This window comes from Enterococcus haemoperoxidus ATCC BAA-382 (genome assembly GCF_000407165.1).
Classification (GTDB): domain Bacteria; phylum Bacillota; class Bacilli; order Lactobacillales; family Enterococcaceae; genus Enterococcus_L; species Enterococcus_L haemoperoxidus.
The window spans coordinates 1,153,428-1,236,618 of record NZ_KE136480.1 but is presented as its reverse complement, the minus strand read 5'-3'; the positions used below and the strand labels follow the sequence as shown (position 1 = coordinate 1,236,618).

Below are 83,191 nucleotides of genomic sequence, written 5' to 3'. Positions count from 1 at the left end.
ACGGCTCCGGCTCTTCACCTTAACCTCGCATGCAATCGTAACTCGCCGGTTCATTCTACAAAAGGCACGCCATTACCCATTAACGGGCTTTGACTTGTTGTAGGCACACGGTTTCAGGATCTATTTCACTCCCCTTCCGGGGTGCTTTTCACCTTTCCCTCACGGTACTGGTTCACTATCGGTCATTAGGGAGTATTTAGCCTTGCGGGATGGTCCCCGCGGATTCCGACGGAATTTCTCGTGTTCCGCCGTACTCAGGATCCTCCTAGGTGTTGCCAACATTTCGTCTACGGGGCTATTACCCACTTTGGCGAACCTTTCCAGGTTCTTCGACTATCTTGACAGACTACCACAACGGAGTCCTACAACCCCAACAAGCAAGCTTGTTGGTTTGGGCTCTTCCCGTTTCGCTCGCCGCTACTCAGGGAATCGAATTTTCTTTCTCTTCCTGCAGGTACTTAGATGTTTCAGTTCTCTGCGTCTACCTCTAACCAGCTATGTATTCACTGGAAAGTAACATCCTATAAAAGATGCTGGGTTTCCCCATTCGGAAATCTCTGGATCATAGCTCACTTACAGCTCCCCAAAGCATATCGGTGTTAGTCCCGTCCTTCATCGGCTCCTAATGCCAAGGCATCCACCGTGCGCCCTTATTCACTTAACCTTACGATCTTACGATCGGTTTTGTTTGGTTCGTTTCTCTAGCGATAGAGGCGTGACCAATAAAATAAGCTTCGAACTATTTTAATTAAAAAACTCATTCAACGCGGTGTTCTCGGTTTGTTTTGATTACTTTTTTACTTCAATATCCAGTTTTCAATGAACAATTCGTTTGAGAGAATCATATAAATAAGAAAGAAAATCAGATGATTACCTTTCACTTATAAGAGTAAACCTCTCAAAACTGAACAAAGTGTCGACGAATGTGTAAGTTTCCGTAATATTCCTTAGAAAGGAGGTGATCCAGCCGCACCTTCCGATACGGCTACCTTGTTACGACTTCACCCCAATCATCTATCCCACCTTAGGCGGCTGGCTCCACAAGGGTTACCTCACCGACTTCGGGTGTTACAAACTTTCGTGGTGTGACGGGCGGTGTGTACAAGGCCCGGGAACGTATTCACCGCGGCGTGCTGATCCGCGATTACTAGCGATTCCGGCTTCATGTAGGCGAGTTGCAGCCTACAATCCGAACTGAGAGAAGCTTTAAGAGATTTGCATGACCTCGCGGCCTAGCGACTCGTTGTACTTCCCATTGTAGCACGTGTGTAGCCCAGGTCATAAGGGGCATGATGATTTGACGTCATCCCCACCTTCCTCCGGTTTGTCACCGGCAGTCTCGCTAGAGTGCCCAACTGAATGATGGCAACTAACAATAAGGGTTGCGCTCGTTGCGGGACTTAACCCAACATCTCACGACACGAGCTGACGACAACCATGCACCACCTGTCACTTTGTCCCCGAAGGGAAAGCTCTATCTCTAGAGTGGTCAAAGGATGTCAAGACCTGGTAAGGTTCTTCGCGTTGCTTCGAATTAAACCACATGCTCCACCGCTTGTGCGGGCCCCCGTCAATTCCTTTGAGTTTCAACCTTGCGGTCGTACTCCCCAGGCGGAGTGCTTAATGCGTTAGCTGCAGCACTGAAGGGCGGAAACCCTCCAACACTTAGCACTCATCGTTTACGGCGTGGACTACCAGGGTATCTAATCCTGTTTGCTCCCCACGCTTTCGAGCCTCAGCGTCAGTTGCAGACCAGAGAGTCGCCTTCGCCACTGGTGTTCCTCCATATATCTACGCATTTCACCGCTACACATGGAATTCCACTCTCCTCTTCTGCACTCAAGTCTCCCAGTTTCCAATGACCCTCCCCGGTTGAGCCGGGGGCTTTCACATCAGACTTAAGAAACCGCCTGCGCTCGCTTTACGCCCAATAAATCCGGACAACGCTTGCCACCTACGTATTACCGCGGCTGCTGGCACGTAGTTAGCCGTGGCTTTCTGGTTAGATACCGTCAAGGTAAGAGCAGTTACTCTCCTACTTGTTCTTCTCTAACAACAGAGTTTTACGATCCGAAAACCTTCTTCACTCACGCGGCGTTGCTCGGTCAGACTTTCGTCCATTGCCGAAGATTCCCTACTGCTGCCTCCCGTAGGAGTCTGGGCCGTGTCTCAGTCCCAGTGTGGCCGATCACCCTCTCAGGTCGGCTATGCATCATGGCCTTGGTGAGCCGTTACCTCACCAACTAGCTAATGCACCGCGGGTCCATCCATCAGTGACACCCGAAAGCGTCTTTCAAATCAACACCATGCGGTGTCGACTATTATGCGGTATTAGCACCTGTTTCCAAGTGTTATCCCCCTCTGATGGGTAGGTTACCCACGTGTTACTCACCCGTCCGCCACTCCTCTTTTCAATTGAGTGCAAGCGCTCGGTAGAAAAGAAGCGTTCGACTTGCATGTATTAGGCACGCCGCCAGCGTTCGTCCTGAGCCAGGATCAAACTCTCATAATAAAAGTTGAACACAATCCGAAGATTGTTAAGCTCATTTGTTTGCTAGCATATTGCTTCGCTTTGTTAAAAATTGTTGTTTGTTTTTACCGTTGTAAAAACAACCTACACATTTGGTTCGTCTTACTTTGTTCAGTTTTCAAAGGTCTACCGTGTTACCTCGCAGCAACTTTTATATCATATCAAATCTTCGATTCGATGTCAACACTTTTTTAAAAAAAGTTTCAAAGTTTTTTTCTGCTTGATGTTATCGAATATTTCGTGACAACTTCATTAGTTTATCAGGTTACTCGTTGTTTGTCAATAACTTTCTCGCTGATTTTTCAAGTTTTTTCAAACTTGAATTGTTATTCTATTTTAGTTGGTTGCCACTCGTTTCTGCGACAACTTCACTAGTTTATCAGGTCATTCGTCGTTTGTCAACAACTTTCTCGCTGATTCCCAAAGTTTTTTTCAAACTTGGTTTGTTATGTTATGTGATCGTTTGGCGTGTTACATCAGTGCCTTGCGACAAGATATAATATACCAAGTTTACGGGCTCAGGTCAACTAAAATTTGCACTTTTTTGAAACTTTTTTTCGTTACCGATTGTTTTATTACTTTTGTTCTTTATTGTTCGTTTTTTCCTCTTTAATCAGTATATTCCCATGAGTTTTTATGTCATTTTTCAAAAAAATAAAAAGAGTAGATTATCAACAAATAATCTACTCTTTCACTTTTTATCTCATTGTTGGGAATAATAGGACATCGCGAATTGATTGAGCATCTGTTAAAAGCATAACTAAGCGATCGATTCCGATTCCTAAACCACCAGTTGGCGGCAATCCATATTCTAAAGCTTCAATAAAATCTTCATCTACACCATGAGCTTCATCATTTCCTTGTTCACGCTCTTTTTCTTGATCTTCAAATCGTTCACGTTGATCAATTGGGTCATTTAACTCAGTAAATGCGTTAGCAAATTCTTTTCCTACTATAAATAGTTCAAAACGATCTGTAAAGCGATCATCTTCTGGATTTTTCTTCGCTAAAGGAGATACTTCTACTGGATGTCCATAGACAAATGTTGGTTGTTGCAGTGTTTCTTCGACAAACGTTTCAAAGAACTCATTTAAAATATGCCCAACTGCCATATTATTATTGATTTCCACATTATGTTCTTTCGCTAAAGCCCGTGCCTCTTCGACAGTCATTTCTTGCCAGAAGTCCACACCAGTCTGTTCTTTAATTGCATCAACCATATGCACACGTTTAAATTCAGATCCTAGGTCAACTTCGTTACCATCATATGTGATAGTCGTTGTTCCCAAGACTTTTTCAGCGGCGTTACGGATAATTCCTTCAGTCAAGTCCATTACATCTTTATAATCTGTATATGCGGTATACGCTTCTAACATAGTAAATTCAGGGTTATGCGTTGTATCGATTCCTTCATTACGGAATACTCGACCGATTTCATAGACTTTCTCCATGCCGCCGACGATCAATCGTTTCAAATGTAGCTCTAAAGCGATTCGTAAATATAAATCCATATCCAATGCATTATGATGCGTGATAAATGGACGTGCTGCAGCACCACCAGCGTCATTGTGCAAGACAGGGGTTTCTACTTCTACATAACCATTACTATCAAGATAACGACGAATTTCACTAATGATTTGACTGCGTTTCATAAAACGATCAAAACTATCTTTGTTACTAATCAAGTCTAAATAGCGTTGACGGTAACGTTGTTCAATATTTGTTAAGCCATGGTATTTATCTGGTAATGGGCGCAATGCTTTAGTTAATAGTACGATTGTTTTCGCTTTAACAGTCACTTCACCTGTATCTGTTTTCATGATTTGTCCAGTTACGCCAAAAAAATCGCCTAGATCAGCATGTTTAAATAGTTCGTATGCTTCATCACCGACTTGATCTTTTCGCACATAAATTTGAAGTTGTCCTTCACGGTCTTGTAAATGGGCAAATCCAGCTTTACCTTTGCCGCGTTTTGTCATCATACGACCAGCAACGCTTGCAGATAAATCCATTTCATTTAACTCTTCTTTTGAGTGTTGGTCAAATTGTTCATGTAATTCTTTAGAATTATGTGTTCGGTCAAAACGCTTCCCGAAAGGATCGATCCCTTCTTCACGTAAGTTTTCCATTTTTTCACGACGCACAAGCATTTGATCGTTTAGATCTTCTGGGTGCGCTTGTTGTTCATCTGCCACTGTATTTCCTCCATTCTGAAATCACATACCCCTATAATGCCACATTGAAACAAAAAAAAGCAAGCCGAATTTCTGTTTCAGCCTGCTTTTTTTATTAGATTGTTTCGATTTTTTCTTTTTCTGCGTGTTTTTCTGCCTTTTCTTCAAATGCATTCATCAAATCCACCATGGCTTGTTGGGTCTCTGCTTGATTGATTGCCACTTTTACCTTAGCAGCACGTGGAATTCCTTTTAGGTAGTATGAAGCATGTTGACGAAATTCTCTAGTCGCGATTTTTTCGCCTTTTAAATCGACTAAACGTTGTAGATGGATTTTAGCTGTTTCGATTTTTTCGTGCGGGGTTGGTTCAGGTATCAGTTCCCCTGTTTCCAGATACTGTTTGGTACGTTGAATCATCCAAGGATTTCCCAAAGCAGCTCTGCCAATCATGACACCATCTGCCCCTACATAGTCCAACATACGTTTGGCATCTTCTGGTGTACGAACATCGCCATTTCCCATGAAAGGAATCGTTAGATGTTGTTTCACTTCTTTTAAAACATCCCAATTCGCTTGACCCTCATACATTTGAACTCTCGTACGACCATGCATTGCGATAGCAGATGCCCCTGCTTTTTCAGCTGCCAATGCATTTTCAACTGCGAATAAGTGGTCTTCATCCCAGCCAGTTCTCATTTTAACAGTGACTGGCAAATCTATGGCAGAAGAAACGGCATCTACCATTTCATATACTTTATTCGGATCTAACAGCCATTTCGCTCCTGCTTCGGCTTTGATCACTTTGTTTACAGGACACCCCATATTGATATCGATAATTGCAGCTTCGGTGTTTTCTTCTACAAATTTTGCAGCTTCAACTAAATTTTCTTTATCTCCACCGAAAATCTGCACGCTCAGCGGATATTCTCGCTCATCTATATAAAGCATGTCCAACGTTTTTTTATTTCTTTGCTGGATTCCTTTATCACTGATCATTTCACAGACAACAAGACCTGCACCAAACTCTTTCACTGTCACACGAAAAGCAGCGTTACTAATACCAGCCATTGGTGCCACTACAACGCGATTCGGAATTTCAATATTTCCTATTTTCCACATAGCGCTTCTCTCCTACTTTTCACGAGTATTTTGGATTGCTTCATCGCGTAGTCCAATTAAATCTTCTTCACTATAATGATATTTGTTGCCACAGAATTGACAAACAGCTTCTGCCCCATGATCTTCTTCAATCATTGCATTGATTTCATCTAAACCAACGGCAATGATTGCTGTGCCAAATTTTTCTTTTGAGCAGTTACATTCGAATTGAACCGGCATTTTTTCTAAGATATCGATTTGATCTTTCCCAAGTAGGCGTTCTAATATTCCTTCAGGTGATTCGCCTTCATCGATCAAACGGGAAATCATTGGTACTTCTTGCAAACGTTGTTCAATAAAATCAATCGTTTTTTCATCTGCTCCTGGCATCACTTGAATCATAAACCCACCAGCTGCCTTGACACTTTCGTCTGTATCAACTAAAACACTTAAGCCGATTGCTGATGGTATTTGCTCGGAAACAGCCATGAAATAAGTGAAATCTTCACCGATTTCACCAGAAACGATTGGCGTTTGCCCTGAAAATGTTTCTTTCAAGCCTAAATCTTTGATAACAGTGAAAATACCTTCTGTTCCAACAGCTCCACGGACATCGATTTTACCACTTTCATTTAGCGTTAAACTTACGTGAGGATTTTTTATGTAGCCTTTCGTGTTTCCACTACCATCACTATCAACAATAATGCTACCGGCTGGTCCGTTCCCTTGAACCTTAACTGTTAATTTATCTTCACCTTTTAAAGTTGCACCGAGCAATAATGCCCCCACCATCGTTCTCCCTAGCGCTGCGGTTGACGAGCTCCATGTATCATGACGTTTTTGTGCTTCTGAGATTGTATTAGTTGCGCAGACAGCGTATGCGCGAATTGATCCTTCATAACATAGTGCTTTTACTAAGTAATCTTCCATTTTCATTTCCCTCTTCTCACTTGGTACTAATTCTGACTCATTATCAGATAATACTAGGATTTACCTATTTTTTCAACTAAATAATTTCAACTTCAAGAAAAGAGCACCCCCAAAGGAGGGATGCTCTTTTCGTTCTATTTGTAACGATCATCAAAATTATTACGGTCATATTCAGAATCATTTTTATGCTCATCATCAGATTTAACTTCTGATTGAACTTTTTCTTCTGTTTTTTCACTGTCCGCTTTTACTTCTTCAGCTTCGTCATGTAATTCTTGTTTTGCTTCTTCAAAATCTTGTTTTTCTTCGGCTTGTCTTTGCGCATCTTTTTCTTCTAATGCACGTTTTGCTTCTTCAAACGTTTGTGCTTTTTCACTAGGGAATTGGCTATCGATAACGTCTTGAGGCATAACACCTTCTTCAAACAATGATTTGATACTGCGAGCATCTAATGTTTCATACTCTAATAGTTTTTCAGCAATCAGTTTGTGTTGTGCACGATGTGACTCAATGATTTCACGCGCTTTATCGTGTGCTTCCATCAAGATACGACGAACTTCTTGGTCGATCTCAAAAGCAACTTGTTCTGAATAAGCTTTTGTTTGACCATAGTCACGACCAACAAAGACTTGGTGGTTTCCTTCATATTGAACTGGACCTAATTTGTCGCTCATTCCATATTCCGTTACCATACTACGGGCAATGCCTGTTGCTTGTTCAAAGTCATTAGACGCGCCTGTTGATTGTACATTGAAAATAATTTCTTCTGCTGTACGTCCACCAAGTAATCCAACGATTTGTTCAAACATATCTTCTTTAGTCATCAAGAATTGATCCTCTTTTGGTAAAGCGATCATGTAACCGCCAGCACGTCCACGAGGAATGATCGTTACTTTATGAACGATACGAGCACGGCTTAATACTAAACCAACAATTGTATGTCCAGCTTCGTGGTAAGCAACCATTTCGCGTTCTTTTTTATTGATAACACGATCTTTTTTCGCAGGTCCTGCAATAACGCGATCTTCTGCTTCATCCACATCGGATGCATCGATTTTCTTCTTGTTGCGACGAGCAGCAACTAATGCAGCTTCATTCAATACGTTTTCTAAATCAGCACCAGCAAAACCTGGTGTTTGTTGTGCCACGACTTTCAAATCAACGTCGTCTGCTAATGGTTTGTTACGGGCATGAACTTTAAGGATTGCTTCACGGCCTTTCACATCCGGACGGCCAACTAAAATTTGGCGGTCAAAACGACCTGGGCGCAATAACGCTGGGTCTAACACGTCTGAACGGTTTGTTGCAGCTACGACGATTACGCCCTCGTTGCCATCAAATCCATCCATTTCAACAAGTAATTGGTTTAGGGTCTGTTCACGTTCATCGTGTCCGCCGCCCATACCAGCACCACGTTGACGACCAACTGCATCGATTTCATCGATGAAGATAATTGCGGGTGCATTTTTCTTCGCTGTTTCAAATAGATCACGAACACGGCTTGCACCGACACCGACAAACATTTCAACGAAGTCTGAACCTGAGATAGAATAGAACGGCACGCCTGCTTCACCGGCAACGGCTTTAGCAAGTAAAGTTTTACCAGTCCCTGGAGGTCCTTCTAATAGAACACCTGCTGGAATGCGGGCACCTAATTCAACGAAACGGCGAGGATCTTTTAAGAATTCGACCACTTCGACTAATTCTTGTTTTTCTTCTTCCGCTCCTGCTACATCAGAGAAGCGTACACGGTTCGCTTTTTTGTCTGCTTCTTTGGCTTTTGATTTACCAAAGTTCATGACACGGCCGCCACCACCGCCACCGCCGCCTTGTTGTCCCATCATCATATAGAATAAGAAGATGAACAATACGATCGGTAAGAAACTAAATAAGATAGAAAGCCAAGCACCGCTTGATGATTGTTCTTTCACTGTAAGTTTCACATTGTTGTCCTTAGCCATATCTTGGATACCAGATAATGTGATATCACTTGGTAAGACAATCGTCGTAAATGCTTTTGTAGAAACTTCTGTTGATCCCCATAAAGAAAGACCGCCAGTGTTTTTGATTTCTTGTTTTGCTTTGTACTGACCTGTGATCTTGTATACACCATTAGTTGGTTGGATCGTCAGTTCTTTCACTTTACCTTCTTCTAACTGAGTGCTGAAGGTTGAGTATTCGATATCTGGTGACTGAGGATTGTTATTTCCAAAAATGAAATAAACAACCATGACCATCGCCAAAATCAGCAATACATAATAAAGGCCATTTTTCATGCCACTATTCTTTTTATTCATGCCTGTCCTCCTTTGACTACTGCGCGTAATTCAATTTTACGTTTTATTTTTTATCAATTCTGACCTTTACATTGTAACATAACTAAATCTAAGAGAGATATTAATTTGATTCGTATATTTCAGGTTTCAATACGCCTACATAAGGAAGATTACGGTACGCTTCTGCATAATCCAAACCATAACCTACAACAAATTCATTTGGTACATCAAACCCAACATAATCTGCAATGATATCAACGACACGTCCTTCTGGTTTATCTAACAGCGTGACGATCTTCACAGATGCTGCTTTTCTGTATTTAAAAAGATCCACTAGATAAGCCAATGTACGCCCACTATCGATTATATCTTCTACAATCAAGATGTCACGACCTTCAACATTTGTATCCAAATCCTTGATGATTTTTACTTCACCTGAAGACACTGTGGCATTTCCGTAACTTGATACGGCCATAAAATCCATTTCCAAATGAGTATCAATACAGCGTGTGATATCAGCCATAAACGGTATGGCACCTTTCAAAATACCGATTACTAAAGGATTTTTGTCCTTGTAATCTTCTGTTAGTTGTTTACCAAGTTCAGTTGATTTTTCAAGAATTTGTTCTTTCGTGATCAAGACTTGTTTAATATCGTTCTCTAACATATTGCTCTCCCTTTCCTTTTAGGTCCGACCTTTAACTCTTTATGATTGAACATTTAGAATTAGATGTGATCGAAACGCTAGTTTAGTACCTCTTACTTCTAAATGAATAAATTCGTAAAAGTAACGGTACTCTTTTTCCTTTGAGATCTTTAGTTATTATTTTATGCTATTTGCTTCTTTGAATAAAAGTAATTTTTAGACTTTACTCTTTTATTTTATAAAGGAGCCTGTAGAGTATTTTATCAGTTTCTTTAGGAATACTCAAATATGAATTTGCAAATTTTGGAACCCAAATAATCTTATCCTCAGCTGAAAGAATGACCCAAGCCTGATCTCTGATTAAATTAGGGATTTTTTGGTCAATGAAAAGACGGTTTAATCGTTTGGTTAAACTTGGCGTTAGCGAAATCCTGTCTCCGTCTTGCCGATGACGAACCGTTATTGGCAAAGGCGTCTGCTCAGTTATAAGCAAAGAAATCTCTGTCCAGTCTTTTACTGATTCAGGTGGTTCAATCTTTTTTCCTGCCGTTTCCATCCCCAGCCATTCCTTTTCAGAAAGAAAGACGTGATCGTTTCCATTCAACTGAAAGAGATTTTCTCTCTGAGTTAATTCATTTTTTTTCAGATAGAAGGTGTTATACTCTTTCATAACTTGCCATCCTTGCTCAAAATCCATGGATAACTGAGGGGCTGGTTGGTTGAGCAATAACAAAAGTTGTTCAATCTGCATCCGACTAACCGCCACGCCTTCTGGTACTATTGTACGTTGAAACAGGCTCATCAAGAAAAAAGTCTGTACACTTCTTTTTTCTTGTTTTAGCTCCGATAGCTGAACTAACCAGCCTTTTGTTGTTTTTTTCACCCATTTGTCATACTTTGGTTCTATAACCAACTGAATAATTTCATCAGCTAACGTGATTTGTTCACTAAAATCAGCTACATGCTGCAAAAACTTTGCGTTTTCTTTTTTTAAAACTGGCACAACTTGATGCCTTAAACGATTGCGCATATATGTATCGCTCTGATTTGAGCTATCTTCAAAATACACGATTTCCGATTCTTTAGCGAACTGCTCTAATCGTTCTTTGGGAAAAATTAAGAAAGGACGAATCAGCTTCCCATTTCCAAATGATTGTCTTTCTCTAATTCCTACTAGGTTCGCTAGAGCACTTCCTCTTGTCAGCTTCATTAAAATCGTTTCAGCTTGATCATCACTGTGGTGTGCCGTCAAAAGTGTAGGGATTTCTTCTTGCGCCATGAGTTCAGAAAAAAAATCATAGCGAAACTTACGAGCACGAGCTTCTGTATTTTTTGTCTTGTCTAATTGTTCCCATACTTTACTATAGTAAGAAATTTCTTTTTTTTGGCAATAGCTTTTTAAATAGGCAGCTTCCGTTTTTGACTCTACCCGCAACTGGTGATCAATATGGGCTACTGCCAATTCTAAGTGGTCTTTTTGAGCAACAGTTTGCATCAGCTCCAATAAAACCATTGAATCGACGCCACCTGAAACTGCTAATAAGATTTTTTGGTTTGGTAGCCAGTATTCATTTCTTTTACAATGGTCGTAAAATTCTTGAAACATCTACTCACCTCTTTGTTTCATAGTTTATAGACTCCTCAAAAAATGCCCAAAACATAAAAGCCGAGCTTTCGCTCAGCTTCAATTATTTATTCGTTAGTTACGACGTCCGCCGCGTCCACCACGTTTACCTTCTGTGTTGCGTTTCAATGAAGTTAAACGATCATCGCTATCTTTCAAAAATGAGCTCATTAATGAATCAAAGTCTTGTTTTGAATTCATTGGTTGCGCTCTTGTAAATTGTTTTTTAGGTGCTGGACGTGCTCCGCGATCACGATTACCTTGATGCTCATTGTTATCACGACGTTGATATTCACGTTTTGGTTCTGCTGCTTGTTCTTGTGCTTTACGAATAGACAAGCCTACTTTACCGTCATCACCGACTGAGGTAACTTTTACCGTTACTTCATCCCCTACGGTCAATACGTCATGGATATCTTTTACAAACCCATTTGATACTTCACTAATGTGAACCAACCCTGTTTTTCCTTCACCTAGATCGATGAAGGCACCAAAATTAGTGATACCAGACACTTTTCCTGGCAACTTCGCTCCTACTTCAATTGACATAAAAAAAATGTTCCTCCTATTATTTACCCTATTATATCTGCAGTTATTCGCCTGATTGTTTTTCAGATGAATGAGACTGTGATTGACTGTCTGATGATTTTTGTTCATTACTGGAGCTAGTCGTTCCGCCTAACTCAGGAATGTTGTAGATTTGTTCGCCTTCTTTAGAGACATAATAACGGCTGCGGGCCAACTTCGCCACATAATCGTCATCCCTTAAAAGAGCAACATCTTGTTCTAAACGATTTAACTTCTTATCTGCTTCTGCCGACTCAGCCACTGCTTCAGCTTGCTGAGTTTTGAAGGCGCTCAGTTGCTGATAATCTTTCATCAGCTGGATACCTGAAACGATAAAAATCACAAACGCCACGAGAAAAACAACAGCCAGACGTCGGCGCCTGAAAATCAACTGCTTTTGCTGTTTTTGAAATTCAGCATACTGTTCTTTTGTATACTCATTATCTAATGCAGCAACTTTATCCATGTCTTTTTTCTTTTTGCCCATGTTTTCCGCTCCACTCGTTTTTTGGTTTGTCTGTCTTATTATACCAACATCTAAGAAGCTTGTCTAATCTAAATTATCACTATTTTCGACTCTTTTCTCTGAAACAACCTGATACATCTTTTCTGCATCTTCTTTTTTCGTCGAATCACGAAGTTCAAGTACTTCGATTTCTAAGATTTTATTGCCGAATTGGATCTTAACTTGGTCACCAATTTTTACGTTACTTGAAGATTTTGCCAAGATTCCATTGATTTGGATCCGGCCTTTATCCGCCACTTCTTTGGCTACAGGTCTTCTTTTAATAATACGCGAAACTTTCAAAAATTTATCTAAACGCATGTATCTTACCTCTTCATTCTTAATATTTTAGCTCCAAACGGTAATGTCAGCCATTCCCGAATTGTAAATAACTGTATTTTAATAACAATAGAAATAAACGTTGTGCCGCCAATTAAAACACCCACTATTGCAATAATTAAAGCCTGCCCACGATGTTCGACAGCTCCTAATACTATCCCAATAACCCCTTGGTAACAGAGTAACACAATTCCCATTGTTCCTAAACTAATCGATAATTTTTTAAAGAAATGATTTTCTATAATATAGCGATTGATTTCCTTTTTCGAAAAGAGAATGAGTAAAAATAAAGTAACTACTAATCCAACAATCGTTGAAACACTTGCCCCAAGCGTTCCAAAAGTATAGGTCAAAGAGCTTGTTAAGAAAAGCTTGACCAGCAAACCAATCCCAGCTGAAAATAGCGAGATGAAAAATTGATTCCGGCTTTGTAAAATACTTTGGTAGGCTTGAATGACTGCCATAAATGCAATCGAACAAACATATACTCCTAGCACACCATTCCCTTTATAATCTTTAAATAATGCAAAGTTTATATACGGCAATAACAATGTTAAACCTATCGAGGCTGCGGCGGCAATTGCTGTTGTTAACCGTAAAAAGATTTTAGCTGCCTGTAAGAATCGATCTTTTTCTTTGCTCGTGAAATATTTTGTCAATGTAGGTAGGAAACTTGAGCTTAATGCTAAGGCAACAACTAAACCTAACTGAACTAGAGGCTGCCCACGGTCATAGACCCCTTTATCGATTTTTGCTGCAGAGTCACTAATACCTGATGCTACTAAAGAGTTCTTAACAAAAAAAGAATCGATCAATTGAAAGAAAATCAAAAATGCGCTGTATAAAGAGACAATTCCACCTTCTACTAATAAGCGTCCAAATAATTTTCCTGAACCCTTTTCAACTTTCCACTGCGTAAGATAGGCTGAGCTACCTACACGGATTTTTTGATCATAATACCAAAGAATTCCAGCAGCAACAACACCACCGAACAAAGCACCGCCCATAGCGATCGTTCCGGTCTGATAAACAGACCAACCGAATCGACTAAAAGAGTATGCTGCAACCAAAATCACCCCTACCCGGACAAGTTGTTCCATCACTTGGGAAACTGCACTCGGAATCATCATTAAATGTCCTTGAAAATTCCCACGATAAAATGATAATACAGGAACCAATAAAAACGTAAACGAAACAACTTGAATCAAAGACGCTAATCGATAATCACCCATCATAAAGGCAATTTCGTGACTTCCTAAGAAGAAAAACGCCCAACATAAACCTGCAATCATAAAGACAAACGGAAAGAGTTGTTGTAAAATTTTTTTCTGCCCACTGATATCTGGTTGTTCTGCTACAATTTTTGAAATAAACTGCGGCAGTCCCGACAACGCTAAGGTCATCGCAATACCATATATTGGGTAAACTTGTTGATAGACATAAAACCCTTCATCACCAACTAAGTTTTGAAAAGGTACTCGGTAAACTGCACTCAATACTTTGGCAATAAATGATGCAATAGTTAAAATAGCTGCTCCTTGCATCATTGACCGCATTTCTTTATGCGCCATTAATTGACCTCCTATTTTAAAGCGTAACAGGCTCGTTTAGTCTAGACTGGAAAATAGGAAGAATCGCTTCCAGTAATTTTTACTCTGACTCAACAGCCGTTGTCTTATACTTTTCTTGTCGTAACGCTGTGGTAAACAATGCTACTTCTTGCAGCCAAGCAGCTTCTTTCATATCTTTAGGCACTTTTAAACGAACAGACATCTTTTCGTTATCTACAGCAAGATCTGCTTTTAACTGAGTCTGAGATAGGGCCTCAAATATTTGTTCTACGTTATAGGTTTTTGTCCCAATTTTACTTAAAGTAAAGGTAATTTCCTGCTGTCTCTTACGGATCGTTTCAACCAAGGCACGATCGCCATCCATTTTGATTTGTCCTGTCGTTAATAGATGAGCCACTTCATCTGGATATTCACCAAAACGATCGAGTAGATCTGCTTCAAGTTCATCATACATATCCATATTTTCTAACTGACGAATTCGTTTATATATTTCAATTTTTTGGCGCTCATCTGAAATATAACTTGTTGGTAGATACGCATCAATGCCCAAGTCAATTTCAACAGAAGTTTTTTGATCTTGGACATTCTTCCCTTGTTTACGAGCAACTGCTTCTGAAAGCATTTGTGAGTACATGTCAAAACCAACAGAGTCAATAAAGCCATGTTGTTGCGCACCTAATAGATTCCCTGCCCCACGAATCGATAAATCCCGCATCGCAATTTTAAATCCAGAACCTAGTTCAGTGAAATCTTTGATTGCTTCTAAACGTTTTTCGCTGACTTCATTTAAAATTTTCTGTTGTTCATACATAAAATAGGCATATGCGACACGGTTACTTCGACCAACACGACCACGTAATTGATATAGCGTAGATAAGCCCATATAATCGGCATTTTCTACAAATAGTGTGTTGGCATTGGGAATGTCTACGCCTGTTTCAATGATCGTTGTCGTAACTAAAACATCGTATTGCCGTTCAATAAAATCAAATAAGGTATTTTCTAGTTGAACTTCTGTCATCTGACCATGCGCATATGCAATTCTAGCATCAGGCACCAACGCTTGGATTTCTTCAACTTTTTGTTCGATCGTATCAACTCGATTATAAAGATAAAAAACTTGTCCATCACGCGCCATTTCCCTTTCGATTGCTTCTCTGATCGCACCAGGATTGTTTTCCATAACATACGTTTGGATAGGATAACGATTTTCCGGCGGCGTTTCAATAACTGAAAGATCACGAACACCTAGCATCGACATATGCAGTGTTCTAGGAATCGGTGTTGCGGTCAGTGTTAAAACATCGACTTGCGCTCTTAATTGTTTCAAACGCTCTTTGTGTTTTACGCCAAAACGTTGCTCTTCATCGATCACCAACAATCCAAGGTCGCTAAAATTCACATCTTGCGAAAGTAAACGATGCGTTCCTACAACAATATCTACTTGTCCATGTTTGATTTTTTCGATAGTTTCACTTTGTTGCTTTTTTGTTCTAAAACGGCTCAACAACCCTACTTCTACAGGAAAACCTTCGAAACGATCTAACATAGTCTCGTAATGTTGCTGGGCTAAAATCGTTGTCGGGACTAAAAAAGCCACTTGTTTATTATTGTTGATAGCCTTGAATGCAGCCCGCAATGCTACTTCTGTTTTGCCGTAGCCCACATCACCGACCAATAGTCGATCCATTGGTCGTGTTTTTTCCATATCGTGTTTGATTTCAGCTGTACTACGCAACTGATCGTCTGTTTCACTATAAGGAAAGGCATCTTCAAATTCCTTTTGATAGGCATCATCTGGTGGAAAAGCATACCCTTTTTCAGATTCTCTTGAAGCATAAAGCTGGATCAAATCATCTGCGATATCTTCAATTTTAGAAGATACTTTACGCTTTGTTTTGCTCCATTCACTGCCGCCTAGTTTGTTGACTTTTGGTGATTTTGCTTCAGAAGCTACGAATTTTTGAATCAGATTAAGCTGAGTAACTGGAATAAATAGCTTATCATCATTTTGATATAAAATCGTGATGTAATCTTGGTGAACGCCATCAACTTCTAGCGTTTGCATCCCAATATATTTACCGATACCGTGATTAGCATGTACGACATAGTCTCCATTTTTTAAATCACTATAGCTTTTTAATCGTTCTGCGTTAGAAACAGTTTGACGACGTGCTCTTTTTTTCGTTGTTGTATGAAAAATTTCTTTTTCCGTGATAGCAACGATTTTTTCTACAGGTAATTCAAAACCTGATTGCAAAGAACCTTCAACAATTTGGATTTTTCCTTCTATTAATTTATCAGAAGATGCTGTTACACTTGAAATATCAAAATCACGAAACAGCTCTTCGACTTTTTGACTGCGTTCTTTCGTTGGGACAAAAACGACAACGGTCTGATCTTGTTTTTGCCAGCGATCCATTTCTGTTTTTAATAATGGCATTTGACCAAAGAACTGCTGCATCGAACGATACTGGAAATTATGAACCGCTTGAAAACGTAAATTGCCCATTCCTTTTTGAAATAAGGAAAAGAACGTTGTCGCAAAAGTCATTTTCCGTACTTGCTCATGAAACTCCAAGCCGAATGTCTGCTCTGGAAAAACACGCATTTCTTCTAATTTAAGCACTTGCCATTCATTTTCTTCACGAATTATTTCGCGTTCCGCTTCTAAAATCCGAGCATAATCATCTACAAAAACTAAACTATCTTCAGAAATATAATCCAATAATGTTGTCTTTGTTTCATATAAAAAATCTGTGTAATAGTGAGCCGTATCTGTAGGTATTCCTTGACTCCAAGATGTTGCCAATTGACCAAAGTAATCCTGAAGGAAGTCTTTTTCGGCGGTATCCTTAGCGATCGCTACTCTTTTTTCTAAAGCTTTGGTTAGCTGTTTTTCTCCATAGGCGAGGTCTTCTTTTGAAAATACAAGATCTGTCATTGGTGAGAGCGTCACCGATTCAATTGCACTTACAGAACGTTGGGTATCTGCTTCAAAATAACGTAGAGAATCGATTTCGATATCGAATAGTTCTGCTCTGACTGGATATTCAGAATTTAATGGATAGACATCAACGATACTCCCTCGAATACTAAAATCACCGGGCTTGCCAACTAATGATTGGCGCTCATACCCCATCAAAACTAGTTGCTGTGCTACAGTATCTAAATCGATTTCTCCACCAATTTCCCAGTAAAGTTGGGCTTGTTCCCACGTTTGTTTACTTGGTAAATATTTTCTTAGACCAGCCACAGGGACAACGATGATCCCTGCTTGATCTGTTAAAAGAAAATTAAGTGCCGCTACTCTTTCTGCTCTAGCTTCTGGTGAAGAAAAGGCCATTTCTGCAGACAACACTTCATCAACAGGAAATAGATAAACCTCTTCATCTGATAAAATATTCCGAAAATCTTCCACTAGCTGATTGCCATAATAAAGATTTGGGACAGCAACGACGATTTTTTTATTTTTTTCTTTGTAGCCACTAGTCATGACCAGTGTTTTAGCAGAGCCAGCTAAACCTGTGATCAATTGGCGAGTATTTCCTGTTAGTTGCTTTTGCCAATCTCTTGCTAATTCACTTGCGCCAATACGTTCAATGATATTCAAAACAGGCTCCTCCTTCTATACTTTCTATTTTGCTTATTTGCCATTAAATTGATTCATCGTATCAACAAACGTATGTCCTTCACAAGCATAGATTGCGGCATCCGCTGCAATTTTCACTGCTGTTAAAATCTCTTCATGTTTTTCTTTAGGAAAACCTGTCAATACATGATGAACGACCGTGTTACTGCCAATCGGGCGACCAATACCAATCTTGATTCTCGGAAACACATTTGTTCCTAAATGTGCTATCAAACTTTTTATGCCATTATGCCCTCCAGCACTGCCTTTTCCACGTAAACGGATCTTACCGATTTCTAGATCTAAATCATCATAAATAACGATCAAGTCTTCATCTTCTACACCATAATAGGTCATCAAAGGACCAACAGAACGGCCGGACTCATTCATAAATGTAAGGGGCTTGACCAACATGATTTTTTCTGTTCCTATAAAAAATTCAGCAATATCTGCTTCAAATTGGCTTTTATTAAATGTTGCATTGTATCGGTGAGCGATTTCATCCACAGTAATAAAACCGATATTGTGTTTTGTTTCTTGATATTTACTTCCTGGATTACCTAATCCGACAATCATTTTCATCTATTTATATTCTCCTTAATAAGAGGTGCTATTTTACCACCCTTTATTCATTCTCCAACACAAAATATCTGGGCAGGAGTATCCCTTGCCCAGTTTTTTTATAATTATACCATAAAACAAGCGATTTCCGACTCATTTAAATTCTTAAAAAAGCCGTAAGCTTCATTTATTCCATTAAAAAAGAAAAAAATCATAAAAACCAGAAATAGTGAAGAATCGCACATAAAAGATTTTTCTTATGAAACACCTCTGAAAACTGTATCAATTTATATAAACAAAAAACGTGACAAACCTCACAAACGATGGTATTATCATTGTGATAAAACAATTATCTGAAAGGAATGATACACATGACTGCAGCAGTTGGAAACAAAGACCACCAAAAGGTAATTTTAGTTGGAGATGGCGCTGTCGGATCTAGTTATGCTTTTGCCTTAGTCACTCAAAATATTGCTCAAGAAGTTGGTATTATTGATATAGATACAAAGAAAACAGAAGGAGATGCCGCTGATTTATCTCATGCTTTAGCATTTACTTCTCCTAAAAAGATTTATGCAGCTACTTATGACGATTGTCATGATGCTGATCTTGTCGTGTTAACGGCAGGCGCTGCGCAAAAACCTGGTGAAACAAGAATCGATTTAGTTCATAAAAACTTAAAGATCAACAAACAAATCGTTACCGCTATCGTTGATTCTGGATTTACCGGGATTTTCTTAGTTGCGGCCAATCCAGTTGATATTTTAACTTATTCTACATGGAAATTCTCAGGATTTCCAAAGGAACGCGTTATCGGCTCTGGAACTTCACTTGATTCAGCTCGTTTTCGTCAAGCAATAGCTGAATTAGTTGATGTAGATGCTCGTAATGTCCATGCGTATATTTTAGGCGAACATGGCGATACTGAGTTTCCTGTCTGGTCTCATGCCAATGTTGCCGGCTTACAAATTTATGAATGGGTTAAGAATAATCCAGATGTCGATGAAGAAGCAATGGTTAACCTGTTTTTCAATGTAAGAGATGCAGCGTATTCAATCATTGAGAAAAAAGGTGCGACATTCTACGGTATCGCAGCAGCCTTGGCTAGAATTACAAAAGCGATTTTAGATGATGAAGATTCTGTCTTTCCGCTTTCTGTTTACCTAGATGGTGAATATGGGCAAAATGATATCTACATCGGTGCACCTGCCGTAATCAATCGTCAAGGTATCAAGCAAGTTATTGAAATTCCGTTGACAGATTCTGAAATGGATCGGATGAACGCTTCCGCTAATGCGTTGAAAGAAGTAATCAAGTCAGCGTTTGAAAAGTTTGAAGCTGAAAATAATTAAACAATAAAACATCCCATCAAAATTAATTATAAAAATCTCTACCAGAAAAGATTATTCATTCTGGTAGAGATTTTTTTATGGAAACGTTAATAAATTACTTGTTTTGCAAATACTCTAACATCACATCTGAGTCCTGTTCATCAACGTTTCCGGCATAATTAGGCGTCGCTAACGACAAGCCACCACTTTTATTCACAAAAACATACAGATTGCCCGTCATCACACGATTTTGATCACTAAACAACCGATCTCCTAATACTATTTCAGTATTCACCTTAACTGTCCGTATTTCATGTGTATCAGCCGAAAAAATACGGATTGTTTTTGTAGGATTTTGTTGATAAGAAATTGCATAGCTCGTCATAAAATCTCCATCTGGACTTTTAATAGTAAATGAGGCTGTTCCCTGACTCCCTTGCTCAACTGTCAATGCGATTTCCTGAGGAAGATTCATCCCATTGTTATAAAACGTTGCTGCTTTTACCGCATCTAGTGACACATCATAAGGGTATTCGTTGCTCATATCAGTTGTTGACGATTCTTTAGAGTTTGAATTTTTTGATGACTCACTTGTTGCAGATACAGCTAAATTACTTGTGCTTTTTTCTGTCATTTGACTAACCGAACTGCTGGTACTACTTGTACTACTATTGTTTTCGCCACTTGAGCACCCCGCTAATAATAACAACATTCCCAAGCTAATCATAAGGTACTTTTTCATATTTAGTTCCAACTCTCTCATTTTTTATTAACCATTGTACAAAATGCCTTTTTGTGCCAAATCTTCTTTGATTTGTTTAAAGATGTCTTCATTTTCACAACGTATCGTATGCAAATGAAGACCTCCAGTTAGCTCAGACAATAGTGAAGCAGTGCGTTTTTTATAAGATTCAGCAAACTCTTTCACTTCTTTTTCAGTACGAATGTGCAGTCCCCCAGTTAATTCACCATAAATTGGATGTTCCACCACTACATCGATTATTTCCCCACCTAATGATACTATCGTCATTAGTTCATCTTCTGTTTGATTCGGCATATGTTGGCAAGCTATTTTTCGGATAATCCCCTCTTTATCCTTTTCAAATTCAAGTAAATAGCCTCTAGCAGTTGCGATAATTTCATATCCCGCTGCTCTTAAGAGTGCAACATCCCCAACCACGATTTGGCGGCTGACTTTAAATTTTTGGGCAAAACGACTGGCACTGATGGGCTTTTCTGCTGATTCTAATTCAAGTAAAATCGCTTCTCGCCTTTTTACGCCATCCATTCAGATTCCTCCTGTCCTCTTAATCCATTTGCTTTTGCTGAAACTTCTTTGACGCATCCATAATTCCTTGATACGTTTCTTTGATCACATCTTTATACGCATCATTTTTAATATAAGTAGCGATTTTTCCCAATACTTCTTGCTCTCTTGATGCGTCTAGGATTTGCTTATCAGCCGTTTTTTTGATTGTGACGATTGCTTCTATTGCATCCATACGTTCTTCTAATAATGCGACAATTTTTTTGTCCAGCGTATCGATTTTACTTCGTTGAACGGTTAAGGGAGATTGTTTTTTTTCATCCAATTCGATTTCTTTGAGGATTTTCGCTGGATTGCCGCCGATCACACAATTATCTGGAAATGATTTTGTTACGACTGAACCGGCTGCTACTACAACGTTATCGCCTAAAGTCACACCTGGAGTGATTACAACGCCGCCTCCAAGCCAAACGTTATCCCCCATTGTAATCGGCTTTCCGTATTCCAATCCGCTATTTCTTTTGACTGGATGCAAAGGATGCGTTGCTGCATACAATTGAACATTTGGTCCAAACATACAGTTATCCCCAATCGTAATCGGACATATATCTAGAAAGATACTGTTAAAATTCGCATAAAAGTTTTTACCAACATGGATATTAAACCCATAATCAAAACTGATCGACGGTTCAATGTAACTGCCAGTACCAGTAGTTCCAAATGTTTCTTCCACTAATTGACGACGAATTTGACTGTCTTCTTCTTTGTTGATCAACTTCATTTGTTCCCTAGCAAACTTACGAGCGGTTGCTAACTCTGGGTCACCAGCAAAATAAAGTTCGCCATCAATCATTTTTTGTCGTTCTGATTTTATTTCTTCCATGTTAAAACTCCTCTATACTATATTTTCGAAAACCTTTACGGCATCTTCTTTTAAAAAATAAGCTTCTCTATTTAATTGAACTGCGGATTCGTTGATCACTAAAATCTCCGAAGTATCTGATGCATAATGGATCAAATAACAAAACGGATGTACTTGAAAACTAGTTCCTACAATTACGATCAATTCAGCTTTAGAAACAGCCTCAATCGATGTAGCAATTGCTTGTTCTTTTAAACCTTCTTCATACAATACGATATTAGGACGAATCTGGCCACCGCATTGATCATGTCTATCAGAGAATAAATATGTTTTTGCGGAAACTTTTTGTCCACATCTTGTGCAGTAACAATCATATAAATCTCCATGAAAATCAACTAAATGTTGTGTGCCTGCCGCCTTATGAAGTCCGTCTACATTTTGTGAAATAACCCATATGTTTTTAGATTTTTCCAATTCTGCCATTTTTTTGTGAATGGTATTTGGTTTGGCGTTCGGATGATACATTGTTTGCACAAATGAATAAAATTTCTTTGGTTCTTCAAGTAAACATGTTTGACTTAGCAAATATTCAGGTCGTTCGATTCCAGTATAAATTCCGAACAACGAGCGATAATCAGGCACTCCAGAAGCAGTGGAAACACCGGCACCTGTCAAGAATGTGATCTTTTCAGCTTGCTCGATCATGGATACAGCTTTCTCTTTATCAATTGTTTGCATCATTTCATCTCCTACTAAGTGTATTATAACGTAAATAAGGAGTAGAGAGAAAATAAAATGAAAAGAAATAGATTATTCTTCAGCGTTGAAACACTATTTATAAACACGAATATACGGACTAAAAACAAGTGAGAAGCTGTTAAGAATGTTAGGTTTTTCACTGTCTTTTCATGACAAACAAAAGAGAACGTGATAGAATACTAATGTATAAAAGTGAGGTGAAACTTCGTGGTAGCATTTATTATTTATTGGGCAGCTATTTTAGTCTGCATTGCTTGGGGTGTCTTGAGTCTATGGTTTTCAATTTACTATCTTTCACGTAAAGAAAATGGAAATCTATGGGCGTTTGCATTCTTCAACGTTCTTGCAGGTATTGTTTTAGCAATTGTTTTAGTCATTTACAAAACGTGGGATTTCGATATCTTAACTTATTCAAGCTTGATTTACACTATTTTAGCTTCATATGGTGTGTTAACAGTTTTACAAGCTATTTTAGGCCGCGAACCAAAAGAAGCTGCAAAAGCTTAATATTATTCTTTGACTATCAAAAAGAGCGCGAAACAAAACTAAGAAACAGTTTTGTTTCGCGCTCTAAATCCGAATAAACGGCGAGAAAAAAGCAGCTCCTTCATAAATAAGCTGAAATTCACAAAAATTTGAAAAGCAATTTTCGTGAATTCCCACTTATTTCTCGGAGCTAAACGCTTTTGTCTCGGCCTCTTTTTCTATATACTAAAAACCTACTTTTCTAGCTGTTTAATTGCATTCTTTATTTCTACTAGTACTTCTTCTTCTGGCTCTATCTCCAACAACTCATTTAAAACATTGAGCCATTTTTCTGCTTCTTTGTTCCCTAATTTTCCAATTGCCCAAGCCGCTGTTCCCCTAATCACAGGTCGAACATCTTCTTTTGCACAAACTAAAATTTCCGGCAATGCACTTCGATCTCCTAAATTTGCTAGGGCAATCAACGCATTTCTCTGGAGTGGCTTTTTCCCTCGCCAAGAACCTGATAGATGTCCAAACTGAGTTTTAAATTCTTTATTCGACATACTTAACATTGGTTTTAACTTAGGGTAAACAGTTTCAACTTCTGGTTCCATTTCTTTATGAAAGTGAAAGTCTTTCCCTCTATTATAAGGACAAACCAGCTGACAAATATCGCAGCCATAGATGACATTATGCATTTTTTTCCGATATTCTTCTGGCATCATCTCTTTTGTTTGTGTTTGATAAGATAAACATTTTTTTGCGTTCATACTGCCGTTGCCTAACAGTGCTTGTGTAGGACATGCCGTTACACAACGCGTACAATCACCACAGCCAAAGGGGACTGGTTTATCTACTTCAAAATCAATATTCGTTACAATTTCTCCTAAATAAACAAAAGAACCAAATTCTTCTGTGATCAACAACCCATTTCTTCCAATAAACCCTAAGCCAGCACGTTGAGCAACCGCCACATCCACTAATTCTCCTGTATCTACTTGGGGGGCAAAACGCCAACTTTCCGTTTCTTCTAAGTTTTGGGCTTGCGAGTGAATAAACTCAATCAACTTTCCTAATCGGTCGCGCAAAACATCGTGATAATCAATTCCCCAAGAAGCCCGAGCGAACATTCCTCTTTTTTCATCTCTCGGTACTTTCCCTTCAATTTTTGTTGGATAAGCCAAGGCAATGGAAATAATTGTTTTCGGATTTTCAAATGTTTTTTCTGGATAGATCCGTTCTTCGATCACTTGATGCTCAAATCCTGAATTAAACCCGAGTTCTTTTTGTTCTTTCAACGAATCTTCTAGTTCATAAAAAGGTTCCGCTGAAGCAAAACCGATTTTATCGATCCCTAAACGTTTACTTTCCTCTATTATTTTTTGTTTTAATGTCATTTTTTGTACTCCTTATTCTAAAAACTAAATGGGAGCGTATAACAATAACGTTCCACTCCGCTGACCGTGCACTTTTCCATATCAATTCACTTTATTATAAGCTACTCGTCAAAATCTTGTCATCTTTTTAATCCGAGCCGCAACTGAACATTTTTTAATTTAAATTTAATTATAAAAAACTTCAAAAACCCATGAAAATAAGTATTAAAAGATTTTTATAACATAATTATATACTTTTTTAAATAATTAATGAATTTTATTCATATTTTTATGATAAAATGATTTGTGATAATATTCTTTTATTATCAACACACACCTATTATGAACCATGGAGGAAAAACATATGAAAAACAGGCACAGAACACTAATACATAAGAGAAAGACGATCCAGACAGCCATGATTTTTGCTTTATTGGCTCCGTTATTTCTAACATCGTCTTTTGTTTTTGCGGAAGATAGCACATCCGCAAATGAACAAACAACTCCATCTCAAACAAAAAAAGACTTAGAAACGACAGAAACAACGCTAAAATCTTCTACAACTTCAGAAAATTCTGCTTTTGAAGAGCCAACTGTATCAACGACTTCAGTTGAGAGCGATACCACAGTTTCAACGTCAGATTCTAAAACTACTGAAGAACCAGCCGTTGCCTTTATTACTCCTAAAGCTGATACTATCACGATTGCTGATCCAATTTTGAAACAAGCGATTTTATCGACTCTAGGGTTACCTAGCGACAGTGAATTGACTCAAGCAGACATGGAACGTCTAACGAATCTTTCCCTTAATTCAGCTGAAATAAGTACGCTTTCTGGATTAGAACATGCAACAAATTTAAGTTCTATTTATATGAATACAACGAATAATATAACTGATTTTAGCCCGTTAGAACAACTATCTTCTTTAACCTTTGTCACGCTTCAAACGAAGAGTTTAAGTAGTGCTAACTTCCCTGACTTAAGCAACAATACTGGACTGACAAATCTTAGTTTAGGCTCTACAAGTATTGATGACGATATCTTGCCTAAAATTGCTCAGTTAACATCATTAACACGGATTTACATGGATTCCAATATGAACATTACGACGATCGCTCCATTTAAAGTACTTCCTAATCTAAAGTCACTTTCGGTTCAGTTTTGTGGTATCACAGATTTCACGGTAATCAACGAGTTTCCTGCTCTTAACGATCTAGCAGCATTCGGACAAAATACAGGTCGAAATGATCTACCAACTACAATTGGTCGTTCTACATTAAATTATGATTTTGAACAACAAACTTTATTCATACCCTTTTCTATGATGCCAAACAGACTGACAAATTTTGATGGCCATGTTCCACCATTCACCACATCAAATTCTGCCAGCAATACTTATCTTGATTTTAACGGTACACAATTACCTGCAAATCGTTTACAAATCACTGATGAAGGGATCAAGATTTCTGGCGTCACAGAAGATGAATTTGCAAACCTTTCCAGCTTTGAATACAATGCTCGTTTAAACAATCCAGCAGGCTCTTACGCTCAACCACCTGGCTTTACTTTTTATGCGATATCATCAGGAACTTATTTACATCAATTCAACGTTCTTGATGATGGTAAACCTGTAACGATTCAATATCAGGATACTGACGGGAAATTATTACTGCCTAGTGAAACACGTTCAGGCTTAGTTGGTCAAACGTTTGAGATCCCAGCTCCACTCATTCCTAATTATGAGCTAACTGAAATACCTGCTAATGCCACCGGCAGTTTTTCTGATCAAGAACAAACAGTGACGTTTGTGTATAAACAATACAAACCAATCATTGAATTATTAGGCAAAGTGACTGTTCATTATGTGGATACAGATAATAAACCACTTCATGAACCAGCTTTGGAGCAAACTGGTGAAGTTGGAGAAACTTTCACAACACAACAACTTACATTCAAAGGGTACACTTTGAAAGAAGTCAAAGGCGACACTACAGGTACATTTACCCAAGAAGATCAGATTGTAACTTATGTTTATACTAAAGATGATAAAACAGACCCTACTACATCAACGGATTCTTCCGAAACAAAAAATTCAACAGAGCAAGTAGCCATTGCGTCTCAAAACAGCCACTCACCAAAAACAAATACTAATTTTATTGCTTCGGCTAAAAAGAGACTTCCTGTTACTGGCGAACATTACAACTATATTTGGTTATTCCTTGGTCTTTGTCTTATCGGATTCGTAAATTATCAGTTTGTGCTAAAAAAAGTAAGACAAGAAAAATAAACGTTTCATAATCAAAAAAGTCAAGAGCCAACAAAAGTGTACAAATACTTTTGTTGGCTCTTGCCTTTTTCATTACCGAGTTGAATTTGAAGCACTAGTTTGACATTTAGGAATCACAAGCAAGCTACTCACGGTAAAATAGCTACCTAAACAAATCACTTTTTACTCTATATAACATGATCAGCTGCTTATTCCGGCTGTCCATTAAATAGTCCACTTACTATGACTTTCCCTCTCATATGACCTGATTCAACATCTTCTGTCGCTTTTTTCAAATTCGCTGCATTAATTCCATCGGTATAAGCCTTACCCACCGTTGCTACTATCTTTCCAGCTTCTGCAAGTTGAGCGATCAAGGATAGTGCTGCTCCTTGTGTTTCAATTTGATCATTAAAATCTGTTTTAGCAAACATATACTCCCAGTCAAAGCTGACAGACCTATTTTTCAGTTGACTGATATCTAAATTCCCATCTAAACCAACGATCGTTCCAATATGTCCAAAAGGGGCGATCAGTTCAGAGATATCGTTAAAATATGGAAGGATATTGAATAAAACCGCCGCATAATCGACTGTGTGAATCCCTAATTTTTCTAAGCTTTGTTTGAGATCTTGATGATAATCGATTGGGTAATCTACACCAAGTTTTTTTAACCAGTCAAAATTTGCGGGACTCGCTGTAGCGTACACCGTTAGCCCGGCCCAATGAGCAAGCTGATTTAAAATCGATCCAACACCACCTGCTCCATTGATCACTAAAATCGTTTTCCCTTGATTCGCATTCTCTTTTGGAATCAGTCCGAATTTATCAAACAATAACTCGTATGCTGTCAATGATGTTAATGGCAAGGCCGCCGCTTCTTCATCACTTAAATTTTTAGGAGCTAAGGCGGCAATTCCTTCGTTGACTAGTTGAAATTCTTGATTACTGCCCGCACGTTTTGTTGTTCCAGCATAAAAAACACGATCACCAGTAGTAAATTTACTAACATTTTCACCGACAGAGACGACTTCTCCAACACCATCAAATCCCAAGACCGTTAATTGTGTTTGTTTTTTTGCCGCTTGTCTTAATTTCGTATCGACGGGATTTATGGAAACAGCTTTGACTTTCACAAGAATATCTTGAGGACCTGGTAGTGGAATCGTTTTGTACTCGTCCATAAAACTTGCTTCATTTTTAATTGGTAAACCTTCAAAAAAACCGACTGCTTTCATTTGTTTGTTTTCATTCATATATTCTTCCTCCCATTCCCTCTTTAATAATCAGTATGAACCCATTCTTGTAAGATTGAAATTAATTCGTCTTGTAAAATAAGGAGAGATTTCAATCTGATTGATTCAATTGACTATCTTGAAAAATTCTTACTTTGTATGATGGTGTCAAAAAAGGACCGGGCCATACAACACGATTTCAAATGAATTTTAGGAAGAAGAAGACTAAAAAAACATACTAAGTTTCCCCTCTAATCTTAGTATGTTTTTTATTTATCCAAACCATTGCTTGAATCGATACGTATAAAACGGCTGCTCACAAGCATTCCCAAAAGCTAAATGCATCTCACCTTTGCCTAAATCAAAGACCATCGATGCCAATGATTTTGATAGTGGGTGTTCTGGTGATGGATGATTACAGACGCTTTTTGGAAAATTACGATGATTTGCTAAAAACTGTTTCCCTAGCTCCGCATCGATAATACCATAATTTTCACTAACGATCGCTTCCATCGCTTCAAAACGAGAATGAGATGTTTTAGAACCACCTTCTTCTGGTTCCTCTAACGCAATACTATTATGATTCGCATGGATCATCACATCTGCTGGCTCATGCTCATAAATCTTATTTGGAAAACATTCAAAACTTGCGATCCCTTCAGTTGTATGAGATAAACTAAACTGATTTGGCACTGCATGAGGAACACTGTAAAGATACTCGCGTGCTTCTTTTAAGCTTTTTTTATTAAGTAGCTCTCTAATAATTCCAGCTGTAGGAACGCCCTCTTTGCGCTGACCATTATCGATATACGTCCACATCACAGCTAAGCCATAATTATTCATGCCCATATAAGCGGGAATACCTGGATGACTATAAATCAATGATTCAAAATCAGATTCACTATCGTGATGATGTACAACACAATCGACCTCAGAACGGTATTCATCAAGACGTTCATCATTCGTTTGACCACATATCACGGACCCGTCAAAAGTAGCATTTCCTTTCGCTGCAAATGAGGTACATTTGTCACTGATCAATTCGTCAAAAAATGATCGTTCATAAACAGTATACAAATACAAAATTTCTTGAAAATCCACACCGCTTCCTTTCGCAACACCCCGCATTTCAGCAGCCACATCTGGTGCAAATTTTTCTGTATAGTCAAGATATACCTGCGCTTTTTCCAACCATTTGGTAATGATTTCAGTTGAATCTTTATAAAATAATTTTTGACTAGATAAGTTTGTTTCGATCTGCATTTTTAGCACTTCGCCGATTTTGACCCCACGTTCAAATGCTGAGCCTGTTACTTCTATATAGCGATGAATCATTTAATCTCCACCTTTTCTATGTTCACTTACTTTTCAATGGATGTCCATTTATAATCATATTCTGGGCCAGACGGCACTATCCCTTTGACCTTTGGATTACGTAAATGCGCTTCTGCTTTTTGATACACTGGGCAAACACCCATCGTATCCATTAAAATATTTTCCGCTTCAATCAAATCATTCCAACGAGCTTTTGGATCACCTGCATTTGTTGTAGCAGAAGCTTTCAAGTATTTATCAAATTCTTTGTTGGTATATTTACCGCTGTTATTGATATTATCTGATGCAAATAATTCCAAGAACACGCTTGGATCGTTGTATTCTGCACCCCAACCAACTAGAATCATATCAAAATCACCTTTATTCCCACGTTCTAAACGAACAGAAAGGGGGACTGATGAGACTTCGACTGTCACGCCTGTCAAGGTTCCTTGAATTGCTCCTTGCATGTATTCTACCACTTTTTTTGCAGAATCAGCATCGGATGAAAGCAAATTGATTTTTAAAGTGTCGATTCCTAATTCAGTTTTTGCTTTACCCCAATATTCTTTGGCTTTTTCTGGATTGTATTTCAAATGATTACCTGAATTTTTTACAAAATCAGCTTCCGTTTCAGGGTTGAATGACATATTTTTCGGTACTAAACCTGTTGCTGCAATCGATCCATCTCCTAAGACTTGATCTACTAGAGTTTGACGATCTAACGCGTAGGAAATTGCTTTTCTGAGATTTTCATTTTGGAATTCTTTTTTTGTTTGATTATATTCTACATATGTCGCATTTGACATATCTTGCGAGAAAAATGCTGGATCATCTACCATTTGTTGTGCCAACTCACCCGTCACAACGATGTCATCAGTTTGCCCATCTTGAAATAGATTTAATGCCGTCGCATCTTCTTTTACTACATCAAAATTGATTTTTTCCATCGTCACATTGGCTTGATCCCAATAGGTATCATTTTTTACATACGCCCATTTTGTATCAGTCCCAGCCCCTTCAAAGTCACTTAAAACAAACGGTCCATTATAAACCATATGCTCACTTGAACTGGCATATTTTTCGCCGCTTTCGTTGATGATTTTTTCATTTTGTGGGAAAAATGGTGGTAATGACAATAAGGATTCCATATAGGGTACAGGTGATTCAAGCGTCACTTCTAATTCATGATCACTCAATGCTTTTACGGCTAATTCTTCTGCTGGTGTCTTCCCATCCATGATTGCTTGATAATTTTTGATTGATTCAAATAGGTAAGCCACTTCTGAAGCAGTCTTTGGCTCGACTGTCCGTTGCCATCCATATACATAATCTTTTGCAATAACAGGATCGCCATTTGACCAAACGGCATCTTCGCGTAATTTAAACGTATAAGTCAACCCATCTTCACTGACTTTTGGCATTTCCACAGCACCTGCTGGAATCAATTTCCCTTTTTTATCTGCACGGAACAATCCTTCACCTGTATTTTTCAGTACACCCCAACCGACAACATCATTTGTGACAGATGCATCGATCGATGGAATTTCTTGTTTTGCAACAACTGAAAATGTTTGTCCGTTGTTTGTTGATTTTTGACTCATTTCGCCAGTCTTTTCTTTACCAGAACCACATCCGCCAAGCAAAATGATGCAGCTTGTGGCAGCTAGTAAATACCCTAATCTTGTATTTCTCATTTAGTAACCTCCTATATGATCGACATTTATTTAAAAAAATATAACACTCATTATCATACCATAAAAAATAAGCGTTTTCTCATTATTTTCAAGTTATTCTTTTACCGAATTTTATTTTTATAGACATAATATCCAGCGCATTAGCCTTCAAAATTCCTTGCATCCTCTATAAACTTATGTGAAAATGAATTACTTGATTTCATAAAGATATAAAAGGAGTTACTCATGAAAAAATTAGCGATCATAGGCGGCGGAATCATTGGTTTGACCTTAGCCAACTACATTGATTTAACAAAATATAGCGTAACCGTGTATGACAATCCTGTTGGACAAGCTACTAAAGCTAGTGCTGGCATCATCTCCCCTTGGCTTTCAAAACGCCGCAATAAAAAATGGTATCAACTAGCTAAAGACGGGGCTGCATTTTATCCGAAATTAGTACAGGACTTTTCTCTACCCCATACTGTTTATCAGCAAACCGGTACCCTGATTCTTCGAAAAGACGGTGAACTTGGATCACTTATGCAACTAGCAAAAGAAAGAAAACAGGATGCACCTGAAATCGGAGACATTCACTTATTGTCAGCAGAGCAAGTCACAGAAAAACTACCTTTGTTAAAAGCACAGCCAGCCTTATTTATCACAGGCGGTGGAAAATTAGACGGTGCTAGCTACTTGGAAACATTAAGACAACGTGCGCTAACCAAAATGATCACCATAAAGACTGACACAGCCAAACTTAGTCGAACACAGGAACATTGGCTTGTTCAGACACCTAACGAAACAGAACAATATGATGCAATTGCACTATGTGCTGGACCAGGATTGCCTTCATTGTTAAATCCGCTTGGATATTCCACGGATATTAGAGCACAAAAAGGGCAGCTATTAGCTTTTGAAACATCCTTCAAAAACAGCGGCAGTTGGCCAGTCGCGATGTTAGATGGCGAAAGTGATTTGATTCCGTTTGAAGATGGACAAATCTTAGTTGGTGCAACACATGAAAATGATGGTGGCTTTGATTTAACACCAACGAAAGAGGCGTTTTCTTTACTACAACAAAAAACAGTTCCTTTTCTGAATGAGGCGGCTTTTTTCGAAACCAATCCTGCGAATTATCGTGTCGGGACACGCGCCTATACATCCGATTTTGCTCCTTTTTTCAATTATTTACCTGATAATCCCACAGCCGTTGTGGCTAGTGGTTTAGGGTCTTCTGGGCTGACAACCGGACCTTATATCGGCTTTCTCTTAGCGAAGTATTTCAATGAAGGGAAAAACGATTGGGAGAACTATCAAAAACCGATTGAAACTTACGTATCAAAATAAAAACAAGCAGGAATAAAACGTAATAGGTTTTATTCCTGCTTGTTTTTTATTATAATTTTTTTGCTTCTATAACGAAGTTTTCCATTTCACGATACAGCGTTTCTTTGATTTTTTCCAACCCTTGTTCAATCATTTTTTTCTCACTAATTAATTGGCGACCATTGACCCAAACCGAATCTACGTTACTGGCGTTAGCTGAGTAGACAATGGCTGAGTACGGATCGAAAATGGGGAACATATTAACAGACTCCGTTTCGATTAAAGTTAAATCTGCTTTTTTTCCGATTTCAATCGAGCCAACCTGATCTGCTAGACCTAACGTTTCTGCGCCACCTATTGTTGCGAGACGGACAATCTCTTTTGCAGGAAAAAGAGCGCGATCCTGATTATGGGTTTTATGAAAATTAGCAAACAGACGCATTTGGCTAAATAAGTCTAGAGTATTCCCACTACTTGGTCCATCTGTTCCTAAACCTACCACGATATTTTTTTCGAGCATTTGTTTGACAGGTGCTACCCCTTTTGCTGATTTGGTATTCGCACCAATGCAATGAGCGACGCGAGCTTTTCCTTTTGAGGACGCAATGATGTCTAAATCATTTTCGGTTGTTAAAATGCAATGAGCTAAAATAAAGTCACGTTCAAAGTACCCTAATGTTTGTAAAAATTCTATTGGTGTTTGGTTATATTTTTTTTGAAACTCTTCCACTTCATAAGTCATTTCAGATACGTGCATCGTAATCGGGGCATTGTATTTTTCGCTAAGCGCCACGATTTTCTTTAGCGTTTCTAGATCATTTGTATTAGGCGCATGTGGTGCAATGATCGGTGTTACTAACGAATCGTTCTGCCATTTTTCTAAAAATGTTTCGCAATATTCATAGCCACCAGACGGTTTAGAACTATCACAAGTTGGCATATCAATAATAGTTTCACCAACTAATGCTCGGATTCCCATTTCTTTACAACTTTTAGCTACCTCATCTTCAAAATAGTACATATCACAAAACGCCGTCACACCACTCAATAACATCTCTGCAATCGCATAATCAGTACTGGCTCTTACCAACTCTTTTGTCATATGTTGCTCTAAAGGAAATAAAAAGCGACGCAGTCGATCTGGAACATCATCTCCTAAAGAACGAAACGGGATCATCCCTGCATGTGTATGCGTATTGATCAGACCTGGAATCAACAACCCACTTTTTCCATCGATTACGTTATCAGCATGAATAGTGACTGAAACAAGTTCAGAAACATGACCGATTTTTGTAATTAGATCATCTTCAATCATTACAAATCCATCTTTAACTTCTGAAAAATAATCATCCATTGAAAGGATATGCACATTTTTAATGAGAGTCTTCATTCAGCAATACTCCATCTTCTGGAAAAATCAATGGGTAAAATTCTTGTGTTTTTGTATTCATCATTCCCATATCTGTCACCTTGATAGCCGGTGAAACAGGTAAAGATAATGTAGAAAAAGACATTATTTCATTCATGTTTTTGTAGCCTAACGCTTGCATACTTGCACGGACTTTTTGTAAGTCGCTGCCTAGCTCTTCAATTGGTGCTTGGGAGAGGATTCCGCCGATTGGCAAAGGACATTTCCCTGTGATAACTCCTTTTGAAACAACAATGTAGCCACCTTGGATCGTGATTAATTCATTTTGCGCTGTCACAATATCCTCTACATTATTGCCCATAACCATTACATTATGATGATCATGTGCCCAAGTAGTTGCAATTGCGCCTTTTTCAGTGATTGGTTTATCCATTAGTGATATGGAAATATTGCCATTTTTACCGTATCTTTCCATTACAATCAACAAAGCGCAGTTAGCTTCTTGCCATTGTAAAATCCCATCTTTCACGGGAATTTCTTTGGTGATCCGTTCAGTGAATGTTCCTACTTCTTGTTTTTGAATCACATTACAGCGGACATATTCTTTGTTCGTTGCCACTTTGATCACTAAATCAGAAACCGTAAGTGGTTTGCAATGAACCGATTGCTTATACTCTTCTGGAAATGACTCAATTACAGCAGGATATTCGATTTCTGCTCCTTTTTCATAAACCTTTTTGCCTGATTTATAAACGGCATCAAACTTCAACGTTTCTAAATTATTTAATAAAATAAAATCAGCATTTCGTCCCGGCGCGATTTCCCCACGATCGTGAAAACCCATCCGTCTCGCTGGTGTGTAGGTCGTCATATAAATTGCTTTTTCAATCGGTAAACCTGCTTTTACCGCCTTTTTCAAGTTCTCGTTTAAATGACCTTGGAGCAAGTCATCCGCCATTACATCATCTGTGATAATACTGGCATATTCATAAAAATCATTTTCTACAATAACCTTCATATTTTCCGGTGTGATCGATTTATTTTGGAATTGGATAAAAACACCGGCCTCAATTTTTTCTTTTAAGGATTCTGGAAATTGATGTGTATGATCTGAAGTGATTCCGCTAAATAAAAAGGCTGCCAGCTCTTCATCATAAATTTTTGGACAATGGCCTTCTAAGGGCATCGTCGGCCGTTCTTTTTTACATAGATCAATGATTTGGCGAATCAAAGACTCTGGTTCATAGGCAATTCCTTTGAAATTCATCGCTTCACCTAAACAGACGATTTTAGGATGCTTCAACAGCGCTGCCACTTCAGCAAGTCCGATAATACCACCCGTTGTTTCTAGTTCTGGTGTTGTTGAAGGAACAGAAGACGGAATCGCATGAAAAATATCCAGCTCAGTTTCTGCCTTCATAAATTCCTCTAAGCCATCTAAACCAAAGACATTGGCCATCTCATGGGCATCTGCTACAACTGTTGTTACCCCATAGCGTAATACTGCTTTTGAAAAAATCGTCGGTGTTGTCATCGAACTTTCAATATGCATATGGGCATCAATCAAGCCGGGAATCATATACTGATTCTCGGCTTTGATGATTGTTTCAGGCGTCAAGTGATCTAGCTCTGCGTTACTGATATAATAAAATTTTCCATCTTTGATGGAGACATTTTTCTTGATAAAAGATTGTGTTGACGTTTGGAAAACCAAAACGTCTTGAATGATCATATCTACGTTCATACTTATCGCCCTTCTCACTTGTTTATTGATTCATTGTACGGTTCCATTGATCGACCCATTTAGATAAGTTGTCATTAATGAATGAAAAATCAACTGTTTTTGCTCGATCCGCTACTTTACCGTATGTTTTATTTTCTGCTTGTTTTTCATCAAGTGTTACTTTGCTGTTGGTTGGACCTTCATTTAATGAAACGGCTTTTGCTTTTTGTGACGCTTCACTGATACGATCGTTAACGAATGTATAAGCCAATTCTTTGTTTTTAGAACTTTTCGGTACGTTGATTGTATTAAAGTTTGCGTAGGTGCCACTTTCAGGAACAACGTACGTTGCGTCTTTAGAAGCACCTTGAATGATATCAACCGCAAAATCAGCAACAACCGCTACCTCAATTTCACCTGATTGGAACATGTTGGCTAGATCTGATGATTTTGAATATGTCTTAACCACATTTGGTTTTAACTCTTTCATTGCATTAAAGGCTGCTTTGCCTTTATCTGTTGTAATATCAACACCTGCATGATCACTAGCAATGTATAACATCAAGGGGCCTGCTGTTGTAGAAATGTCTGGAACAGAAATTTTCCCTTTAAGATCAGACGACCATAAATCATCCCAGCTTGTGATTTCTTTGCCGACTTTTTCTTTGTTGTAAACAATTCCTACGCTATTAACTGCGATTGGAATACCTGCTCCACTTTCGTAGACTTCTTTTGCTCCAGCTGTTAACTCTTTAATATTTGGTACTTCTTTTTCTGTGATTTTTTCAAAAAGATCTTCCTTGTCACCTTGTGTGGCATTGGCTTGCGCTAATTCGATCACGTCGATTCCAGCATTGGGGTTATTCAATAGTTTTGTATAGCGATCTGCACTATTACCAACTTCTAATGTCACTTTTGCATCGTTTACTTTTTCGAAAGGAGCAATAATATCTTTTTTTACAATATCTTCACTTAAACCAAAAGTAGAAACAACAAGTGATTTACTACCGCTTTTGCTTTCTTTTTTCGTATTCGCTTCGCTATTGCCACAAGCTGCCATTAATAAAGTTGCTGTTGCTAAAACGCCAATCAGTAGTTTCTTTTTCATTTTATTTATTCCCCTTCATCTTATCGTTTATTTTTCTAAAATAACTAGTTTATCTGCTGGAAAAGCTAAATTGATTTTATCTCCTGTTTCATAGATCTGTTCACTTGTGCCATTGACTAATAATTTTCCAAGTGGTGTTGTTACTTCATACTGATAACTTTTTCCTAAGAAAGTTCTGATTGCGACCATCCCTTCAACAGATTCGTGCGTTAGTTCTTGCACAATTTCAATGTCTTCTGGACGGATCGTTGCAACCGTCTCAGTTGCCGTTGGTTGTGGATTAGTCGTAGTGAATAACTGACCGTTTTCACTTTTATATTGACCTTCCGCGTTTTTTGTCACAGCAAAGAAATTTTCAAACCCGATAAACTGTGCTACAAATTTTGTTCTTGGTAAACGATAAATTTTTTCTGGCGAATCGTATTGCTCGATCACGCCGTTATTCATGATTGCGACTTTATCTGAAATAGAAAAACATTCTTCTTGATCGTGGGTCACAAATACTGTTGTTATACCTAATTGCTGCTGAATTCGTTTGATTTCGATCCTCATGGCTACTCTTAATTTTGCATCTAAATTACTTAATGGTTCATCTAATAATAATAATTTTGGTTCAATAATCAAGGCCCGAGCTAAAGCTACACGCTGTCTTTGTCCACCTGAAAGTTGCTTAGGATAACGATCACCAAGATTTTCTAATCCACAGACCTCAAGCATTTTTTCGACTTTTTCTTTTGTATTACCCTTTGATTCTTTTCTTAATTTCAATCCAAATGCCACATTTTCTGCAATCGTCAGATGTGGAAATAATGCATAGCTTTGAAATACCATGCCAAAATTCCGTTTATGCACAGGTACTTTCGTCAAGTCATCTTCATCTAATGTAAAACTGCCGTCGTTTGGTTTGATCAATCCTGCGATTACTCGAAGCGTTGTTGTTTTGCCACAACCACTTGGTCCAAGGAGTGAAACTAACTCCCCTTTTTCCATTGAAATGCTCAAATCTTTTAATATATCTTGTTTGCCATCATAACTGACACGTATCTCTTTTAAATCAACAAAAGTCAAAATTTTCTCCTCTTTCTACCTATTAAGTCCGAAATATACGATTGCTTTCTCTTTTATTTACGCAATCGAAGCTAATCCTAATGTTTTTTCGATCAAAAACATCAAGCCCATTGTAAGTAACATTAACATTACTGAAATGGCTGAAACAGTTGGATCATAATTGTATTCCATGTAACTAAGTAAAGAAGTTGGCAACATGGTCACTCCTGGTCCAGATAAGAACATCGACACTGGAACATTATTGAATGAATTTACAAAAGCTAACATAAAGGCTGCAAATATGCCTGAAGAGACATTTGGTAAAACGATTTGAATAAATGCCCTTGTTTTCGTACACCCTAGAGTCCAAGCAACTTCTTCCATCGAATAGTCCAGCTGCTCCATGCTTGAACCAACTACTCGAATAATATACGGTAAACTGATTAAAAAGTGCCCAATCAATAACCCTTGAAAAATCGGTAAGCCTAATTTGATGACAATGTATTGAAATAATGTGTATCCAACAACGATTCCCGGAATCACAGTTGGGGATAAAAAGAAGCTTTTAATAAAGTTTCGTCCTCTAACTGAATAACGTGCTAAGGCATATGATGCTGGAATCCCAACAACCAATGCTAAAACGGTTGCTAATACACCAATCATTAAACTTAATTTAAAACTGCTCATAAACGTATCTGACTGCAACGCTTTTGCATACCAATCTAAAGTAAATCCTTTTATTGGAAACTGAATTGCTGCGGCTGTCCCAAAAGACGTCACAACAATCAAGCAAAGTGGTAAGAATAAAAATAAAAATACTAGGATCGCAATCAACGTCATCCCTTTTTGTTTACGCATTGTTTGCTTCTCTCCTATCAACTTTTTTGGCTACTATGTCTAAGCCTTTCATAACGATCAATGTTACAACAATCATGATTAAGGCTAAAACACTCGCTGCATTCCAATCTCCTATAGTATTGGCCTTTTGATATAAAAAGGTCGACATCATCATTTTCTGATTTCCACCTAACAATTGAGGTGTTGTATAGGCTGTCAGTGTCCCAGTAAAAACCAAGATACTGCCAACGATCGTTCCTGGAATAGAAAGCGGCAAAACAACTTTCCGAAATGCTGTGAATGGACTTGCCCCTAACGTTTCAGCGGCTTCTAGCATTTCCCCTTCGATATTTTCCATCACGCCCACAAGCGTCATAATCATCGTTGGTAAAAAAAGATAAACAGAGCCAATAATAATTGCAAACTCTGTATATAATAAATTCAGAGGAGCAGCGATCAAACCTGTTTTCAACAACAATGTGTTGATTACACCAGTTTTTCCTAAAATGTTGATCCAAGCAAAACTACGAATTACTGAATTAGTCAACAACGGAAACAAGGTCATCGCCATTAAAATCCCACGCCATTTTTTACTAACTCCAGCGATATAATAAGCGGTTGGAATCCCTAATAAAATTGAAATAAACGTAACGATCAATGAAACTCTAATCGTGCGCCAAAAGATCGACATGTTATAGTCGTCTTTAAAAAAATCGAGGTAGCTGCTCAATGTCACCCCTTGATCTGAAAAAATAGTTGGTAAAATACTTGTCGCCAAAGGAATCATTAAGAAAAATAATAATAAAATCATTCCAGGTGCTACGATAAAATACGGAACATTCTTGTTCATTTATACACTCCTCGTTCGTTTTTCCACTGATTTAGTATACTCATTTTTCTATCTAATTTCAATATGTTTTTTTTATTCAAGCGATAAATATTCGTGTATTGACAAAAAAATATATTTATACATGTAAAAAAAGCGAATTCAAACATTTATAACGAACTTATGATAAAAATCCGTTGTCTGAATCGCTTTTTCATTCATTTAGTTATTTTTCTTCTTTTGGAAAAAGAAGTTTTGACTGTAGTAGATATTGTTCTTGATATTTTAACGTGAGTTCTTTTAAAAAAGGGAGTAATGTATCATGATCTACAGAAAATGTTTCGAGCAACTCTTCATATTTTTGTCGTTCTGTCTCTGATGCTTTGTTTTTAAAATATCCCCAAACATGTTGATACGCGTTTAGAAGATTGCCTTTTTTTGGTGGCTCAGCTAGTGCGTGTTGCAAATAGCTTCGAAATGCCCGTTCTTTTCCTTCATCCCACTTATCATCCGTAAATAATTTTCTGATTGCTCTATAATCGCTTTGAGATTTTGACAAAATCAAATACTTCAATGCACTCCATTCTTGCTGTCTTTGAGCTATTATTTTCATAGCCAACTTCCTTTCTATCCATATTATGAAAAAAAAATGAATAAAAATACCATTTTTCTTATAGTCTATTCATGAAAATTTATGATGTTTAAAAGAGAAAAGGTTTAAAATGTTCTCTATATACTTTTTTCAGAAACACTAGGTTAAATGAATTTTCTGAATATTAAAAAGAATTGAGGTTATTTTTTATGGACGAGCAGCAGTTAGACAAGTCATTTTTGGGTCAGCCAAAAGGATTGTCTACACTCTTCTTTACTGAGATGTGGGAAAGATTTAGTTACTATGGTATGCGGGCAATTCTACTGTACTATATCTATGATACGGTCGCAAACGGCGGTTTAGGGTTACCCAAAGAAACAGCTTTGGCAATCATGTCGATTTATGGATCTCTTGTTTTTATGTCCAGTATTGTTGGTGGCTGGCTCTCTGACCGAGTGCTGGGTGCTAGAAAAACAGTCTTTTTCGGCGGCGTATTCATCATGGTCGGTCACATCGTTCTAGCGACACCATTTGGGATTGCTGCATTATTTCTTTCTATCCTATTGATCGTAATCGGTACAGGGATGTTAAAACCGAACGTCTCCGGTATGGTTGGTCATCTTTATTCAAAAACAGATACACGCCGAGATGCCGGCTTTTCTATTTTTTACATGGGTATCAACATCGGCGCATTACTGGCACCATTCATCGTGGGAACATTAGGTCAAACCTATAACTATCATGTTGGGTTCTCTGTAGCAGCATTTGGTATGTTTTTTGGTTTACTGCAATATTATTTACAAGGTAAAAAATCATTAGCAAGTATCGGCTTAAAACCAACGAATCCGATTGGAATGGAAGAACGCAAAGCATTCAAACGCTCGTTATTGATGGCACTTGTCTTTGTCATCGTACTTTTTGGCGGAGCCTTTATGATGGGGCATTTAACAATTGGTTTCTTTATCAATAGTGTTAGTGTGCTGGGTATTTTGTTACCTGTCTACTATTTTATCAAAATGTTAACCTCTAAAAACGTAACGGCAGAGGAAAAACCGAGAGTTCTTGGTTACATTCCATTGTTTCTAGCAGGAATCGTTTTTTGGTCATTAGAAGAACAAGGCTCTTCAATTTTAGCATTATTTGCAAATGAACGGACAAATGATACCTTGTTTGGGTTTTCAATTGCTCCTAGCTGGTTCCAATCATTAAATCCGATTTTTGTGGTTGTTTTAACGCCTGTTTTCGTGACATTATGGACAAGATTAGGGAAAAGACAGCCATCAACCGTAGTCAAATTTTCATTAGGATTGGTTTTTGCTGGTCTTTCTTTTGTCCTTTTAATGCTGCCAGGATTACTTTACGGAACGGATACGCGAGTTAGTCCTTTATGGTTATTCTTTAGTTTCTTCATTATGATCGTAGGGGAAATGTGTATTTCACCCGTTGGACTATCAATTACAACAAAGCTTGCGCCTAAAGCTTTTGAATCACAAACAGTGGCGATTTGGTTGTTAGCGGATGCCGCTTCACAAGCAATCAATGCTCAAATCGCACGTTTTTATACACCTCAAACTGAATCAGCGTACTTCGGTATCGTCGGAATTGTAGCGGTCATCGCTGGTATTCTACTGATTCTTTCAAAGAAACCAATCAAAAAATTAATGGGTTCTGTCCACTAAAAAAAGTTTCTGCCAAAGCGCATTCTATTCGGCTTTGGCAGAAACTTTTTTTATTCTAATACTGAAGTTGTTTTTCTTGTTTCATGATCGTTGCTTTTAACAACAATGGGGCAATGATCGTCGTAGCGATAATAACAATGATCACAGATGAATAATACTCTTCTGAAAGAAAACTTGAGGTCAAACCTACTTGAGCAATGATCAATGCCATTTCACCACGAGAAACCATTCCTGAGCCGATAATCATTGTAGAAATGCCTTTGAACCCAGTGACACGGGCACCTAAAGCACCACCTAATAATTTCGATAACACTGCAACAACCGTTAAAACGACAATAAAAAGAAAATGCTTCGACATACCGGCAAATGTCATATTCAACCCAATAGAAACAAAAAACATCGGAATAAATACGGTATACCCAATTGTCTCTAGTTTTTCGTCTACTCGCTTACGATAATCAGTCTGAGCAATTGCTACCCCAGCAAAAAAGGCTCCGATGATCGCTCCCATGTCCAACATCTCTGCAAAATAGGCAAAACCTAAACAAATCACTAAGGAAATCGCAGAAACAGCTTCTATCGCAATCAATTTTTTACTCAAGTTCAAAAGCCAAGGTACAAGCCATTTGCTGGCCGCAAAAATCACAACAAAGAAGAAAACTTTCAGTAGTAACACTTCCCACATCGGTAAACTTCCTCCTGGCGTAGAGCGATTCATCAAGCTCAACATGATTCCTAAGATCAACACCACAACGATATCATCGACAACGGCCGCGCCAAGAATGGTCGCTCCCTCTTCACTGTCTATTTTTTTTAAATCTTTAAGTACTTGAACCGAAATACTAACGGATGTAGCACTAAAAAGAACCCCTAGGAAAATCGAATTTTGAACGGAAAACTGAAACATTTCCCCAACACCAAAACCCATCGCCGCAGGAAATACTATCCCTAAAAGTGCGACTGATAAGGCCGGCCGCCAATATTTTTTCAATAATTCCAAGTCACTTTCCAACCCTGCAATAAACATTAAAATAATAACACCGATTTCTGAAAAATAATGCATAAAGTCATCTGGTTTGATCCAACCTAATAAGGCTGGTCCAATCAAAATACCGACTAACAATTCCCCAATGACAGAAGGAACCCCCACTCGATTACAAAAATGCCCAGCAAGTTTTGTAAATAATAAGACCAGACACAATGTTAATAGAAAACCCATATTTCTCTCCCTTTCTCTATATAAAAATACATAACTTATTGTACCATGCCAACTAGATTTAGTAGTTATGGAAGGATTCCTACCTGACAAGCACAATAAAAAACTGACAGATTGATTTCTCACCTGCCAGCTATTTCATTTATCTTATTTTGATGCACGTTTTAGATACGTACCTTCTTGTGTATTGATTTCTAATGATTCATCCGCTTCGATAAAATCAGGAACGTTTACTACTAAACCTGTTTCCATAATTGCGGGTTTACCTGAACCAGAAACAGTCGCACCTTTAATCGATGGTTGTGTTTCTTTTACTTTCAAGACAACTGTTGTTGGAAGTGTGATCCCAATTACTTCTGATCCGTAAAATTGGATTTTTACTTCCATATTTTCTAAAAGATACTTTAATTCATACTCAATCACAGAAGTTGGAATTTCATACTGTTCATATGTTTCTAAATCCATAAAATTAGCTGTATCATCTTGGCTGTATAAATATTGAACTGGTTTGCTTTCGATAAAAGCTTTCTTGACTTTATCGTCTGGACGCATCGTTGTGTCCGTTGTAGCGCCTGTACGAACATCTTTCAATTTCATACGCATAACCGTGTTTCCTTTACCAGGTTTGTGATGGCTAGCATCCATTACACGGATTAATTTGCCGTCTTGTTCAAAAGTCATACCTGCTTTAAGATCACTTACTGCTATCATGTTGTTTTCTCCTCTTTCTTTAAGGTTCGACCGAAAAGTCTGATCGAAACGTTAGTGTAGTGCCTCTAAATTAGAGATCCTTCTTAAAAAAATTCTTCTCAACCATTGTAGCAGATTACTAGCGGATATTCTAGAGAATACGTTGTTTGGATTCATTTTTTTGCAGTAAAACATCGGAAAATCTCATTTGACAAAAAAAGTGATTGAGTGATAACTCGTTGAGTCATATCCCAATCACATAAAATTCAGATAAATAGAGGCCGTAAAAGTATACTACCTTTCCTTCTCCACATCATTCAAATTGATTTTATCAAACGTTTCCCATAAAGAATCACACTCCGGACATCCGCCTGTATGAATCATTGCTAACGATGATTTATCAGTACCATCAAGATAGTTTCGCAAATGCATATCCGAAAAACCATGTTTTGCAGCATCTTCTCTAGTATTTGAATAATAGACCGTTTTGATCCCTGCCCATAAAATAGCGCCAACACACATTGGACAAGGTTCACATGTTGCATAAATTTCGCAATCTGATAAGTCCATTGTCTCTAACTTTTTACAAGCCTCACGCACAGCAACCATTTCTGCATGCGCGGATGGGTCAGTATCTCGCATCATCGTATTACTGACTGAAACGATCACCTCACCTTTTCTAACGAGTGTTGCGCCAAATGGACCACCAAATTTATTTTCCATTCCAACAACAGTTGCATCTGCTGCCATTTTCATATAGTTCATGCTTTTTCTCCTTTCACCACTTTGCTAAGAACACTGTACACAACAAACGAAAAGATCAATCCTGAAAAAAAGGCAAAATCATTGATCGTTTTCAAAAACGGAATTGATTGTAAAAAGGCACCTGACATCGTAATTACAAAACTAGTCGCTAAAGTAATCATCGCCTTTTTGTTATAGCCTGATTTGAACTCTCCAAGATCACCATTTCCAACGTAAATGTTGTCCAAATTGAGTACTTGTTTATGTTCAATATAAAAACTCGCTAGCATAATTCCTGCAATTGGTCCAAACATCGATCCAATGAAACTATAAAAATAAAATAATGTCGATGCATTTTCTACTAATTTCCAAGGTAAAATCATCGTACCAATGATAGCTGTTAAAACACCTGCTTTTTTCACATCTAAAATTTTTGGAAACAAGGATGACATTTGCAAGCCTGCTGGGAATAAATTACCAAACACGACAAAGGCTAATGCGCCCATATTCAAGGCTAGAATCAAAACAAAGACTGCAAATGTATTATCGATTTTATCAAAGGCATTGACAATGTTAAAAATCGGTTCTCCAAACGCGATTTGAGTGCCTGCAATCAACCCTACACATGTAATTGCAAACAAGATATAAGAAAGAATAAAGCCAAGTGGCAACCCAATGATCATTGCTTTTGATGTTTTCGCTTTTTGAGTAAAGTCGCCGATATTAACGATTGGCCCTGCCCAATTTGAAACTAATGCACTCACACAGGCAATAAAAACAATTGGGCTGGTTGTTGCATTGGCAGGTGTATACGCTAAAATGGGCCCAAAACCACCAGCAATTTGAATTGTCCACACAGCCGCTCCTATAATAAATACATAAACAATCGGTGAAGACCAGTTACCAAATTTATCCAAAACTTTCGTTCCACCTAAGAATAGAGCAACAGTTACACACCAAACGATCAAATAGCTCAGCATCGTTGGAGCAGGCATTCCAAGAATCGTCATCCCACCACCAATATTCATATAATTAGGAAAAATCCGGCTGAATAAAACATCTAATGATTGAGCGCTTACCACACTTTGTGTTCCAAAGAAAACGACACCTGCAATCAACCCACGACATAGCGACGGAATGATTGCTCCTTTTACACCGAAAACCGAGCGTAACAACATCGGAAATGGCAACCCATATTTAGCGGATGCAATCCCGTTTAGTACATAGAAAATCGAGACGATCACAGCAGACAACATTACGGCGGCTAGCACTTGTTTCGTATTTAAACCTAATAAGAAGAAACCTGCTACAGTCATATAAGAAAGAATATTGTGAACTGCGCCCATCCATAAAGTGACATAGTTGAAGATTCCCCAATTTTTATCTGCCCCTGTTTTTGGCAATAATTCTGCCGAGTAGGTCGGTGCGTCCGTAATGACTTGTTTTTCTACTGATTCCATTGTCTTTTCCTCCAATACATTTCTTTAGTTTTTTACTAACTGAAGTGATTGTGCACGGTGTTCTGAAAATAATGGATTTTCTGGATTGAGTTGAATCGCTCGTTCCATGGCTTCGATGGCTTCTTGATGCCGATTCAAACTACGTAAACTGTTTGCTTTATGAAAATAAAAATCAACTCGTCTAGGATAGTCTTTTAACAAATCATCCATCATTTTGACAGCTTCTTCATGGCGACCTAACTCTCTTAAAAAATTAGATTTATGATAACGATAAAAGAAGCCCTGATCTGTTTTGATTGCTTGATCATAAATTTGCAATGCGCGGTCTATCTCTCCTATCATCCGATAACTATTTCCGATATAGAAAGCAAATTGCTCATCTTGTTCCAAGCCTTTTTCATAATAATCGATTGCTGTAGGATAGTCTTTTAAGCGTTGGTACGTATAGCCTAAATAATAAAGAACTTCTAAATTCGTTTGATCTTGTGCTTCTAATACGTTAAGGGCCTGATTCAGTTTTCCTTTTCTCAAATAGGTTCGTACCTCGTGAAAAATCAACTCTTCGACTTCTTGTTTTTCTACAATAGAGATTAATTTTTCATTAGCTGTTTCTTTCGCATAATCATGCGCATTTTTCCCAGTATCATCTATTTGAGCGATGTCCGCATGATGTTGAATTAATTCACGAATCACATCTTGATATAAGAAACCACCATCACCTAAAATGACAGCTTCTAACAACGCTGACCAGCTTAAACGATTAACATGATTAACAGGAACACCTGCTGCCAGACACAGCTGAACAGTTCTTAAATAACCTTTTTCGCTAGAGGGAAGCAAGGCTGTGCCGCCAAAACGATTGACAGAAGCTAAATCCGCGCGTCCTGATTGAATGATTGCACTAACGATGTTATCAAATCCATTAGCCGCCGCACAAATGAAAGGTGTAAGTAGTGTGTGGTCACGCTGATTTACATCTGCACCAAAAATCAGCAATTCTTTGACCATAGACAAATGATTAGATTGCACCGCTACCATCAACGGGGAACGTCCCCACTCATCAGTCACCGACACATCACAACCTTCGTTTAATAATTGCTGAACCTGTTCCGTTTGCTCTAATTTGATTGCTTGGAATAAGGTTTGATCTACTTTTGTTGTATCCATGATTTCTCTCCTTTCTACTTTTTATAGTTGCTCACTAAATGCAATAATGGCTTTTTCAAAAGCTTCCATCGGTGGGTGAGTGATGCCCGCTCCAATCATTCCGATTCCGGCTTCTTTATGAGCAATTGCTGTGTTGATGATTGGTAATGTATTGGTTTGGATGACTTTTAAACTATCGATCCCTGATGGAACACCCATGAAGTCTAATGTTGGGATCGTGATATTTGGATTTTCTGCGGTTGTGATTCCTTGCATTTCCGTAGAGAAACGTAGAGCATCTTCAATCGTCCCACCGACTAAAGCGACGATTGCCGGAGCGGCAGCCATTGCAAAGCCCCCTATTCCGTAGGTTTCAGTGATTGCACTATCTCCAATATCAAGTCCAGCATCTTCTGGCTTGTAACCTGCAAACATCGGACCGATAACTTTTTGAGAAGGTCCAACAAACCATGGATTCCCTTCAATACCGCTAATGTGAATACCAAATTCCGTGCCATTTCTCGCCATTGTTGTAACGACTGTACTATAGGGAATACCAACTGCTGAATCTAAAGCTGCTTTACACATTGCCATCCAAGTTGGTCCTGAAAAATAATCACTGCTAGCAACAAAGTCAAATACTTCCTTCATTTCTTCGATAGAATGTTCTGTTTGAATAATATAAGGCGTCAACGCTTGAATCAGTAATGTCGTGCCAGCATTATTGCGATTGTGGCATTCATCTCCCATATGCAGCGCTTGAGCCAGCATATGTTTTAAATCGATACCATCAGTACATAATTTCATAGCGTCACGTAAAATTGGACCAAAAACATCCCGCATCCAAATCAAGCGTTCGATCACACTATCATCATTAGCACCCATCCGTAAAATTTTTGACATTTGTTCACTTAGATTGGTAAAAGCCACGTTGCCGTATGTTTTATTTTCCACGATATGCATATACATAGACGCTGAGGTTACGCCTGCCATTGAACCGACACATTGATGTTCGTGGCATGGTGAGAAAATGATTTCACCAGAAGCTGCAACTTGTTCCGCATCTTCTAAGTCTTTCGCTAAGCCTTCAAAGACCAATGCGCCTTTGACTGCACCTTTCATCGGACCATTCATTTTAGCCCAAGTAATCGGTGGTCCCGCATGTAAAATCGTATTTTTAGTCATACCTGGTACAACATTGATAGCTTGATCGTAGCCACTCAGCGAAATTTGAGAAGAAATGATACGATGCACCGCTTCTTCATTTGCATTTTTGATTTTTTCTAAATTTTCAGGTGTTTCGATTTTCTCTAAAGCGGCTAAAATGTTGGCTTTGCCTCGTCCTGGAGGGGCCCAATTTAAATAAGTCGCTTTGACTTGTTGTTCCACCAATTCTTCTTGAAATGATTCAATACCAAGATTGATAATAACAGGTTCTTCTTGAAATAATTCAGTGATTTTACTCATTTTTCTGCTCCTTTCACAACAAATTCTCTTGCTAGTAAGCCAGCATTTTGACTGCTACTGGCATATGTTGCACCAATTGAAGTCAATTTTTCGACTTGTTCATTGATGTTTTGTTTATCGGAATCTGTCCCTAAGACATAGCCGATGATTTCTAAATGTCTCCCTTTTGCTGCCGCTTGTTCTTTCGCTGCTTTCATTGCCGGAATCATCACACCGACCGGATCTGAATGAGCACCATATCCTAGTACAAAATCCATTAGAATCACACCAACTGTAGGATCAGCTGCTTCTTCTGTAAAACGAGCAATTCGATTAGATGGATCAATCATTGGGTGGGGTTTGCCATTGGTAAATTCATCTGCACCAAAATCAATAAATGTGTGTGCTTTACTCCTATCACCAAAGTGCAAAAGATATTCTTGATCCGTTGCGATATTGCTATATACATCAGAAAAACGTTCTTTTGCAGTAAACATCGCTTCATCACAGAGCGTTCCCCCTGTGAATAACCCACGAATGTATTTTTGTTCTGAATTCAATTTCCCTCGAACTTCCTCGATCAAAGGTAAATTCAACGGATGAACATCCAAACTATTTTGATCGATTCCTGCTAAAGTAACAGCTCTTAAAGCTGCGGATTTAGACATTTTTTCAAAGTAAATACCTTCTTCATTTTCTCGTGTTTCACTACCAATAAACCAAATAACAACAGGTTTATCCGCTATTCTAGCTCTAGCAAGGATTTTTTCTTCCACCACTTTTGCTGGCGGTTTAGAAATCAGCACGATCACTTTTGTATCTTCATCTGCATCCATTGCATCAATCGCATCCAACATCATTTTTCCACCAACCGCTTCACTGAGGTCTCGTCCACCAATCCCAATCAATTGAGAAATCCCTTCACCAAATTCATGGATTCGAACACTGATTTCTTGACTTCCTGTGCCAGAAGCTCCAACAATCCCTATGCTCCCTTTTCGGACATTGTTCGCAAAACATAAGCCAACGTTGTTGATAATTGCCGTTCCACAATCCGGACCCATCATTAATAAACCTTTTTCATGTGCTAGATCTTTTAATTCGATTTCTTCCTCTACACTCACGTTGTCGCTAAACATCATCACATGTAGATCATTGTTCAACGCTTTTCTTGCTTCACGAGCAGCATACTGACCGTTGACGGAAATTACGGCTATATTCGCTTCTGGAATAGCCTTTTTCGCCGTTTCAATCGTAGTAAAGCTTTCGGTCGTTTGATTGGCAGTCTTTTCTTTTTTTTCAGTCATCAACGTTTCGATTTTTTGAATCAAGTCAGCTGATTCCTGTTCGTCTTTAGCCTCTAAAGCGATAATTAAATCACTCGTTTGAGCTTGAGCAATTTCATCTGTAAATAAACCAACATTTTTCATCACTTCTTTATTCATTTCGGTTGCCATCGCAATGATTGCTTGATCGACTCCAGCTAACTGATTAGCTTTTGTTGATAATGCCATCAAAGAGACAGAGTCAATATACGTATTGGGTTGAATTTTAATACTGATTGCCATTTGCGTTCCTCCTTAATATAAAAACATAGCGGGCTCGTTTAGTCTCGAATGAAAAATAGGAACTAATAACTGAAGTGTTTTTTGCCTCACTTATTAGTTATCTTTTTTCCGGAAGACTAGCCTGCATTGCTAGATAAACTAAAAGCATAGCGGGCTCGTTTAGTCTCGAATGAAAAATAGGAACTAATAACTGAGGTGTTTTTTGCCTCATTTATTAGTTATCTTTTTTCCGAGAGACTAGCCTGCATTGCTAGATAACATTCAATAAAAACAGTTCACTTTACACTTTCCAACGTCAGTTTAATTCCTGCCAACATGCCTGCCAATATATCACCACCAGATGTTGAGCCGATTGCCAATACTGCGAACATTTTCTCTTTCAAAACTGCCTCGCTTTCGCCATAAAATAACTCCTTCAAGAAACAACCGATCCGTTCTCTAGCTATCCCTTTGATCGCCCAATCTAATGTGGAAAAACTGATAATATTCGTTCGTTTTTTCAACTCATTTCGGCTATTGAACAACCATTGTTTGAATGAATGGTACGGATAATTAACGGTGGTAAAAATGAGTGCTAATCCAACTAAGAAATCATCACCTGAAGGAGTCAAACCCGGACCTAATCCAATCACCCGATTTAATTGTCTCATCGCTTGAAACAGCTGCTTCTCCTTCAAGTACACCAATAATTGTTCTGATTCTTGCCAAAGCATCACGTGTATTGTTTTTTCGTATGTTGTTGCTTGTGTCTTGTTTAATAAATAGCCACCGGTATTTTCCAATTGGATTAACCATTGATTCAGTTGGGCTAATCGTTTTTCGATCCTTGAATACTCAGACTTCTTTGGAAATTCAATTTCCGGATAATACCACTCACTCGCACTTTGACTCTCAATTGCTGCTGTTTCCCCAATCATTAATAGTCCTTTTTGGGAATAAACTGGGGTTTTTATACGTATTTGAGGCCGATTGTAAAAAAAGTCAGTTACTCTCAATGTATTGGGCGCATTGTCCAATTCCTCTGCCGCTATGGTGTACAGTTCTCCTGAATCACAAATTATATTTATTGTTCGATTAAACGTACTATGCACTGCTCCTTTCCATGACTGATTTTGAATCTCAGATATGAAATTTCGAGTTCCTGACAGGGATTGATACGTACGCATCTTATTCACTTCCTTAATCGTTTATCTTCTTTACACTACTCAATTTACACTAAGTAAGCCTTTTCATATACAGATAGAGTAGCCGAATATTTTCTTTCTCAGTTGTACACTTTAACCAATTATCGTATAGTTAAGAAAACAAGATCACAAACTAGAAAGATGGTGTATCATGCTAACAGTCAAAAACTTCCTGCAACTTGCTCCTTTCAAATCGTTTCAACTTGTCGCTGGTTCAAAAGGGCTTGAAAATAAGATCACCGGTGTAAATATTTTAGATAATCCTGACGCTTCAGACTGGTTGTCAGCTGGAGAACTACTGATTACTTCTGGGTATTTTTTCAGTGAAAATGCCGAAATCCAAAAACGCTTTATTCAACGTTTTAAAGAAATCAATTGTTCTGCAATTTGTATCAAACCACATATTTACTTAAAAGGGATTCCTGAATCTATGAGGAATTTAGCTGATGAACTCTCTCTTCCTATTATTGAAATTCCTTATGGGATCGCATTTTCAAAAATAATGAATACTGTCATGGCAGAAATTTCTGGACGGATGAATGAGCTGAACCAAGCTTCTTTAGATATCCATTCACAATTTTTTGAAATCTCGCTCCATGGTGGTGGCATGAGCAAAATTGCTTTGGGATTAGCAGAAATGGTCAATAATCCTGTTGTCTTAGTTGATACAGACTGGACGGTATTAGCTGTCAGTGATTATAAACAACCGCTGATCCAAGGGGCTATCAAAAAGTCCGATGATACATGTCCATTCCCTATTCAAATTTTTACTGATTTACCAACAAATTTTGAGCGTATTCAAAAGCCGATCACTCGGGGTATTCTATTGGATGAACAAGAATACCCTTGCGTGATCATGCCTGTTTACTTTGATACGATTCATTACGGCTTCATTTTGGTTTATCAAATAGAACGACCATTAACCGACCTTGATTATGTTGCTTTAGAAAATGGTTCGATGGCATTTGCATTAGAGCAAATGCGGATTTTTGAAATTGAACGGACGGAAAATCGGATTCGTCGTGATTTCTTCGATCAATTATTAACAGGTCAAATCAAAAATCTAGAGGCTTTAGCTGCTTATGATACAACGATTGATCCAAGCTTAAACTATACAGTTTTGATTTTTTCGATACAAACATTCGGTCACGAATCGGATTCTTTGATGAAAAAGAAGCAGTCAGAAGATCGACTAATGAAAAGCTTATTATCATCACTAACAACCTACACAGCCACCCGGTTTCCACAGCTTCACTTGTTTAGCCGTAAAAATCAGTTAGTTATGCTGTTAGGCACCGATCCAAAATTAAGTACATTAAAAACTCATAATGAAATTTCTGATACTGCTGAACGAATCCGTATGTATTTGGAACAACAGGGTCACTCTGAACGGGAAATATTTTGTACGATTGGTTCAACGTTGCCGATCCTTGAATTATCTCAAAGTTTTGATGAAGCAAAAAAAGTCATCCAATTGCTTGAGGATGACTTAAGAGAAGAGAAAATCTATTTTTTTAATGACTTTTACTTTGATTCCTTTTTAGTTGATTCGATTTCAAAGGAACAGGGAAAAAAATTCTACACACACTATTTAGATACACTATTGACCTATGATCGAGAGAATAACACAAGTTTCACTCCAACATTAAAGGCTTATTTAGCGCATCATTTGAATATCGCAACAACTTCAAGAGGGTTGTTTATCCATCGAAATACGTTACTTTATCGAATTGACAAAATCAAAGGGCTACTGCCAGTTGATCTAGATCAAGAAAAAAATACCTTTGCACTGCAATTGGCGTTAAAATTGTATGAGTTATACCATTAGTCACTTTAGCCGTGTTTCAATTTTTACGCTGCTAAAAGTAAAACAGAAATAAAATTTCTATGGCTCCAATATTGCACAAAAAAACTGAGACAATAAATAACACTTTAGTCGTCATTTAATGTCTCAGTTAGATTACTCTTTTTATAATCGGACCTATCTTTTATTTTTGATCAATACTCACCTAATTTAGCATGATCGCCAATTAAAAATGGTTTATCTGAACTTAGATTATTATGGGAATATTCAGGATTCCATTCGGTAAAATCAAAGTTTAAGTAGTGATCTTTAGGATCAAACTTCATCCCACTTCCTACATTAAAATATTGTTCTTGCATATATAAGTAGGCACGTTCAAGACCACCATCAACGTAATGATTTACTGTTAACTGAGTGAGCACACTCTTACGTTTCGGATCATTTTCATCTAAACGAAATGAGGGTGTCTCTATTTCAGCAACGTAGTAATAATTTATCGTCCTATTTTTTGATTCTCTGCGTATTCTAAATGGTTCATCTGATGCTAAATCATTATGAGAATAATCAGGATCCCATTCAGTAAAATCAAAATTTAAGTAATGGTCCTTAGGGTTAAATACAAAATCGTTCCCTATATCAAAATATTGCTCCTGCTTAAATAGATAAAAATCACCATCATTTGAAGCCGGATCTACATAATGATTGACAGTTAACGGGGCAAGGCTTTGTTTCCTACCTTCCAAGTTAAATGATGGTCTCTCAGTCTCAGCTTGATAATAATAATCAATCACAGCGTTTGTGTTCGTCACTGGTGTTGTATCTGAAGCCTGTACCGCGTTTTTTACCGAATAGGAAATACCAACAACTAACACCACTGTACTTAACAACACACCCATAATAGTTTTCTTTTTCATAAAATTCCTCCTTTTTTAATAGTGTATCATATATAATAGCTACTTAGTCACTCAATTTAAGCAAAAAAAAATTCGATTTTTAAGATTAAATCTACTGTATAATAAAAATAGACTCCAAAATTTGATAGCCATTATCAAACAAAAAAAGCCGGAAAAGGGCTTCCCTTTACGGCTTTTCGTCTTTTACTCTCTATTATCTACCTACAATAAATGTCAATTCGCATTCACAAACTTTTTTATCTTCAACAAAAGCTGTAGCTTTCCCGATTCCTACATAATCTCTGATTTTCACGATTTCAAAATGTAGTTTCAACACATCACCAGGCACTACTTTTTGACGAAATTTTGCTTTATTAATTCCACCAATATAAGCTGTTTCACCTTTAAATTGATCCATTTTCAAAATTAAAATCGATCCAACTTGTGCTAGTGCTTCAATAATCAAAACACCTGGCATTGTTGGGTTTCCAGGGAAATGTCCTTGGAAGAATTCTTCGTTGATCGTTACGTTTTTTGTCGCAATAATTTTTTTGTCCGTGATGATTTCATCCACATAGTCGATAAAGCAAATTGGGTAACGGTTTGGAATCATTTCCATAATTTCTGTTGCATTCATTAATCTTGTCATTGTTAGTTTTCCTCCCATTTTTTCATACAAATAACGCCATTATGACCGCCAAAGCCAAACGAATTGCTGATCGCATATTCTGCTTGTACGGGGCGTGAGCCATCTGTTACATAATCTAAATCACATTCTGGATCAGCTACGTCATAGCCTACTGTTGGATGTGCAACACCTTCTTGTAACGTTTTCACACAAGCAATTGCTTCAATTCCTCCAGCGGCTCCCAAAAGGTGACCTGTCATACTTTTTGTGCTTGAAACTGGAATATCATAGGCACGTTCGCCAAACACTCGTTTCAATGCAGCTGTTTCTGCGGCATCGTTGGCTGGTGTTGACGTACCATGAGCATTGACATACCCTACAGCAGAAGCATCAATTGCCGCTTCTGCTAAAGCTAATTCGATAGCATCTGCCGCACCACTACCGTCTTTCAACGGTGCTGTCATATGACTAGCATCACAATTACTACCGTAACCTACGATTTCACCTAGAATCGTTGCACCGCGTTTTTGCGCGTGCTCTAATTCTTCTAACATCAACATGCCAGCACCTTCACCCATTACAAAACCATGTCTTTCTTTATCAAATGGAATCGATGCTCTTGTTGGATCTTCTGTCGTATTCAACGCACTCAAAGCGGCAAAACCAGCAATGCCGATTTCACAAATCGTCGCTTCTGTCCCACCTGTGATCATCATATCAGCTAAACCGTATTTGATTGTACGGAATGCCTCACCGATAGCATTCGTCGCTGAAGCACAGGCTGTCACGATTGTTTGAGAGGGGCCTTTTGCTCCTAATTTGATTGAAATATTTCCAGAAGCCATGTTTGCGATCACCATTGGTACAAAGAAAGGTGTTACTCGTTTAGCCCCTTTTTTATCCATGACTCTGACTTGATCTTGTAACGTTGTCATACCGCCGATCCCACTACCGACAATTACACCAAAACGCTTGGGATCGATTGTATCTTGCGTTAAACCACTCATATTCCACGCTTCCATCGCAGCGACTACCCCATACTGAGAAAATAAATCCATCCGCTTTTGTTCTTTACGATCAAGAACTTCACTTGGGTCAAAGTCTTTCACTTCGCCTGCAAGTGCCACACCTGTATCTTCAGAATCAAATTTAGTAATTTTAGCGATTCCTAATTTTCCATTGACTAGATTTTGCCAATACTCTTTCACAGTATTTCCTAAAGGAGTCACTGCTCCCATTCCTGTTATTACAACTCGTTTCATCGTGCACCTCCACTATTGTTTTGACTATCAAATTAAAAAGAACTTGCTTAAACACCACTTTTTTGTTTAAATTTAAGTAAAATAGTTTGACTTTCAAAGTATTTTAGTTAATAATTCAGACATCCGATAAAATGTCTGTACGGGTGTTGCTTATTCGTTAGAGAATTTTTTTATCATTCTCAACACAGATAATACCAGTTGCAATTTTATCCGTCAACTTAAATAAAATCAGATATTTAGATTTTATTAAGATGTGAGACCTTTTTCACACACTAAAAATAATTTTAAAAGGGGAAAAACCATATGTTTCTAAAAAATAAAAAAGTCGTCGTGATGGGCGTAGCAAACAAAAGAAGTATTGCTTGGGGATGTGCCAAAGCATTAAAAGAACAAGGCGCTGATATTATTTACACATACCAAAATGAGCGTATGAAAAAACAAGTGTTAAAATTAGCTGAACCAACAGATTTACTTGTTGAATGCGATGTTGCCTTTGATGAGTCGATTGCTAAAGCTTTCCAAACGATCCAAGAAAAATATGACAAAATCGATGGTTTAGTGCACGCTATTGCCTTCGCTAACAAAGAAGAGTTAGATGGAAATGTTAGTGATATCAGCCGTTCAGGTTTTTTATTGGCTCAAGATATCAGCAGCTACTCACTTTTAGCTGTTGCACATCACGCTAAACCAATGCTAAATCCAGGGTCAGGAATTGTCACAATGACCTATCTTGGTTCTGAAAGAGCCATTCCGAACTACAACATGATGGGAATCGCTAAAGCGTCACTAGAAACAGCTGTAAAATACTTAGCTTATGAATTTGCAGCTGATAAAATCCGTGTGAATGGAATTTCCGCTGGAGCTATCAAAACGCTTGCAGTGACTGGCGTGAAAGATTACGATCAATTGATCAAAATTTCAGAAGGTCGTACGCCAGACAAAGCAGGTGTTACGATCGAAGAAGTTGGAAATACCTGTGCGTTCTTAGTGAGCGAACTCGCTGCTGGTATTGTCGGCGATATTATTTACGTGGATAAAGGCGTTCATCTTACTTAAAAAAAATGAAGCTGGGAGAAGGTAAAAAAATCTACTCCCAGCCTCACTTTTTCATTTCATCATCGAGTATTAAATAAGATTTTGGATATAGCGACTATTTACTTTTAGCATAAGTTGTAAATCAAAATAGTAGCAAGGTAATTGCTCAGTCACCGTGATTATTAGTGAGCTTAATAGATGCGTAGCCAGTAACGTCACGATCAGCTGCAGCCAACTATTGGCAAAAAATTCATAACTATGCACTAAATTAGCTGCCCACAAAATACATAATGGATGGACAAAAAAATAATATTTACCTAACTCTCGCAACCGTTTTACATTGATTTTCTTCTCCACCTTCACAAATAAACTCCAGCTAAAAAGGCAACCAGTGAAAGGAACGAGCATCCACATAAAATTCTTATCGATTCCAACGTTTGAGTAAACAATAATTCCTTCGCCTACTAAAAAGATTCCCATCAGGACTAAAAGCCCGCCTAAGTATCTTTGGTAGTTCACAATCTTTTCATGATAATCCCATAAGAAGAAGCCAATCACCACAAAGATCAATGCAAAAAACAAGCCGTTACGAGTTGTGACAAATACTCCCATATACTGATCAAAAAAGACTTTCAACTGTTCATTTCCAATATAAGCATAATAGGTTTCCAACGAACCAAACGCATACATAAGTAGAGCTAAACTAAACAAAACCACATAGCCAGTTTTTTTGAGCAGCCACTGGACACAAATGATTCCGAAAATTGCAGCTGGAATGTACCAAAGATGATAATAAGTTCCTGTATAAAATAATCCGGCTACCAAAGCGACTGGATATAGCATAGGGCTAAGAGAATAATTTTGCTGAATCCACGTAAACCCAACCGGCAAATAAATCAGACTCCAAAACAAATAAGATTTCACCAATGACTTAATATACTGTTTTATGTAATCAGATGATTGATTCTGTCCTCTTTTAACAAAGTAACTAGTTGAAATCAAAAAATAAGGAACCGCAACCCGGCACAAAACATTTTTAAATAAGTGACCGATTGCCGGATCTTGAAAAACACTTTCACAATGAAAACAAATAACTAAAATTGCTGCCGCATATTTAACTAAATCGATCCCTTTAGTACTCAGCTGCTTTTCTTTCGCGAATCTGTCGATACTTTTCACCCCCATACCAATCATGACTTCCTAACACCTTTTCTTAGTTTTTATTATAACAAAGCCTATTTTAAAATTTATCGGTACTGAGGCTGATTTTTGTATCGTTATTTTAGAAATAACTCTTACTTATATAAAAATAGAAACATCGCCAGGAATTCCCCTAGAAAATGCTTCTATCCTTTTAATTGAACCGAACTGTTCGATACCAAGATATTGGTGCTTCTTCGTGGTACTTATCCATTTGCCATCCTGCCATTGTGAAGCCCACTAATGTAATGATCAAACCGATTACAGTCAATCCAATCCCCAGCCGAAATATGTTTTTTTTATTCATCATAATAACAACTCCTTAACCCGAATCAGACGGAAAACTTTATTTGAAAAGCTTCTTGAAATTTTGATGAAATAGTTTGCCATCAAAATCGTTAACAGCCCGCTCAGTATGGCTAATCCCAATACTAAAACGCCAACACCTAACTGCGTGACTGCAATATAAATACCATCTTGTAGTGCAAAAAAACTAGCAAACATACTAAAAACGGACGCAATCAACCCAGCCACTGCAAACACTCCAGTCGAAAAAGGAAGACACCATATAACCACATAAGCAGATGCAACAAGCGCAATTACAGCGATTAAAAGACTACCCCATAAAGGAAAGCCAAGAACGAGCAACAGCACAAGTAACGGGCTGAGCGTTTTTTTCGGCGTAATATTTCCTTCTTCAAATGCCTCTTCCAAAATTTTACTAGCTATGACCGATGGCTTCCCTAGTTTTTTTACAGCTTGTGCTTCACTTGCACCATCTTCTATATAATCTTCGATCAGTTCATCATAATAGCGGATAAATTGTTCTTTTTCCGCTTCGTCCAAACGAATCAACCCTTCTTTTAATTGGTACAAAAACGATTGTTTATTCATCTTTCTCCCCCATTTCAATAAAGTGATATACTTTCATTACTTCGTCCCATTCTTGGATAAACTCTTTGATCTTATCTCTACCGGTATCTGTGATTCGATAATATTTTCTTAAGCGACTATTATGTTCCATTGAATATGTTTCTAATTCTTCCTTTGTTTCTAACCGTTTTAAGATTGGATATAATGTTGATTCTGACATTGTTATCACATCTGATAAATCTTTGATGATTTGATAACCGTAGGAATCAGATTTCTTTAAAATGGCTAAAATACAATATTCCAGCAAGCCTTTTTTTAATTGTGAATCCATAATATACCTCCTGTTACACATTACTATACAATACATAGTATAACGCGTCAAGAAGTATTTTTAAACAAAAAAAAACGATTAGGAGATAACTCTTCGAGTCTTCTCCTAATCGCACAATAAGCACTATAGAAATCTTTTTATCCGTTCACTTTTCCATAAAACAATGGAATATTTTCCGCCTGATCACGAATTGCTTCAACAGCCTCATCTTCATTTTCTAGATTTAACGCTTTTTGGAATGCTTTATCTATATTGATCTGCACTGAAGAAAATATATCGTGGTGCCAAAACGCATGTGCAACTTTTAAAGATTCTCCCCACAAGTAATAGCTTTGCTCTTTCGTTATAATATCGATCAACGTCACGTAATTCCCGCCAACATTCCGAAAATATTTACCAAATTGCAGATTTATTTCCACTATATCATGTAGCGAAAATGTAGCTATTGGATGTTCTACTGGGATATTTACAGCAAATTTGAACTTTCCTATCTGATCGATTGAGACCGTCTCCCCCTTAAAACAGCATAAGCAATTTGCATACCCCATCAATTTTGAAAACGTGGCTTGAGGAAAAACATCATCTTCAATTTTTATAAATGTATTCACTCGTTTTCCCTCTGAAAATAGCAGTTTGATGTCTGGTGCATAGGCGCTATAGAAAACCGTACTATTTATTTCTTCTTTCTTTTGATCCATGTGACTTTGCCTTCTTTCTTTTCCATCGAACAGTCCTCTAAAGAAACCAGGCTTTTTACGTCCTAATAAAACATCCACACTAATCTTGAAGTACTCAGAAAGCCTCACAACGTTTTCCAAATCCGGAAGACTTTTTCCCAGCTCCCATTTAGAAATCGTTTGACGTGAAATGTTCAAATAGTCTGCTAAATCCTGTTGCGAGATTTGTTGTTCTTGACGGAACTTTTTAATTTGTTTGCCAATTTCTACAGTCACTATAAGCCACTCCTTTTCTAACGTCTATCCTTTTTAACGCATAAATACGTTGCATTATTTAATTATACAATAAAGACTACTGCAACGGTACGTTGCTTATTGATTTAATGCTATTTAGTAACGTTTCTATAAAAAGAGCAAGCAAAAAAACGCTGCTACAATCATTTGGATAAACGAATGCAACAGCCCTTTTTTTCATTCAAAATAGATAGTTTGTTCCTTCTTTAGCATTTTTTTGCTAACTGAAATTGTGTGAGCTGTAATGCAACACCTATTTTTTCAAGCTCAGCATAAACAGGCATTTCCATATCAAAATTAGCTAATTTGACGGTGTCACAATGTTCTTGTTCTTTTAATGTGAGCAGCATATCCAATATTAATGATCGATCTTCAATCTTTAGCAAATGTAATTGTTTGATGATTAACACTTTTTCATCAGATTCTTCAGCTAAATTGAAACTAATTGAACCAATTTTCGATTTTTCTTGATAGAATTCATAGTTTCTATCTGAAAAAACAGAGCGATTTTGCCAAGGTGTCCATTGCTTCTCGATTCCTGCAACTTCTTTAGAAGAAACTGATTTAAAATGAAATTCGTTTTTTTCGCTACTTACGGTCGGAAACATAATTTCGCCTACTGCCAGCTCGTTTACACGTTGAAACCCTTTTGCTTCGTATAATTGCTTGGCACGCTCGTTCGTTGCAATCACTTCAAGAATCAGATGATCACATTGATTTTCTATTGCTAAACTTTCTGCGTAATCGATCAATTTAGATGCAACTTTACTTCTGCGATAGTTAGGAACTACAGCCATACCGCCAACCCACATCACTTTTGTTTCTTGAAACGTTTGGATCCCTAATAAAATGATACCAGCAAATTCTCCATCAACAGAAAATACAGCTGAGAGTTTTTTTGAAAGGTTAAATGATTGAATTCTTCGCTCTAAGGCCTCTTGATCGACATGAATTGGTAATAGATAATCACTAAAACCTTGATTCCAGGTTTCTACAACTTGTTGAAACGGGACTTCTTCTATCGGTATAAACATAATTGTTCTCCTTTTATTTACTTTGTTTCTTTAACTATAAACGATTTTAAAAATATTCATAGTTTTTTAGGAACAATCATATTATCAATGTCGAGAAAGGTCTCAAAACCTTCTTGGCTACAGAGACATACTTGATTTTCCAAAACCTTGCTCACAGAAGTCTCTAAAAAAATGGTCACAACCAAATACTCTAATTTTTTCAAAAGCTCTACTCTTTTCGGAGTGTCTAGACAATCTAAAAGTAACTCATCTGTTTTTTCAACAAGCGTGATTTCTTTCCCTTGCTCAGCTAACTCAATCGCGATCATGCATTCTAAAACACCACTGCCAACAATCAAAATCCGTTCAGCCAACTGACTTTCTAAAACTTCTTGTGCTTGTCCTACTGACAGAAGCTGATACATACGGGCGTTATTAATACTTGTCAATCCCATCACCAATCGCCTCACTGTCTAATAAAATGTTTATCTGCAACGGTGTAAACGTGATCGGCAACTGGTAAGTAAAATTCCTCATCGTTTGATATTAATAAAACACTTCCTCTAAACGCTTTTAAAGCATCTTGCAGCGCTTTTCTTGAGTCGACATCTAAATGATTGGTTGGCTCATCTAAGATCAGAAAATTGCTTGGCTGCATCGTTAAATCACACAATTTCACTTTCGATTGTTCGCCACCACTCAACATATAAAGATTTTTTGAAGCAATTTCACGTTTCAAACCACATTTTGCCAATTCACGACGAACATCTTCATAGGTAAGCTTCGTGTATTTATTGGCTAACGCTTCGATTGGTGTCCATTCAGTATTTTCCCATTCGATTTCTTGCGAATGATAGCCAATAACGACTTGAGGCGAAAATTGAGCTTTTCCAGAAATCGCTGGTATAGCTGACAGAAGGGTCTTCACTAATGTGGATTTCCCGATACCATCAGCACCAGTGATCACTATTTTTTCACCTTTTTTTATTTGTAAATCACGTACGGTAATCAAAGACTCTTTGTAGCCTACCGTTAGTTCATCAATTGTCATAACATTGGGTGAACTTTGGGGCATTAATTTAAAGGAGAAATTCGATTTGATTTTCTTTTCTGGTTCTTTCAGTCGATCCATCTTTTCCAAATGCTTTCTTCTTCCTTGAGCCATTTTCGTTTTAATACCAGCGATATTTTTTTGAATAAAGGCTTCGGTTTCTTTAATTTTTCTTTGTTGGGCGTCAAATTGACTTTGGTAAGCCTCTGATAAATGCGCTTTTTGTTTTAAGAAATCTGTGTAATTACTATGGTATTTTTTGATGGAACCAAAATCAATATCACAGATACAGGTTGCAATATTGCTCAAAAAGTTTGTGTCATGGGATACGATAATAAAGGCATTTTCAAAAGCATTTAAATAATCTGTCAACCATTCGATATGTTCTTGATCTAAATAGTTCGTTGGTTCATCTAAGATCAGAACAGAAGGTTTTTCCAACAATAATTTCGCTAGAATCACTTTTATTTGATCGCCACGGCTTAAAGAACTCAATGTCTGATCCGCATCGTTGATTCCTAGCCCTGTGATCGCTTTATTGATATCATTTTCTACTTGATAAAATCCTTTGATTTCTAATTGCTCCTGATAGGTTGCCGCTCTCGTCAATAATTGATCGTCACCTGACTCACCATATTTTTCATATAGTTTCAGCATCTCTTTTTCTGTGTTAAATAATTCTTGATACGCCAACGTTAAAAATTCGTTAATCGTAAGTGATTGGTCCATATCGATGTACTGATCTAAATAACCTAAAGTCGCTGCAGGATTCCAAGTAATCACGCCTTCATCAGGTAATACGTCTCCTAAAAGCATCTTCAACAAGGTACTTTTCCCTGCACCATTTTTCCCAACAATCCCCATATGTTCATTACTTCTTAAGGTAAATGAGCTATTTTCATAAAGCTGTTTATCTGGTACTGCATAGGTTAAATCTTTGACTTGTAATAATTCCATTTTCGTTTCCTCTTTCATGTGGTTTCTTAGATTTTTACTAAAGAACATACAAAAAAGACCCATAGACAAAATGTCTAGGGCCTTTTAATCTATATATCCTTCAGTAAATAAGCAGACTAAATACATAGCAAACATGTGCTATTTTTTTAGTATACGAAATTTACTGATGAATAAGAAAAGCTCATAAGCTTTCCGATTAAGCTCCATACAACACTTCATCAAAAATAAGTTGTAGGGAGCTAAGAGTTGAAATATATAATACGTACATTTGAAACACCTTCCTCAGGGGTTACTCTACCATTTTGCAGAAAAATAGTCAAATCCAAATAAAATAAGGTCGATTTATCGTCGTAGCTATTTATGAACAACTACAGGTTTCGTTTATATCGTGTTAATACAACAACAGTAGTCAATGATTTTTGCACTGTAGTCGTTTTACCTCAAACATGATCATTTCCAAACCTAAGTGTATAGCTTTATAATAGGAAATAGGACTAAATCAAGGATGGAGGCAACTTGGATGACTAAATTACCAAACATTGGCAAACCTGCCGAAAACGCACTTAAAACGATTGGCTTTACAACGATTGAACAAGTTAGCACGTTGGATAAAGCGACCCTTTCAAAAATGCACGGTGTCGGGCCTAAAGCGATCAAGATCTTAGAACAAACCTTAGCTGACCACAATTTAACTTTTCAAAATCGTTTTGATAACGACGAGATCCCGAACACAGAATTTGCCGTTATTTGCTCATTAAATTGTGACAATGCGCCAAAAAGAAGAATGATCCGAGATTATTTGATTGCTGCAGCATCAGGAAATCAACAGCTGTTAGAAACCATACTTTCTGACGCGTTTCGCTGGATTATTCCAGGCAAACTTCCTGTAGAAGATAGAGAAGTGTTTATTGATACAATCCTCCAAAAGCAAAAAAATCTTAGTACACTGGAAATCCAGTCTATCTTAACACATGGAAAAGAAGGTTCCGCTCATGGAATACTCACAACAAAAAACGGTGATAAAATCTATTTTTCAGATATCATACAGTTTAAAAGCAATCAAAAAGATGCACCGATTATTGAAGTTACTTCTTTTGTGATTCAGTAGATTTTTATATTCTCCCTTGCTTCTAATGCTAAAAAAAGACCGATATTAAATCTTTTAGCTCAAAAAAACAAGAAAAAAATTTGAAAAGCACCAATTAAGAATACTTCTATATCAAATTTGAACATGCCCTCTTATTTTCTCAAAGCTAAACATTTTTGTATTGTTCTCCTTCTTTTCTATTCTTTACCAATTGTAGATTCTTATTGATTTGTACGATTTCATTACCGAAATTTCGCCAATCGCTTGCTCTAGGGGGAGCTAACCAGATCAGATGCCGTGCTGAAAAAGTTGTTGTGGGAAGATAGTCAGAGACGATCAAATCTGTGTCTGGACGTATAACTGGCTGAAAATTTAGGCTAAAAGAATCGAAAATCTTGATTTGTGCTTTAATAAATTGGTTGTATTTTTCACCTTGAGTGAAATTCACATGGATATTAATCGTATTTTTTTCGCTTTCCTGATCGTATTGCTGGGAAAGTTCTAGCAATAAATTAAAAAAAAGTGATTTCTTACTGAACTTAAATTCCTCTTTGCCCAATTGATAAATAAATGTATGGCAGATTTCAAATAGGATCGGGTAACGCTCATGGAAAAAATCTAAATCCATCACTCGTAGCGTAAGGTCTATTAAAGGCGTAATAAATTTATGCTGGTAAATCGTCCTATTCACATTATTCCAAAATTCATGGCCTGTTAGCGTTAATTCTGGGTGTTCAAGAAATAATTGGGTCAACTGTTGTGTATATTTTTCAATATTTTTATTTTCAACATCACAAAATTCGATTCGATAAACTGAAAGCTGGCTGATAATACCTCGCACTTCGGATTCTATTTCTCGAGTTGTGCCATTTAATGTCTGTCTGCTCCATTGAGCAATTGCTTGATAAATCGTGTTTTCTTGATCAAAATCAGCGGAATGAAAATGACTAGGTAAAAAATATTGACGTTTCCGCTTTACCCTTTCTAACATAACAAACAAGTAATGTTTAAACAGATAATACGTGTTTATTTCTTCACAATGTGGTTTAATAGCGGAAAAAAGTTCATTGACCGATAAGACATATGACTGATTGTACGGCTCATCTGAATCCTTGTAAATTCGATAATACAACATATTAAAATACTGGCGAATCTTCATTTCATCGCCAACTAACTGAAACGTTTTAGATAATTTTATATCATATTGGGCCAACTCATTCCGGATTCTATCTACGATTTTATAGACAACCGTGCGGCTCATACCGTGTTTTTCTCCATATTTTTTGATTGAAGTGAATTGATTTAAAAATATGGTTTGTAGTAAGGTAAATTCCAGTGAATATTTTAAATATTTTTCCTCAACAATGCTTGATGATGTTTGCTGACCTTGGAATAGGATGATTTCATTGCCATGCTCGATCAACTCCATATCCTCAATCAATCCAAATCTTTTCAAGTCTTCATTTATTTCTAAAACACTCCGCTCTAAAAGATATTGTGAAGTATTCAATTGCTCACATAAAATATCCTTACGCTCCGAAAACGAATAATGTTGTTCTAATTTCTGGATAATTGATAATTTTAAATTCGTTCGCTCATCTAATAACAAGAAATCCATTTATACTCTCCTTGTTCCATACAGTAAGGTACCTGATAGGAAACTCAACATATTTCCAAAATTCGTGGAACCTGGCAGATCCGCTCCTCCGGAATTGTTTAGGTTTTGCTTTGGTTTAGCAAGTTCAGTGTGTAGCAGTTCATCATTCAGCATAACTTTTATTTGAGAATCTATCGGGGAATAGTCATTCATTACTCTTTGTTTTGAATTAGGTTTGCTAAACTGATTCACTGATACCATAGCAATAGATGCATAAGTTTCATAAGAGAATTTCACAAAATAAACACCTGATTTTTGTGTATTAACATTGTGTTTAATTGTCACTTGGTTTATATTCAACGGTTCCCCATCTTTGGCTATTAAAGACACTACATTGTCTAGCGGGGTCCACTTTTCGTTTTGCCTGATAACAATATCTTTTAGGAGTAGTTCCGTCTGGTTTTCTTTTACATCAACTATTGCGGTTTCTACTTTTCCATCTACCTCGTATGTCATTTTATATTTCCCAGGAGTTGTGGCTTCTTCTCCATAAAACGTGTCAAAATGAACCAAAAGTGCCGATGAAAATAATAATGCCGTGCCAACTAACAAAGGTTTATTTTTCACTGTTTTTTTAAGCCTCCTAGAGTTTGATCTAATCGAATAAAGGCCTGAACAAAAGCCGTTGTCACTCGGCTTTTGTTCTAGCCCAATCCTCTGTAGCGTTCAGTTAATCGGTTCTTCGTTTTCTTATTCGGATCACGCTAACTATTGTGACCATTACAACGAGCAGCCCAATCAAACTGAAAGAATAATTGATTTTTTCACCAGTTTTAGGATAGTTCCCTTGTTTGTCTGGTTTTGAAATATGGGGTTGATTCTTATTTGTTTGATTTGGCTTTGGTACATTTTTTTCTAAGACTGTGATTGTTGCGGTAGCAGTCAGTTGTTTATCCGTTTTTGCCGTTTTTTTAGCTTTACTTGGTTCAGATTGTTGCGCTGTTTGAACCTTGTAGGATACTTGTTGTTTCCCTTTTTCCTTTGTTTCAACGCTTCCGGTTACTTCTACTTTTTCAAAAGAAATTGCTTGGCCATCTCGATCAGTTGCTGACACGAAATTATCTGCACTTTTCCAATCATCACCGACATAAATAGTGGAATCTTTTACGATCAAAGTTGATTGATCGGCTTTTACAGTGATTTTGGCCGTTTCTTTTAAGGTGTCGTTTCCATAAACAACTTCATAGACTCCTGCTTGAGTTGTATCTACAGATCCTGTTACTGTAATGTCTTGGATTGAAACATCATTGCCTGCAGCATCTGTCGCTGATACAAAATTATCGACAGCTTCCCATGTATCACCCACATAGATAACAGAATCTCTGACAGCAAGTGTTTTTTGTGTAGAGACAACTTGAACGATGACCTGATCTTTTTGACCTTGGTTTTCGTATGTGACTGTATACTTTCCTACCTTACTTGTGTCGACAGTTCCTGTTACAGTTATTTGATCAAAAGCAACAGGTTTTCCTGTTTTGTCCTTTGCCTCCACAAAATTATCTGCTGGCGTCCAGTTTGTACCGACTGAAATGGTTGAATCTTTTCCGCGAACGGTCGTTTCGTTTGTTAAAACAGTGATTTTAGCAGTCTCTGTTTGTCCTTCAAAGTGATAAATTACTTCATAGATTCCTTCTTTTGTTGTATCAACGGTTCCAGAAGTTTTTATCTCATCAAACAGGATAGTTTTCCCATTTTGATCGGTCGCTGACTCAAAGTTATCTGCGGCTTTCCATGAATCACCTACATAGATCGTTGAATCTTTGACTTTTAACGTCTCCTGATTTGCAATGACAGAAACGGTTGCTTTCGCTTCTTTGTTTTTATTATGATATATAATCTCATAATCACCGACTTTTGTGGTATCTACTGCTCCATTTACAGTTATTTGATCGAACATAACTGGATTTCCATCTATATCGGTGGCTTCGATAAAGTTATCTTGTGGCTTCCAACTTGCTCCTACATAAATGGTTGAATCTTTTACGCTGATACTTGTTTGGTCAACCCTTTTTTCTGCAAGAGGAACGCCGATCTGATTTATCCCCTTCGTCAATTTAAGCACTTTTCCGTTGATATATTCTTTTTCAATCGTATACCCTGCTGGGATACTCGTTGCTCTTAATGTATATTCTCCTGACATGATCGCGTCAAAGTGATATTCACCTTTCTCATCTGTGGTAAATCCCGTACGATTATCGGTGACATTATCCACTAGTTCAAAAGAGACATTTGGAATAGTTATTGTTGGGTCGTTTTCATTATACGCGTGAAATTGCGCTTGAGCCAAATAAACGACTCCTTCAGCATCTCCATCAGAGAACCTTAAAACAAGAGCTGTTGTTGTAGCTGTTCTGCGAGCTTCTGTCATTTGTTCTAAATTCTCTGCACTAATAATGGTTTCGGTAGAGATTTGTCCTGCATTTTTAGAAATCGTATTGTAAGTAATTGTGATATTTTCAGTTAACGTATACTCTTTAAAAATAATTTGAGCGCCTGTAGCCGTTTGCTTGATTGTATACGAATCTTTTGGAACACCATCGATCACAATTGAATTTAAATCGATTCCAGCATTTGTATTTCCTTTCGTTTTAATATCAAAGGTCGGATTTTTAACACTGCGTGTTCTGCTATTGATATTTTTGGTTTTGACTTCATTTTTTGTTACGTTTTTCAAAGATTCATGGCTAGTTTGAGTGGCAGATAAGATTTCTGCTCCTTCGTTGTTTACTGATACTGATGTTGACATGATCTGATCACCATATAATGGCTCAGCAGCACTTCCAGTCACGTTGATCGTCTTTGTATCGATCCAGCCATTGGCGTACTTGTATTCAATAAGATAACGTTTTGAGGTTTTACCAAAATCAAATTTATAACTATTTGCAGTTTCGTCGAATGTAATTTTCGGATAAGCTGCGCTAGTCGGTGCTAAAGGTTTATCAAAGTAGTACCCACGATCCCAATACTGGGGATAAATTGATTCCACTTGGTCATTTGAAACATCATAAATATCAAAAATGACATCTACTCCAGCTGGAATTTTCGTTGTGACACTCAACGCGTCAAATGAATCATTTCTTGCGTTTACTAAAAATTGATTTTTGCTAGCTTGGAGCGTTCGCTCTGAGTACTGTTTTCTACCTGTTCTAACGGTTGTTTCCACTGCTTCATAGTCATCTGCACTTAGTGTCACAGCAAGGGTATCAACAGGGATACTCTTACTTTTTTCAAGACTATCTGGGATATAATTAAAACCTAAATCTAGATTGAAAGAACGAGTGACAGGCGTTGTAAACTTAATAAGAGAGCCGCCTTCAACTGCCGTTATCGTGTAATCTTTGTCTAGTTTGTAATAGTCGTACTCCCCTTTAGGTGCTCTTAACTGTAAATAGTTTGGGTGTTCAATTTTGATTGTTGCGTTCTTTACAGGATTTTTATCGCTTCCTTCGATTGCAATTGTTGTATCACCAGAGTAGGCGCCGTTTCTATCATAGTTTCCCCAAGCTGTTTCTACATTGTTGGGATTGATGATGGAGATTGGCTGAAGGTATTGATCAGAAACCAGCATTATTTCTTTGCCGCCATTGACAACAGGTGTACTAACAGCAATATCAATGTCTTTTTGGTCAAAAGGAATGATCAACTTATCCGCTTTTATTTTTAGCACACTGTCTTTAGTTGCCGTTAAAATTAATTTATTCTCTTCTTGTTTTATATCAAAAAAATCATTCATCGGAACCGCTTTGTACTCTTTATCATAAGCAGAAAGCTTGTAATCAGTGATTTTTTGTCCATTTTTACTTTCTAAAATGATTTGTTCTCCTACTTTAGTTTGCGTAGGGAGTTCGTAAATATAGACATAATAATTTCCTTTCTCTTGGAAATTAGCACCTTGTAGCATGCCTAAATTGGCTTCTTTTACAGATTTTTGATCTTTACTTGTTTTTGCTGTAAATTCAATTCCGCCATATTGTGCAGATGAACGATTTAAACTAACAGATCCTAATTTAGTCGTTGGATATTGATTGTAAAAACTATAGGAATACTTTGAAACGCTCTCTAACGCTAACGCACGATCAATGGATAAAGCGTATGCTTTTTGTTGATCCATACTTGTAATCGTGACTGCTCCGCGATAGGTGTCGTCTTCATTGACTGTATAATCTTTATCCTTTTCTAAGAGTTGTTTTGAATCTGGGATCACATTTCCTGTGATATCCACATCATAGGAGAAAACATTGATTGGTTCTTTAGAAGTATTATAAAATTTTGCTCCGGGTGTTTCAGACATTATTAATTCTAATGTCTGACTACCAGCTAATGATCTATCCAAGTTATAATAAATAGTTCCTTTGATTCCGTACTGGTTAGTCGTTTCTTCATAATTGATAGGTGCTACTTCTTCATACAAATCAAAATTATATTGATTTGTTTTTTGACCTGGCGTTTTAATGGTTACTAATGGTTCAGCATTTGTAAACACGTAACTCTTCAAATCTAAATTAAACTGCGTTTCCGTAATTCGTTGATTAAATGTGATCGTCAATGTTTTGCTTTGCGCATCAACTGACCAATTAGCACCAACATTGGCTACTTCACCACTAACGTCTGAATACCCTAAATGCTCAGGTAATGACATTTTATACACTGAGCCTGGTGCATAGTCTTTATCTTCTATCACAAAATTAAGCTTTGCTGTTACAGGTGTTGAATTCAGCAGTCTGGTGACAGTTGTCTGATTGTATTCAGTCCCCGCCATATCTGTAAGCGTCATGTTTGCTAAAATCTCATCTTCAATCACCATATTTGTCTCTGCAGTTTTTGTTTCAGGCGTTGGTAAGCTTTCTGTAGTTGCCTGCTCTATCCCACCAACAGAATCTCCTGTTAAAGGATTGCTTGTTCCCGAGCCATCCCCTTCACTTGTTTTTGTATTTTGGCTTTCCGACGATTGTTTCATTCCATCACTTGATAAGTCAGTTACAGAAGTTGCTTCTACTGGTGTGTCACCTGACAGTTCACTTTGGGAATTTCCATCTATATTCGTGGTCGTTGTTGCAAAAGCACTTACGGTTGAACCAAAACTCTGTGTGAGTAGTACCGCAAGCATCAAGATATGTAATTTTCTTCTTTTCATGAACGAACTCCTTCATCTTAATTTTTTCATATAATAATATATTATACTTTTTTAAACTTTATTATGATTATTTTTTTATATTTTAACAAAAAATAAAAACATATCTGCTGTTATCTCTAGTAAAACCGCTATTATATCTAACTTAAATCTGATTTTTCTTACAAAAAAAATAGGACTATTTATGAAAATAAATTCTTGTAAATATTTAAAAAATATATCTTTTAATGGATATTACCAGCACTTCTTAAACTACTATTCTCCATCAACAAATTAATTACCTTTTTTTAAATTATAATAAAAAATGAAAAAACACTTTATTTTTACGAACGTACGTTTTATAGTAGTATAAAAGAAAAAAGGAGTTAAACATGAAAACGTCATTAACGACCCAAATGGAAGAAGTTTTATATTATTACTGTCGAGAAAACGGAGATGTTGTGGTCGAAGAAGTAACAATGCCAGAGGATCAAGGTATTGTTGATACCTTAAGCTGTCGCTTGACTGTTGAGAATCAATTTGAGTGGCGTTGTTATGAGCTGAAGGCAAGTAAAGCTGATTTTCGTTCCAAGGCAAAGCTTTCCTTTATCGGAAATTATAATTATTTTGTGTTACCAGTTGCTCTTTTTGAAAAAATAAAAGAAGAAATCCCCAGTCATATCGGCGCTATGGTTTATCATCAGTATCTTTCTACAGAAAACCAAATGCTGCCGGGTTACTTTACAATAGAAAAAAAGCCGCAAAAACAAGAGCTTTTAGTCAATGAACAAGAATTGCTTTTCCGTTTGATCACAGCACAGGCTCGAGAAGTCGGTAAAGCCAAACAAACTGCACGTGGCTTACGTGTCTTTTCAACGGATCAGCTCTATAAAGAGTTGAAGAAAAGACAACCGGATTATGATCTATTTGGCGGCGGAGTCAATTTTTATGATCGCTTTGCTGAAGATATTTGTAATCAAGCTGTTGAAGCCTTAAAGAACGAATTGGACGCAACACGTGAGGCTTATTTTGAATTGGAACAGCGCCTTTTGGAGGAAGAATAATGTATTATCCTTATTTTCGCGGCAAGCAGTTTGATTTGTTCGCTTTGACAACATTAGTAGAACAAAAACGCTTGTCTTCTCAGATTCTCCCGATCATCGAACCCGTCAAAAATTCCAATGCACTAAAAAAATTCATTCACTTGTTTCAAAAAGAAAATCAGCCTTTTTATCTTATTCAAAACCCTCAAGCTGGTGATTTTTTGACTGAAGACGGACTCCTTTATCTAAACGCATTATCCTTAAAAAAAGCAGTGATCGTTGAACAGCCTATCGAAACATTGAGCGAAGAACCGGAATTATTTGTGATTGGAAATTCAACACCTGCACTAGAAAGCGACTGGCAAGCAAATCAAACAAAAGTCCTCATCCCCAAAGAATTCCGTCTGCTGCAAAAAGTTAAAGGGGAGAAAATTCTTTCACAAGATGTTTTTACCCGACTTCCTAAATCCAGTTTTTATCAAGAATGTCAGGATGAATTTTTTTCAGATACTCATTTGACCTTTCAAAAAAGTGGTTTTATCGGATTTAGTGATTTCTCTATTGATAGCCGTGTTTACTATGAACATAGCTATCCTTCAAAACACTTGAGCTTGCATCTTGTTTATTTTGACAGTAATCAATTGCGGATCCATCATTTTATTTCAGGTGAGGATTCCCCTACTCAAAAAGATAAATTTTTCGAGCTTATGAATGCGATAAACGATTGGACAGATAAATTATGCGGAAAAGAAATGACGTTGGGAATCGAGTTACTGCTTGAGGCTGTTGCAAAAAATAAATTCCCAGGAATGGGCGTTATGAGAAAAGCGGCTGTGATGCATCATATGGAACTTATGTCACGGTATCTTGATAAAACGAATCAAGTCAATAAAAAATAAGGTTAACGCTAAACTTTCATGCTTAGCGCTAACCCGATTTTATTTCTATTTATCAAGCCAAACATATTAATCCTGATCCACTTGCTTTTCAGGATCCAGTTTAACTTTTACTTGAAATGTATTATTAATATTTTGTGCCATCTTCTGAAGATTTTGAAGTAACAAGACAATCCAGCTAAACGCCAACATAAAGGATAATAATTCAAATGCCGTCAGCGATAGATAGCTTGTCCATTGAAATAACACAACAACGACAACTAATGTTGCCGCAATCATATAAGAAATCGACAAAAACTCTTTGGTTACATTAGGCAATAGCCACTTGATTCCCACAATCAGAACGACGATCAAATATACTAAGTACCCCGCAACTTGGTTATGAACTCCCTGAAAAGGTCCTGTTTCCGTATATGGAAATAGACCTACAGCACCTAGATCAAGTGCCGTTAAAGTTAAGAGTACCCGCAAAATAGTCAATCTCTTGCTATGCGGAATCGCTTTTTGCAATTCTACAAATAATCCATCGATCAAAGCCACCATCAACAAAGATGAAAACATCAACGTCAGATTAAATTGCCAACTACTTTTGGCTTCAATTGTCCCTAAAAAACTAAAGTTAAATTGCCACCATTGATAATCCTTATTCGTGATCATCGCAAGTAAAACACCGCCAATAATCACAAAAATCAATAAATTAGTCAGTTTAGCTGGTGTGATAGACAATGCCGAGTAAATCATAAAATAATTGACTAGTCCTACAAAAACAAAAAATAACAGTGTTGCTGTATAACGATCAAAAGTTGCCCCGATAAACACCAAACCGATCACTTTGAAAAAAACGAGTAGCGCAAAGACTAAAATAACAATAAACGAAAGCAAAATCGTAGGGAAATTTCGCCAATAAATATCCTTGGATTGCGTTGTAACTTGATTTCTTTTTCCTTTGATAAAAAAGAGTAAAAAGCTGAATACACCACTCAATACACCGAATGAAAGAACAAAATTCGCAATTGAATACGCTCCAACCAACGCAATTTGGGTTTTATCAGTATAAAATAGGTATCCCAAAAACAAAAGACTGATCACCGTTGTCGGAATCAAAAACCATCTTAATGAAAGTGTCTGGTTCCCAGCTGCTTTCTTCTTTGGTTCGATCACTATTTTTTGATCCTTGATACTTACTATTACGTCATCTTCATTTTCTAAATGAAATTCTTCTACTATTTTTTCTGGTAATGTTATACTAAATTTGTTTTTTTCCACACTTAATCCCCCTACGCTTAACTTAGCATCTCATAAATATTATAGATTTATTGTGCTTAAAAGCAAGCTTTAGACATTATTTATGCGATTTAATTACAAAAAAATCCATATTATCTTTCATTATTGTTCGTTCATATACACCTTAATCGATGATGAAAATTTTGTTTTTTTTATATACTATCGTTAAATAATGATAAAAGGAGAGTTTTCATGTTAAAAAAAATTTTAATTTCTATCTTAAGTCTAATTGTCCTATCTATAGGAGGACTTTTTCTCTATAATAATTTCAAGCACAAGCCGGTATACGGAATAATTATTTTAGATAAAGATGAAAAAAAAGTAACGGATTCAATCAATTCACAAAAAAAGGATATCGAAAAATCGATCGTGGTTAATGGTAAATGGGTCGAAAATTCGAAAACTCTTGTTTTAAGTACAAGTGATGCACAAAAAATAACTGCATTTAATGGCTTTCAAAAAGTATCTGGTTCAAAAAATAATTATACGTTTAGCCCAATAAAACAAATTTCTAAAGATGAAGCAACTTTATTTTCACAAGAAGAAGCACCTTTAATTAAAGATGAAGCAAACAAAGCATTTTCTTCTAAAGTACATGAGTATGTGACATTAGGTGAATCATCCGCCTATGTCAATAGCGTGTTCATTCTCCCAGATAATCAATACAACGAGTTTACTGGTTCACCAATTAGTCTCGGTGTCTTAAAAGTCAAATCTGATGCATCTAAGGCTCTAATCAATTATAATAATGTTGAAATGAATCAACTATACGACGAGAGATAGAACACAAGCTTTTTAAATTGATGCTACTCTCGCAAAATTTCTAAATAAGATGGAAAAAATGAATGACTTTTTTCCATCTTATTTAGTTGAAGAAGGAGAGTAACGTTTAATGCCATTGGTTATTATATCTTGTATTTTTATTATTATCGGGGGCCTTATTTTACTAAAGGAACGTCGCAGCTTTTTTGGAGGCATGCTCTTTGCCTTTGGCGGCTTGTTTCTTATTTTGACTTTATTCGTAGTAGGATTGATAAAAATAAGTGAAATTTCTACAAATAGTTCAGAACTTGTCACTATTATTTTCTACACGTTATTTCCCTTGATATTTTTAATCGTATGCGCCTTTTTTATTTTTAACACACATACGATGCAAACCAAAGAAGGTCGCAGCGTTACCGCAAAACTTTCCGCGCTATTAGGGATCAATCTACTTATTACCGTACCAGCTTTTTTCTATTTATTGTCTATGGGCTCTAGTAAGATTCCGCTCTGGCTTTTTTCAATATTACTTTTTCTATTATTAAGTGATTTGCTCTTTTCTTTTCTGTTCACTTGCTATTTATTTTATTCGTGGATGTATCAAATGATTCCAATCAAAAAAAAGGTCGATTACATCATTGTATTAGGTTCTGGTATCAGAAGTGAAGAAGTTCCCCCACTGCTTAAAAGTAGATTGGATAAAGCAATCGAGTATTATCATAAAAATCCAAATGCCAAAATTGTTGTTAGTGGTGGACAAGGAGCAGATGAACCCGTTTCAGAAGCCTTTGCTATGAAAAAGTATTTGCTATCACAAGAAATACCAGAAGATCACATTCTAGTGGAAGATCAATCGACAACAACTTTTGAAAATATGGCTTTTTCTAAAAAGATTATTTTTAAAGACTGGGAAAATAAAGAGAAGGTACCAACGATTCTCTTTTCAACAAATAATTACCATGTATTGCGAGGGGCCTTGTATGCTAGAAAAGCTCATTTAAAAGCAGAAGGAGTTGGCGCTCCAACTGCTCTATATTTCCTTCCAACTGCGCTTATTCGCGAATATATTGCTTTATTATCCCAATATAAGTGGTTTACAGCCTCTATGATTTTAGTCTGTTTAGCATTCGTTTTTATCAGTCTATTACCTATATAAATCTACTACTGTCTATCATCATTTAACAGCCAAATAATTAGCGTATTTAAAAATAGATGGGTTTTTCTCGCCGTTTATTCGGATTTAGAGCGTAAAACAAAACTGATTTTTAGTTTTGTTTTACGCTCTCTTTTATTATTTTTTTCATGCAAATACATAGCTTATCCCCGATAAACTCACCATAATTTGGAATAATATGATACCCGTGTCGTTCATAAAATCGAATAGCACCTAACATGTCTTTACCTGTTTCTAAAACGACCTGCTGATACCCTTTTTCCAGCATATCTGCTTCCAACGCTTGGATAATTTCTCCAGCAGCTCCATTACCACGGCTCGTTTGTTTTACATACATTCGTTTAATCTCTGGTGTTTGTTCATCTAATAGTTTCCAGCAACCGCATCCAACTGCAACTTGATCATCATAAGCCACAACTGCACAGGCCATTTCAGCTAGATTGTGATGATTTTGATACCCTTGAGCTATCTCAGTTCCCCATTCTTCATTGAAAAAATCATTTAATTCCTGCACTAAATTCAATAAATCTGGGTGGGTTATTGCTACTTTTTCTATTTTGATTGTCATTATGAGGCACCTCCACTTTTTGATCTTCTCTTCTAACTCTATTGTACCTACTTATGTGATCTAAAGTAAATAAAAATAGAAAACCACTTGATATTTAGTAAATGGTTTTCTATTTATCTTATTGATCAGTATATTTTAAAACGCTTTCATTTATGTTTGTAAGTTATAATCCACCTAAGCTAGCTAGATAAAAGTCCAATGTATAAAATTGATAGTCACTCTTAGAATATTTTGATTTCTTATCTTGTAACTGATCAACTAAGACTAAACGTTCTTGTTCTGTTACCTCTTCCCAATCTTGTTCCCCCATCCTACAATACAGTCGAAACGGAAGCTCTACCTCCATGTGTACTTCTAAAAATTTTTCCGGTTCTCCTAAGCCGTGGTACTCCACGTCTGTAATAATTTCACCTACATAATTTAGATATTTTTTACTCATCTTGCTTAACCTCCTAATAATTTTTAAGACCAAAAAAATATTTTTATTTATAGTAAAATTGTACTAAACATTTCGATAATAAACAATATCTAATTTAAACAAAAAAAGAACCGTATAAGGAATTCTCCCTCATACAGCCCTCTATCAAGCCTATTTTTATTTCAGGCGCTCAGGCATCATTAATTCTAAAAATCCCCAAACCCCATTACTTATTCGCAGCTCATCTCGATCATAGTGAGAAAGTTCTGTTCGAATCAATTGATCTTGTCTATCTAGCACTTTTTGTGCCCAATGAGGATCAATCAAAATTGCTCGACCAACAGCTGCTAAGTCAGCCGTTGCCAATACTTCTTTGACATCTGCACCATTTCTGATATCTCCTACACCGATCAACGGAAGACGGTTATTCATTGCTTCTTTTATATACTCTATAATTGGTTTTTCCTTGAACTCATCACTAACTGAATGATTTCTATAATTACTCATTGACAAATGTAAATAATCCAAAGGCTTATTAGACAATTGCTCCACTAAGAACAACGTATCACTCAAGCGAATCCCTGGATTTTCATATTCTTCTGGTGAAAAACGATACCCTACTACAAAGTCTTTTACACCAGATTGATCTACAACTTCTGTGACACCATCAACTAAATCATTGATAAATTTAAATCTTTTTTCTAATGATCCACCCCAATCATCCGTACGTCGATTAGAATGAGGAGAGAAGAATTGTTGGATCAAATAGGTATTAGCTCCATGAATCTCTACACCATCGAAACCTGCTTGGATTGCTCGTTTCGTTGCTTGTTTGAAGCTTTCTAAGATTTCGATTATCTCATCTTCAGTTAATTCTCTTGGTATTTGCGCATCAGGGCGTTCAGCCGCAACAGCACTTGGTGCAACAGGTTGAACACCCTGTAAGACCTTAGAATCTGTCATACGACCACCGTGAAAAATCTGCAGGATTGCTTTTGTATGATTCTTTTTAATAGCAGCAGCTAATTTAGCAAGCCCTGGAATAAAACGATCATCATAAACACCCAATTCTCCATCCCAACCTTTACCACCTTCATGAACATTGGCTGCAGCCGTGATAAATGCACCCACTTCGCCTGAACGTAATGCGTAATACTCAATTTCGTCATTCGTTACAACACCATCAAAAAAAGACATTTTTGTTGTCATTGGTGCAACAACCAATCTATTTTTTAAGTGTAGTCCTCTTTTAAATGTTAAACCTGTATCTACAATATTCATCAATTTTCCTCCTCAACCTATACATGCATGCGCATGCAACTAATTATATAATAAAGAATAGAAGACTAAAAAGCAACTCTTTAGTCTTCTATATAAAATACTTTTTCAAAATAGCATCTACTTCCGGCTCAACAGATGACACGAGTGTCACCCCTTCATTAGTCAAATCAATATAAACTCCACGTTTATCATCCGCACAATTTCTTCTCTCAATAACTGGAGGCGTTCTGTCTTCCAACCTATTGATCAAACGAGACAGCGCACTTTGGCTTAAACAAAGATAATTTCCTAGATCATTCAGCCTCATGTGACGTCCATTTTGTTTAAGTTGATATAAGGCATAATACTCACTTGTTGTGAGGTGACTATTTTTCTTTAACATTTCTTCTATTTTTTTTTCAACCATGGACTGCTTCTTTGTGTAATCCAGCCATTGTGATATAAGAGGTGTTTCCATTTGATCATCCCTCGCAGATTATTCTCTTCAACTAGTTATATTTTGCTTGTTTTTAGTAGAAAAGTCAAAATTTTAAGAAACTCACTGTTACACAAGAGACTGTATACACGGCGAGAAAAAAGTAGAATACACTCCGTTCCGATCACCTCAACTTCTATGAGTTGAAGACCATCTTATTTCTCGGAGCTAAACTTTTGTCTCGTCGTCTTTGTTTGGTTACTATTTTCTACTTAATTAGCGTTTAAAATCCACATAAATCCTACAAAAACAAAGAATAACGCATACATGATCGGTGACACTTCTTTGCCACGTTTTGCAGCGATCATTGTGATTGGATAGAAGATAAACCCAAGTGCAATTCCATCAGAAATGCTGTAAGTCAAAGGCATTCCTAAAAGAATCAAGAAGGAAGGAATTGCGATTTCCATTTCTTTCCATTTGATTTGGCTAAGTGATTGAGCCATTAAAACACCCACAACAATTAAAGCTGGCGCTGTTACTTGAGACGTTACGACTGAAAGCAGTGGAGAGAAAAATAGTCCAACAATGAAGAAAAGGCCAGTCGTCACAGCTGTCAATCCAGAACGTCCGCCAACTGCAATTCCTGCAGAAGATTCTACATACGCACCAACCGGAGAAGTTCCTAAAAGAGAACCTGCTAGCATCGCTGTTGAATCAGCAGCTAGTGCTTTTCCAACTCGTGGCATTTTATTGTCTTTCATAAAACCTGCTTGATTTGCTAAACCGACAAGCGTTCCAGCCGTATCAAAAAATGTCACTAATAAGAACGTTAAGACAACAACCCATAACTGTAAAGAATTAATGTCTCCAACATGTTTTAACGCAACTAAAAATGTTGGTTTCAGACTTGGAGCTGCTGAAATGATTTTAGCCGGCACTTCAATCAAACCCGTTACCAATCCCAAAATAGTTGTTGCGGTCATCCCGATAAAAATTCCTCCAGGAACACGACGCACCATCATGATAGCTGTAATCACTAGACCAAAAATAGTCAGCCAAGTCGATCCAACATTCAACGGCCCTAAAGCAACTAGTGTTGACTCATTAGAAACAATGATCCCACCTTCACTTAGACCTAGAAAAGCAATGAACAGACCGATTCCGCCAGAGATAGCGTATTTTAAATCTGCTGGTATTGCATCGATGATCAATTCACGTAATTTGAATACAGTGATCAAAATGAAAATCAGGGATGCAACAAAAACTCCTGCTAACGCTGTTTCCCAAGGAACACCCATTCCCACACAAACAGAATAAGCAAAAAAGGCATTGATCCCTAGCGCTGGTGCTGTTGCGATCGGATATTTAGCAAAAATCCCCATCAATATACACCCTAAAGCACTCGCTAAAGCTGTTGCAGTAAAAACTGCACCTTCGTCCATTCCTGAAGCTCCTAAAACAGTTGGATTAACAAATAGAATATACGCCATAGAAATAAATGTCGTAAACCCAGCTAGAAATTCACGCTTCATAGTCGTATTTAATTTGTCGATCTCAAAATAGGAAATAATTTTTCCTTTCACCTGATATCCTCCTAAAATTTAAAAGCGTAGCAGGCTCGTTTAGCCTCGACAGAAAAATAGGAAAATAGGTTTGTGACGCTTTTTGTCACAAGCAGATTTTATCTTTTTTCCGAGAGACTAGCCTGTGTAGCTAGCTAAAATATGAACACGTTGTTCGTAAAATGGCAATGTATTACTTAAACAACGTGTTCAATCATATAATAAAGAATAGAATAAGTAAATACAAAGGGTACTAACTGTAACCCCTCTACAATATTTAACCTAAATAAAAAAATGACAAGCTTTCTTCATTAAGAAAACCTGCCATTTCACTATTAACAACGATATTATTCTGATAAAGATTCCCCGTCTAACCGTTGATTTAAAAGACGAGAAACTACATAAATCACAAAAATAGCAATCACAGAACCAACTGCTACATCACTCAAAAAATGTGCGCCGATCCGCACTCTAGAAAAAGCAACGAAACAACCGAATACACTTGCCAAGATCACCATTATTTGACGTTTCTTCTTTTTCAAAGGATCAACAAAAAGTGGTAAGTATAACGCTAACCAAGCCTGTTCTGAATGTCCTGAAGGGAATGACTTATGACCATTCGCTCCATTGATACTCCACCAACTTGTGTACTCTGCCCAATTACTTTGCAATTCGTAAGGTCGGAATCTACCCCAAAGAGTTTTCATCACGTCTACTATGGTATTCGCAGCATAAACCGTCACGATTGCGCCCAAACCAATCAAAACTAAGCCATTTAGTTCCTGCTGATTTTTTCCTTTGAGCCAACGATTACACAACATGCATCCCACTGCAAACGTAAATAATGAAAGAATAACGAGAGCTGGAAAGAACCAATTTGGAAAACTCATTGCTCCACCACCATCGTTATTGGCAGCACCTATTGGTTGATTATTTTGACGATTATTCAGTGACGTTACAGTATAAAAAAGCATGATTTTGATCATTTGCCAAATTTGATATAGCCCAGCAATAATAGCAATAAAATAGATACTCCCCTTACCGAAGTTTGGTAAATTACTTTTTTTCGCATAATAAATAAAAATTTGAGTAGACATAAATAGAATAATTCCTGGAAAAATCAACCCATAATTTTGAAAGAATGTGCCAAATAACGATCCTTGATTCATTATTCCTTGACTGATTTGTTTATCCCAGATACCACCGATCAACAATAATATTCCTAAACATGCAACTATAGCCAATTCGCTTTTTTCTTTTATAAAGTTCATTAATGAACCTCCTCTCTATATTAAATTGTAGAAAAGAATTGTTGAGTTGGTGTATGATCCTCGTATAGATTTCGTTAAGATTGGGTAAATCTTTAAATCCATTGTTATTGTTTGGCTTCATCGCTGTCTTTTTGTTAGTCTAAAGACAAAGAGCGAGCCAATAATCAAATGATTCTTGGCTCGCTCTTTCTATTTTACTACTTAAGGTTAAACTTCTCTGCTTTTTCTATACCAGACGATCCCTATTAAAGCGATCAATACTAGCCCTACTATTTTAAGTATCGGTTGTTGGATACTACCAGTTTTAGGATAGTGTTTTATATGCTCTATTTTATCATGATCTTGTTCTATATCCGTTGAATTTGTCGGTTCTTCTGGAACATGTGTATTAATAATTGTTGTGCCTTCGATTTTTGTTTCATATCCTTCTACAGGGTCTTCTTTCACGGTATAATTGTATTCGTTGCCTTCATTATCATATATTGGTAGATTTACAAAGGTATAGTTCCAGTCGCCAGTTTCATTGGCTGTTACTTCTTGGACTTTGTATTCTTTGTCATTTTGATATAGGCGAACGGTAATTGCGTTTGGACGAGTCTGGAATTTATTTTGATCATCTTTCCAGATTTTTTCCCCACTGATTTTGGTGATTTCTTTATTTGTATAGGTGTTAGTGATCGTAGTACCTTCAACTTTTGTTTCATAATTTTTTACTGGGTCTTCTTTCACCGTGTAGTTGTATTCATTTCCCTTGATGTCATATTTAGGCAAATCGCTAAAACGATAGTTCCAATCGTCTGCTTTCGTTGCTTTTACTTCTTGGACTTTGTATTCCTTAGCATTTTGATACAAACGAACAGTAATTGAATCTGGGCGGGTCATAAATTTGTTTTGGAAATCTTTCCAAATTTTCTTTCCGCTGATTTCAGTTGTTTCTTTGTTTTCATAGCTATTTGTGATCGTCGTTCCGTCGATTTTTGTTTCATAGCCTTTGACTGGGTCTTCTTTTAACGTATAGTTATACTCGCTGCCTTTTGTATCGTATTTAGGCAAGTTTGTGAAGCTATAATTCCAGTCACCAAGCTGATTCGCTTTTACTTCTTTTGATGCATATTCTTGGTCATTTTGGTATAAACGAACTGTAATGGACATTGGACGCGTTTGGAATTTGTTTTGATAATCTTCCCAAACTTTCTTACCAGTAATTTCGGTTGTTTCTTTATTTATATACTTGTTAATGATGGTCGTACCTTCAATTCTTGTCTTGTACTCTTTGACTGAGTCTTCTTTTAGTGTGTACTTGTATTCATCTCCATTACCATCGTATTTTGGTAAATTTGTGAATGCGTAATTCCAGTCACCATCTTCGTTTGCTTTTACTTCTTTCACAGTATATTCTTTATCATTTTGGAATAAACGTACTGTAATAGACGTTGGACGAGTGTTAAATTTGTTTTGATAATCTTCCCAGATTTTCTTGCCTGTAATTTCGGTTGTTTCTTCATTTACATAGGTATTGATGATTGTCGTACCTTCGATTCTTGTTTTGTACCCTTTAACTGGCTCTTCTTTTAATCTATATTGATATTCATTGCCTTTTGCATCGTATTTTGGTAAATCAGTGAACGTATAATTCCAATCACCTGTCTTCAGATTTGCTTTGACCGTTTG

69 protein-coding genes and 2 rRNA genes (1 of these 71 running past the window's edge) are annotated in these 83,191 nt (G+C 37.2%); 12 read left to right on the top strand and 59 right to left on the bottom strand.

Annotated features, from left to right (window positions below):
* The 14 genes from I583_RS16225 to pth all read right to left on the bottom strand — a co-directional run.
* Positions 1–664: ribosomal RNA gene (locus I583_RS16225) — 23S ribosomal RNA — on the bottom strand; the annotation flags it as partial.
* Between the two features lie 287 nt (positions 665–951).
* Positions 952–2,512: ribosomal RNA gene (locus I583_RS16220) — 16S ribosomal RNA — on the bottom strand.
* A 716-nt stretch (positions 2,513–3,228) separates the two neighbouring features.
* Positions 3,229–4,725, bottom strand: coding sequence for a lysine--tRNA ligase (gene lysS, locus I583_RS16215; RefSeq protein ID WP_010762502.1), 1,497 nt, complete (start codon positions 4,723–4,725; stop codon positions 3,229–3,231).
* A gap of 94 nt (positions 4,726–4,819) precedes the next feature.
* Positions 4,820–5,824, bottom strand: a complete 1,005-nt coding sequence (gene dusB / locus I583_RS16210; RefSeq protein ID WP_010762501.1) for a tRNA dihydrouridine synthase DusB — start codon at positions 5,822–5,824, stop codon at positions 4,820–4,822.
* A 12-nt stretch (positions 5,825–5,836) separates the two neighbouring features.
* Positions 5,837–6,733, bottom strand: a complete 897-nt coding sequence (gene hslO, locus I583_RS16205) for an Hsp33 family molecular chaperone HslO (RefSeq protein ID WP_010762500.1) — start codon at positions 6,731–6,733, stop codon at positions 5,837–5,839.
* 134 nt (positions 6,734–6,867) lie between these two features.
* Positions 6,868–9,030: an ATP-dependent zinc metalloprotease FtsH gene (gene ftsH / locus I583_RS16200; protein WP_010762499.1), complete on the bottom strand. Its 2,163-nt coding sequence runs from the start codon at positions 9,028–9,030 to the stop codon at positions 6,868–6,870.
* A 100-nt stretch (positions 9,031–9,130) separates the two neighbouring features.
* Entirely contained in the window at positions 9,131–9,676 is a 546-nt protein-coding gene (hpt, locus tag I583_RS16195; RefSeq protein ID WP_010762498.1) for a hypoxanthine phosphoribosyltransferase, read from the bottom strand.
* Positions 9,677–9,878: 202 nt separating this feature from the next.
* Positions 9,879–11,261: a tRNA lysidine(34) synthetase TilS gene (gene tilS / locus I583_RS16190; RefSeq protein ID WP_010762497.1), complete on the bottom strand. Its 1,383-nt coding sequence runs from the start codon at positions 11,259–11,261 to the stop codon at positions 9,879–9,881.
* A 93-nt stretch (positions 11,262–11,354) separates the two neighbouring features.
* Positions 11,355–11,828: a S1 domain-containing RNA-binding protein gene (locus tag I583_RS16185; protein WP_010762496.1), complete on the bottom strand. Its 474-nt coding sequence runs from the start codon at positions 11,826–11,828 to the stop codon at positions 11,355–11,357.
* A gap of 43 nt (positions 11,829–11,871) precedes the next feature.
* Positions 11,872–12,333: an FtsB family cell division protein gene (locus I583_RS16180; protein ID WP_010762495.1), complete on the bottom strand. Its 462-nt coding sequence runs from the start codon at positions 12,331–12,333 to the stop codon at positions 11,872–11,874.
* A 63-nt stretch (positions 12,334–12,396) separates the two neighbouring features.
* On the bottom strand, positions 12,397–12,672 hold the full coding sequence (locus I583_RS16175; RefSeq protein WP_010762494.1) for an RNA-binding S4 domain-containing protein: 276 nt from the start codon (positions 12,670–12,672) through the stop codon (positions 12,397–12,399).
* Between the two features lie 5 nt (positions 12,673–12,677).
* Positions 12,678–14,261 carry a putative polysaccharide biosynthesis protein gene (locus I583_RS16170; protein WP_010762493.1) on the bottom strand — a complete coding sequence of 528 codons (1,584 nt, stop codon included), beginning with the start codon at positions 14,259–14,261 and terminating at the stop codon, positions 12,678–12,680.
* A gap of 79 nt (positions 14,262–14,340) precedes the next feature.
* Positions 14,341–17,874: a transcription-repair coupling factor gene (mfd, locus tag I583_RS16165; protein WP_010762492.1), complete on the bottom strand. Its 3,534-nt coding sequence runs from the start codon at positions 17,872–17,874 to the stop codon at positions 14,341–14,343.
* Between the two features lie 33 nt (positions 17,875–17,907).
* Complete coding sequence (gene pth / locus I583_RS16160) at positions 17,908–18,474, bottom strand: aminoacyl-tRNA hydrolase (protein ID WP_010762491.1); 567 nt, start codon at positions 18,472–18,474, stop codon at positions 17,908–17,910.
* A gap of 350 nt (positions 18,475–18,824) precedes the next feature.
* Here pth and I583_RS16155 point away from each other — a divergent pair, with 350 nt between their 5' ends.
* Positions 18,825–19,805, top strand: coding sequence for an L-lactate dehydrogenase (locus tag I583_RS16155; protein ID WP_010762490.1), 981 nt, complete (start codon positions 18,825–18,827; stop codon positions 19,803–19,805).
* Between the two features lie 94 nt (positions 19,806–19,899).
* Here I583_RS16155 and I583_RS16150 read toward each other — a convergent pair whose 3' ends face one another.
* The 4 genes from I583_RS16150 to I583_RS16135 are packed head-to-tail and all read right to left on the bottom strand — an operon-like array spanning position 19,900 to position 22,651.
* Positions 19,900–20,526, bottom strand: a complete 627-nt coding sequence (locus I583_RS16150; protein ID WP_010762489.1) for a hypothetical protein — start codon at positions 20,524–20,526, stop codon at positions 19,900–19,902.
* Positions 20,527–20,553: 27 nt separating this feature from the next.
* Complete coding sequence (locus tag I583_RS16145) at positions 20,554–21,072, bottom strand: transcription repressor NadR (protein ID WP_010762488.1); 519 nt, start codon at positions 21,070–21,072, stop codon at positions 20,554–20,556.
* Positions 21,073–21,091: 19 nt separating this feature from the next.
* Positions 21,092–21,934 (bottom strand): chorismate mutase, encoded by an 843-nt coding sequence (locus I583_RS16140; RefSeq protein ID WP_010762487.1) that lies wholly within the window; start codon positions 21,932–21,934, stop codon positions 21,092–21,094.
* Positions 21,935–21,946: 12 nt separating this feature from the next.
* Entirely contained in the window at positions 21,947–22,651 is a 705-nt protein-coding gene (locus I583_RS16135) for an NAD-dependent protein deacylase (protein WP_010762486.1), read from the bottom strand.
* A 228-nt stretch (positions 22,652–22,879) separates the two neighbouring features.
* Here I583_RS16135 and I583_RS16130 point away from each other — a divergent pair, with 228 nt between their 5' ends.
* Positions 22,880–23,179: a hypothetical protein gene (locus I583_RS16130; protein ID WP_010762485.1), complete on the top strand. Its 300-nt coding sequence runs from the start codon at positions 22,880–22,882 to the stop codon at positions 23,177–23,179.
* A 212-nt stretch (positions 23,180–23,391) separates the two neighbouring features.
* Here I583_RS16130 and queG read toward each other — a convergent pair whose 3' ends face one another.
* Entirely contained in the window at positions 23,392–24,537 is a 1,146-nt protein-coding gene (gene queG / locus I583_RS16125; RefSeq protein ID WP_010762484.1) for a tRNA epoxyqueuosine(34) reductase QueG, read from the bottom strand.
* Between the two features lie 343 nt (positions 24,538–24,880).
* Here queG and I583_RS16120 point away from each other — a divergent pair, with 343 nt between their 5' ends.
* Positions 24,881–26,803 carry a MucBP domain-containing protein gene (locus tag I583_RS16120; RefSeq protein WP_010762483.1) on the top strand — a complete coding sequence of 641 codons (1,923 nt, stop codon included), beginning with the start codon at positions 24,881–24,883 and terminating at the stop codon, positions 26,801–26,803.
* 188 nt (positions 26,804–26,991) lie between these two features.
* Here I583_RS16120 and I583_RS16115 read toward each other — a convergent pair whose 3' ends face one another.
* From I583_RS16115 to I583_RS16105, 3 genes are all read right to left on the bottom strand, one after another.
* Complete coding sequence (locus I583_RS16115; protein WP_010762482.1) at positions 26,992–28,038, bottom strand: zinc-binding alcohol dehydrogenase family protein; 1,047 nt, start codon at positions 28,036–28,038, stop codon at positions 26,992–26,994.
* A 252-nt stretch (positions 28,039–28,290) separates the two neighbouring features.
* On the bottom strand, positions 28,291–29,352 hold the full coding sequence (locus I583_RS16110; RefSeq protein WP_010762481.1) for a C45 family autoproteolytic acyltransferase/hydrolase: 1,062 nt from the start codon (positions 29,350–29,352) through the stop codon (positions 28,291–28,293).
* Between the two features lie 26 nt (positions 29,353–29,378).
* Positions 29,379–31,028 (bottom strand): peptide ABC transporter substrate-binding protein, encoded by a 1,650-nt coding sequence (locus I583_RS16105; protein ID WP_010762480.1) that lies wholly within the window; start codon positions 31,026–31,028, stop codon positions 29,379–29,381.
* Between the two features lie 225 nt (positions 31,029–31,253).
* Between I583_RS16105 and I583_RS16100 the strand changes: the two genes are divergently transcribed.
* Positions 31,254–32,357, top strand: coding sequence for an NAD(P)/FAD-dependent oxidoreductase (locus I583_RS16100; protein WP_010762479.1), 1,104 nt, complete (start codon positions 31,254–31,256; stop codon positions 32,355–32,357).
* A gap of 49 nt (positions 32,358–32,406) precedes the next feature.
* Here I583_RS16100 and I583_RS16095 read toward each other — a convergent pair whose 3' ends face one another.
* The 7 genes from I583_RS16095 to I583_RS16065 all read right to left on the bottom strand — a co-directional run bounded on the left by I583_RS16095 (position 32,407) and on the right by I583_RS16065 (position 39,859).
* Complete coding sequence (locus I583_RS16095) at positions 32,407–33,726, bottom strand: amidohydrolase (protein WP_010762478.1); 1,320 nt, start codon at positions 33,724–33,726, stop codon at positions 32,407–32,409.
* Positions 33,710–35,449: an adenine deaminase C-terminal domain-containing protein gene (locus I583_RS16090; protein WP_010762477.1), complete on the bottom strand. Its 1,740-nt coding sequence runs from the start codon at positions 35,447–35,449 to the stop codon at positions 33,710–33,712. Before I583_RS16090 ends, I583_RS16095 begins: the two co-directional genes overlap by 17 nt.
* 22 nt (positions 35,450–35,471) lie before the next feature.
* On the bottom strand, positions 35,472–36,536 hold the full coding sequence (locus I583_RS16085) for an ABC transporter substrate-binding protein (protein WP_010762476.1): 1,065 nt from the start codon (positions 36,534–36,536) through the stop codon (positions 35,472–35,474).
* A 27-nt stretch (positions 36,537–36,563) separates the two neighbouring features.
* Complete coding sequence (locus I583_RS16080; protein ID WP_010762475.1) at positions 36,564–37,604, bottom strand: ABC transporter ATP-binding protein; 1,041 nt, start codon at positions 37,602–37,604, stop codon at positions 36,564–36,566.
* A gap of 57 nt (positions 37,605–37,661) precedes the next feature.
* Positions 37,662–38,441, bottom strand: coding sequence for an ABC transporter permease (locus I583_RS16075; protein WP_010762474.1), 780 nt, complete (start codon positions 38,439–38,441; stop codon positions 37,662–37,664).
* Complete coding sequence (locus tag I583_RS16070) at positions 38,434–39,270, bottom strand: ABC transporter permease (RefSeq protein ID WP_010762473.1); 837 nt, start codon at positions 39,268–39,270, stop codon at positions 38,434–38,436. The genes I583_RS16075 and I583_RS16070 overlap by 8 nt, the downstream gene beginning before the upstream one ends.
* A gap of 202 nt (positions 39,271–39,472) precedes the next feature.
* On the bottom strand, positions 39,473–39,859 hold the full coding sequence (locus tag I583_RS16065; RefSeq protein WP_010762472.1) for a YbgA family protein: 387 nt from the start codon (positions 39,857–39,859) through the stop codon (positions 39,473–39,475).
* Positions 39,860–40,047: 188 nt separating this feature from the next.
* On the opposite strand from I583_RS16065, the gene I583_RS16060 reads away from it, so the two are divergent.
* On the top strand, positions 40,048–41,517 hold the full coding sequence (locus tag I583_RS16060; RefSeq protein WP_010762471.1) for a peptide MFS transporter: 1,470 nt from the start codon (positions 40,048–40,050) through the stop codon (positions 41,515–41,517).
* 55 nt (positions 41,518–41,572) lie between these two features.
* On the opposite strand, the gene I583_RS16055 is transcribed toward I583_RS16060, so the two are convergent.
* The 8 genes from I583_RS16055 to I583_RS16020 form a co-directional block, all read right to left on the bottom strand.
* The gene (locus tag I583_RS16055; RefSeq protein ID WP_010762470.1) at positions 41,573–42,736 is read right to left on the bottom strand and encodes a cation:proton antiporter; all 1,164 of its coding nucleotides are present in this window, start codon (positions 42,734–42,736) and stop codon (positions 41,573–41,575) included.
* 144 nt (positions 42,737–42,880) lie between these two features.
* Positions 42,881–43,444 carry an elongation factor P gene (gene efp, locus I583_RS16050; RefSeq protein WP_010762469.1) on the bottom strand — a complete coding sequence of 188 codons (564 nt, stop codon included), beginning with the start codon at positions 43,442–43,444 and terminating at the stop codon, positions 42,881–42,883.
* A 273-nt stretch (positions 43,445–43,717) separates the two neighbouring features.
* The gene (locus I583_RS16045; protein WP_010762468.1) at positions 43,718–44,188 is read right to left on the bottom strand and encodes a nucleoside deaminase; all 471 of its coding nucleotides are present in this window, start codon (positions 44,186–44,188) and stop codon (positions 43,718–43,720) included.
* The gene (locus I583_RS16040) at positions 44,185–45,627 is read right to left on the bottom strand and encodes a cytosine permease (RefSeq protein ID WP_010762467.1); all 1,443 of its coding nucleotides are present in this window, start codon (positions 45,625–45,627) and stop codon (positions 44,185–44,187) included. The genes I583_RS16045 and I583_RS16040 overlap by 4 nt, the downstream gene beginning before the upstream one ends.
* Positions 45,628–45,651: 24 nt before the next feature.
* Entirely contained in the window at positions 45,652–46,794 is a 1,143-nt protein-coding gene (locus I583_RS16035) for an ankyrin repeat domain-containing protein (protein WP_010762466.1), read from the bottom strand.
* 21 nt (positions 46,795–46,815) lie between these two features.
* The gene (locus I583_RS16030; RefSeq protein WP_010762465.1) at positions 46,816–48,240 is read right to left on the bottom strand and encodes a YlbE family protein; all 1,425 of its coding nucleotides are present in this window, start codon (positions 48,238–48,240) and stop codon (positions 46,816–46,818) included.
* A complete protein-coding gene (gene fdrA, locus I583_RS16025; protein WP_010762464.1) occupies positions 48,237–49,787 on the bottom strand; it encodes an acyl-CoA synthetase FdrA in 1,551 nt (516 codons plus the stop codon). The genes I583_RS16030 and fdrA overlap by 4 nt, the downstream gene beginning before the upstream one ends.
* A gap of 275 nt (positions 49,788–50,062) precedes the next feature.
* Positions 50,063–50,953 (bottom strand): oxamate carbamoyltransferase subunit AllH family protein, encoded by an 891-nt coding sequence (locus I583_RS16020; protein ID WP_010762463.1) that lies wholly within the window; start codon positions 50,951–50,953, stop codon positions 50,063–50,065.
* Between the two features lie 169 nt (positions 50,954–51,122).
* On the opposite strand from I583_RS16020, the gene I583_RS16015 reads away from it, so the two are divergent.
* Positions 51,123–52,799, top strand: a complete 1,677-nt coding sequence (locus tag I583_RS16015; RefSeq protein ID WP_010762462.1) for a PucR family transcriptional regulator — start codon at positions 51,123–51,125, stop codon at positions 52,797–52,799.
* Between the two features lie 170 nt (positions 52,800–52,969).
* Here the strand turns inward: I583_RS16015 and I583_RS16010 are convergent, their stop codons facing one another.
* The 3 genes from I583_RS16010 to fabF form a co-directional block, all read right to left on the bottom strand.
* A complete protein-coding gene (locus I583_RS16010) occupies positions 52,970–53,689 on the bottom strand; it encodes a hypothetical protein (protein WP_010762461.1) in 720 nt (239 codons plus the stop codon).
* 193 nt (positions 53,690–53,882) lie between these two features.
* On the bottom strand, positions 53,883–54,317 hold the full coding sequence (fabZ, locus tag I583_RS16005; protein WP_010762460.1) for a 3-hydroxyacyl-ACP dehydratase FabZ: 435 nt from the start codon (positions 54,315–54,317) through the stop codon (positions 53,883–53,885).
* 2 nt (positions 54,318–54,319) lie between these two features.
* Positions 54,320–55,558 carry a beta-ketoacyl-ACP synthase II gene (gene fabF / locus I583_RS16000; protein ID WP_010762459.1) on the bottom strand — a complete coding sequence of 413 codons (1,239 nt, stop codon included), beginning with the start codon at positions 55,556–55,558 and terminating at the stop codon, positions 54,320–54,322.
* Positions 55,559–55,861: 303 nt separating this feature from the next.
* Here fabF and fabI point away from each other — a divergent pair, with 303 nt between their 5' ends.
* A complete protein-coding gene (fabI, locus tag I583_RS15995) occupies positions 55,862–56,614 on the top strand; it encodes an enoyl-ACP reductase FabI (protein WP_010762458.1) in 753 nt (250 codons plus the stop codon).
* Between the two features lie 69 nt (positions 56,615–56,683).
* On the opposite strand, the gene I583_RS15990 is transcribed toward fabI, so the two are convergent.
* From I583_RS15990 to I583_RS15960, 8 genes are all read right to left on the bottom strand, one after another.
* Positions 56,684–57,778 carry an acyltransferase family protein gene (locus I583_RS15990; RefSeq protein WP_143140030.1) on the bottom strand — a complete coding sequence of 365 codons (1,095 nt, stop codon included), beginning with the start codon at positions 57,776–57,778 and terminating at the stop codon, positions 56,684–56,686.
* A gap of 169 nt (positions 57,779–57,947) precedes the next feature.
* Positions 57,948–58,103, bottom strand: a complete 156-nt coding sequence (locus tag I583_RS16910) for a hypothetical protein (protein ID WP_010762456.1) — start codon at positions 58,101–58,103, stop codon at positions 57,948–57,950.
* Positions 58,100–58,687 carry a DUF1700 domain-containing protein gene (locus I583_RS15985; RefSeq protein WP_010762455.1) on the bottom strand — a complete coding sequence of 196 codons (588 nt, stop codon included), beginning with the start codon at positions 58,685–58,687 and terminating at the stop codon, positions 58,100–58,102. The genes I583_RS16910 and I583_RS15985 overlap by 4 nt, the downstream gene beginning before the upstream one ends.
* On the bottom strand, positions 58,680–58,997 hold the full coding sequence (locus I583_RS15980; protein ID WP_010762454.1) for a PadR family transcriptional regulator: 318 nt from the start codon (positions 58,995–58,997) through the stop codon (positions 58,680–58,682). The genes I583_RS15985 and I583_RS15980 overlap by 8 nt, the downstream gene beginning before the upstream one ends.
* 137 nt (positions 58,998–59,134) lie before the next feature.
* Positions 59,135–59,950 carry a helix-turn-helix transcriptional regulator gene (locus tag I583_RS15975; RefSeq protein WP_010762453.1) on the bottom strand — a complete coding sequence of 272 codons (816 nt, stop codon included), beginning with the start codon at positions 59,948–59,950 and terminating at the stop codon, positions 59,135–59,137.
* A gap of 224 nt (positions 59,951–60,174) precedes the next feature.
* Positions 60,175–61,002: a GNAT family N-acetyltransferase gene (locus tag I583_RS15970; RefSeq protein WP_010762452.1), complete on the bottom strand. Its 828-nt coding sequence runs from the start codon at positions 61,000–61,002 to the stop codon at positions 60,175–60,177.
* Between the two features lie 56 nt (positions 61,003–61,058).
* Positions 61,059–61,436, bottom strand: coding sequence for an FAD-dependent oxidoreductase (locus tag I583_RS15965; protein WP_010762451.1), 378 nt, complete (start codon positions 61,434–61,436; stop codon positions 61,059–61,061).
* Positions 61,437–61,447: 11 nt separating this feature from the next.
* Positions 61,448–62,989 carry an ABC-F family ATP-binding cassette domain-containing protein gene (locus tag I583_RS15960; protein ID WP_010762450.1) on the bottom strand — a complete coding sequence of 514 codons (1,542 nt, stop codon included), beginning with the start codon at positions 62,987–62,989 and terminating at the stop codon, positions 61,448–61,450.
* Positions 62,990–63,509: 520 nt separating this feature from the next.
* Between I583_RS15960 and I583_RS15955 the strand changes: the two genes are divergently transcribed.
* The gene (locus tag I583_RS15955; RefSeq protein ID WP_010762449.1) at positions 63,510–64,097 is read left to right on the top strand and encodes a helix-hairpin-helix domain-containing protein; all 588 of its coding nucleotides are present in this window, start codon (positions 63,510–63,512) and stop codon (positions 64,095–64,097) included.
* A gap of 145 nt (positions 64,098–64,242) precedes the next feature.
* On the opposite strand, the gene I583_RS15950 is transcribed toward I583_RS15955, so the two are convergent.
* The 3 genes from I583_RS15950 to I583_RS15940 all read right to left on the bottom strand — a co-directional run bounded on the left by I583_RS15950 (position 64,243) and on the right by I583_RS15940 (position 70,867).
* The gene (locus I583_RS15950) at positions 64,243–65,694 is read right to left on the bottom strand and encodes a helix-turn-helix domain-containing protein (RefSeq protein WP_010762448.1); all 1,452 of its coding nucleotides are present in this window, start codon (positions 65,692–65,694) and stop codon (positions 64,243–64,245) included.
* Entirely contained in the window at positions 65,695–66,300 is a 606-nt protein-coding gene (locus tag I583_RS15945) for a bacterial Ig-like domain-containing protein (protein WP_010762447.1), read from the bottom strand.
* Positions 66,301–66,403: 103 nt separating this feature from the next.
* The gene (locus tag I583_RS15940) at positions 66,404–70,867 is read right to left on the bottom strand and encodes a bacterial Ig-like domain-containing protein (RefSeq protein ID WP_010762446.1); all 4,464 of its coding nucleotides are present in this window, start codon (positions 70,865–70,867) and stop codon (positions 66,404–66,406) included.
* A 368-nt stretch (positions 70,868–71,235) separates the two neighbouring features.
* On the opposite strand from I583_RS15940, the gene I583_RS15935 reads away from it, so the two are divergent.
* Positions 71,236–71,907 carry a hypothetical protein gene (locus I583_RS15935; protein ID WP_010762445.1) on the top strand — a complete coding sequence of 224 codons (672 nt, stop codon included), beginning with the start codon at positions 71,236–71,238 and terminating at the stop codon, positions 71,905–71,907.
* Entirely contained in the window at positions 71,907–72,785 is an 879-nt protein-coding gene (locus I583_RS15930) for a sce7725 family protein (RefSeq protein ID WP_010762444.1), read from the top strand. The genes I583_RS15935 and I583_RS15930 overlap by 1 nt, the downstream gene beginning before the upstream one ends.
* 66 nt (positions 72,786–72,851) lie before the next feature.
* On the opposite strand, the gene I583_RS15925 is transcribed toward I583_RS15930, so the two are convergent.
* Positions 72,852–74,048, bottom strand: coding sequence for a DUF998 domain-containing protein (locus tag I583_RS15925; protein WP_010762443.1), 1,197 nt, complete (start codon positions 74,046–74,048; stop codon positions 72,852–72,854).
* Between the two features lie 210 nt (positions 74,049–74,258).
* Between I583_RS15925 and I583_RS15920 the strand changes: the two genes are divergently transcribed.
* Positions 74,259–74,849 (top strand): lipoprotein BA_5634 family protein, encoded by a 591-nt coding sequence (locus I583_RS15920; RefSeq protein WP_010762442.1) that lies wholly within the window; start codon positions 74,259–74,261, stop codon positions 74,847–74,849.
* Positions 74,850–74,958: 109 nt separating this feature from the next.
* Complete coding sequence (locus tag I583_RS15915; protein WP_010762441.1) at positions 74,959–75,984, top strand: YdcF family protein; 1,026 nt, start codon at positions 74,959–74,961, stop codon at positions 75,982–75,984.
* Positions 75,985–76,093: 109 nt separating this feature from the next.
* On the opposite strand, the gene I583_RS15910 is transcribed toward I583_RS15915, so the two are convergent.
* From I583_RS15910 to I583_RS16810, 7 genes are all read right to left on the bottom strand, one after another.
* Positions 76,094–76,570 (bottom strand): GNAT family N-acetyltransferase, encoded by a 477-nt coding sequence (locus tag I583_RS15910; protein WP_010762440.1) that lies wholly within the window; start codon positions 76,568–76,570, stop codon positions 76,094–76,096.
* A gap of 163 nt (positions 76,571–76,733) precedes the next feature.
* A complete protein-coding gene (locus I583_RS15905) occupies positions 76,734–77,009 on the bottom strand; it encodes a hypothetical protein (RefSeq protein WP_010762439.1) in 276 nt (91 codons plus the stop codon).
* Positions 77,010–77,165: 156 nt separating this feature from the next.
* A complete protein-coding gene (locus I583_RS15900) occupies positions 77,166–78,269 on the bottom strand; it encodes an NADH-dependent flavin oxidoreductase (RefSeq protein ID WP_010762438.1) in 1,104 nt (367 codons plus the stop codon).
* 88 nt (positions 78,270–78,357) lie between these two features.
* On the bottom strand, positions 78,358–78,726 hold the full coding sequence (locus tag I583_RS15895) for a MarR family winged helix-turn-helix transcriptional regulator (RefSeq protein ID WP_010762437.1): 369 nt from the start codon (positions 78,724–78,726) through the stop codon (positions 78,358–78,360).
* Between the two features lie 230 nt (positions 78,727–78,956).
* Positions 78,957–80,270 (bottom strand): NCS2 family permease, encoded by a 1,314-nt coding sequence (locus tag I583_RS15890; RefSeq protein WP_010762436.1) that lies wholly within the window; start codon positions 80,268–80,270, stop codon positions 78,957–78,959.
* A gap of 326 nt (positions 80,271–80,596) precedes the next feature.
* Positions 80,597–81,520 (bottom strand): phosphatase PAP2 family protein, encoded by a 924-nt coding sequence (locus I583_RS15885; protein ID WP_010762435.1) that lies wholly within the window; start codon positions 81,518–81,520, stop codon positions 80,597–80,599.
* A 207-nt stretch (positions 81,521–81,727) separates the two neighbouring features.
* Positions 81,728–83,191, bottom strand: partial view of a Cna B-type domain-containing protein gene (locus I583_RS16810; RefSeq protein ID WP_016249913.1) — the final stretch only. The gene runs 9,573 nt beyond the window's last position; only the last 1,464 of its 11,037 coding nucleotides appear in the window; its start codon lies off the right edge, out of view; its stop codon occupies positions 81,728–81,730.

Excerpts from the sequence above, each read along its gene's own strand:
- I583_RS15920 (WP_010762442.1), top strand. The coding sequence starts at position 74,259 with ATGTTAAAAAAAATTTTAATTTCTATCTTAAGTCTAATTGTCCTATCT.
- I583_RS16075 (WP_010762474.1), bottom strand. The coding sequence starts at position 38,441 with ATGCGTAAACAAAAAGGGATGACGTTGATTGCGATCCTAGTATTTTTA.
- I583_RS16040 (WP_010762467.1), bottom strand. The coding sequence starts at position 45,627 with ATGGAATCAGTAGAAAAACAAGTCATTACGGACGCACCGACCTACTCG.
- I583_RS16180 (WP_010762495.1), bottom strand. The coding sequence starts at position 12,333 with ATGGGCAAAAAGAAAAAAGACATGGATAAAGTTGCTGCATTAGATAAT.
- I583_RS15950 (WP_010762448.1), bottom strand. The coding sequence starts at position 65,694 with ATGGATTTCTTGTTATTAGATGAGCGAACGAATTTAAAATTATCAATT.
- I583_RS15940 (WP_010762446.1), bottom strand. The coding sequence starts at position 70,867 with ATGAAAAGAAGAAAATTACATATCTTGATGCTTGCGGTACTACTCACA.
- hslO (WP_010762500.1), bottom strand. The coding sequence starts at position 6,733 with ATGGAAGATTACTTAGTAAAAGCACTATGTTATGAAGGATCAATTCGC.
- I583_RS15985 (WP_010762455.1), bottom strand. The coding sequence starts at position 58,687 with ATGAATAAACAATCGTTTTTGTACCAATTAAAAGAAGGGTTGATTCGT.
- fabF (WP_010762459.1), bottom strand. The coding sequence starts at position 55,558 with ATGAAACGAGTTGTAATAACAGGAATGGGAGCAGTGACTCCTTTAGGA.
- I583_RS15960 (WP_010762450.1), bottom strand. The coding sequence starts at position 62,989 with ATGGAATTATTACAAGTCAAAGATTTAACCTATGCAGTACCAGATAAA.
- I583_RS16090 (WP_010762477.1), bottom strand. The coding sequence starts at position 35,449 with ATGAACGTAGATATGATCATTCAAGACGTTTTGGTTTTCCAAACGTCA.
- I583_RS16140 (WP_010762487.1), bottom strand. The coding sequence starts at position 21,934 with ATGGAAGAAATAAAATCAGAACGACAAAAAATGATTGATGGCGAACTT.
- tilS (WP_010762497.1), bottom strand. The coding sequence starts at position 11,261 with ATGTTTCAAGAATTTTACGACCATTGTAAAAGAAATGAATACTGGCTA.
- I583_RS15915 (WP_010762441.1), top strand. The coding sequence starts at position 74,959 with ATGCCATTGGTTATTATATCTTGTATTTTTATTATTATCGGGGGCCTT.
- I583_RS16185 (WP_010762496.1), bottom strand. The coding sequence starts at position 11,828 with ATGTCAATTGAAGTAGGAGCGAAGTTGCCAGGAAAAGTGTCTGGTATC.
- I583_RS15970 (WP_010762452.1), bottom strand. The coding sequence starts at position 61,002 with ATGTTTATACCGATAGAAGAAGTCCCGTTTCAACAAGTTGTAGAAACC.
- I583_RS15885 (WP_010762435.1), bottom strand. The coding sequence starts at position 81,520 with ATGAACTTTATAAAAGAAAAAAGCGAATTGGCTATAGTTGCATGTTTA.
- ftsH (WP_010762499.1), bottom strand. The coding sequence starts at position 9,030 with ATGAATAAAAAGAATAGTGGCATGAAAAATGGCCTTTATTATGTATTG.
- I583_RS16085 (WP_010762476.1), bottom strand. The coding sequence starts at position 36,536 with ATGAAAAAGAAACTACTGATTGGCGTTTTAGCAACAGCAACTTTATTA.
- I583_RS16095 (WP_010762478.1), bottom strand. The coding sequence starts at position 33,726 with ATGAAGACTCTCATTAAAAATGTGCATATCCTTTCAATGGATGATTAT.
- I583_RS16100 (WP_010762479.1), top strand. The coding sequence starts at position 31,254 with ATGAAAAAATTAGCGATCATAGGCGGCGGAATCATTGGTTTGACCTTA.
- I583_RS16070 (WP_010762473.1), bottom strand. The coding sequence starts at position 39,270 with ATGAACAAGAATGTTCCGTATTTTATCGTAGCACCTGGAATGATTTTA.
- I583_RS16105 (WP_010762480.1), bottom strand. The coding sequence starts at position 31,028 with ATGAGAAATACAAGATTAGGGTATTTACTAGCTGCCACAAGCTGCATC.
- fdrA (WP_010762464.1), bottom strand. The coding sequence starts at position 49,787 with ATGGCAATCAGTATTAAAATTCAACCCAATACGTATATTGACTCTGTC.
- efp (WP_010762469.1), bottom strand. The coding sequence starts at position 43,444 with ATGATAGCAGTAAGTGATCTTAAAGCAGGTATGACTTTTGAACAAGAC.
- I583_RS16015 (WP_010762462.1), top strand. The coding sequence starts at position 51,123 with ATGCTAACAGTCAAAAACTTCCTGCAACTTGCTCCTTTCAAATCGTTT.
- I583_RS16010 (WP_010762461.1), bottom strand. The coding sequence starts at position 53,689 with ATGAAAAAGAAAACTATTATGGGTGTGTTGTTAAGTACAGTGGTGTTA.
- I583_RS16035 (WP_010762466.1), bottom strand. The coding sequence starts at position 46,794 with ATGGATACAACAAAAGTAGATCAAACCTTATTCCAAGCAATCAAATTA.
- I583_RS16155 (WP_010762490.1), top strand. The coding sequence starts at position 18,825 with ATGACTGCAGCAGTTGGAAACAAAGACCACCAAAAGGTAATTTTAGTT.
- I583_RS15900 (WP_010762438.1), bottom strand. The coding sequence starts at position 78,269 with ATGAATATTGTAGATACAGGTTTAACATTTAAAAGAGGACTACACTTA.
- fabZ (WP_010762460.1), bottom strand. The coding sequence starts at position 54,317 with ATGACAAGATTAATGAATGCAACAGAAATTATGGAAATGATTCCAAAC.
- hpt (WP_010762498.1), bottom strand. The coding sequence starts at position 9,676 with ATGTTAGAGAACGATATTAAACAAGTCTTGATCACGAAAGAACAAATT.
- I583_RS16060 (WP_010762471.1), top strand. The coding sequence starts at position 40,048 with ATGGACGAGCAGCAGTTAGACAAGTCATTTTTGGGTCAGCCAAAAGGA.
- I583_RS16120 (WP_010762483.1), top strand. The coding sequence starts at position 24,881 with ATGAAAAACAGGCACAGAACACTAATACATAAGAGAAAGACGATCCAG.
- dusB (WP_010762501.1), bottom strand. The coding sequence starts at position 5,824 with ATGTGGAAAATAGGAAATATTGAAATTCCGAATCGCGTTGTAGTGGCA.
- pth (WP_010762491.1), bottom strand. The coding sequence starts at position 18,474 with ATGAAAATGATTGTCGGATTAGGTAATCCAGGAAGTAAATATCAAGAA.
- I583_RS16065 (WP_010762472.1), bottom strand. The coding sequence starts at position 39,859 with ATGAAAATAATAGCTCAAAGACAGCAAGAATGGAGTGCATTGAAGTAT.
- I583_RS16115 (WP_010762482.1), bottom strand. The coding sequence starts at position 28,038 with ATGAATGAAAACAAACAAATGAAAGCAGTCGGTTTTTTTGAAGGTTTA.
- I583_RS15955 (WP_010762449.1), top strand. The coding sequence starts at position 63,510 with ATGACTAAATTACCAAACATTGGCAAACCTGCCGAAAACGCACTTAAA.
- I583_RS15905 (WP_010762439.1), bottom strand. The coding sequence starts at position 77,009 with ATGAGTAAAAAATATCTAAATTATGTAGGTGAAATTATTACAGACGTG.
- I583_RS15930 (WP_010762444.1), top strand. The coding sequence starts at position 71,907 with ATGTATTATCCTTATTTTCGCGGCAAGCAGTTTGATTTGTTCGCTTTG.
- I583_RS15965 (WP_010762451.1), bottom strand. The coding sequence starts at position 61,436 with ATGGGATTGACAAGTATTAATAACGCCCGTATGTATCAGCTTCTGTCA.
- I583_RS16055 (WP_010762470.1), bottom strand. The coding sequence starts at position 42,736 with ATGGGTTTTCTATTAACATTGTGTCTGGTCTTATTATTTACAAAACTT.
- I583_RS16175 (WP_010762494.1), bottom strand. The coding sequence starts at position 12,672 with ATGCGTTTAGATAAATTTTTGAAAGTTTCGCGTATTATTAAAAGAAGA.
- queG (WP_010762484.1), bottom strand. The coding sequence starts at position 24,537 with ATGACATTAAAACAAAAAATAATAGAGGAAAGTAAACGTTTAGGGATC.
- I583_RS15910 (WP_010762440.1), bottom strand. The coding sequence starts at position 76,570 with ATGACAATCAAAATAGAAAAAGTAGCAATAACCCACCCAGATTTATTG.
- I583_RS16110 (WP_010762481.1), bottom strand. The coding sequence starts at position 29,352 with ATGATTCATCGCTATATAGAAGTAACAGGCTCAGCATTTGAACGTGGG.
- I583_RS15990 (WP_143140030.1), bottom strand. The coding sequence starts at position 57,778 with ATGGGGGTGAAAAGTATCGACAGATTCGCGAAAGAAAAGCAGCTGAGT.
- I583_RS16910 (WP_010762456.1), bottom strand. The coding sequence starts at position 58,103 with ATGATGAATAAAAAAAACATATTTCGGCTGGGGATTGGATTGACTGTA.
- I583_RS16145 (WP_010762488.1), bottom strand. The coding sequence starts at position 21,072 with ATGGATGGCGTAAAAAGGCGAGAAGCGATTTTACTTGAATTAGAATCA.
- fabI (WP_010762458.1), top strand. The coding sequence starts at position 55,862 with ATGTTTCTAAAAAATAAAAAAGTCGTCGTGATGGGCGTAGCAAACAAA.
- I583_RS16170 (WP_010762493.1), bottom strand. The coding sequence starts at position 14,261 with ATGGCGCATAAAGAAATGCGGTCAATGATGCAAGGAGCAGCTATTTTA.
- I583_RS16030 (WP_010762465.1), bottom strand. The coding sequence starts at position 48,240 with ATGAGTAAAATCACTGAATTATTTCAAGAAGAACCTGTTATTATCAAT.
- I583_RS16045 (WP_010762468.1), bottom strand. The coding sequence starts at position 44,188 with ATGAACTATATGAAAATGGCAGCAGATGCAACTGTTGTTGGAATGGAA.
- I583_RS16135 (WP_010762486.1), bottom strand. The coding sequence starts at position 22,651 with ATGCAAACAATTGATAAAGAGAAAGCTGTATCCATGATCGAGCAAGCT.
- I583_RS15980 (WP_010762454.1), bottom strand. The coding sequence starts at position 58,997 with ATGGATTCACAATTAAAAAAAGGCTTGCTGGAATATTGTATTTTAGCC.
- I583_RS15895 (WP_010762437.1), bottom strand. The coding sequence starts at position 78,726 with ATGGAAACACCTCTTATATCACAATGGCTGGATTACACAAAGAAGCAG.
- I583_RS16150 (WP_010762489.1), bottom strand. The coding sequence starts at position 20,526 with ATGAAAAAGTACCTTATGATTAGCTTGGGAATGTTGTTATTATTAGCG.
- I583_RS16020 (WP_010762463.1), bottom strand. The coding sequence starts at position 50,953 with ATGCGTACGTATCAATCCCTGTCAGGAACTCGAAATTTCATATCTGAG.
- I583_RS15935 (WP_010762445.1), top strand. The coding sequence starts at position 71,236 with ATGAAAACGTCATTAACGACCCAAATGGAAGAAGTTTTATATTATTAC.